The sequence below is a fragment of the Photorhabdus hainanensis genome (assembly GCF_018448965.1).
Lineage (GTDB): Bacteria > Pseudomonadota > Gammaproteobacteria > Enterobacterales > Enterobacteriaceae > Photorhabdus > Photorhabdus akhurstii.
Genome location: NZ_RCWD01000009.1, coordinates 57,672 through 149,307 on the forward strand (window position 1 = coordinate 57,672; position 91,636 = coordinate 149,307).

At 41.7% G+C, this 91,636-nt stretch carries 89 protein-coding genes and 1 pseudogene (1 of these 90 running past the window's edge); 27 read left to right on the forward strand and 63 right to left on the reverse strand.

Annotated elements, in window-relative coordinates; all coding sequences use genetic code 11:
* From serA to EAE92_RS07555, 4 genes are all read right to left on the reverse strand, one after another.
* Positions 1–175, reverse strand: partial view of a phosphoglycerate dehydrogenase gene (gene serA, locus EAE92_RS07540; RefSeq protein ID WP_214067632.1) — the 5' portion only. The gene continues 1,067 nt to the left of window position 1, outside the view; only the first 175 of its 1,242 coding nucleotides appear in the window; it begins with the start codon at positions 173–175; the stop codon falls past the left edge of the window.
* 273 nt (positions 176–448) lie between these two features.
* On the reverse strand, positions 449–1,108 hold the full coding sequence (gene rpiA, locus EAE92_RS07545) for a ribose-5-phosphate isomerase RpiA (RefSeq protein WP_036810763.1): 660 nt from the start codon (positions 1,106–1,108) through the stop codon (positions 449–451).
* A 169-nt stretch (positions 1,109–1,277) separates the two neighbouring features.
* Positions 1,278–1,439: a hypothetical protein gene (locus EAE92_RS07550; RefSeq protein ID WP_192880111.1), complete on the reverse strand. Its 162-nt coding sequence runs from the start codon at positions 1,437–1,439 to the stop codon at positions 1,278–1,280.
* A gap of 187 nt (positions 1,440–1,626) precedes the next feature.
* On the reverse strand, positions 1,627–2,181 hold the full coding sequence (locus tag EAE92_RS07555) for a hypothetical protein (protein ID WP_214067633.1): 555 nt from the start codon (positions 2,179–2,181) through the stop codon (positions 1,627–1,629).
* Between the two features lie 441 nt (positions 2,182–2,622).
* Here EAE92_RS07555 and EAE92_RS07560 point away from each other — a divergent pair, with 441 nt between their 5' ends.
* On the forward strand, positions 2,623–3,525 hold the full coding sequence (locus tag EAE92_RS07560) for a LysR family transcriptional regulator ArgP (RefSeq protein WP_065389353.1): 903 nt from the start codon (positions 2,623–2,625) through the stop codon (positions 3,523–3,525).
* Here EAE92_RS07560 and EAE92_RS07565 read toward each other — a convergent pair.
* Together EAE92_RS07565 and argO are read right to left on the reverse strand one after the other, a co-directional pair.
* Positions 3,522–4,244 (reverse strand): oxidative stress defense protein, encoded by a 723-nt coding sequence (locus tag EAE92_RS07565; RefSeq protein ID WP_065389129.1) that lies wholly within the window; start codon positions 4,242–4,244, stop codon positions 3,522–3,524. The two genes, EAE92_RS07560 and EAE92_RS07565, sit on opposite strands and share 4 nt — an antisense overlap.
* Before the next feature lie 113 nt (positions 4,245–4,357).
* On the reverse strand, positions 4,358–4,981 hold the full coding sequence (gene argO, locus EAE92_RS07570; RefSeq protein WP_065389130.1) for an arginine exporter ArgO: 624 nt from the start codon (positions 4,979–4,981) through the stop codon (positions 4,358–4,360).
* 235 nt (positions 4,982–5,216) lie between these two features.
* Between argO and EAE92_RS07575 the strand changes: the two genes are divergently transcribed.
* Positions 5,217–5,597, forward strand: a complete 381-nt coding sequence (locus tag EAE92_RS07575; RefSeq protein ID WP_036781312.1) for a hypothetical protein — start codon at positions 5,217–5,219, stop codon at positions 5,595–5,597.
* A 112-nt stretch (positions 5,598–5,709) separates the two neighbouring features.
* On the opposite strand, the gene mscS is transcribed toward EAE92_RS07575, so the two are convergent.
* Both mscS and EAE92_RS07585 read right to left on the reverse strand, forming a co-directional pair.
* Complete coding sequence (gene mscS / locus EAE92_RS07580; protein ID WP_214067634.1) at positions 5,710–6,582, reverse strand: small-conductance mechanosensitive channel MscS; 873 nt, start codon at positions 6,580–6,582, stop codon at positions 5,710–5,712.
* Between the two features lie 135 nt (positions 6,583–6,717).
* Positions 6,718–7,086: a YacL family protein gene (locus EAE92_RS07585; protein ID WP_046396958.1), complete on the reverse strand. Its 369-nt coding sequence runs from the start codon at positions 7,084–7,086 to the stop codon at positions 6,718–6,720.
* A gap of 97 nt (positions 7,087–7,183) precedes the next feature.
* Here EAE92_RS07585 and EAE92_RS07590 point away from each other — a divergent pair, with 97 nt between their 5' ends.
* Positions 7,184–7,759 (forward strand): Dabb family protein, encoded by a 576-nt coding sequence (locus EAE92_RS07590; RefSeq protein WP_214067635.1) that lies wholly within the window; start codon positions 7,184–7,186, stop codon positions 7,757–7,759.
* A 975-nt stretch (positions 7,760–8,734) separates the two neighbouring features.
* On the opposite strand, the gene acnB is transcribed toward EAE92_RS07590, so the two are convergent.
* The 9 genes from acnB to EAE92_RS07635 all read right to left on the reverse strand — a co-directional run bounded on the left by acnB (position 8,735) and on the right by EAE92_RS07635 (position 21,102).
* Positions 8,735–11,332, reverse strand: a complete 2,598-nt coding sequence (gene acnB / locus EAE92_RS07595; protein ID WP_214067636.1) for a bifunctional aconitate hydratase 2/2-methylisocitrate dehydratase — start codon at positions 11,330–11,332, stop codon at positions 8,735–8,737.
* Between the two features lie 463 nt (positions 11,333–11,795).
* Positions 11,796–13,223 carry a dihydrolipoyl dehydrogenase gene (gene lpdA, locus EAE92_RS07600; protein ID WP_088776099.1) on the reverse strand — a complete coding sequence of 476 codons (1,428 nt, stop codon included), beginning with the start codon at positions 13,221–13,223 and terminating at the stop codon, positions 11,796–11,798.
* A gap of 206 nt (positions 13,224–13,429) precedes the next feature.
* Positions 13,430–15,028 (reverse strand): pyruvate dehydrogenase complex dihydrolipoyllysine-residue acetyltransferase, encoded by a 1,599-nt coding sequence (aceF, locus tag EAE92_RS07605; protein WP_214067637.1) that lies wholly within the window; start codon positions 15,026–15,028, stop codon positions 13,430–13,432.
* 14 nt (positions 15,029–15,042) lie between these two features.
* Positions 15,043–17,706, reverse strand: coding sequence for a pyruvate dehydrogenase (acetyl-transferring), homodimeric type (gene aceE / locus EAE92_RS07610; protein WP_214067639.1), 2,664 nt, complete (start codon positions 17,704–17,706; stop codon positions 15,043–15,045).
* A gap of 189 nt (positions 17,707–17,895) precedes the next feature.
* Positions 17,896–18,660 carry a pyruvate dehydrogenase complex transcriptional repressor PdhR gene (pdhR, locus tag EAE92_RS07615; RefSeq protein WP_036777528.1) on the reverse strand — a complete coding sequence of 255 codons (765 nt, stop codon included), beginning with the start codon at positions 18,658–18,660 and terminating at the stop codon, positions 17,896–17,898.
* Positions 18,661–19,257: 597 nt separating this feature from the next.
* The gene (locus EAE92_RS07620) at positions 19,258–19,626 is read right to left on the reverse strand and encodes a hypothetical protein (protein WP_214067640.1); all 369 of its coding nucleotides are present in this window, start codon (positions 19,624–19,626) and stop codon (positions 19,258–19,260) included.
* 47 nt (positions 19,627–19,673) lie between these two features.
* Positions 19,674–19,949 (reverse strand): hypothetical protein, encoded by a 276-nt coding sequence (locus tag EAE92_RS07625; protein ID WP_214067641.1) that lies wholly within the window; start codon positions 19,947–19,949, stop codon positions 19,674–19,676.
* A gap of 344 nt (positions 19,950–20,293) precedes the next feature.
* Positions 20,294–20,515 (reverse strand): helix-turn-helix domain-containing protein, encoded by a 222-nt coding sequence (locus tag EAE92_RS07630; protein WP_214067642.1) that lies wholly within the window; start codon positions 20,513–20,515, stop codon positions 20,294–20,296.
* Positions 20,516–20,523: 8 nt separating this feature from the next.
* The gene (locus tag EAE92_RS07635) at positions 20,524–21,102 is read right to left on the reverse strand and encodes a hypothetical protein (RefSeq protein WP_214067643.1); all 579 of its coding nucleotides are present in this window, start codon (positions 21,100–21,102) and stop codon (positions 20,524–20,526) included.
* A 664-nt stretch (positions 21,103–21,766) separates the two neighbouring features.
* Between EAE92_RS07635 and EAE92_RS24475 the strand changes: the two are divergent.
* The 4 genes and pseudogenes from EAE92_RS24475 to EAE92_RS24485 all read left to right on the forward strand — a co-directional run bounded on the left by EAE92_RS24475 (position 21,767) and on the right by EAE92_RS24485 (position 23,049).
* Positions 21,767–22,282, forward strand: a pseudogene (locus EAE92_RS24475) (FimD/PapC N-terminal domain-containing protein).
* A gap of 3 nt (positions 22,283–22,285) precedes the next feature.
* Positions 22,286–22,585: a fimbria/pilus outer membrane usher protein gene (locus EAE92_RS24480; RefSeq protein ID WP_281422760.1), complete on the forward strand. Its 300-nt coding sequence runs from the start codon at positions 22,286–22,288 to the stop codon at positions 22,583–22,585.
* 1 nt (position 22,586) lies between these two features.
* On the forward strand, positions 22,587–22,727 hold the full coding sequence (locus tag EAE92_RS24965; RefSeq protein ID WP_281422757.1) for a fimbria/pilus outer membrane usher protein: 141 nt from the start codon (positions 22,587–22,589) through the stop codon (positions 22,725–22,727).
* Between the two features lie 97 nt (positions 22,728–22,824).
* Positions 22,825–23,049, forward strand: coding sequence for a hypothetical protein (locus EAE92_RS24485; protein WP_246545072.1), 225 nt, complete (start codon positions 22,825–22,827; stop codon positions 23,047–23,049).
* Positions 23,050–23,174: 125 nt separating this feature from the next.
* Here EAE92_RS24485 and ampE read toward each other — a convergent pair whose 3' ends face one another.
* Both ampE and EAE92_RS24970 read right to left on the reverse strand, forming a co-directional pair.
* Positions 23,175–24,029, reverse strand: a complete 855-nt coding sequence (gene ampE / locus EAE92_RS07650; protein WP_214067644.1) for a beta-lactamase regulator AmpE — start codon at positions 24,027–24,029, stop codon at positions 23,175–23,177.
* Positions 24,026–24,148: a hypothetical protein gene (locus EAE92_RS24970; RefSeq protein ID WP_265340040.1), complete on the reverse strand. Its 123-nt coding sequence runs from the start codon at positions 24,146–24,148 to the stop codon at positions 24,026–24,028. The genes ampE and EAE92_RS24970 overlap by 4 nt, the downstream gene beginning before the upstream one ends.
* A 371-nt stretch (positions 24,149–24,519) precedes the next feature.
* On the opposite strand from EAE92_RS24970, the gene nadC reads away from it, so the two are divergent.
* The 7 genes from nadC to yacG all read left to right on the forward strand — a co-directional run bounded on the left by nadC (position 24,520) and on the right by yacG (position 30,411).
* Positions 24,520–25,410 (forward strand): carboxylating nicotinate-nucleotide diphosphorylase, encoded by an 891-nt coding sequence (gene nadC, locus EAE92_RS07655; protein ID WP_214067645.1) that lies wholly within the window; start codon positions 24,520–24,522, stop codon positions 25,408–25,410.
* A 201-nt stretch (positions 25,411–25,611) separates the two neighbouring features.
* Positions 25,612–26,037 carry a prepilin peptidase-dependent pilin gene (gene ppdD, locus EAE92_RS07660; protein WP_214067646.1) on the forward strand — a complete coding sequence of 142 codons (426 nt, stop codon included), beginning with the start codon at positions 25,612–25,614 and terminating at the stop codon, positions 26,035–26,037.
* 41 nt (positions 26,038–26,078) lie between these two features.
* Positions 26,079–27,521: a type II secretion system protein GspE gene (gspE, locus tag EAE92_RS07665; RefSeq protein WP_214067647.1), complete on the forward strand. Its 1,443-nt coding sequence runs from the start codon at positions 26,079–26,081 to the stop codon at positions 27,519–27,521.
* 2 nt (positions 27,522–27,523) lie between these two features.
* Positions 27,524–28,723, forward strand: a complete 1,200-nt coding sequence (gene hofC / locus EAE92_RS07670) for a protein transport protein HofC (protein ID WP_214067648.1) — start codon at positions 27,524–27,526, stop codon at positions 28,721–28,723.
* A 91-nt stretch (positions 28,724–28,814) separates the two neighbouring features.
* Complete coding sequence (gene coaE / locus EAE92_RS07675) at positions 28,815–29,438, forward strand: dephospho-CoA kinase (RefSeq protein WP_214067649.1); 624 nt, start codon at positions 28,815–28,817, stop codon at positions 29,436–29,438.
* The gene (zapD, locus tag EAE92_RS07680) at positions 29,431–30,183 is read left to right on the forward strand and encodes a cell division protein ZapD (RefSeq protein WP_065389149.1); all 753 of its coding nucleotides are present in this window, start codon (positions 29,431–29,433) and stop codon (positions 30,181–30,183) included. The genes coaE and zapD overlap by 8 nt, the downstream gene beginning before the upstream one ends.
* A gap of 30 nt (positions 30,184–30,213) precedes the next feature.
* Positions 30,214–30,411 carry a DNA gyrase inhibitor YacG gene (gene yacG / locus EAE92_RS07685; RefSeq protein WP_036777504.1) on the forward strand — a complete coding sequence of 66 codons (198 nt, stop codon included), beginning with the start codon at positions 30,214–30,216 and terminating at the stop codon, positions 30,409–30,411.
* A gap of 37 nt (positions 30,412–30,448) precedes the next feature.
* Here yacG and mutT read toward each other — a convergent pair whose 3' ends face one another.
* From mutT to secM, 3 genes are all read right to left on the reverse strand, one after another.
* Positions 30,449–30,841 carry an 8-oxo-dGTP diphosphatase MutT gene (mutT, locus tag EAE92_RS07690; RefSeq protein WP_046395692.1) on the reverse strand — a complete coding sequence of 131 codons (393 nt, stop codon included), beginning with the start codon at positions 30,839–30,841 and terminating at the stop codon, positions 30,449–30,451.
* A 122-nt stretch (positions 30,842–30,963) separates the two neighbouring features.
* Complete coding sequence (secA, locus tag EAE92_RS07695) at positions 30,964–33,675, reverse strand: preprotein translocase subunit SecA (protein WP_214067651.1); 2,712 nt, start codon at positions 33,673–33,675, stop codon at positions 30,964–30,966.
* An 82-nt stretch (positions 33,676–33,757) separates the two neighbouring features.
* Positions 33,758–34,282 carry a secA translation cis-regulator SecM gene (secM, locus tag EAE92_RS07700; protein WP_105398335.1) on the reverse strand — a complete coding sequence of 175 codons (525 nt, stop codon included), beginning with the start codon at positions 34,280–34,282 and terminating at the stop codon, positions 33,758–33,760.
* 32 nt (positions 34,283–34,314) lie between these two features.
* On the opposite strand from secM, the gene EAE92_RS07705 reads away from it, so the two are divergent.
* Positions 34,315–34,833, forward strand: a complete 519-nt coding sequence (locus EAE92_RS07705) for a DUF721 domain-containing protein (protein WP_214067652.1) — start codon at positions 34,315–34,317, stop codon at positions 34,831–34,833.
* A gap of 95 nt (positions 34,834–34,928) precedes the next feature.
* On the opposite strand, the gene lpxC is transcribed toward EAE92_RS07705, so the two are convergent.
* The 28 genes from lpxC to leuO form a co-directional block, all read right to left on the reverse strand.
* Complete coding sequence (gene lpxC / locus EAE92_RS07710) at positions 34,929–35,846, reverse strand: UDP-3-O-acyl-N-acetylglucosamine deacetylase (RefSeq protein ID WP_214067653.1); 918 nt, start codon at positions 35,844–35,846, stop codon at positions 34,929–34,931.
* A 98-nt stretch (positions 35,847–35,944) separates the two neighbouring features.
* On the reverse strand, positions 35,945–37,105 hold the full coding sequence (gene ftsZ / locus EAE92_RS07715; RefSeq protein ID WP_036777497.1) for a cell division protein FtsZ: 1,161 nt from the start codon (positions 37,103–37,105) through the stop codon (positions 35,945–35,947).
* A 63-nt stretch (positions 37,106–37,168) separates the two neighbouring features.
* Positions 37,169–38,425: a cell division protein FtsA gene (ftsA, locus tag EAE92_RS07720; protein ID WP_118984956.1), complete on the reverse strand. Its 1,257-nt coding sequence runs from the start codon at positions 38,423–38,425 to the stop codon at positions 37,169–37,171.
* Between the two features lie 41 nt (positions 38,426–38,466).
* The gene (gene ftsQ, locus EAE92_RS07725; RefSeq protein WP_046395696.1) at positions 38,467–39,273 is read right to left on the reverse strand and encodes a cell division protein FtsQ; all 807 of its coding nucleotides are present in this window, start codon (positions 39,271–39,273) and stop codon (positions 38,467–38,469) included.
* 1 nt (position 39,274) lies between these two features.
* Positions 39,275–40,195: a D-alanine--D-alanine ligase gene (locus EAE92_RS07730; RefSeq protein WP_214067654.1), complete on the reverse strand. Its 921-nt coding sequence runs from the start codon at positions 40,193–40,195 to the stop codon at positions 39,275–39,277.
* Positions 40,188–41,663 (reverse strand): UDP-N-acetylmuramate--L-alanine ligase, encoded by a 1,476-nt coding sequence (gene murC, locus EAE92_RS07735; protein ID WP_214067697.1) that lies wholly within the window; start codon positions 41,661–41,663, stop codon positions 40,188–40,190. The genes EAE92_RS07730 and murC overlap by 8 nt, the downstream gene beginning before the upstream one ends.
* 55 nt (positions 41,664–41,718) lie before the next feature.
* Positions 41,719–42,786 (reverse strand): undecaprenyldiphospho-muramoylpentapeptide beta-N-acetylglucosaminyltransferase, encoded by a 1,068-nt coding sequence (gene murG / locus EAE92_RS07740; protein WP_214067655.1) that lies wholly within the window; start codon positions 42,784–42,786, stop codon positions 41,719–41,721.
* Positions 42,783–43,976 (reverse strand): cell division protein FtsW, encoded by a 1,194-nt coding sequence (ftsW, locus tag EAE92_RS07745; protein ID WP_214067656.1) that lies wholly within the window; start codon positions 43,974–43,976, stop codon positions 42,783–42,785. The genes murG and ftsW overlap by 4 nt, the downstream gene beginning before the upstream one ends.
* Complete coding sequence (murD, locus tag EAE92_RS07750; protein WP_214067657.1) at positions 43,976–45,286, reverse strand: UDP-N-acetylmuramoyl-L-alanine--D-glutamate ligase; 1,311 nt, start codon at positions 45,284–45,286, stop codon at positions 43,976–43,978. Before murD ends, ftsW begins: the two co-directional genes overlap by 1 nt.
* A gap of 2 nt (positions 45,287–45,288) precedes the next feature.
* A complete protein-coding gene (gene mraY, locus EAE92_RS07755; protein WP_036777487.1) occupies positions 45,289–46,371 on the reverse strand; it encodes a phospho-N-acetylmuramoyl-pentapeptide-transferase in 1,083 nt (360 codons plus the stop codon).
* Positions 46,365–47,744 carry a UDP-N-acetylmuramoyl-tripeptide--D-alanyl-D-alanine ligase gene (gene murF / locus EAE92_RS07760; protein ID WP_214067658.1) on the reverse strand — a complete coding sequence of 460 codons (1,380 nt, stop codon included), beginning with the start codon at positions 47,742–47,744 and terminating at the stop codon, positions 46,365–46,367. Before murF ends, mraY begins: the two co-directional genes overlap by 7 nt.
* Positions 47,741–49,228, reverse strand: a complete 1,488-nt coding sequence (gene murE / locus EAE92_RS07765; RefSeq protein ID WP_214067659.1) for a UDP-N-acetylmuramoyl-L-alanyl-D-glutamate--2,6-diaminopimelate ligase — start codon at positions 49,226–49,228, stop codon at positions 47,741–47,743. Before murE ends, murF begins: the two co-directional genes overlap by 4 nt.
* Positions 49,215–50,981 (reverse strand): peptidoglycan glycosyltransferase FtsI, encoded by a 1,767-nt coding sequence (locus EAE92_RS07770; protein ID WP_214067660.1) that lies wholly within the window; start codon positions 50,979–50,981, stop codon positions 49,215–49,217. Before EAE92_RS07770 ends, murE begins: the two co-directional genes overlap by 14 nt.
* A 27-nt stretch (positions 50,982–51,008) precedes the next feature.
* Positions 51,009–51,326, reverse strand: coding sequence for a cell division protein FtsL (gene ftsL / locus EAE92_RS07775; protein WP_246545074.1), 318 nt, complete (start codon positions 51,324–51,326; stop codon positions 51,009–51,011).
* Positions 51,326–52,270 (reverse strand): 16S rRNA (cytosine(1402)-N(4))-methyltransferase RsmH, encoded by a 945-nt coding sequence (gene rsmH / locus EAE92_RS07780; protein ID WP_214067661.1) that lies wholly within the window; start codon positions 52,268–52,270, stop codon positions 51,326–51,328. The genes ftsL and rsmH overlap by 1 nt, the downstream gene beginning before the upstream one ends.
* 2 nt (positions 52,271–52,272) lie before the next feature.
* Positions 52,273–52,731: a division/cell wall cluster transcriptional repressor MraZ gene (gene mraZ / locus EAE92_RS07785; protein WP_214067662.1), complete on the reverse strand. Its 459-nt coding sequence runs from the start codon at positions 52,729–52,731 to the stop codon at positions 52,273–52,275.
* Between the two features lie 647 nt (positions 52,732–53,378).
* Positions 53,379–54,386 carry a catabolite repressor/activator gene (cra, locus tag EAE92_RS07790; RefSeq protein ID WP_214067663.1) on the reverse strand — a complete coding sequence of 336 codons (1,008 nt, stop codon included), beginning with the start codon at positions 54,384–54,386 and terminating at the stop codon, positions 53,379–53,381.
* 87 nt (positions 54,387–54,473) lie between these two features.
* The gene (gene ilvN, locus EAE92_RS07795; protein WP_181147808.1) at positions 54,474–54,965 is read right to left on the reverse strand and encodes an acetolactate synthase small subunit; all 492 of its coding nucleotides are present in this window, start codon (positions 54,963–54,965) and stop codon (positions 54,474–54,476) included.
* Positions 54,966–54,967: 2 nt separating this feature from the next.
* Positions 54,968–56,695: an acetolactate synthase 3 large subunit gene (gene ilvI / locus EAE92_RS07800; protein ID WP_214067664.1), complete on the reverse strand. Its 1,728-nt coding sequence runs from the start codon at positions 56,693–56,695 to the stop codon at positions 54,968–54,970.
* Positions 56,696–57,728: 1,033 nt separating this feature from the next.
* A complete protein-coding gene (locus EAE92_RS07805) occupies positions 57,729–58,910 on the reverse strand; it encodes an MFS transporter (RefSeq protein ID WP_214067665.1) in 1,182 nt (393 codons plus the stop codon).
* 49 nt (positions 58,911–58,959) lie between these two features.
* The gene (locus tag EAE92_RS07810) at positions 58,960–59,631 is read right to left on the reverse strand and encodes a dTMP kinase (protein WP_110090836.1); all 672 of its coding nucleotides are present in this window, start codon (positions 59,629–59,631) and stop codon (positions 58,960–58,962) included.
* Positions 59,624–60,757: a radical SAM protein gene (locus EAE92_RS07815; RefSeq protein ID WP_110086064.1), complete on the reverse strand. Its 1,134-nt coding sequence runs from the start codon at positions 60,755–60,757 to the stop codon at positions 59,624–59,626. The genes EAE92_RS07810 and EAE92_RS07815 overlap by 8 nt, the downstream gene beginning before the upstream one ends.
* A complete protein-coding gene (locus EAE92_RS07820; protein WP_110086065.1) occupies positions 60,754–61,605 on the reverse strand; it encodes an inositol monophosphatase family protein in 852 nt (283 codons plus the stop codon). Before EAE92_RS07820 ends, EAE92_RS07815 begins: the two co-directional genes overlap by 4 nt.
* Complete coding sequence (locus tag EAE92_RS07825; RefSeq protein WP_110086066.1) at positions 61,602–62,624, reverse strand: hypothetical protein; 1,023 nt, start codon at positions 62,622–62,624, stop codon at positions 61,602–61,604. The genes EAE92_RS07820 and EAE92_RS07825 overlap by 4 nt, the downstream gene beginning before the upstream one ends.
* A gap of 17 nt (positions 62,625–62,641) precedes the next feature.
* Entirely contained in the window at positions 62,642–63,685 is a 1,044-nt protein-coding gene (locus tag EAE92_RS07830; protein WP_214067666.1) for a nucleotidyltransferase domain-containing protein, read from the reverse strand.
* A gap of 778 nt (positions 63,686–64,463) precedes the next feature.
* Positions 64,464–65,030, reverse strand: a complete 567-nt coding sequence (locus tag EAE92_RS07835) for an RBBP9/YdeN family alpha/beta hydrolase (protein WP_214067667.1) — start codon at positions 65,028–65,030, stop codon at positions 64,464–64,466.
* Positions 65,031–65,371: 341 nt separating this feature from the next.
* Positions 65,372–67,171 (reverse strand): AMP-dependent synthetase/ligase, encoded by a 1,800-nt coding sequence (locus EAE92_RS07840; protein WP_214067699.1) that lies wholly within the window; start codon positions 67,169–67,171, stop codon positions 65,372–65,374.
* Between the two features lie 236 nt (positions 67,172–67,407).
* Positions 67,408–68,352 carry a transcriptional regulator LeuO gene (leuO, locus tag EAE92_RS07845; protein ID WP_036777467.1) on the reverse strand — a complete coding sequence of 315 codons (945 nt, stop codon included), beginning with the start codon at positions 68,350–68,352 and terminating at the stop codon, positions 67,408–67,410.
* 956 nt (positions 68,353–69,308) lie between these two features.
* Here leuO and leuA point away from each other — a divergent pair.
* From leuA to EAE92_RS24495, 10 genes are all read left to right on the forward strand, one after another.
* The gene (leuA, locus tag EAE92_RS07855) at positions 69,309–70,871 is read left to right on the forward strand and encodes a 2-isopropylmalate synthase (protein ID WP_105398343.1); all 1,563 of its coding nucleotides are present in this window, start codon (positions 69,309–69,311) and stop codon (positions 70,869–70,871) included.
* A gap of 2 nt (positions 70,872–70,873) precedes the next feature.
* Entirely contained in the window at positions 70,874–71,965 is a 1,092-nt protein-coding gene (gene leuB, locus EAE92_RS07860) for a 3-isopropylmalate dehydrogenase (protein ID WP_214067668.1), read from the forward strand.
* Between the two features lies 1 nt (position 71,966).
* Positions 71,967–73,376, forward strand: coding sequence for a 3-isopropylmalate dehydratase large subunit (gene leuC, locus EAE92_RS07865; RefSeq protein WP_214067669.1), 1,410 nt, complete (start codon positions 71,967–71,969; stop codon positions 73,374–73,376).
* Between the two features lie 8 nt (positions 73,377–73,384).
* Positions 73,385–73,990, forward strand: coding sequence for a 3-isopropylmalate dehydratase small subunit (gene leuD / locus EAE92_RS07870; RefSeq protein WP_214067670.1), 606 nt, complete (start codon positions 73,385–73,387; stop codon positions 73,988–73,990).
* 448 nt (positions 73,991–74,438) lie between these two features.
* A complete protein-coding gene (gene sgrR, locus EAE92_RS07875) occupies positions 74,439–76,100 on the forward strand; it encodes an HTH-type transcriptional regulator SgrR (protein ID WP_214067671.1) in 1,662 nt (553 codons plus the stop codon).
* 584 nt (positions 76,101–76,684) lie between these two features.
* Complete coding sequence (gene mutH / locus EAE92_RS07880; RefSeq protein ID WP_214067672.1) at positions 76,685–77,371, forward strand: DNA mismatch repair endonuclease MutH; 687 nt, start codon at positions 76,685–76,687, stop codon at positions 77,369–77,371.
* A 91-nt stretch (positions 77,372–77,462) separates the two neighbouring features.
* Positions 77,463–78,176 carry a TerC family protein gene (locus EAE92_RS07885; protein ID WP_214067673.1) on the forward strand — a complete coding sequence of 238 codons (714 nt, stop codon included), beginning with the start codon at positions 77,463–77,465 and terminating at the stop codon, positions 78,174–78,176.
* Between the two features lie 171 nt (positions 78,177–78,347).
* Positions 78,348–78,581, forward strand: a complete 234-nt coding sequence (locus tag EAE92_RS07890) for a type II toxin-antitoxin system Phd/YefM family antitoxin (protein WP_088776098.1) — start codon at positions 78,348–78,350, stop codon at positions 78,579–78,581.
* A complete protein-coding gene (locus EAE92_RS24490) occupies positions 78,578–78,823 on the forward strand; it encodes a type II toxin-antitoxin system VapC family toxin (protein WP_235319438.1) in 246 nt (81 codons plus the stop codon). Before EAE92_RS07890 ends, EAE92_RS24490 begins: the two co-directional genes overlap by 4 nt.
* Positions 78,765–78,968 carry a type II toxin-antitoxin system VapC family toxin gene (locus EAE92_RS24495; RefSeq protein WP_235319437.1) on the forward strand — a complete coding sequence of 68 codons (204 nt, stop codon included), beginning with the start codon at positions 78,765–78,767 and terminating at the stop codon, positions 78,966–78,968. Before EAE92_RS24490 ends, EAE92_RS24495 begins: the two co-directional genes overlap by 59 nt.
* Before the next feature lie 136 nt (positions 78,969–79,104).
* On the opposite strand, the gene speB is transcribed toward EAE92_RS24495, so the two are convergent.
* The 3 genes from speB to EAE92_RS07910 form a co-directional block, all read right to left on the reverse strand.
* Positions 79,105–80,028 (reverse strand): agmatinase, encoded by a 924-nt coding sequence (speB, locus tag EAE92_RS07900; RefSeq protein WP_214067674.1) that lies wholly within the window; start codon positions 80,026–80,028, stop codon positions 79,105–79,107.
* Between the two features lie 169 nt (positions 80,029–80,197).
* The gene (gene speA / locus EAE92_RS07905; protein ID WP_036810887.1) at positions 80,198–82,102 is read right to left on the reverse strand and encodes a biosynthetic arginine decarboxylase; all 1,905 of its coding nucleotides are present in this window, start codon (positions 82,100–82,102) and stop codon (positions 80,198–80,200) included.
* 127 nt (positions 82,103–82,229) lie between these two features.
* Positions 82,230–82,442: a hypothetical protein gene (locus tag EAE92_RS07910; protein ID WP_146110595.1), complete on the reverse strand. Its 213-nt coding sequence runs from the start codon at positions 82,440–82,442 to the stop codon at positions 82,230–82,232.
* A gap of 290 nt (positions 82,443–82,732) precedes the next feature.
* Between EAE92_RS07910 and metK the strand changes: the two genes are divergently transcribed.
* Positions 82,733–83,905 carry a methionine adenosyltransferase gene (metK, locus tag EAE92_RS07915; protein ID WP_011147846.1) on the forward strand — a complete coding sequence of 391 codons (1,173 nt, stop codon included), beginning with the start codon at positions 82,733–82,735 and terminating at the stop codon, positions 83,903–83,905.
* A 141-nt stretch (positions 83,906–84,046) separates the two neighbouring features.
* On the forward strand, positions 84,047–84,571 hold the full coding sequence (locus EAE92_RS07920; RefSeq protein WP_214067676.1) for a SprT family zinc-dependent metalloprotease: 525 nt from the start codon (positions 84,047–84,049) through the stop codon (positions 84,569–84,571).
* Between the two features lie 798 nt (positions 84,572–85,369).
* Here the strand turns inward: EAE92_RS07920 and EAE92_RS07925 are convergent.
* The 10 genes from EAE92_RS07925 to EAE92_RS24980 all read right to left on the reverse strand — a co-directional run.
* On the reverse strand, positions 85,370–85,861 hold the full coding sequence (locus EAE92_RS07925; protein ID WP_214067677.1) for a DUF2569 domain-containing protein: 492 nt from the start codon (positions 85,859–85,861) through the stop codon (positions 85,370–85,372).
* 460 nt (positions 85,862–86,321) lie between these two features.
* Positions 86,322–86,624, reverse strand: a complete 303-nt coding sequence (locus tag EAE92_RS07930; RefSeq protein ID WP_214067678.1) for a DUF7957 family protein — start codon at positions 86,622–86,624, stop codon at positions 86,322–86,324.
* A gap of 8 nt (positions 86,625–86,632) precedes the next feature.
* Positions 86,633–86,932, reverse strand: a complete 300-nt coding sequence (locus tag EAE92_RS07935) for a hypothetical protein (protein ID WP_214067679.1) — start codon at positions 86,930–86,932, stop codon at positions 86,633–86,635.
* Between the two features lie 182 nt (positions 86,933–87,114).
* Positions 87,115–87,468 carry a polymorphic toxin type 25 domain-containing protein gene (locus tag EAE92_RS07940; RefSeq protein ID WP_214067680.1) on the reverse strand — a complete coding sequence of 118 codons (354 nt, stop codon included), beginning with the start codon at positions 87,466–87,468 and terminating at the stop codon, positions 87,115–87,117.
* Positions 87,469–87,702: 234 nt separating this feature from the next.
* On the reverse strand, positions 87,703–88,206 hold the full coding sequence (locus EAE92_RS07945; protein WP_214067682.1) for an immunity 42 family protein: 504 nt from the start codon (positions 88,204–88,206) through the stop codon (positions 87,703–87,705).
* Positions 88,203–88,517: a hypothetical protein gene (locus EAE92_RS07950; RefSeq protein ID WP_214067684.1), complete on the reverse strand. Its 315-nt coding sequence runs from the start codon at positions 88,515–88,517 to the stop codon at positions 88,203–88,205. The genes EAE92_RS07945 and EAE92_RS07950 overlap by 4 nt, the downstream gene beginning before the upstream one ends.
* A 196-nt stretch (positions 88,518–88,713) precedes the next feature.
* Entirely contained in the window at positions 88,714–88,980 is a 267-nt protein-coding gene (locus EAE92_RS07955) for a hypothetical protein (protein ID WP_065391707.1), read from the reverse strand.
* Positions 88,977–89,714, reverse strand: coding sequence for a hypothetical protein (locus tag EAE92_RS24975; RefSeq protein ID WP_281422758.1), 738 nt, complete (start codon positions 89,712–89,714; stop codon positions 88,977–88,979). Before EAE92_RS24975 ends, EAE92_RS07955 begins: the two co-directional genes overlap by 4 nt.
* A 190-nt stretch (positions 89,715–89,904) precedes the next feature.
* Positions 89,905–90,447: an immunity 42 family protein gene (locus tag EAE92_RS07965; RefSeq protein WP_065391710.1), complete on the reverse strand. Its 543-nt coding sequence runs from the start codon at positions 90,445–90,447 to the stop codon at positions 89,905–89,907.
* A gap of 2 nt (positions 90,448–90,449) precedes the next feature.
* Positions 90,450–91,636, reverse strand: a 1,187-nt coding sequence (locus tag EAE92_RS24980; protein WP_214067688.1) for a VENN motif pre-toxin domain-containing protein, incomplete at its 5' end; no start/stop codon positions are given.

Genomic DNA, 91,636 nt, shown 5'->3' on the forward strand with positions numbered 1-91,636 from the left:
TACCAACAAAATGGGCATCACGAATTGCCTCTTTTAACTCTTTGGAATCTAACGCTCCCTTATGATATTCGATATTGCTATAGCCGGCTGCTCGCAGATTTTCTACCGTGCTCTGATGCACGCCTTCCAATAGTAAAAATTTAATCTTATCTTTTTCCAGAGATACCTTAACCATTTATCCTGCCTATTGTTACGCTTCGTTACATTTAAGATTCATTCTCTCAACATAACAAAAAAAACGAACACAGCAATATAAACGATTGCTATTCCCGTCACATAAGTCTTAATAAAGCAGTTATTATGCGGAATAAAATGATCTGAAAAAGCACAAAATTAGGATTTAGATTAAATAAAAATCAGAGATACGAAATATATCACTAAATTCTTCTCCGATTTTAACAGTGAAAAAATTTTTAAGGGCGAAGAACTTCGCCCTCTATGAATAATATTATTGAGTGATGGTTTTCACTCCATCAAGTGTTCCCATCAATATAATATCCGCACCACGGTTAGCAAATAGTCCCACAGTCACCACACCTGAAATACGATTAATTTTATTCTCTAACTCAACAGGATCGAGTATGGCTAGATTATGCACATCAAGGATCATATTGCCGTTATCAGTCACAACATTCTGACGATATTTTGGTACTCCCCCCAACTTAACCAACTCACGAGCAACATAGGCGCGAGCCATTGGAATTACTTCGACCGGCAGAGGAAATTTGCCCAATACATCAACTTTTTTAGAAGCATCAACAATACAAACGAATTTTTTCGCTATTGCAGCGATGATTTTTTCACGCGTTAATGCAGCGCCACCGCCTTTAATCATCTGCATATTGCCATTGATCTCATCCGCGCCATCAACATAGATATCAAGGGAATCCACTTCATTACAATCGAATACAGGAATGCCCAAGCTTTTTAACTTCTCAGTAGAAGCCTCAGAGCTGGATACCGCCCCTTCAATCTGATCTTTAATGGAACCGAGGGCATCAATAAAATGTGAAGCCGTTGAACCTGTCCCCACGCCCACAATTGTTCCTGGTGTAACAAATTCGAGCGCTGCCCAACCCACTGCTTTTTTCAATTCGTCCTGAGTCATATCAATTCATTGCCTATATCAGTTACAAGGAAAGACCTCGACTAGTATAAACTTTGATAGCAACAAAGAAACCGCAATTCAATTAAAGTTGAATAGGATAAGTCACGGGAAATATAAGATTAAATGATGCCAAAACCCGCCATAGGGCGGGCGACAAAAAGAGTGATGTTTATGCTGCTTCTTTGTTACGACGACGACCTTGCTTTTCTTGGCTTGGTGCCTGAGCATGTTCTTCCAAAGCCGGACCTACTTTCATGAGAAAATCCAAGGTCTCCCCAGCTTTCTTATAAGTTTGAATGGTATCGAACATCGGTTCTTTTTGTGTTCTCATTAGCAACACCTCATAAAACAACTTCATATTACTGAACTGATTTCGTCATACAGGAAAAAAATTCCCGACAAAATCTCTCTGTTATGACCATCGCAACAAATTTAAATAAACAAAATAGCTATTTTACCTAGTTCTACCTGGATACCATAACGCACATCTAAACGCAGAGATGTCAAAGAACCAGATGTCAAAAAACTAACTCCTTAGACCTGCTCTCCAACTTCGCCGTTAATGTTTTAATATCACATGACATTACATACCCACAGCGCTCCAGCTCAAAACCAAACGAACGATAGTAAGCTATTTTATCCTTAACAGGTTCATGAATCCTGATGTCTTCACCACCAGACATATTCATGAAAATCAATGTTGCGTATAGAGTATACAAAAGCATCTTCCTATGCAACGGATGATTTTCCATATCCTTCACAAAATTTTCCAATACATGGATGTTAAAACTCTTATCACTCAAATCATATATGGACAAAGCGACTCCAGCGGGAGCAGATTCAATTTGGAAATTTTCCCTTGATATGACAAATTTTATACATAAGCTGAAACAGTCATGTCGATTACCGATCTCTGTAATATAATAATCCCAGTTAAGCTCACCATAGGCTCCCGTTAGCATGTTTGTATCGCTGTCAGAGATAGGACCAACCGCCAGATCTATTCCTCTCTGATCCATATATAACTGCAAAGTATTATATGTTAATTGTGCAACATGTTTCAGTGACAACATAATAAAGTAACCTTACTTACATTTTTATTGTTATTAAATAGCCAAAAGTAACATCTTTTAGACAATTTTATGAAAAATCCACACTTAAACGAAACATGCAAATAATCCTTAATTCAATCACCTTAATGTCAGTCACCTTAATTCAATCAAAAGCTAATTATTAAGCTAACCAAAACAACTTCACACAGTTGTTGTTCTCCGAGCATATTATTTATTCCACCACGTTAACAAACGTGACCTTCAAAAATGGAACCCCCTTCCCATAAAGGCCACCAATCAACGAAATTTCTCCAAAATTGGATGTAACATCGGTAATCTTTGGCAGGTGAGGCTTTACAACACACCAGATAAATTGCCTCATCCATCAGAAAAATATGGCATAGTGCTATACGGAAACATAAATAGTGCTATGCGGAAACATAAATGGAGAATCTTTCTGTAATGAAACGTCCTGATTACCGAACACTGCAAGCCTTGGATGCTGTTGTCCGTGAACGTGGTTTCGAACGCGCAGCCCAAAAACTCTGTATCACTCAATCCGCGGTTTCTCAACGTATCAAACAGTTGGAAAATCTGTTCGGCCAGCCTCTACTAGTACGCACCGTTCCTCCGCGTCCCACTGAACAGGGACAAAAACTACTGGCGCTATTACATCAGGTAGAGTTGTTGGAAGAACAGTGGCTAGGCGATGAACAGGGGACAGATACGCCATTGCTGCTTTCATTGGCAGTCAATGCTGACAGCTTAGCAACCTGGCTGTTACCGGCACTACATCCGGTACTCTCTGATTTACCTATCCGACTCAATATTCAAGTTGAAGATGAAACTCGGACTCAGGAACAGTTAAGAAGAGGTGAGGTCGTTGGCGCGGTCAGTATTCAACCACAGCCTTTACCCAGTTGTCTGGTCGATAAATTAGGGGCGCTGGATTATCTGTTTGTCGCCTCACCAGAATTCGCTGCCCGCTATTTCCCAAATGGAGTTACCCGTTCAGCGTTACTAAAAGCCCCTGCGGTTGCATTCGACCATCTGGATGATATGCATCAAGCATTTTTACAACAGAACTTCGAGTTGTCGCCGGGTAGCGTTCCATGTCATATCGTCAACTCATCCGAAGCCTTTGTACAACTGGCGAAGCAGGGTTCCACCTGCTGTATGATCCCTCATTTACAGATTGATCAGGAATTGAAAAATGGTGAACTGATCGACTTGACGCCGGGTTTATGTCAGCGCCGGATGCTCTATTGGCATCGTTTCGCACCGGAAAGCAGGACCATGAAAAAAGTGACTGACGCCCTGTTGAAACTTGGGCGTCAGATGTTAAGACAAGATGACACGGATTAAGGTTTCAGTTCAAACACAACATCAACCTGATCGCTGAAATTGATGCTATCCTGCTGGTAAGTTTCACCCACTCCAGCAGCAGCACCTCCCGCCATCATCACATCAGAATTGCGATACTTCATATGGTCAATTACCTCTGGCGCTCGGTAATTGATACTGTATATCGAACCCACTTTGCTATTAAAGCCTTTCGCCAGCGCGTCAGCTTGTTCAATCGCATTCTCAATGGCTTTCTGACGGGCTTCATCACGATATTTTTGCGGATTATCCACCCCAAACTGAACAGATACGATTTCGTTCAAACCCGCTTTTAATGCACCATCGAGCAGATCATTAAGTTGCTCTAACTTACGAACCTTCACCTCCACTGAACGGATCGCACGATAGCCTTTCAACACCGATTTGCCAGATACATTGTCATACTCATAATCAGGCTGAGTACGCAGATTCGCGGCATCAATATCTTTCTTTTCAATACCGTTCTTTTTCAGAAAATCAAAATATTTAGCAACCAACTCATCAACCTGCTTTTTAGCCCCAGAAGCATCTTTAGCAGAAATATTGACGTTAATCATCAATGTTGCTATATCCGGTTCAGCTTTCACTACCGCATTACCAGAAGTAATAACATGAGGGACTCCGGGTAAATCAGCAGCCTGTGCAGCAAGTGGCACCCCGGCACTTAACATGGCGGCCAACCCTAATGATTTCAATTTCACACAACCTCCGAAGAAAATCTGTTACAGAAAATGTTCATCCCACGGAAAAACCGAAATATACATGGGATGAATAAAACACTAACACAGAGACTGCATGCAAAGAAGTGTCCAGCTCAATCAGAAATTAGTAATCCCTGCTTAGCAAGTTGCCATGCGATATACCACATAATGACACAGATAAACCCATTAATAATCCGTTGAGAAAGCGGCTTACTTAGCACAGGGGAAAACCATGCCGCCAGCAATGACAGAGAAAAAAACCAACTAACAGAAGCGCTTGCCGCACCAAAAGTAAACCAAGGTCTGAGTTCTGAAGATAACTGACCACCAATACTGCCCAAAACAACAATAGTGTCTAAATAAACATGCGGATTTAACCAAGTGACCGCAAATATAATCGCAATTACTCGCCAGCGGTTTTTTGCTATGCCACTCGCCTGCACTTGTTCAACATTGGCAAACAAAACCACACGTAAAGCCCCCCATCCATACCAGAATAAAAAAGCAACACCTCCCCAGGTGACAAATTGCAAGAGTAAAGTTGACTGACTAAGTAATGCACTACCGCCAAATACACCGACACCAATCAGAAAACCATCACTGATCGCGCACAAAGTTGCGCTCATCAAATGAAACTGTCTCCTGCTGCCTTGCTGCATAACAAAGGCATTTTGTGGACCAAGAGGCAAAATCATTGCTGCGCTAAGAAAAAAACCCTGTACAAATGTCGATAACATAAAAAAACTCCTCAATAATTATTCACTTTGCTATTTCAATGTTCAGAATATTAAGAAGAATAGCTCATTAGAGGAAATAAATGCTTCTAATCGATCATAAGAAATTTTAATAACCAATCAAAAGGCAGGTTTTTATAGGAAAACTATTTGATTAACTCAAAGAAAATCAAGCTAATACACACTAAAAGCGTTAATGAATCTATCAACGCTATGAAAATAAGAGGAAGAGATTATTTTGAAAAAAATTACGGGTTTCATGCTGTTAGCAATCATTATTATTGCCGCTCTTACTGTCAGAAACTACTATTTGCTGCGAAATGATGTTGAAGAGACATTAAACCACTATGAAATAATTGAATATTATATTGGTACAGCAAATATTACAGATGTGGAACTAAGTAATTATCAGCCTTTCTTATGTGAAAAAGGCTGTGAACGTTTCGTTCTTAAAATACGAGGTGAAAAAGGAGATGGGATAGTCACTGCTGATATTAATTTCCATACTTCAGATGTTTCGTCTGCTATCCTTTGCTTGTCTGATAACAAGAAAATAGCACTGACAGAAGATATCAGCGATGATTTTATTAAAAACAACCTTAATACCTTATGCCAGTAAAATAAGCCAGAATAATAGAGCGTCCGCGCTATTCACAGCGCGGCGCTAATTTACCGGTAAAAATTTACAGACTATTCACGCCATCAGATGATTATTATCCAATATCCTCTGATTAATCACCCATTTTACTCCGCGCCATAGCTTGGTTCTGATGCAAATAAATATCCATTTGTGGATAAGGAATACCGATATTGTGTTTATCCAATGTACGCTTAAAATTCTCCATCAAATCCCAATAAACCTCCCAAGCATCGCCATTGGCAGTCCATACACGCACAACAAAATTCAGTGAAGAAGGCGCCATTTCATGCAAACGAATCGTCACGCCTTTGTCATGCTGAATACGGTTGTCTGCGGCAATAACATCACCTAATACTTTTTTAACTTCATCAATATCCGCATTATACGCAACACCGACCATAATCTGAGTTCGGCGATTCGGTTCACGACTGGTATTAATAACATTATCAGCAATAATTTTCCCATTCGGGATTACAATGATCTTGTCATCCGCTGTACGCAATGTAGTAGAGAAAATCTGCACTTGAACAACCGTGCCCTCAACCGCACCCAGAATAACATATTCGCCCGCACGAATTGGACGAAAAGCCACCAGCAATACCCCTGCGGCAAAGTTGGACAAAGAACCTTGTAAAGCCAAACCAACAGCTAAACCAGCAGCACCGATAACCGCAATGACAGAAGCCGTCTGAACGCCTAATTTGCCCAAAACTGCAATAATAGTGAACGCAATAATCGAATAACGAACAATAGCAGCCAGGAAATCTGATACTGTTACATCAATGCCGCGCAATGACATAACTCTTCTCACGCCCTTACTAATGAGTTTCGCCGCCATCAATCCCAGAACAAGAATCAGAATAGCAGCAACAGTATTGACCAGATATTGAATGATTAAATCCTGATGATTAATAAGCCAACTTGTAGCTTCATTAATGCCACCAGACAGATTGATATCTTCCATTAAAACCACCTTAATTCTTTAGCTATTCAACTATAATCGAATAAAATTACTCAACGACTATCCTTCATAGCAACCATTAACAGTAAGAAAAAAACCTATCGTGCCAGAAAATTCTTTTTGTCTATATACAGCTTTTTACCAATCGTTTTTTAAAATAAAGTCCCGATAATCAGTCAACATATCAAGAAAATCCTTGGTACCACAAAAAGACAGGCTCTCATTATCGTAATAGCTCATGCCCTCCTCCATCGAATCAGTTTCAAACTCAAGCTGATTAGCACGAACCATAACCTCTTCCTCATCCATTAGCAGCGTATATTCGTGACCCACAAGTTGCCATTGACGTTCACTACCTTTAATTTCAGCCAGTGCTGCGGCAACCTTATCTATTACCGTTAAATCACCGTTAACTTCTTCATTCAGCCACTGACCAATAGCTTCATGATCCATTGAGAATCGGCTAGTCACCTTTCCAGTGACATCCAGCAAAAATTCGTAGTCCATCATTAACCTCCGGTGCGTTCTTTCCGTTCAAAATTTCCTAGCAATTCCGCCCCAGAATCAGCCCACAAACTGCAAGAAGTGTGAGATTAACGCCTCTATGCCGACACAACGATATGGTTTGCACCTGAATAATCGAAATGTCCACCCCAAGCTATCCTTGAAGTTTGTGTCCGCGATGGCTTTCATCGGAGAAGAGTTCAGCCTTAGTGCAAATATAGACAAATACACTATAATTAATAATATCTCAGAGAAACAAAAACAGCAAAATCGAACACACATCCACGAATCGATGAGGTATATTCAAGAGCCTTGCAATACAACCAGCTATTTTCTATCTTGTCTGGAAAAACAAAGACACTTTTCAGGAGCCATTATGATACGTCATATTCTTTTGTTAAAATTCGCACCCGAAATACAAGAACAACAATTAACGACGATAAGAGATACCGCGATTTCCATGCCACATCAAATCAAAGGTATTTTTTCTGTTGTTGAGTGGGGAGGTAATGTAAGTAGTGAAAATAAGAATAAAGGTTTTACACATGCTATCACCATGACATTTGATGATCAAAAAGCTATTTCAAACTATTTGTCTCACCCTGCACATGACAAATTAAAAGATCTCCTTAAAAATTCCGTCGACGATATCATCGTCTTTGATTATGAGGTGTAATTTTCATTTCTGGGGAATAACTATCTGCTAATCAATGTTCAACATGACGAATATTACTGGTGCGCATAAGAATAATTAGACGCGCCGATTATCGGTATAAACAGAATTACGTGGATTCTCATGGGGGACTTAAATATTTAATCAATAATTAAATACTACATAAAAAGTTTTTAACCTTGCCTATTTGGTGATAGCTTGCTGTAAAATCAGCATCATTGATAAAAGATAATCAGATAATAAAATAGCGGATTTCACCTCCCATTTTAGGCTGTTTAAAAACCTATTTAAAGAAGGAGATGGATTTCTACATCATTGAAAAAAGGGTAAAATATTATAATGACTGGATGGGTTAAGGCAATGTAAAACCAGTTTAAACCGGAATATTTAATTTATCATAATTTTGCATAATAAATGCAACATAATAACACTGAAAATAACCTATTCATGTGCTATAGAATCATGTGTTTGAACGTTTTTTTATGTCAATAATTAGGTTTTTTCTACTTTGATTTTTTAGGTTTAAAACCAGAAAGAGTAACAGATTTGTTTAATGACATTAAAATCAAATCTCATCTCTTTAATAGATTTTAATGTTGATAAATGTTTTTTTTCTTTTTTCACTGCTAATTTTATCAATACAGTTAATACTATTACCCCCTGATTAGTCAATTTAAAATCCTTTTTTTCTGATGTTTTCTCTTTAATGTCAATTATAGCATCGCACTTTTTACCCACTTTTAAAAACCGTTAATCACTACTTTTTATCTTTAATGATTAAAGTTTTTATCTGCTTTTTCACGATACATTTGCCCTTTTTTCAGATTTTAAAATCACACTAATAAGCAAAAAACAACCTTCCTTAATACTTGTTTTATCATCGATAAAAACTTAGCAATGATAGCCGGGACATTAAAAGCCAGTAACTAAAATGGGAGGTTTTTTCCTCCCATTCGTCCGTATTACAGTATATTGGCATTACACCGCGGTTTGGAAAATCACATCATCCGCTTTTTCGGTGTATTGGTTCAGTTGATCAAAATTGAGATAACGGTAAGTATCTTCCGCGGTCTCATCAACTTTAGCCATAAATTGCTGGTACTCTTCCGGTGTAGGCAGACGCCCCAACAGAGAAGCTACAGCCGCCAGTTCAGCCGATGCCAGGTAAACATTCGCCCCCGTCCCCAAACGATTCGGGAAGTTACGAGTCGAAGTAGAAACCACAGTTACACCATCAGCAACACGTGCTTGGTTGCCCATACACAAGGAACAACCAGGAATTTCAACCCGTGCTCCACTCTTGCCAAAGATGCTGTAATAACCTTCCTCTGTGAGTTGAGCCGCATCCATTTTCGTTGGCGGAGCAACCCACAAACGAGTCGGTAATTGACCTTTATGTTGATCCAATAACTTACCGGCGGCACGGAAATGACCAATGTTAGTCATACAAGAACCGATAAAAACTTCATCGATTTTACTGTTAGCCACATCCGATAGTAAACGGGCATCATCTGGATCGTTCGGCGCGCACAGAATAGGTTCTTTAATTTCGGCTAGATCGATTTCGATAACCGCTGCGTATTCCGCATCAGTATCGGCTTCCAGCAGTTGAGGATCTTTCAGCCAGTTTTCCATTCCCGTTACGCGGCGTTCCAATGTACGACGATCACCATAACCTTCGGCAATCATCCATTTCAGCAGCACAATATTAGATTGCAGGTATTCAATAATCGGCGCTTTATCCAATTTAATGGTACAGCCCGCCGCAGAGCGCTCCGCAGAAGCATCCGCCAGCTCAAACGCCTGCTCAACTTTCAGATCTGGCAAACCTTCGATTTCGAGGATACGGCCAGAGAAGATGTTTTTCTTACCTTTCTTCTCCACCGTCAGAAGACCTTTCTGGATCGCATAGTAAGGAATCGCATGAACCAAATCACGCAAAGTAATACCGGGCTGCATCTGCCCTTTAAAACGAACCAACACCGATTCTGGCATATCCAAAGGCATCACCCCCGTCGCAGCGGCAAACGCCACCAGACCAGAACCTGCCGGGAAGGAAATACCAATTGGGAAACGGGTATGGGAATCACCACCGGTACCAACCGTATCAGGCAACAACATACGGTTCAGCCATGAGTGAATGATGCCATCGCCCGGACGCAGAGAAACGCCGCCACGGTTCATAATGAAGTCAGGCAAGGTATGGTGAGTAGTAACGTCAACCGGCTTAGGATAAGCAGCCGTATGGCAGAATGATTGCATCACCAGATCCGCAGAGAAGCCCAAACACGCCAGATCTTTCAGTTCGTCACGGGTCATTGGGCCAGTTGTATCCTGAGAACCAACAGAGGTCATTTTAGGTTCACAGTATTCACCTGGGCGAATGCCCACGGCGCCACATGCCCGGCCAACCATTTTCTGAGCCAGGGAGAAACCACGACTGCTTTCCTCAACCGCTTTCGCCTGACGGAAAATATCACTGGGGGGTAAACCAAGAGACTCACGCGCCTTACTAGTCAAACCACGACCGATAATCAGTGGAATACGGCCGCCAGCACGCACTTCATCCAACAATACATCGGTTTTCAATTCAAATTCAGCCAGTAACTCATTGGTTTCGTGGTGACGTACTTCCCCTTTATATGGGTAGACATCAATCACATCACCCATATTTAATTTGGTCACATCTATCTCTATTGGCAGTGCGCCAGCATCTTCCATTGTATTGAAGAAGATTGGCGCAATTTTACCGCCCAGAACCACGCCGCCGCCACGTTTGTTTGGCACAAATGGAATATCTTCGCCCATAAACCACAGCACTGAGTTAGTGGCCGATTTGCGGGAAGAACCTGTACCCACAACATCACCGACATAAGCCAGCGGATAGCCTTTCTCATTCAGCTCTTCAATCTGTTTGATTGGACCAATAACACCAGCTTGATCTGGGACAATCCCTTCGCGAGCATTTTTCAACATTGCCAGAGCATGCAGCGGAATATCAGGGCGTGACCACGCATCCTGCGCGGGAGATAAATCGTCAGTGTTTGTTTCACCCGTCACTTTAAATACTGTGACTGTAATTTTTTCTGCCAATTCAGGGCGTTCCAGATACCACTGCGCATCAGCCCAAGATTGCATAATTTGTTTGGCTTGTGGATTACCTGCTTTTGCTTTTTCTTCTACATCATAGAAGTTGTCAAACATCAACAAAGTATGAGAGAGCGCTTTAGCTGCAATTGGAGCCAGTTTTTCATTATCCAGAGCATCAATCAAAGGATGAATATTATAACCACCCTGCATAGTTCCAAGCAGTTCAATCGCCTTTTCTGGCGTGATTAGTGGTGAAATAGTTTCGCCTTTCGCAATAGCGGCAAGAAAACCGGCTTTTACATAGGCCGCTTCATCAACGCCAGGGGGAACTCGGTTAATCAGCAAATCTAACAGGAAATCTTCTTCACCTTTTGGTGGGCTCTTCAGTAACTCAACCAGCGCCGCCGCTTGTGTCGCGTCCAATGGTTTAGGGACGACGCCTTGGGCTGCACGCTCGGCTACGTGCTTGCGGTATTCTTCTAGCACGACTTTCTCCTCGCTCTCATTGTCATTTTATCTACCCGGCTCTGCACCCGCCTTAGAACCTGCCTCACCAAGCCATTATCTTTGCGTAACAACATGTGTTTTCGCAACAATAGCCCTTCCAGGGACAGGTTGTTAATTATGGTTCCGGGTGCCAGGTCAGAGGATTGCCGGCATAACTTAGTAAGTGCAAACAAATTATGCCCAGCTTCGGGCGTCCAGCATACCAAAATTTGAATGCGATGTTAATTCGTTCACATAAAAGTAACATTAACTGATAGTAATATTCTGAATTAACAGCAGACAAAGCTATTAAAACAGATTATTCCGCTGATTTTTGCCAGTAACACCCACAAAAGCCATACTTTTTATGCCGTGTTTTTTCAAACAGGTCATACCAGAACAAAAAACGGCCTCCATATAAATGAAAGCCGCTTCGGTAAATTAGATTAATCGATTTAAGAAATTATTTCTTTTTCTTCGCTTTCGCATTAGGCAAATCAGTAATGCTGCCTTCAAAGACTTCAGCGGCCAGACCTACCGATTCATGCAACGTTGGGTGAGCGTGGATGGTCAACGCGATATCTTCCGCATCACAGCCCATTTCAATCGCCAGACCGATTTCACCCAGCAGTTCACCACCGTTAGTACCAACAATAGCCCCACCGATAATACGATTGCTTTCTTTATCGAAAATCAGCTTGGTCATACCATCAGCACAATCAGAAGCAATCGCGCGGCCAGAAGCTGCCCACGGGAAAGTTGCCGTTTCATAGCTAATGCCTTTCTCTTTTGCTTCTTTCTCAGTCAAGCCAACCCATGCAACTTCTGGTTCAGTGTAAGCAATGGATGGAATCACTTTTGGATCAAAGTAGTGTTTCTTACCGGAAATCACTTCTGCCGCAACGTGACCTTCGTGAACGCCTTTATGCGCCAGCATCGGCTGACCAACGATGTCGCCAATAGCAAAGATGTGCGGCACATTGGTGCGCATTTGCTTATCAACATGAATAAAGCCGCGGTCATCAACGTTAACGCCGGCTTTACCCGCATCCAGCATTTTACCGTTAGGTACACGACCAATGGCAACCAGAACCGCGTCATAACGCTGTGGTTCTGTCGGTGCGTTTTTGCCTTCCATCGTGACGTAGATACCATCTTCTTTGGCTTCTACCACGGTAACTTTGGTTTCCAGCATCAGATTGAATTGTTTGCTGATACGTTTGGTAAAGACTTTCACCACGTCTTTATCAGCCGCAGGAATCACCTGATCCAACATTTCAACAACATCAATCTGAGAACCCAGAGCATGGTAAACGGTTCCCATTTCCAGACCGATAATACCGCCGCCCATCACCAACAAGCGGCCAGGAACCGTTGTCAGCGCCAAAGCATCTGTAGAATCCCAAACGCGCGGGTCATCATGAGGAATAAACGGCAGTTGGATAGGACGGGAGCCTGCGGCAATAATGGCGTTATCAAAATTAATCGTTGTTGCGCCACCTTCACCTTCAACAACCAGCGTGTTAGCCCCTGTAAATTTACCAAAACCATTAACCACTTTAACTTTACGGCCTTTAGCCATACCAGCCAAACCACCGGTTAGCTGATTAATAACTTTTTCTTTCCAAACACGGACTTTTTCGATGTCAGTTTTCGGTTCACCAAAAACGATGCCATGATCTGCCAGCGCTTTAGCTTCCTCAATCACTTTTGCTACATGCAGCAATGCCTTAGAAGGGATACAACCAACGTTAAGACAAACACCACCTAAGGTAGAGTAACGTTCCACCAGGACGGTTTCCAAACCTAAATCCGCGCAACGAAAAGCAGCAGAATACCCTGCTGGACCTGCCCCAAGTACCACAACTTGGGCTTTAATTTCAGTACTCATCATGACCTCTTAATTGTTTGTCCGGCGGGTCAGGCGCCAAAAACGATATATTCCACCGGGACCTACACACCGCGAGCAGTTTACAGAATTGTTAATAACCTGAAAAGCGCGTTAACGTGACAGAACTCGCAACAAATTCACCAGATATAAGTAGTTTCTCTGTCACCGCAATAACAATCAGGCCGGCACATGGCCGGCCTTTGAGATTACATCACCAGACGGCGGATATCGCTCATCGCATGATTAATAAATGTGATGAAACGCGCACCATCAGCACCATCGATCACACGGTGATCGAAGGAGAGTGACAGAGGCAGCATCAGACGTGGTACAAACTCTTTACCATTCCATACCGGCTTCATTGATGAGCGGGATACGCCCAAGATAGCCACTTCTGGCGCATTAACGATTGGCGTAAACGCAGTGCCGCCGATACCGCCCAGGCTTGAAATAGTGAAGCATCCACCCTGCATATCAGATGCAGTCAGTTTGCCGGCACGAGCTTTCTTAGACATTTCAGTCAGTTCACGGGACAATTCGATAATGCCTTTCTTATTAACGTCGCGGAATACCGGAACCACCAGACCATTAGGTGTATCAACCGCCACACCAATGTTGATGTATTTTTTCAGCGTCAGTTTCTGGCCATCTTCCGAGATAGAGCTGTTAAAGCGCGGCATCTCTTCCAGCGCTTTTGCTACCGCTTTCATGATGAATACCAGCGGAGTAATCTTCACGCCAAGCTGTTTCTTCTCAGCTTCCTGATTCTGCTGTTTGCGGAAGTTTTCAACTTCAGTGATATCCGTTTCGTCGAACTGAGTAACATGTGGGATCATCACCCAGTTACGGCTCAGGTTAGCACCAGAGATTTTCTGAATACGGCCCAGTTCAACTTCTTCAATTTCACCAAATTTGCTGAAATCAACTTTCGGCCAAGGCAACATACCCGGCAGACCGCCACCGGCTGATGCAGGAGCCGATTCAACACGTTTAACCGCGTCTTTCACGTAAGCCTGAACATCTTCACGCAGAACACGGCCTTTACGCCCCGTACCTTTCACTTTAGCCAGGTTAACGCCGAATTCCCGCGCCAGACGACGGATCACCGGCGTTGCATGAACATAAGCGCTATTTTCAGCGAAATCATTTTTGTCTTCTTCCGCGAAACTTCTGCTAGCAATAACCGGCGCTGCCGCTTTCTCTGGTTCAGCCGCTGGTGCTGGAGTTGAAGCAACCGGAGCGACAGGCGCCGCCCCCGCAACTTCAAATACCATAATCATAGAATCGGTTTTCACTTTATCACCGATCTTGATTTGAATTTCTTTAACGATACCTGCGAATGGCGCAGGTACTTCCATAGAGGCTTTATCGCCCTCTACGGTGATCAGCGATTGTTCAGCTTCCACTGCATCGCCAACTTTCACCATCACTTCGGTAACTTCGACTTCGTCACCGCCGATATCCGGTACATGAACATTCATAGCCGCAGAAGCCACTGGTTCTGGCTCTGCCATACGCGAAGACAATGTTATCGCTGCTGGCTCTTCCGCTGGCGCAGCTTCTACAGCACCTTCCGCAGAATCAAAAATCATAATCGGTTTGCCAGTTTCAACTTTATCGCCAACCGCAATGATGATCGCTTTAACAACACCCGCCTGAGGGGATGGAACTTCCATAGAAGCCTTATCACCTTCCACGGTAATCAGCGATTGGTCAACTTCCACTGTATCGCCAACTTTCACCATGATTTCGGTGACTTCAACTTCATCCGCACCGATATCCGGTACCTTAATTTCGATAGCCATTGATTCTTTACCTCTTATGCCAGACGCGGGTTAACTTTTTCTGGGTTAATGTTGTATTTCTTGATTGCTTCTTCCACAACACTCACGTCGATCTCGCCGCGCTTAGCCAGTTCACCCAAAGCAGCAACTACCACGTAAGAAGCATCAACTTCAAAATGATGACGCAGGTTTTCACGGCTATCGGAACGACCGAAACCGTCAGTACCCAATACGCGGAATTCGCTCGCAGGGATGAAGTTACGAATTTGTTCTGCGAACAGCTTCATATAATCAGTAGAAGCCACTGCCGGTGCTTCATTCATGATCTGAGCAACATAAGGTACACGTGGCGTTTCTGTTGGGTGCAACATGTTCCAACGTTCACAATCCTGACCATCACGAGCCAGTTCAGTGAATGAAGTCACGCTGTACACATCAGAACCCACGCCATAATCGTTAGCCAGAATCTGTGCCGCTTCACGAACATGACGCAGAATAGAACCAGAACCTAATAGCTGAACTTTACCTTTGCTGCCTTCCAAGCTTTCCAGCTTGTAGATACCTTTACGGATACCTTCTTCCGCGCCTTGCGGCATTGCCGGCATGTGGTAATTTTCGTTCAGCGTGGTGATGTAGTAGTAAATGTTCTCTTGTTTCTCACCATACATACGCTCTAAACCATCATGCATAATCACAGCAACTTCATAAGCAAATGCCGGATCGTAAGAGATGCAGTTAGGGATAGTCAGAGACTGAATGTGACTATGACCATCTTCGTGTTGCAGACCTTCGCCATTCAAGGTTGTACGACCGGAAGTACCACCAATCAGGAAGCCGCGAGCCTGTTGGTCACCTGCTGCCCAGCACATGTCGCCAATACGTTGGAACCCGAACATAGAGTAGTAAATGTAGAACGGAATCATCGGCAGGTTATTAGTGCTGTAAGAGGTTGCCGCCGCCAGCCACGATGAAGCAGCACCCAGTTCATTGATGCCTTCTTGCAGAATCTGACCTTTAGCGTCTTCTTTATAGTAAGCAACCTGTTCACGGTCCTGCGGAGTATACTGCTGGCCGTTAGGACTGTAGATGCCGATCTGACGGAACAGACCTTCCATACCAAAAGTACGCGCTTCATCGGCAATGATTGGAACCAGACGATCTTTGATTGACTTGTTCTTCAACATTACGTTCAAAGCACGAACGAAAGCGATAGTGGTAGAAATTTCTTTGTTTTGTTCTTCCAGCAACGCACCAAAATCTTCCAGCGTTGGCAGTTCCAGCTTCTCTTCAAAATGAGTACGACGGCTTGGCAAATAACCACCCAACGCTGCACGACGCTCATGCAAATATTTATACTCTTCTGAGTCTTTATCAAAAGTCACATACGGCAGATTTTCGAGTTGGTCATCAGCCACAGACACATTGAAACGATCACGGAAATGGCGAACGCCTTCCATATTCATCTTCTTAACCTGATGAGCGATGTTTTTACCTTCCGCGGTATCACCCATACCGTAACCTTTGATAGTCTGAGCCAAGATAACCGTTGGTTTACCGGTAGTTTCCTGCGCTTTTTTCAAAGCAGCAAAGACTTTCTTAGGATCGTGACCACCACGGTTCAGCGCCCAAATCTGGTCATCAGTCATATCTTTGACTAATTCAGCGGTCTCTGGGTAACGGCCAAAGAAATGTTGACGCACATAAGCGCCATCTTTGGATTTGAACGTCTGGTAATCACCATCCAGCGTTTCATTCATCAGTTGGATCAACTTACCGCTGGTATCTTTACGCAGCAATTCATCCCAACGATCGCCCCAAAGCACTTTAATGACCTGCCAGCCAGCGCCGTCAAAAATGCCTTCCAGCTCATTAACGATTTTGCCGTTGCCTGTAACCGGGCCATCCAGACGTTGCAGGTTACAGTTGATAACAAATACCAAGTTATCCAGTTTTTCACGGGTTGCGATAGTGATCGCCCCTTTGGATTCTGGCTCATCCATTTCACCGTCGCCCAAGAAAGCATAAACGGTCTGCTTGGAGGTATCTTTCAGACCACGGTGTTCCAGATATTTCAGGAACTTAGCCTGATAAATCGCACCGATTGGCCCCAAGCCCATTGAAACAGTTGGGAACTGCCAGAATTCAGGCATCAATTTTGGATGCGGATAAGAAGAGAGACCATTGCCATGAATTTCCTGACGGAAATTGTTCATCTGCTCTTCAGTTAAACGGCCTTCAAGGAAAGCACGAGCGTAGACGCCTGGAGAGATGTGACCTTGGAAATAAACCAAATCGCCGCCGTCATTTTCATTACGGGCACGGAAGAAATGGTTGAAACAAACTTCATACATGGTTGCTGAAGACTGGAATGAAGCCATGTGACCACCCAATTCCAGATCTTTTTTGGATGCCCGCAACACGGTCATCACAGCATTCCAACGAATAGCAGAGCGAATACGGCGCTCCAAATCCAGATTGCCAGGGTAAGCAGGCTCATCCTCAACAGCAATGGTATTGATATAATCGCGGTTAGCAGCACCGGCCGCAACATTCACGCCGCCTTTACGTGCTTCGTTCAGTACCTGATCAATCAAGAACTGGGCACGATCAACACCCTCTTCACGGATGACCGATTCGATCGCCTGTAACCAGTCGCGAGTTTCGATCGGGTCCACGTCATTTTTCAAAATGTCTGACATGGTGTATTCCTTATCTGTTATCTGTTTCTAATGATTGTTTTGGAGCCTATCTTCCCGTCATACCCTTTGACGTTCAGCCGGTCATGACTGGAAGATAGGCCCTCACTGTTGTTGCCGCTAGCGCCCTCAGTAAAGGGACTCAACTTAGCTATGCAGACGCAGCAAATTTCAAGATCCACACAGCTAATTTTATTCCTGATGCTGTTGAAGACGTCGTAATGATCGCTCGCGACGAGTGTGCTCGCGGCTGAGATCCAATAAGACATCTTCAATGAAAGCTAAATGGCGATGGGATGCCTCACGAGCTTTCTCTGGTTGCCTCGCCATTATCGCTTCAAAAATCTTCGCCCGATGATCGCTGACAGCCGTCAGCATTTCCCGGCGGGTATACAAAAACTCAAAATTCTGCCGGATATTTTGTTCCAGCATAGGTGCCATACAGCGTAATAAATGAAGGAGAACCACATTATGCGCCGCTTCGGCAACGACGAGCTGATATTGCAAAACAGCCTCGGATTCAGCATTGACATCGCCACTTTCCTGAGCTTGTTGAATAACGAGATGATATTGCCGAATGCGTTCAAAATCTTCGTCAGTTCCACGCAGCGCCGCGTAATAGGCGGCAACGCCTTCCAAAGCATGGCGGGTTTCAAGGAGGTCAAATTGAGATTCTGGGTGACCAGCCAGTAGTTGTGCCAGTGGATCGCTGAAACTTTGCCAGAGGTTACTCTGAACAAACGTCCCCCCACCCTGACGGCGAAAAAGGAAACCTTTAGCTTCTAACCGCTGAATGGCTTCGCGCAGTGAAGGGCGCGACACATCAAACTGTTTCGCCAACTCGCGTTCAGGCGGCAACTTCTCCCCTGGACGCACAGATCCTTCAAGGATGAGATGCTCAAGACGCTGCTCAATAACATCTGATAATTTTGGTTGGCGGATTTTGCTATAAGCCATATTTACTATAAGTCAGTTAGAACCAAGTCAGTTAAAACCTATCTCATTAGGCTATTTTGTTTGTCGCTTCGAACCTGGGCAGTGTTCAAACAGCCTGTATCAGTGCGCCTACTTAAGGTAGATACCTATATGGATAAACATGATTTCGATCTTTGCCGAAGTCAATTGGTAATACCAATTTAAATCACTGGGCCATAAAAGTAACAAAGTATTCACCAACTGTCCATAAAGACCTTGTGCTAAATCATAAAAACCTGCAAATTTTAACAATTTTTTTTAAAAATTAGCAAAAGTTGATAACCAGTAGGTTAATAAACATCCTAAGATAATATCTTAACCTAACCTTTTTAAACGCATAAATGGGTACATTGAATCGTTACAGCAATAAAATAGCTGAATCTTCATAAAAAAATATAGCTACCAAATCATCACCCATTGATTTTAAACACAATTGCATACCATCAAGTTATAAATGTAGCTCAAATCAATAAAACCGAAGGGCGAAAATTAGCTATTAGCAAGGAATAATGGCAAATATGTGAGGAACCACCAGCAACAGCTCCGCGTAACTCCTGCTGGCGGTAAAAATGGACTACATTAAAACCAATAGCGCGTCACTTCATTCCACCCTTTTTTATACATACAGGATGAAATTACCCAACGCCTTGACGATTCATTTTTATCCCAACGCTTAACTTCCGTTTTTGGCACAGTAACGTAATGATTACAGGATTTATCTTCTTTTTCGTCTTTATCTTTACAAGAAAAATGTTTTGTCTCGAAAGAATGGACGACTTCGCTGGTCCAGTCTGATGGTAATTGAGAATAACCCAATGCTTTACATTCAGCGTAATCCCTGTCTCTTTCATACTTAGTTGCGCCGGGTTTTTCCCACGATGTACAACCCGTCAATACAGTAAATAAGGTAAATAAAGGGACAACAGCTATTTTTCTTATAAAATTCATATAAAAATACCTTAATTAAAAATAAATAAATAACCAGAGAAATCAAATCAGAATTTAAAAGTCCCCCCAACACGGTAACTCTTATCTTCAAAAGATGGTCTTCCACCAGACTGGATAATTTGTCTGTCTTGGCTTGAGATATCCCTGAAAACATCAGGCATAGAGCGTATATTATCTATTTTAACTTCACTGCCTGAAACTATATCCGTGAAATTACATTCAAAATAACCACAGGTTGAAATATAGCTATCAGTAAGCCGTGGCATAGAAGAACATCCTGTAATCACAAATATTGATAATAAAGCAATAAAAAATTTATTCATTGTTAACATCCCTGAATTGCTGTATATTTTATAAAAATTTAACTTAAATTAAAATCATATAAAAAGAGAGATCATTTCTTATGATCGAGTAAGTAATATCTACATATGCATTTTATCTTTCTGGCATTCCAAGGAATATCAGAACAATATTCCCCCAGAGAGAAATATATATTCTTATCGCGAGGAAAAACCTGTTTTACTGGTGTTCCATTAACACCGAAGATTAACAGGCTAGATAAAAAACATGAAATAATTAATATTTTCATGCACTTAACACTGATTAATGAATATAAAGCTCTATCTTATAAGATACCAAAAGACACATAATGACTTTATTTATTGTATTAGCGGTTATCCTCTCCATCTTCTACATATTCCAATATATCTCCAGGCTGACACTGTAAATGTTTACAAATTCTTTCCAGCGTCTCGATACGGATACCTTTTATTTTGCCATTTTTCAACAATGATAAATTTTGCTCAGTAATACCAATAACAGCAGCCAACTCTTTAGACTTTACTTTCCTTTTCGCTAAGATCACATCCAACCTTATTATAATACTCATGATGGTTCTCAGATAAAATAACGCTGATCATCGCTTATTTTCTTAGATTCACGCATAATTAAACTAAATATCAGGAGGAATACACCAAACATAATAATAAACAGAGATTCTGAATTAACACCAAGCGAGAAACTAAATACCCTTTGCCCTTTTGCTAAATCTACAGATAATGCCATTCCTTGTAATGTATTAATCACCGGGTAAAGTAATTGCTCCAGAATCATCAGAAAACCAATAATAAATGAAGCGGAGATATTGCGGTTACTCCATATTTCACCTTTAGCAAATCGGAAAAACAAAATTCCAATTAATACATAAGAAGCGGTCGATATGATTCGAGGGATCGTATCCAGCGAGATATAAAGCACCTGACTTAATAAAGATTGCTTAAATCCTTTTGCAGTCAATGCAGGCATAAGATCGCTATATGCCTGAATAACAGCCTGACGAGTGGTATCATGCCATAACGACCAAGACGCAATATGGAACCCCATATCAGCAATTGCCATAACGGAAGCAATAATAATAGCCAGAAAGCTGAGTAGCTTGATTCTGGGATTAGTTACAAGCTCCTGTTTATCACACATTGTGTCATTCCATATACATGTTTAACTAAACTTTCGTTAAAGTACTTCAAAAGTTATCGTATTACAATAATTTTTTATCACTAAATAGACAGAATACGATTCAAAGTAATCGATAAATCAGAGCGATAATCATTGAAAACTGCCATTAATTTATTGATAGAAAAAGAAAAAAATTATCATTTACCTGAAACAGTAAACAGCAAATGCTACTTAGTCACTGTTCTAGCATCCTGACATCATATGGTTTACCGCGATATTTTGTTGCGAAGATTGAACGACAAACACAGAACGCTTTACTCAGGGCACCTTTCAAAACCAGCGCCATGCCGGTCAATTTCAATACAGAGTAAATCGAAGATGATGGTTCAAAACGAACCTGATATCAGGTATTAACCAATCTCCCTCAACACTGAAAATCAATAAGAATAATTAATATATTCAGGCGGAGTGACCTTAATATCAACAGCATAGGCTTAATTATAAGCAGAGATGAGCTATGGCAACAAAAACTTCATTTCCGCCTGCACTGCGGGCGGATAACCAACACGCGCCCGGTCAACCGGGCGGTTTCTGGCCCCGTCCGGTATACCTATGTCTGCTGTGTTCACTGACGGCAACGACCCTGCCCGCCTCGGCGCGGGAATACTTTAATCCCATGTTCCTAATGGGCGCTGATGGTGAACACAGTCATGTCGATCTCTTGGCGTATGAAAACGCGAGATATGTCGCACCCGGGCGCTATCTGGTGGATGTCTACATGAACCAGAATAAAGGTGGACAGCCGCGAGATTGAATTCAGGCTGGTTAACGGCCATCTCCAGCCGGTATTCACCGTCGCACAACTGGAAAGGTATGGGTCAATACTCGCGAGTTACCGGCTTTTCAGGGTAAAGCGGATGACAGCCCCATCACCGAGCTGACGAAACAGATCCCGCACGCCCGCGCGACATTGGATTTTGTCCGTTTACGTCTTGATCTCAGCGTCCCTCAGAGCGCCATGCAGCCCCGTTATTCTGGAACGGTTAACCCGTCACTGTGGGGTCCTGAGATCCCGGCTTTTTTGATGAACTACACCGTCAATGGCTCGGAAAGGCATTATGACAATCAGGGAAACTGGGAAGGATCACGTTCCCGTAATTTGTTTGCTTCTTTTCGTAATGGGTTGAATCTGGGACCGTAGCGTCTGCACGGCACGCAAACTTACAGTTACAATCGTCAGCGCAACGAAGATGCCTCCAGTTTTTCCACGCCGGCACAGACTCAACGGCAGGTGAGTAATACCTATCTGCAACGTGATATCCCCTCACTGCGCCGTGAGTTCACCGACGGTGAAGCCTATACCGGTGGCGATATTTTTTACAGTATCCCATTTCGGGGCATGAAACTGGCTTCGGAGGAGGCGATGTTACCCGATAGTCGGCACGGTTTTGCCCCGGAGATAACCGGTGTGGCGAACGCCAATGCACAGGTGACGGTATTCTAGAATGGCAATAGTGTATCAAACCACCGTAGCACCGGGGCCGTTTCGGCTCACCGACCTCTATACCACCGGGAGTGCGGGCAATCTGACAATGATAATCAAAGAGGCAAATAGGGATAAGCAGCACCTGCTCCGGCGATGGTGATGTATTTCAAAATTCACGCTTACTCTACCGGATCGATGGGCCATTTGTTCTGGGGAAACCGAATGCCTTAGCCTCTTCAATAGAAGATGTCGCTTTCATGTTTACTGATGCGGCCAACAACCCCTTATCACTCAGTACCGGGTACCGAGGTGAAGGAGAGAACGCAAGATACGTTAAGCCGATGGACAATAGTTATAAAGCATCGACGCAGGTGTCTGTTATACCGATTCTGTTGAAGACTGACGGCGCTGGCGGGCTGACTCGAGCGGTTGCGGTTATTTCAGTATGGTCGGATGTTTATTTCATCGAACCCTCTGCTTAGTTGTTGCAATTGTTGCAGCGCCAGTCGGCGCTGCATAAACCGGCCTAATAGCTAAAAGTAAGCCAAACAACTCCATACACGGGATGAATAAAACCCGAACCAATAAGAATCATTAAGCCAACTAATCAAACCAATGCCCCATAAATTGTCAGTAAGGCAACGACAACAATGATAGAGAAAGTCACTTTTTTCGCCAATATCACCGCAGCAATAGGCGTTTGAATTGAATCAAGATGGGGTTCGCGACTTAATGAAAATTGAGCAAGCTGACAGAGCACCTTGTATTGTGAAGTTCTTAAATCACTAAGAGAAGCAACCCACGCCGGTAAAGCCCGCTCGCCATGCCCTAATAAAGCATAAGCAACTCCAGCCAGACGAACGGGAATCCAATCCAACCAATGCAACAAACCATCAACGCCAGATTGCGCTCTCTGAACCGGTGTACCATATTGTGCCAACCATCCCTGATAAGCCCTTAAGAAACAATATCCCATTAAAGCAACCGGCCCTAGTTCACCCGCCACAATCAACCAAAAAATCGGCGCCAGATAATAGCGAAAATTTATCCACAGCAACGCATTTTGTATCTCTCGCAACATATTCTCTTTGCTGGCATCAGAAGGTAAACCATGAATAATTGCGAAATGCGTAAGATATTCTCTTTGTTGTTCCCTGTTATCTTGATGAACAGTACGAAAATATTCACGATAATCATGCCGTAAGCGCCCTGCTCCGATGCACAGCAAACAGATAAACACCCATAAAACCAGTTCAAAAATGCCGAACATAAAATCATTTAATATTTCAATCAATACCCATGTAATCATCATGACTACTAACGTCATTAAAAGGCTTTTCCATAACGAAAAAGACTTCAAATCGGTAAACAATGGCTCAAGACGGCGCTCCAATTGCCAATGGTCACCCATTTTGAAAACCCGTTCCCACGCCAACACTAACAACAGTATAAAGAGAGTCATTCTTTCCGCTCCTGCAACAATTGCTGGTAATGTGTCCAATCGAAATAAAGTCCCAGATCAATTTTTCTTCCCAGAACAACATCATTATAGCCAGTGATATGCTCTTTTATACCCGTCATCTTTCAAGTTGCCTCTTTGTTGGCTGCGCTCACTCACCCCGGTCACATAGTTACCTATGCTCCCGGGGATTCGCTCCCTTGCCGCCGCGATGCATCTTGAAATCCATAGGGTATATATTCGGGTCTACCCATAAATCATTGTGTCAGTACAACAAAGCTTTTCTGTAGACAATATGATGAATAACCAATAAAACGGTTGCTCACCCTGTGGACACGAATCGTGTGAAAGAATTTCTCTCACTCAATTCATCATGCAACCACATTTTTTCCTTCTTAAATCCAGATGATAAAACCAAGATAGTAGTTGTTCACTACACAACAGGGTAGCATGTTAAGACCATTAATATTGTTATCACCTCTGGAGCTTTTTAATGACAAAACAAAATTGCAATACAGATCAGCGCCGTGCCGTTCTTATGGAACACTTGCAGAACGACATTCCCACCAGTGTAACCCTCGCACTAAAAGAAGATCTGGGCGGAAATACAAATTTCACTTCTGATATTACCGGCCAATTAATTCCCGAAAATAAACAAGCCACCGCAGTCATTATCACTCGGGAAGATGGTATTTTCTGTGGACAACAATGGCTGAATGAAGTTTTTACTCAATTAGGCGACCAAATATCCATTGAATGGCTAGTCAAAGATAGTGATACAATTACAGCCAACCAAAAACTTTGCATATTACGAGGCCCAGCACAGATATTACTGACCGGTGAACGCACCGCTCTTAACTTTATTCAGACTCTCTCTGGCGTTGCAACAGAAACTAGTCACTACGTTCACCGTCTTGCCGGTTTAAAAACCCAATTACTTGATACACGCAAAACGCTACCGGGATTACGCACAGCCCTAAAATATGCCGTATTTTGCGGAGGTGGTAATAATCACCGCCTTGGATTATTCGACGCTTTCCTTATCAAAGAAAACCATATCATTGCCAATGGATCTATTAAACAGGCCGTAGATAAAGCTCGTTATTCTCACCCCGGTGTCCCTGTTGAAGTCGAAGTAGAAACGCTAGATGAACTCATTTTGGCACTAAAAGCTAATGTTGATATTATTATGCTAGACAATTTTACTATTCCAATGATGAAAGAAGCCGTCGCTATCACATCAGGTAAAGTCCCTTTAGAAGTATCCGGCAATATCACCCTGGATACTCTGCGCAGCTATGCTGAAACAGGCATCGACTTCATTTCTGTTGGAGCGCTCACCAAACATATTAGAGCATTAGATCTCTCCATGCGCTTTCAATAATTAGCAATAATAATATTGATGGTGGTGTAAATCAGCAATTGGTAGATCGAAAATTTGCGAACACCACCGTAAATATTTTTGCAAACCTTGCAATTCATAAATTCTTTTTCGAGTCAATTCCATAACCTTCATCTATCCTATTTCATTTTTTTCTCTTTCCTTCATTCTCTATATCGCAACACCACAACACGGGGAAGAAATATGAAACAACAACAAGGATTTACTTTAATGGAGATTATGGTTGCTATTGCTATCATTTCCATCTTAAGTGCTATTGGTATTCCTAGTTATCAAGGATATATCCAGAAAGCCGCTTTAACAGATATACTACAAAATATTGTACCTTATAAATCAGGTATAGAACTTTGCGGTTTTGAAACTGAAGATTTCATGGGTTGCAATGCAGGAGCAATGTCAATTCCAAAAGATCATAACAGTAGATATATCGAGAGCATTTCAGTTAAAAATGGGGAAGTTACCATTAACGGGGAAAAAAGTCTTAAAAACCTCAGCATTACATTAAAGCCGTCACAAAATACACAAATAGGTACAATTAAATGGAACATTAAATGTGAGTCGACAAACAATTCATTAAAAAATCGTTGTCAGGAAATATTTGAATTTTAATTTATTACTCTTATTAATACATCTTTACACAGGAAAGAACAATGAACTCACTTTCAATGGCAGAAAACACATTGATGGAAAGAGAAATCCATGATATTTGTCAACGCCACCAATCTGTTGTAATAAAAAAAGATGATAATGCGATAACAATTGCCAGTAACGAATTACCTAATGATGATTTATTATCAGCATTACGATTTATTTCCGGACGTATCGTTAATGTAGAAATTTGGCCACTGGCAAGGATAGAATCAATATTACATCAAAATACTTCACTAAGTCATGTACCAGAGGAAGAATCCGCGTTATTACCACTTATCGCTGATACCAATACAGATGAAAATGATGCGCCCGTTATTCAACTTATTAATCAAACTTTATTAACTGCAATTCAACGGCGTGCATCCGATATTCATTTTGAACCATTCCAACAAGGTTACCGTATTCGTATCCGGGTTGATGGCGCACTACACCTCTTGTCTTCGCCATCTCCTCAAATGAATGCAAGCATTGCCGCACGCCTTAAGATAATGGCTAAATTAAACATCGCTGAAAAACGACTGCCTCAGGATGGACAATTTGATTGGTCTGACACTCGACACAACTATGCTATTCGTATGGCGACTTTGCCAACAATACACGGAGAAAAAGTTGTACTTAGGATATTAAATACAATGCAACAATTGTTGTTAGATCAACTAGGTATTCCTGATCCATTGTTAAATCAGCTTCGACAAAAACTCGCGTTACCACAAGGGATGATTTTAGTCACTGGACCGACAGGTAGCGGAAAAACTGTGACTTTATATAGCTGTTTACAATATCTGAATCAGAATAAAAAGAATATTTGCAGTGTAGAGGACCCAGTAGAGATCCCATTGAACGGTATTAACCAGACACAAACTAACAGCAAAATTGATCTCAATTTTGCCAAAGTATTACGGGCACTATTACGCCAAGATCCTGATGTCATTATGGTGGGAGAAATACGTGATAGCGAAACAGCCGAAATTTCAGTAAAAGCGGCGCAAACAGGTCATCTGGTTCTTTCTACATTGCATACTAATTCAACCATAGATACATTGTCCCGCCTACAAAATCTGGGTATTTCAGGTTATATGGCTGCTTCTTGTATCAAATTAATTATCGCCCAACGGCTTGTCAGAAAATTATGTCTTCGTTGCCGCAAACAACAAACAGAAGAAACTATTATTAATACTGAAAATAACTCTCTATTTATTAAGCAATGGCTAGCCGTTGGTTGTGAGCATTGTTTTTCCGGTTATTACGGTCGAACGGCTATTTATGAGTTTTTAGAAATAACAGATGATATTAAACAGATATTATCAGAACAGAACTCCCAAAATGGGCAAAAAACCATTATAGCTCAAAGAAAAGACACTTTACTTTCATCCGGTATTTTATTAGTAGAACAAGGCATCACTACATTAGAAGAAATTTATCAAGTTACAGGTCAGGAATAATAATGAAAATTCATTATCTTTATAATTGGCAAGCAGTGAACAACAAAGGCGAAATATCAAAAGGAAAATCACTATGTGATAACCGAAAATCTTTATATCAGCAACTTATTCATTCTGGATTACAACCTTATAATATAAAGTGTGAAAAATTAATATTTTATCATCAACAACAAGTTGCTTACCGTCTGAATTTTATTCGTCAATTGGCAACACTATTATCATCAGGAATGCCATTACTAAATTGCCTCAATATTCTTATTCGTGAATGCGATCATCCACTATGGCACTGTGTATTATTAGATATTAGCAAGAAAATTACCCGTGGAGAATCATTTTCCTCCTCATTAAAAGATTATCCATTTCTATTTCCGCCTTTATTTTGTCAACTTATTACCGTTGGCGAATTGACCGGGCAATTAGAAGTCTGTTGTCAATTATTAGTTAAACAACAGGAGCAACAAGATAAATTACAGAAAAAAATAGCAAAAGCTCTACGTTACCCTTTTATTATTATCATTGTTGCCAGTATCATTATTTTATTGATGCTTATTTTTGTTTTACCCGAATTTGAACATATTTATCATTCATTTGACGCACAACTTCCGCTACTCACTCGTAGTTTATTAATAACTTCCAACTGGCTAATTCAATATGGTGGCTATGGTGTTATTGGACTAATTATACTGCTTCTATTTTACCTACAATTACGTCAACGTCATACAATATGGATCACTCGTGAAAAAAATCTGATGTTACGTTTACCCGTTATTGCAAAATTAATTAGTTGCCAGCAATTAGGGCAACTTTTCCATATCCTGTTTATGACACAAAAAGCGGGCCTGACACTCACCGCAGGATTAGACAGTGCTATTGCATCGATAAATCATCCGGTATTTCTGCAAGCGACTAAATTCTTACGAGCTCAAATTAATCAAGGGATACCCATGAGCGAAACACTGAAACAGCAATCTTGTTTTCCTGCTCTGTGTCAACAATTTGTCAGTGTTGGCGAAGAATCTGGCAATCTGGAACTGTTATTAGGAAATCTCGCTAACTGGTACCAACAACAAGCATTGGAAATTTCTGATAATATGACCCAGTTATTAGAACCAATACTTATAGTCATAATAGCAATTATTGTCGGTACACTATTGCTCGCAATGTATTTACCCATTTTTCAGCTAGGTACGATACTCACCTAAAGTAAAAACGATTCCATAGCTTTGTCTCTAGGTCATCTGCCTCCTTTCGGTTACAATCCCGAAATAGTATCAAGTAATATTAAGGGATAGGATGACTTATATTATTGCACTCACAGGTGGGATTGGCAGCGGTAAAACCACTATCGCCAATACTTTTGCAGCTCTTGGCGTTCCTCTTGTTGATGCAGATATTATTGCCAGAGAAGTCGTTGCCCCTGGAACGCCTGCTCTACAAGCCATCACAGAACACTTTGGTCATGACATATTGACGCCCAATGGCAGCCTTAACCGAGCACTGTTACGCCAAAGAATATTCACAAACAGACAAGAAAAACAGTGGGTTAATCAACTTCTTCACCCTCTAATACATCAAGAAACCCAACGGCAATTGAAACAGATAACCACACCTTATGTTATTTGGGTTGTTCCATTATTAGTCGAAAATAATTTGAAGCATCTGGCAGATCGGATTCTAGTCGTTGACGTTTCACCTGAATTACAAATCAGCCGAACAGCCACTCGTGATGGTATTAGCAATCAACAGGTTGAAAATATTTTGGCTGCCCAAGCATCCCGTAGCGAGAGGCTGGCTTATGCCGATGACATTATCTCAAATCATGATAACGTACAGGCAATCGCTCCTCGTGTTGCCGAACTACATCAACAATATTTAAGATTAGCTGGATCAGCCAGGCAGGATAATCATGATGAGTGACACAACTTCTACAATCATTTTTGAACACCCACTGAATGAAAAAATGCGGGCATGGTTGAGAATTGAATCTTCTCTGCAACAACTCACCAGTCAACGCCATTTAGACTCACTAGCAAGCAGCCTCGCCTTCTTCCGCACAGTGACTGAGCTACTTGAAGTGCTAGAACGAGGGGAAGTGCGTTCTGAATTGCTAAAAGAGTTAGAACGCCAACAGGCAAAATTAAAACAATGGGCTGAAATACCCGATGTTGATATTAATATCGTCAATAGTTTCAGATTAAAACTGAAAGAGCGAGCTATCGCATTAAGTAAAGCGCCACGGCTGGGACAATCCCTGAAAGAAGATAAAATTATCAGTATGGTGCGCCAACGCCTCAGTATTCCAAGTGGTTGTTGTGGTTTTGATCTGCCCACTCTGCATCTATGGCTTCACTTACCGCAATCAGAAAGGGATAAAATGGTCGCATTCTGGATTGATAGTTTGCTACCTCTCCAACAAGCACTAGAAAGTATTTTAGAACTCATCCGCCAATCCGCTATTTTTCGTTCAGAAATCAGTAAAAACGGTTTTCATCAGAATACGGCAGAAGGCGCAGATTTATTGAGATTACGTTTGCCATTAAAACCTTTACTGTTTCCTCAAATTTCCGGTCATAAGACCCGGTTTGCTATCCGTTTTTTACCATTGGATAGTGAAAAAGGCTTCGTGCCTGCCCATTTACCATTTGAATTAGCCTGTTGCTAATATTACAAACTAATTATTAGGAAAGTTATTATGTCTGAGTTATTAACGATTGAATGTCCAACATGCGGTAAAACCGTAGTTTGGGGAGAAATAAGCCCATATCGTCCATTTTGCAGTAAGCGCTGTCAATTAATTGACTTAGGCGGGTGGGCAAATGAAGAGAAACGGATACCAAGCCAAAGTGAAAACTCCGATAGCGATGATTGGAGTGAACAACCTGAGCAATAACAAATAGCCGCGTTATTATAATGCGGCTATTAACAACTCAAGCGGTTAGTAATGCAACAATACTGCGATTAGCTGGCGGGAATTCATCAGCAATTAAATCTTTCTGTAATACCCACCGAGAAAGTTGCCCTTCTTTACCGAAAGGTTCATTTTCCCATCCATCCACCAAGAAGAAATATAGGGTAATCAACCTGTCAGGAAAATCATGTTCAACCGTTTTTACCAACTCATAATGAGTAACAGTAATACCAATTTCTTCCTGTAACTCACGTACTAACGCCTGCTCAGGAGTTTCCTCTTTCTCAACTTTCCCGCCAGGAAATTCCCAGAAACCACCCATATGGGCATCAGCATGACGCTGAGTAATAAAAATTTCATGCTGCGTATTTCTAATAATCCCAGCGGCTATATGCAGGTGTTTCTTTTCCATATTACTCTTACTTCTTCATCTATTATTCTTTTTGATTGATCAACGACCAATAACCAAATGCTACATCCAACGTTATTCGCTTAAACCTAACAGCAAAAAGGCGGTCTCCCGCCTTTTTATCATTACTGCAAGCGCCCGTGGCAATGTTTATATTTTTTACCCGATCCACAAGGACAAGGATCATTACGGCCTACTTTACGAGCGCCGCTGGCAATCTGTGCTTCTGTTGTAGACATCAATGCGCCTTTTTCAACTTCATGGCTTAATTGCTGTTGCCTTGCCAAACGTTCAGCTTCTGCCCGGCGCTGTTGCTCCAATGCCTCTACTTCTTCCGGCAATCTCACTTGAACTTTGCTCAACGTACTAATCACTTCATATTTCAGCGATTCCAGCATGTTTGCAAACATAGCGAAAGATTCACGTTTATATTCCTGTTTTGGATCTTTCTGAGCATAACCACGTAAATGGATACCCTGACGTAGGTAATCCATTGCTGCCAGATGCTCTTTCCACAACATATCCAGAGTCTGCAACATGATACCTTTTTCGAAGTTACGCATCATTTCAATGCCAACAATCTCTTCTTTACGTTTATAGACTTCAACAGCCTGTTCAAGGATACGCTCACGCAACGTCTCTTCATGTAGTTCAGGCTCTTTATCCAACCACTCTTTGATCGGCAGCTCTAAATCGAAATCAGTCATTAAACGTTGCTGCAAACCTTCCACATCCCACATCTCTTCCAGAGATTGAGGGGGAATATAAGCATCAATGGTTGCTTTAAATACATCTTCACGAATGCTGCAAATGGTTTCACTAACATCACTCACATCCAGCAAATCGTTACGTTGAGCATAAATAGCACGACGCTGATCGTTAGCAACATCATCGTACTCTAACAATTGCTTACGTATATCGAAGTTACGGCTCTCCACTTTACGTTGAGCATTGGCAATGGCTTTGGTTACCCACGGATGTTCAATTGCCTCACCGGGTTTCATACCCAGTTTACGCATCATGCCGGTGACACGATCAGAGGCAAAAATACGCATCAGTGAGTCTTCCATTGATAAATAGAAACGGGACGATCCCGCATCCCCTTGACGACCGGAACGCCCACGTAGCTGATTATCAATACGACGAGATTCATGACGTTCCGTACCGATAATATGCAAACCGCCCGCGGCCAGAACCATATCATGGCGTTCCTGCCATGCAGATTTAATCTCTTCAATCTGAGCTTCTGTTGGCTCGGTCAGCTTAGCAATTTCCGCCTGCCAACTACCGCCTAGCACAATATCCGTACCACGACCCGCCATGTTAGTCGCAATAGTTACCGCGCCCACTTGACCAGCCTGAGCAATAATATCCGCTTCCATTGCATGAAACTTGGCGTTAAGTACGTTGTGCTTGATATCCGCTTTAGTCAGTTCATGAGAAACCAGTTCAGACTTTTCAATAGAAATAGTCCCCACCAATACAGGCTGCCCTTTACTGGTACGTTCGCGGATATCTTCAATGATAGCTTCAATTTTTTCAGCTTCGGTCATATAAACCAGATCCGGCAAATCATCACGAATCATTGGGCGGTTTGTCGGCACCACAATGGTATCGAGCTTATAAATAGAGCTAAACTCAAATGCCTCTGTATCGGCTGTACCGGTCATACCCGCCAGTTTTTCATACAACCGGAAGTAGTTTTGGAAAGTGATAGAAGCCAGGGTTTGGTTCTCATTCTGAATTTCCACACCTTCTTTAGCTTCAACAGCCTGATGCAATCCATCAGACCAACGACGCCCCTGCATGGTACGGCCAGTATGTTCATCAACAATAATGACTTCACCCTCTTTCACGATATAGTCGACATCGCGGGTAAACAGCGCATGGGCGCGTAACGCAGCCGTAACATGGTGCATTAGCATGATATTGGTTGGTGAATATAGGGATTCACCTTCTTCCATCAATTTGGCTTCCGACAGTAATTGTTCAATCAAAACCAAACCACGTTCCGTCAAGTTAACCTGACGGGACTTTTCGTCGACAGAAAAGTGACCTTCTCCCTGGAAAGTCTCTGAATCATCTTTTTCCTGACGAATCAATTTAGGGATCAACTTATTGACTTTGATATAAAGTTCAGAGCTATCTTCCGCGGGGCCAGAGATAATCAATGGCGTCCGCGCTTCGTCAATCAGAATGGAGTCAACTTCATCCACTAGCGCATAATGTAATTTACGCTGCACACGCTCTTCCGGACTAAACGCCATGTTGTCACGAAGATAATCAAAGCCATATTCGTTGTTAGTACCATAGGTAATATCCGCCGCATATGCCTGGCGTTTAACAGGCGCCGGCATACCTGGCAGGTTAATACCAACGCTCAATCCCAAAAATTCAAACAGTGGACGGTTATTTTCAGCGTCGCGCTGTGCCAGATAATCATTCACTGTGACTACGTGAACACCACGCCCTGTTAATGCATTCAAATAAGCAGGCAAAGTCGCTGTCAGTGTTTTACCTTCACCAGTACGCATTTCAGCAATACAACGTTCATTCAGGACCATCCCTCCCAGCAACTGGACGTCGAAATGACGCATAGCAAACACGCGCTTACTCGCTTCACGTACTGTTGCAAATGCTTCAGGCAACAAATTTTCCAGCGATTCTCCCTTTTCTAAGCGGGTACGAAATTCGGCTGTTTTACCCTTCAATTCATCATCAGACAATTTTTCAAACTCTGGCTCCATGCGGTTGATCACATCAACAACTTTACGCATACGACGCAGTGTACGGTCATTACGACTACCAAAAACCTTTGTTAATAATTTAATCAGCATAGTTAATTACATCTCAGATAAGGCCGTTATCTCGCAGCCAACAAATAGTTATTTATTTCGGAATTTGTAAAAAAAAGAAGATTCAGAGATAAGCAGTAGGACCTGCGCGGATACCTTGGGCTTTAGCAATCCAAAACGTCGGAGTATAAGAAGATTGTGATGCAATATTCAGGAATGGTATATCTGGAACTGGTTCAGGCGGCTTAGGTTTCTGAGTTAATAGCGCATTCAGAGTTTCTAGTACAAGTTGCTGAATACTGGAAGAACTTAACCGGATACTTTGTTTTGTTGTTTCATCGTTCATTGGTTGGGAAACAGAAAAAACAAAAGAAAGCTGCCTGATCACATTGCGTACCGCATGTTGTTGCCAGTAATTAACGCCATTGGCAGGCTGATGTTGAACATTCTGCAATGAGAATAGGTTATCAAAAGCTGATAAAGCCTGATTTTGCCAACTCTGGCTAGGGGAGGTATTAGCTTGTGAAATATTATCGGCAACACCCGCTAAAATGGTAGGAACGCCAATACTTGCCGCAACTACCCCTAATAACAGATGTGACCAGAAATAACGTCTGCCAAATTGTCGCCAAAGATTTAGAATACCCATTAATCCTTCATCATACCGGAGCTACTGTTATTATGCGCGATAGCCGCCCACAATCATTAGATGTTCTTTTTGAAGACGTCGCTGCCGTTGAGAAAAGCCCGCTTCATGTTATCCAGCAACGTGCCGTCGCTTTGTTAAAACTCAACCGCGCCGTTATCAGCTTGCTTCCCGCACAATTACATCCGTGGTGTCGGGTCGCTAATTATCGCAAACAAATTCTGGTACTGGAAGCAGGAAACGCCAGTTGGATGACCAGATTACGCTACGAACTGCCAACGCTGCTTTCTACACTAAGAAGCGAAATTCTACCATCATTGTCATCTATCGACATCAGGATTAACCCATCACTTATGATTAAGCATGGCAATAATGCGCTGAGCTTCGCAAAAACGATAAGCGATGATCACAAAACGTTACCGATGCGTCAGTTAAGTCAAGAGAGCGCGAAAGAATTAATAGTGCTAGCAAACCGCAGCCCAAAAAAGTTGAAGGAAAGATTGGAGCGATTAGCTGCACTGGCCGGAGAGAGTGCCAGCACAGCTAAAAAATAAGCGCTAACGCTGAGTAAAAAACATCAGCGAGAACAAAATCACTGATAACATAACTCACTGATATATCATCGAATTATTCTCAGCACACTAGAGAGTTACGCCATTACAGTTGATGGAGCACGAAAAGCCATCGGCATTTCAGCTTCATCTTCGAAAGTGATCAGTTCCCATGCACTTTCTTGCGCCAGAACTGCCTGCAATAGTTTATTGTTCAACGCATGACCCGATTTGAACGCAGTAAACGCGCCAATGATGTTATAGCCACACATAAACAGATCACCAATTGCATCCAGCATTTTATGACGGACAAATTCGTCTTCAAAACGCAAGCCATCTTCATTAAGTACACGATAGTCATCAACAACAATCGCACAATCAAAGCTGCCGCCTAAACATAAGCCTTTAGATTGTAAGTATTCAATATCACGCATAAAGCCAAATGTACGTGCACGACTGATTTGACGAACAAACGCTTCTGCCGAGAAATCCAGACAGTAACGTTGAGAGCTTGAATCAATCGCAGGATGATTGAAGTCAATAGTGAAATCCAGACTGAAACCATTATAAGGTTTCATCTCCGCCCACTTATCACCCTCCTCCACACGTACAGTTTCCTTAATACGCAGGAATTTTTTCGCTACGTTCAGCTCTTCAATGCCCGCATCCAGCAGCAGGAAAACAAACGGGCTGGCGCTACCATCCATAATAGGAATTTCTGGCGCGTCAACGTCGATAATAATATTATCAATCCCTAACCCCGCAAGCGCTGCATTCAGGTGCTCAACCGTTGAGATTCGCACGTCATGCTCATTTACCAGGCAAGTACAGAGCATAGTATCACGCACGGATTTTGCATCTGCCGGGAAATCAACCGGTGGATTCAAGTCAGTGCGGCGATAGATGACCCCGGTATTAGCCGGTGCTGGGCGCATTGTTAGCGTGACTTTTTTACCGGTGTGTAAACCGACGCCAGTCGCCTGAACAATACGTTTAAGTGTCCTTTGTTTGATCATCGTTTTATCTCGCAATGTTATCCATCCTGCCAACCACTATACACTATGGTTGGCGGGGGAGTTTAGCACAAAAAGCGGAGAATCCAATTTTTTAGCTATTAATCGGCCTGTTTACGTAAAAATGCAGGAATATCCAAATAATCTGGCTCCTTGCTAGTTTGTACGCTCTGGTCATTCACCACTTTTGCCGCTGGTTTATTTTCTTCAGACAATGAAGACATACCGCCAGACATGTGCTGATGACGGTGTTCCATTACACTTGACTGAGAAGACTTATTGGTAACCAACGTAATTTCAGGACGTTTATCCATACCAATACCGGTGGCAACCACAGTCACACGCAACTCATCGTTCATATCTGGGTCCAGAGAGGTACCGATCACGACGGTTGCATTATCAGATGCAAATGCACGAATCGTGTTACCCACTGTTTCGAACTCATCCAAACGCAGATCAAAGCCAGCGGTAATGTTAACCAGAACACCACGAGCACCTGACAAGTCGATATCTTCCAGCAATGGACTGGAAATCGCCATCTCAGCGGCCTCTTCTGCGCGATCTTCACCCTGTGCGATACCAGAACCCATCATGGCATAGCCCATTTCGGACATCACGGTACGCACGTCAGCAAAGTCAACATTCATCAGTCCCGGACGCGTGATCAATTCAGCGATGCCCTGAACCGCGCCTTTCAAAACGTCATTAGCTGCGCCGAAAGCATCTAGTAGTGAAATGCCACGACCAAGTACTTTCAGCAGTTTGTCGTTAGGGATAGTAATCAATGAATCTACATGCTTGGACAATTCAGTGATCCCTTGTTCGGCAAACGCCATGCGTTTCTTACCTTCAAAATTGAAAGGCTTAGTCACCACAGCGACGGTCAAAATCCCAAGCTCTTTTGCAATTTCAGCTACCACAGGCGCGGCGCCAGTACCGGTACCTCCCCCCATACCGGCAGCGATAAATACCATATCCGCGCCATCAAGCGCGGTGCGCAATGCATCCCGATCTTCTTGAGCAGCAGTACGACCAACTTCCGGATTTGCCCCAGCTCCCAAACCTTTAGTAATACCATTACCAATCTGGATAGTCTGGCCGACAGCCGTTTTACGCAATGCCTGAGCATCCGTATTTACTGCAAAGAATTCAACACCTTCGATGCGTTCACGCACCATGTGCTCAACAGCGTTACCGCCGCCACCGCCGACGCCGATGACCTTAATCACCGCGTCATTGGTTAATTCTATTGGTTCAAACATATAGTTTCTCTCCGCTTTGTGCCTTTATATCGAGGCTAAAGAAAACGCAGCCTCTGTATAAAATTAAAACTCTTTTTTCAGCCAGCTACTGACTTTCTTAAACCAGCGACTCACTGAAGCATGTTTTTCAATATCCGCATCACCATTAAGATGAGAGGCTTTCCCGTAATGCAGCAACCCCACCGCTGTTGAATAATAGGGTTGCTGCGCATAGTCCGTCAGACCAGTAATATTAAGAGGTTGACCAATACGCACCTGAGCGTGGAACACGCGCTGGGCACATTCAGCCAAGCCATCAATCTGAGCGCCACCACCAGTCAAGACAATACCCGCAGCCAGATGGTGTTTAACCCCCTGCTGGCGTAACTGTTCCTGCAATCGCAAGATTTCATCATTCACTAAATTCAGTAATTCGATGTAACGCGGCTCAATCACCTCAGCCAACGTCTGACGCTGTAAGCTACGTGGTGGACGTCCCCCGACACTTGGCACTTCCACACTTTCATCTTTGCTGACTAACGAACCTAGCGCGCAACCGTGGCGTACCTTTATCGTTTCTGCATCGCTTGGCGGCGTACCAAAAGCATAAGCAATATCACTGGTGACAACATTGCCGGCATAAGGGATAACTTTGGTATGACGCAGCGCTCCGCCGGTATATACCGCAATATCCATCGTCCCGCCGCCGATATCTACCACGCAAACGCCCAATTCACGCTCGTCTTCGGTCAAAACAGCATAGCTGGCGGCCAACCCGGAAAAAATAAGCTGATCGACTTTCAAACCACAGCGCTCAACGGCTTTTGCAATATTTTTCGCCATATCATTATGACAGGTAATCAAGTGAACTTTCGCCTGCATGCGCACACCGGAAAGTCCCACCGGATTTTTAATGCCTTCCTGATAATCGATGGCATATTCTTGCGGAATAACATGGAGTATTCGGTATTCATCGCGTACACGAACTGATTTGGCAGTATGAACAACATTGTCTACATCTTCCTGAGTGACTTCCTCCTCGGAAATAGGAACCATTCCGATTTCATTCTGACAACTAATATGTTTTCCAGATAACGCCAGATAAACAGAGGAAATTTGACAATCTGCCATCAATTCAGCCTGATCGATAGCCCGCTGTACACATTTAACAACCGACTCCAGGTCGTTTACACCGCCTTTATCCATACCGCGGGATGGACAGCTTCCCACCCCGATAATATTAACCATACCATCGGGCAGAATTTCACCAACAAGGGCAGATACCTTTGCTGTGCCAATTTCTAGGCCAACTACTAATTTTCTGTCCGTCGATTTGATCATCGTTGTTCTGCCTGCCTCATATAATTATTGCCAGTAATTGTTTATTGCCCTTTGGCCGGAGCATTAGGATCACCAATAGGTAAAGGCGCCCAACCTACCGCGGCGCCACTGTCATAACGCAAATCCACGTAATCCACCCTTTTCTCTGTGTTCTGCTGTAACAGCGGATAAAGCTCGATAAAACGCTTAATACGGCCTGTTGTATCCATTCTTCCCAGCTTTAGCTGGACGCCATTATCCAGCGTCAATTGCCAGGAACGACGCGCCGTCATTGCCGCCGCTTTTAATTTCAGTTTATTGGCAGCGAGAAGTTTAGCCATAGCTCGGTAACCATCAAGTACTTCTTTTTCATTGCCTTGTGGGCCATAAAGCATCGGGAAATACCCTTTAACTTCCCATTCAGCCGGAATGCTGAATACCTGACCTTCGGCATCCAACATCTGTGTTTCATTCCAGCGTGCATAAGGGACATATTCTACCAGATGAATTCTCAGTTCATCAGGCCACTGTTTACGGACAGTGACTTGCCTTATCCACGGCATCCGTTCAATTTGTTGCTGAATGATATTCACATCCTGCGTCATGAAAGTTCCCGGTTGCCCTAATGACAAAATCGCCTGCCGGATATCATCGTTGGTAGTGTAGTGACGCTCACCCGTTACCACCAGTTTTGAAATAGGCAATCTGTTCGCATCTTTCATCCAATTAAGGACGGCCCAACCTCCCCAAATAATGGTCCCAATTACCATCAGGAAGAAGATAAGCCCTGCCAGGTAAGAGCCGTTACTAGGACGAGAACTGCTATTTTCATTATCCCGTCCCCTTACTTTCAGGGCCGCTTGAGACATATCAATCAGCCAACTCCAAAATTTTTGCCACCAATTGTGAAAAACTTAATCCAGCCTGACGCGCAGCCATCGGCACCAAGCTGTGACTGGTCATCCCTGGCGATGTATTCACTTCCAGCAAATAGAAACCGCCATCACTATCCATCATGATATCTACCCGTCCCCAACCACTACATCCTACTGATTGATAAGCTTTAAGCGCCATTTCTACCAATTGCCGCTCTTTTTCATCACTTAAACCGCTTGGACAAAAATACTGTGTTTCTTCAGACAGATATTTTGCATCATAATCATAAAAAACAGCAGCGGGTTGAATACGAATAGAAGGTAAAGCTGTATCGCCAAGGATAGCTACCGTGTATTCCGGGCCGTACAACCATTTTTCTATCAGTAAATCAACGTCATAACGAAACGCTGCCTCTAATGCGTCACGCAACTCCGAAATCTCATTAACCTTAGTCATACCAACACTGGAACCTTCCAGACTTGGCTTAACAATTAATGGCAAACCTAAATCTGCTACATATTCTTGGAGTTGAAAATCCGTCAATCGTTCAAATTGCTGAGAATTCATTGAAACATATGGCGAAACCGTCAATCCAATCCCTTGCCATAACTGTTTCGTGCGCAATTTGTCCATTGACAGTGACGAGGCCATCACGCCACTACCGGTATAGGGTAACTGCAAAAATTCTAATACACCTTGCAAAGTACCATCTTCCCCACCACGCCCATGAAGCGCGATAAAGACTTTCTCAAATCCGGCCTCTTTAAGTTGAGTCACAGGAAAATCTTTTGTATCAACTGGATGAGCATCAATACCTGCTTCTCTCAAGCCAGCCAACACGGCGTGTCCCGATAACAGCGAAACTTCACGTTCAGCGGAAGTTCCACCCAACAGTACCGCGACTTTCTCAGCCATTGTGTTTTTCCTCATTCAAAGATGGCTGTAATTTTGTTTCAGCCAGATTACGCGCTATTTTGCCTATATTGCCGGCCCCTTGAACCAGAATTAAATCATTACCATCCAGCACCTGTGCCAATGCAGCGGTCACCTTTGCCGGATCAGATACCAAAATCGGATCTAACTTACCGCGACTACGGATAGTACGGCACAACGAACGACTATCCGCCCCCGGAATAACCGCTTCACCCGCGGAGTAAACATCCAACATCAACAATACATCCACCTGATTCAATACATTGGCAAAGTCATCGTATAAATCACGGGTTCGGGTATAACGATGAGGTTGAAATATCATCACAATACGTTTATCCGGCCAGCCAGCACGGGCGGCTTTAATGGTTGCATCCACTTCCGTTGGATGATGACCGTAATCATCAACCAACATTGCACCGCCCTCTTTGCCATTAACATGTTCCAGAGAAAAATCGCCCAAAAAATCAAAACGGCGTCCGGTTCCCTGAAAACCTGCCAACGCAGCTAAAATATCACTGCCAGAAATCCCTTCCTCAGTCGCAACAGCCACTGCCGCCGCGGCATTCAGCGCATTATGACGACCAGGCGCATTCAATACGACTTTCAAATCCGCCATATCTTGACGACTGACAGTAAAATATCCCTGAGCGCCTTTTTGCTCATAATGGGTAATACGAACATCTGCTTCTTCACTAAAACCATACGTCGTGATATAGCGCCCCACACGAGGAATTAACTCTTTGACAACCGGATCATCAATGCACATAACTGCACGCCCATAGAACGGTAAGTTGTGCAAAAAGTTAATAAACGTCTGTTTCAGGTTTTCGAAGTCACCATGATAGGTATCCATATGGTCTGCTTCGATATTCGTAATGACCGCCACCATCGGCTGCAAATGCAAGAAAGAGGCATCACTTTCATCAGCTTCCGCAATTAAATAACGGCTACTGCCAAGACGAGCATGTGTTCCCGCGGCTTTAACTAAACCACCATTAACAAAAGTGGGATCTAAGCCAGCCTGTGCATAGATGCTAGAAATCATCGCTGTTGTGGTTGTTTTACCGTGAGTCCCGGCAATAGCAATACCATGACGGTAGCGCATGAGTTCCGCCAACATCTCCGCTCTGCGAATAACCGGAATTCGGGCCTCACGAGCAGCAACAATTTCCGGGTTATCCGCCTGAATTGCGCTTGAAGCCACGACCACACTGGCATCCAATATATTTTCAGGACGATGGTTAAAATAAATCTGAGCGCCCAACTTAGTCAGTTGCCGAGTTACCGGGTTTGGCGCCAAATCAGAGCCACTAATCTGATAACCTTCATTAGCCAACACTTCGGCGATCCCCCCCATGCCAGCACCACCAATGCCAACAAAGTGGATGTGCCTGACTTTTCTCATCTCAGGCACGAAAGCTCTTAATTTCGCCAGTTGTTGTGTATTCACGTTTTCTTCTTCACTATGTATGTTTGCTTCACCGCCCCTTTTAAGGCGGTCTAAATCATTTTTTTGCCGCATCGATTAATGCCGCAGATACTCGCTCAGTTGCATCAACAATTGCTGCCGAACGGGCTTTTTCCGCCATTTCCAACAATTGCGGACGTTGCCACTGAGTTAACAATTCGATTACTGAATCAACTGTAAATTGTGGTTGCTCCAGTATTTTTGCCGCGCCAACCTTTTCTAGAGGTAGCGCATTCCAGTATTGCTGACGATCTTTATGCTGAAATGGCACAAAAATCCCAGGTAATCCCGCGGCAGACACTTCACTAACCGTCAACGCGCCAGAGCGACAAATCACCACATCAGCCCAGGCATAAGCTTGTGCCATATCGTCAATGAATTCAGTAATCTTATGTCGGCATTTAACTGAATTGTTATAGGCATGCTGAACACTTTCTTTAGCCCCTTTGCCTGTCTGATGCCAAAGAGTAATTTTATCACCCATACGGGCGGCAATTTCAGGCATTGTCTGGTTAAGAATTCTCGCCCCTTGACTGCCACCAACAACCAGAACCCGAATCGGACCTTCGCGCCCTGTCAAACGTTGTTTAGGTATAGGCAGTGCCAACACATCTTCGCGGACAGGATTGCCCACAACGGGCGCTTTAGGAAATGCGCCGGGAAAGGCTTGTAAAACAGTCGTAGCAATTTTAGCCAACCACCGGTTTGTCAGCCCGGCAATACCATTCTGTTCATGCAACACAACCGGAACACCGCACATCCACGCAGCAATACCGCCGGGACCAGAAACATATCCCCCCATGCCAAGCACAACATCTGGCTGATAGCGACGTATAATCCCCCTTGCCTGACAGATTGCTTTGAAAATTCGGACCGGGGCAGCTAATAATGCTTTAATTCCTTTACCTCGTAGCCCAGAAATCTGAATAAATTCAATGTCAATGCCATGTTTCGGTACTAAATCGGCTTCCATCCGATCCGCTGTTCCCAACCAGAGAACGTCCCAGCCCTGGTCTTTTAAATGATGAGCTACAGCCAACCCTGGGAAGACATGTCCTCCGGTTCCACCTGCCATCACCATTAAACGCCGGGTTTTGCCACTCATCGGGGGCTCCTTACAAACGCCTGAGCTTTTGCCAAGCGTGTTTCAAAATCAATTCTTAATAGCAATACGATAGCTGTCGACATAATCAGCAAACTTGAACCACCGTAACTAATCAAAGGTAAAGTCAACCCTTTAGTTGGTAACATACCTGCGGCGGCCCCAACGTTAACCAGAGCCTGAAAACTGAACCAGATACCTACCGAACAAGCCAGAAAACCCGAAAAACGCTGATCCATCTGTAATGCGCGACGACCTATCGTCATTGCGCGAAAAGCGACGAAGAATATCATTAACAACACCAAAACCACACCTACGTAACCTAATTCTTCTGCCAAAACAGAGAAAATAAAGTCAGTATGCGCTTCCGGCAGGTATTCCAGTTTCTGTACTGAATTTCCTAGTCCTTGCCCTAAAAATTCCCCACGACCAAAAGCCATCAAAGATTGCGTTAATTGATAACCTTTGCCGTATGGATCTTCCCAAGGGTCCAGAAAGGAAGTTACACGGCGTATACGGTAAGGTTCAGCAATGATTAACAAAACCACCGCGAATACCCCTGAACCAATAATCGCGAGAAACTGCCATAGCTTCGCCCCGGCCAGAAATAGCATTGCCAGCGTTGTTACAAACAGTACAACCACGGTTCCCAAGTCAGGTTGAGCCAGAAGCAACACCGCTAACACAACCATCACGCCCATTGGCTTACAGAACCCCCAAAAGTTATTCCGCACTTCCTCTACTTTGCGCACCAAATAACTGGCGAGATAGCAAAATAGAGAAAGTTTCGATAACTCAGCAGGTTGAATCCTCAAAGGCCCAATAGCAATCCAACGCGATGCCCCATTTACTGAATTTCCCACCACCAGAACAACCAGCAACAAAATAACGGAAATAAGCAGCATCAGATTGCTATAACGTTGCCAGAAATCCATCGGGATACGCAGTGTGATCAATGACACCCCGAAAGCCAGCAAGAGATAAATCGCATCACGTTTAGCAAACAGAAACGGATCTTCTGCCAGACGCTGCCCAACCGGCATTGATGCTGATGTCACCATAACAAAGCCGATAATTCCCAATCCGAGTGTCAGCCAAACCAGTGTGCGATCATATAACACCATATTGGCGGCATCCGTTTCACGGCCACCAACAACCCAGTCTTTTAATCTACTGAATCCCGGAATAGACATCAGCCCAACTCCTCTGCCAAACGGGTAAACTCATGACCACGCTGTTCAAAATTACGGAACTGATCAAGGCTTGCACAAGCAGGAGATAACAGCACCATGTCACCCGCCACCAGCCGCGGAGCAATATCACGCATCGCCTGCTCCATAGTTTCAGTTAATGTCGCTATTTCCGGGCGTAGTTGCGCCAGTCGTTTCCCATCCCGACCAAAGCAGTAAAGCCGGATTTTCTCCCCACAAAGGAGAGGCTTAAGCGGAGAAAAGTCTGCCGACTTACCATCACCACCTAACAGCAAATAAAGCGTACCCTCCAGGTTCAAACCATCGAGCGCCGCCACCGTACTGCCAACATTGGTCGCTTTAGAATCGTTAATCCAACGCACCCCGTTGTTCAGATGAACAAGTTGGAAACGATGGTCAAGCCCTGGATAAACCGTCAATGTCGCCAAACTGGCTTCACGAGGAATACCAACCGCATCAGCTAAAGCCAATGCAACCAACCCATTGACGTAGTTATGTCGTCCAGTCAGCTTAATTTCATTTGTCGCCAGCAGTGATTGGTTGTGAACTTTCAAACAGGCATTTTCACTATCAAGTTGGTAGTCGCCACAATCGACACCAAAGCTGACACAACGGCTGTCCATACCCGTTTCAGGCAGTGTCAGGGGATCTTGAGCATTCACAATGCATCTCTTCGCCTGACGATAAATCCTCAATTTAGCCGCTCGGTACTGAGATACCCCCTGAGGATAACGATCCATATGATCCTCAGTCACATTAAGCATAGCGGCTGCGGTTGCGTTCAGGCCATACGTGGTTTCCAACTGGAAACTGGAGAGCTCTAAGACATAAAGCTGACAAGATTTCTTCAACAATTCTAATGCAGGCAGGCCAATATTACCGCCAACCCCCACCTGCCAATTAGCCGCTTTCGCCATTTCACCGACAAGACTGGTAACAGTACTTTTACCATTAGAGCCAGTAATGGCGACTATCGGAGCTGTTGCTTCACGGCAAAACAACTCGATATCGCCAACAATTTCGATACCTGCATTAGCCGCAACCTGCAATTCCGCCGTTGCCAAAGCAACGCCTGGGCTTACAACAATCAAGTCAGCATCCATCAACCAACCAGTATTCAGGCTTCCACTGTGACACTCAACACCATCGGGCAGATTATCCTTGCCGGGTGGCGCCGCACGCGTATCCATCACTCGCGGGATCACACCTCGCGCCATAAAAAAGTCAACACAGGAGAGACCTGTCAGCCCCAACCCGACAATGACGACTTTTTTACCCAAATAATCCGCCATGATTAACGCACCTTCAATGTTGCCAGGCCAATCAGCACTAGCATCAGAGAAATAATCCAAAAACGCACAATAACACGCGGTTCTGGCCAGCCTTTCAATTCATAGTGATGGTGAATAGGCGCCATACGGAAAATACGCTGCCCGCGCAGTTTAAAAGAACCCACCTGTAAAATAACTGACAGGGTTTCTACCACAAACACACCGCCCATAATCACCAGTAGAAACTCCTGGCGTAGCAACACAGCAATCGTCCCCAATGCGCCGCCTAATGCCAAAGAACCCACATCACCCATGAAAACTTGCGCCGGATAAGTGTTGAACCACAAGAAGCCTAGCCCGGCGCCAACAATCGCAGTACAGACGATAACCAGTTCGCCAGCATGGCTCAGATAAGGGATATGCAGATAGTTAGCAAAATTGACGTTACCTGTCGCCCATGCCACCAAAGCAAAACCCGCCGCGACAAAAACGGTTGGCATAATTGCCAAACCATCCAATCCGTCCGTCAGATTCACTGCGTTACTGGTTCCGACAATCACAAAGTAGGTCAACAGAATGTAAAGTACGCCCAGTTGCGGCATCACATCTTTAAAGAATGGCACGACCAATTGCGTTGCAGGAGTATCTTTACCGACGCTGTACATGGCAAACGCCACCCCTAATGCCAAGACGGACTGCCAAAAATACTTCCAGCGGGCAATTAACCCTTTAGTATCTTTGCGCACGACTTTGCGGTAATCATCCACAAAACCAACAATGCCGTAACCAATCAGCACAATCAGCACGCACCAAACATAGGGGTTATTCAAACGCACCCACAACAGTGTAGAAATCGTAATTGAAAGTAAGATCAGCAAACCGCCCATCGTCGGCGTACCACGTTTGCTAAAGTGAGATTCCGGCCCATCGTTGCGAACAACCTGCCCAATTTGTAATTTTTGCAGGAAGGCGATCATGCGCGGCCCCATCCATAATGCGATAGCCAAAGCAGTCAGCAGGCTGACGATAGCTCTAAACGTCAAGTAAGAAAAGACGTTAAAGCCGGTGTGATATTTGACCAAATATTCGGCCAGCCAAACTAACATGTGAAGCTCTCCTGTAATGCGTGGACAATATCTTCCATTGTGGTATTGCGCGAACCTTTAACTAACACTGAAATGACCTTGTGTTGTTGTAATAGCGGAACCAATGTTGCGATCAATGCGGCTTTATCCGCAAAATGCTGACCACAACCGCTTGCCTCACTAACATGAATACTTAATTTGCCGACACTGAACACACTATCGATACCGCAAGAAGCGGCGGTTTCACCAATCTGACGATGGTAATCTTCTGACTGTTCACCCAATGCCCCGATATCGCCGACTACCAGCACTCGGTAACCCGGCATCTGTGATAACACCTGAACCGCAACAGTCATTGAACCAACATTGGCGTTATACGTGTCATCAAGCAGCAATTTTCCTTCTGCCAGATTGATTGGAAACAACCGCCCCGGTACCGCTTTCAGCTCCGACAAACCCAGACGAATATCTCGTAAAGTCGCGCCAACAGAGATTGCCAACGCACTGGCCGCTAACGCATTGGCGACATTGTGTTTCCCAGGCAACGGCAAGTTGATTTCTATGCTGCCAATAGGCGTATGCAGACAAAAATCCGTGGTCAGTTGTTTAACCTGAATATCCGTAGCGTAAAAATCAGCACCTGATGCTTGTTGCATGGAAAAACGCTGTACTGTTTTGTCGCCGATAACCTGTCGCCAGTGAGTCCAGTCATTGCTTTCCAGATTGATAATCGCCGTACCTTTTTCTGGCAGGCCGGTAAAAATCTCGCCCTTAGCTTTTGCAATACTCGCAAGAGAACCAAAATCCGCTAAGTGCGCAGCAAACAGATTATTGACTAATGCCGTTTCTGGCCGGACCATTTCCACGGTATAGGCAATTTCACCGACATGGCTTGCACCTAATTCAACCACAGCAAACTCATGTTGTTCCGTCAGTCTGAACAATGTCAGCGGTACGCCGATATCATTATTCAGGTTACCCGCGGTATAGAGCGTGTTGCCACACTGACGCAAAATCGCCGCAGTCATCTCTTTCACCGATGTTTTACCGGACGAACCTGTTAACGCAACAACACGCGCATTACTCTGCTGGCGAACCCAACCCGCTAATTTACCCATTGCTAAACGAGTATCTTTAACCACGACCTGTGGAAAGTTAACATCCAACACACGGCTGACAAGCAAAGCACCGGCGCCAGCTTTTACTGCATCAGCAAAAAAATCATGAGCATCAAAGCGCTCACCTTTCAGGGCAATAAACAGACTGCCATTTCCAATCTGACGGCTGTCAGTAATCACATCATTGATACAAATATTTGCTGCCTGCTGTTCAGTCACCTGATTCAATACGCCATTCGTGACTTGTGCCAGTTGTTGCAAAGTGAGGGAAATCATGCAATCACCCCCAATAACCGAGCAACAGTTAACCGGTCCGAATAATCCAGACGACGATGGCCGACTAATTGATAATCTTCATGGCCTTTACCCGCTATCAATACAACATCATCTGCTTTTGCCTGCATAATAGCGTTGGTTACCGCTTCAACACGTCCATGAATCGCTATCGCTCTCCCCGGGTCAAGAAAACCCGTCAGAATGTCAGCAACAATTGCCTGTGGTTCTTCATTGCGCGGATTATCATCAGTCACAATCACACAATCGGCCCACTGTTCCGCAACGCCTCCCATCAATGGGCGTTTACCTTTATCACGATCACCACCACAACCAAAAACACACCAAAGCTTACCTTGACAATGCAAACGTGCAGCCATCAAAGCTTTTTCCAGCGCGTCAGGTGTGTGAGCATAATCAACAACGACAACGGGTTTGCCCGGTGCAGTGAATACTTCCATTCGTCCACAGACAGGTTCCAGGCAGGAAGCGGCTTCAAGCAGTTTTTCCAACGGATAATCCAGAGCTAATAGGGTGGAAAGCGCCAACAACAGATTGCTGACATTAAATGCCCCCATTAAAGAACTATCAATTGTACCGCCACCCCAGCTAGACTCGAAGGTGATAGATACCCCTTTATCGTGATACTTTATTTCACGCGCCGCCAACCAGCGGCCCTGCCAATTTTCCGGCAAACGGTTTTCCATCGTTACAGCAACCGCTTGTGGTAAATGGGATAACCATTTCAATCCAATCTCATCATCAGCATTAATAATTTGTTGCTTCACATTATGAGCGGAAAATAGCAGCCATTTAGCGGCTTCGTAGTGTTCCATATCACCGTGATAATCAAGATGGTCACGGCTCAAATTGGTAAACACCGCCGCCTCAAACGGCAACGCAGCCACACGCCCCTGAACCAGTCCATGAGAAGAGACTTCCATTGCCGCAAAAGTCGCCCCTTGCCGAACAAGTTGTTGCAAATCCAGTTGGATATCAACAGCCGAGCCTGTGGTATTTTCACTTGGCGCCACATGCCCCAGTAAACCATTGCCAACAGTTCCCATCACGGCGCTGGTTTCCCCTAACCCGTGACTCCACTGCGCAAGTAATTGAGTAGTGGTTGTTTTACCATTGGTTCCGGTTACACCAATCAAGTGCAATTTATCACCAGGGTGACAATAAAACTCACCAGCTAACTGTGACAACTTATTATTCAAATCGTTCACATAAACAACCGGAATACCATGCATAATTTGTACGGTTCCGTTATCAGCCTCGCCCTGGGCTTCTGCAATAACCGCCGCAACCCCTTGTGCGATGGCTTGAGGAATGTAGTGTCGACCATCTGTCTGGTGCCCTTTAATAGCAACAAACAGATCTCCGGCAGACGATTTACGGCTGTCCAATGTCATTTCGCGTAACTCACGCACTGGGGCGTCAATACCTAACGGCGCGAGTAAATCGCGTAGATTACGATCTGCCACCTGTATCCTCTTTCTTATTAATCACAAATTCGTTTTTATCACCTGCCGCCAAAGCATCTGGCTCCACATTCATGATGCGTAGAGCGCCCCCCATAATGGCGCCAAATACCGGCGCAGAAACCACACCACCGTAATACTTACCTGTCAGTGGATCATTAATGACCACAACCAGTGCAAATCTTGGGTTACTTGCAGGGGCAACACCTGCGGCGTAAGAGATATATCGATTAGCGTATTTGCCATCCGGCCCGACTTTCTTGGCTGTACCCGTCTTGATTGCAATCCGATAACCTTTTATCGCAGCCCGTACTCCACCACCGCCAGGCAAAGCCACACTTTCCATCATATGAACGACTGTTCGCATGATAGGCTCAGGAAATACTCTTGTGCCGGGCACAGGTGGATCAACTTTGGTAATTGACAGAGGACGATAAATACCCAAGCTACCAATCGTTGCATAGACCCGCGCTAACTGTAACGGTGTTACCATTAGCCCATAACCGTAAGAAAAGGTCGCTCTCTCAAGGTCTGACCACCGTTGTTTTCCTGTTGGATATAAGCCACTGCTTTCTCCAACCAACCCCAGATTGGTCGCCTTTCCTAACCCAAAACGTGAATAAACATCCACCAACTCTGTCGCAGGCATAGCTAACGCTAGCTTAGAAACACCGACATTACTCGATTTTTGTAAAATACCAGTGATAGATAATTCCGAATGACGGGACACATCTCTAATTTCTTTACCGCTTATCCTGAAAGGTATTGTATTAATAACCGTATTTTCTTTGATGATACCATCATTCAGCGCAGCCATTACCACCATCGGCTTAACAGTGGAACCTGGCTCGAAAATATCGGTGATAGCACGGTTGCGCATCGCGTCTTTTAGTGTATTGACGAGATTATTTGGGTTATAAGACGGGCTGTTTGCCATCGCCAGCACTTCTCCGGTATTAACATCCACCAATACCGCTGTACCGGATTCCGCTTTGTTAAAGGCCACCGCATTGGTTAATTCGCGGTAAACTAGCGCCTGTAAGCGTTCATCAATACTCAATACCAGATTGTGTGCCGCCAGACTATCAACAGATGAAATATCTTCGATGACACGACCAAAGCGGTCTTTACGTACAGTTCGTTCACCCGGTTGACCCGTCAGCCAACGATCAAAACTTTTTTCTATACCTTCAATACCCTGACCATCAACGTTGGTCACGCCAATAATATGTGCCGTTACTTGACCTGCCGGATAATAACGCCGGGATTCCTGACGCAAATAAATCCCCGGCAATTTCAGTTTATGAATGTAATCGCCAACCGATGGGTTAACCTGACGCGCTAAATAAACAAAACGGCCTTTCGGATTAGCATTAACTTTGTCGGTAAGTTGCTCAATAGGCAAATTAATGGCATCAGATAAAGCTTTCCAGCGGGTATCATCCGTAATCCCCCCTTTTTCAAATACCTCTTTCGGATCTGCCCAAACAGCATTGACTGGAACGCTGACAGCCAGAGGCCGTCCCATACGGTCACTGATCATACCGCGAGCGGTAGGGATTGATTGTACGCGCAGGGAACGTAAATCACCTTCTTTAACCAGTTGATCCGGGTTGATGACTTGCAAATAAGTCACCCTCAGCAATAAGCCAACTAAAGCCACGGCAATCCCTCCGCACAACAGAGCAAAACGCCAGCTAACAAAACTGGCTTTATCTTCTTGCCGTTTTAATTTCACGGAGCGTGCTGCTTTCATCACTTACCTTTTAATAATTAAATTAACTCACTGTGAAACAACAATGTTTTCCTGAGCAGGATTAACATGCTGCATATGCATTTTTTCAACAGCAATCCGCTCAACTCGACTGTGATCACCTAAAGCATTTTCTTCGAGGATAAGATTGCGCCACTCGATATCTAATGCATCCCGTTCCACGACCAGATGTTCTCTTTCAGCCGTCAATAAGCGGGTTTCATGTGCAATGGTTACAACGACTATGGCCGAAACCAGTACAGCGACTAGAAGAATCAACGGTATTTTGGCATTTTTGAGTAAATCGTTGCCGATAATACCGGTTAATCCGCGACGTTCACCTGCCATTATTCACTAACTTTTTCAGCAAAACGCAAAACAGAACTGCGAGCCCGTGGGTTATCAGCCACTTCTTCCTCTGAAGGTTTCATCTTGCCAATCGATTTCAAGCTACGCCCACCTTGCGCTTTCAGTTGCTCTTCTGTTAACGGCAATCCCGCTGGCACCTGTGGCCCTCGACTATTCTGACGAATAAATCGTTTAACAATACGATCTTCCAGCGAATGGAAACTGATAACTGAAAGTCTCCCCTGTGGCGCAAGCACTTGTAATGCCCCTTCCAGCGCTTGCTCAATTTCTTCCAGCTCACTGTTGATATAAATCCTAATCGCCTGGAAGCTCCTGGTTGCAGGATGCTTATGTTTTTCTTTTATTGGGCTAGCCTGAGCAATTAAATCGGCTAGCGCTTTTGTTCGGGTAATGGGATCTTCCTGATTGCGTGCCACAATTGCCCTGGCGATACGTTTGGCGAAACGCTCTTCACCAAATGTTTTCAATACCCAGGCAATATCATCTGCTGTCGCACGCATCAGCCATTCTGCTGCTGATTGCCCGCGAGTCGGGTCCATCCGCATATCTAGCGGCCCATCGCGCATAAAAGAAAAACCGCGTTCCGGATCATCCAACTGAGGCGAAGAAACACCTAAATCCAGCAATACACCATCAATTTCGCCAGTCAGTCCGGCGTTTTCTATATAGTGAGCCAATTTAGAAAATGGCCCATGTACAATTGAAAAACGCGGATCTGTGATCGCTTTTGCCACTTCAATCGCTTGCGGATCTCGATCAATTGCAATTAAACGACCTGCCGTTCCCAATTGAGACAAAATCAGACGTGAATGCCCACCACGACCAAACGTGCCGTCAATATAGATTCCATTTTCACGAATATTCAGTCCGTTGACTGCTTCATCCAGCAATACGCTGGTATGTTTAAAATGACTATTTGCCATATTTATAGTGATAATTCCTGTAGCCGTACTGATAAAGGTTCCTGTGTGGATTGCTCAGCCGCAATGTCATCCTTAACCTGTCGATACCAAGCCTGCTCATCCCACAATTCAAATTTGTTGAACTGACCAACCAGCATAACCTCTTTGACTAGCCCTGCATGCTGACGCAATGTACTGGCTAGCAAAAGACGTCCTGCACTATCCATCTGACATTCACTGGCATGACCTAAAAGCAAACGTTGCACCCGACGCTCCGCCGGATTCATGCTGGATAAGCGAGAAAGTTTTTCTTCAATAATTTCCCATTCAGATAATGTATAGAGCAACAGGCACGGCTGATGAAGGTCGATGGTACAAACCATTTGCCCTTGCGACTCCTCATTTAGCATAGCCCGGTATCGGGTAGGTACGGTGAGCCGCCCCTTACTATCGAGATTAATCTGCGTTGCTCCACGAAACATACTCAGGTCGCCCCTGGTGATCAAGAATTACCACTTTATCCCACTAATCCCCACAATAAGGAGTTTACGGATGGGACGAAAACCTTGTCAAGCCAGAGCCGATGCGCTTTAGCTATATTTGATGGCAGGATTTTGGCTGTTGGGAGGCATAATTATTAAATTTAGCAATATCAATAATAATTAACACCATGATAATTCTGAATAATTTTACAAGCACAAAGAGAGTAAATGTTTACGATAAAATAATAAAAAAATAGTTGTGTGATTAATTTATTTACATAATTTACATTTCATTACTATTTAACCACCGTGCAGCAATGTTTATCATTCTATTTGATGAACTCAACACTCAAACTAACTAGCAGCAAAAAACCACAAGATAAATATTATTAAAATCAATTTAATATATAAAATAGGGTAAAAAAACGGGGGTAAATAGACAAATCCCAAACTCAAATAAGCGCTGTTCCATGCGCTTCTCCCTACTGAATAATTTATGTATGAACGAAATTGCTATTTGCTCGCGCTGAAACACCCAACGTAAGGATTGCTTGAAAGTTGCCTTTACACACTTCTTTTATGACAAATCCGATATGACAAATCCGACAACCAAAACCCCTCATCAGAAAATTAATGAGGGGTTTTTATCATCCTTTTCGACTCAGGCTTCCTCGACGACATAAGTCGCGATGTATCCGTGTGATACCTGGCCCTGGCTTCTGCTTTTCATCCAGACTCGCTAACACCAGCTCCAATACCCGTTCAGCAATTTCACGGTGACGCTGCGCTACAGAGAGCACTGGACATTCAAGGAAATCCAATAATTCATGATCACCAAAAGTCGCGATAACCAATTGATTTGGTAAACGGCCGCTGTGTTTAAGGGTAACATCCATGACCCCTTGCAACAGGGCAAAAGAGGTGGTGAACAACGCTTGCGGCATTGGATGAGTTTCTAACCATTTGGAGTACACTTCAGCAGCCGCATCACGCTCATAGCTGTTTGAGTAAAGATACATCACTTTACGAGGATCATCTTGCCATGCTTCACGGAACCCCTGTTCACGCAGGAAACTGACTGATAATTCAGGTAATGCGCCGAGATAAAGCACAGATTCAGCCGGAAATTGACGAAATTCTTGCGCCAACATCTTTGCATCTTCAAAATCATCACCCACTACGCTGATAAAGTGTTCATTTTCAAGCGCCCGATCAAGAGCAATAATAGGCAAAGAACGATTTGCCCAGCGTTGATAAAAAGGATGCTCCGGCGGTAATGCGGTAGAAACAATAATTGCATCCACCTGACGTTGCAACAGGTGTTCAACACAGCGCATTTCATTATCAGGTTGGTCTTCCGAACAGGCTATCAATAACTGATAGCCACGTTGACGAGCCTGACGTTCCAAATAATTAGCAATACGGGTATAGCTGGTATTTTCTAAATCTGGAATAACCAAACCAATAGAACGGGTACGCCCTGCACGGAGACCGGCTGCCACAGCATTAGGATGGTAATTATGCTCTCTAACCACCGCCATCACTTTTTCTACCGTTTTATCACTGACACGGTATTGCTTGGCTTTACCATTAATTACATAACTGGCCGTTGTGCGTGAAACACCTGCAAGGCGGGCGATTTCATCCAGTTTCACATTAACTCCTTATAGACCCCAAAAAAGGCCCTACTTTATCGCAGAGCCTGATAAATGTATGCATATTGCCCCGCAGTTTGCGATTTTTTATCGCATAATTTTATCCCCGCGAGATACACCGACAATACCTGAACGAGCAACTTCAACAATTTCTGCGACATCTCGAACAGCATCAAGAAATGCATCCAATTTATCGCTGGTTCCTACCAATTGCACGGTATATAAGGTCGAAGTCACATCAATGATCTGCCCACGGAAAATGTCAGTGCTGCGTTTGATCTCTTCACGTCCATATCCGCTGGCCTGTAATTTGACTAACATGATTTCACGCTCTACGTGAGAACCCGACGCCAACTCGCTGACTCGCAACACATCCACCAACTTGTGCAACTGTTTTTCAATCTGTTCAAGTACCCTTGCATCGCCTTTAGTCTGAATTGTCATTCGCGATAATGTCGGATCATCAGTTGGGGCGACAGTTAAACTTTCAATGTTGTAGCCGCGTTGGGAAAACAGACCAACAACCCGGGACAAAGCCCCTGATTCGTTTTCAAGTAACACAGATAAAATCCGGCGCATAATCAGGTTCTCTCCGTTTTGCTTAACCACATCTCATCCATTGCTCCTCCACGGATCTGCATAGGATATACGTGTTCAGTTTCATCCACTGTGACATCAACAAATACCAGCCGCTGATTTTCAGTCACTTCTTTCAGGGCCTCCGCCAATTTACTTTCCAATTCATCATAACGTTGGATAGAAATGCCAATATGACCATAAGCCTCAGCCAGTTTGACAAAATCAGGCAAGGATTCCATATAAGACTGAGAGTGACGGCCAGCATAAATCATATCTTGCCACTGTCTTATCATCCCCAGGAAACGGTTATTCAAATTCAGAACCAGCACCGGCAGCCCATATTGCAACGCGGTAGACAGCTCCTGAATATTCATCTGAATACTGCCATCCCCGGTAACACAGACTACCGTCGCTTCCGGCTTCACCAGTTTAACGCCCAAAGCCGCCGGTAAACCAAATCCCATCGTTCCCAAACCACCGGAACTGATCCAACGCCTTGGTTTATCAAATGGGTAATGCAATGCAACAAACATCTGATGCTGTCCAACATCGGAAGTGACATAAGCTTCCCCCTTCGTCAGACGATAGAGAACTTCAATAGCAGCTTGTGGTTTAATTTTTTCACCACTGCGATCAAAACTGAGACATTTACGGCTGCGCCATTGCTGAATAGATAACCACCAATCTTTTAGCGCATCGGGATCTTGTGTGTCTTCCACTGTCTCCAGCAACGCCAGCATTTGCCCAAGCACCTGTTTAGCATCACCAACAATAGGTACATCTGCGGAAACCGTTTTCGAAATTGATGTCGGATCAATATCAATATGTAATACCGTTGCTCCCGGGCAATACTTTTCCAGATTATTGGTAGTACGATCATCAAAACGTACACCGACAGCAAAAATGACATCTGAATTATGGATTGCTTTGTTAGCTTCGAATGTACCATGCATACCGAGCATGCCTAGGCTTTGCGGATGAGTTGCAGGGAAACTGCCTAATCCCATCAGGGAGCTAACAACAGGGATATTGAATTTTTCTGCCAATACCAATAATTCTGCTGAACAATCTGCGTTAATCGCCCCCCCGCCTACATATATGACCGGTTTTTTCGCATTCAATAGTTTTCTCAGTGCCCGCTTAATCTGCCCTTTGTGTCCTTGAATCGTTGGACTATAAGAACGCATACTGATCTGATCAGGATAAATATAGGGTAATTTTACTGCCGGATTTACCGTGTCTTTCGGTAAATCAATAACGACGGGTCCCGGACGACCACTGGAAGCTAGATAGAAGGCTTTTTTCAGTACCTTCGGAATATCCTCCGCTTTTTTCACTAAAAAACTATGTTTTACGATCGGGCGGGATATCCCTACCATGTCACATTCCTGAAATGCATCATTGCCAATCAGGGAACTGGCGACTTGACCGGATAATACAACCATCGGAATTGAATCCATATAAGCTGTGGCAATACCGGTAATGGCATTGGTTGCTCCAGGACCGGAGGTGATCAATACCACACCAACCTTCCCGGTAGAACGGGCATAGCCATCAGCCATATGAACTGCCCCCTGCTCATGACGTACCAGGATATGCTCAATACCCCCAACCGTATGCAGGGCATCATAAATATCCAGTACTGCCCCTCCCGGATAACCGAATATATGCTCAACGCCCTGATCAATTAACGATCGGACGACCATTTCAGCTCCTGATAACATCTCCATAGGTTTTCCTCCAGGCTCTGTTTGCAAGTTAATAAATCGGAAGTGACTTCCACTTTTATTTTAGTAAGACGAATAGCCTCTCAGCGATATATTGATGCTGAGTTAATTAACATAACGCTAGAAACAGGCGTTAGCAATGTGAGTAAAGGCAGAATAGCAATTTTCTGACAATTCCAAATGTCTCCGGTAAGCGTTATCTTACTATCAAGAAGCTAAAAATAAGTAGAATATGAGCGGCTATACCTAAAAAGAACGACAACATATAGGTATTATCCAGTATATATACGATAAAAAACTAAAAAGCAGTTTTCAAAATCGTTTAGGTCACCGAAGTATGAAGCTGATAAAGGGAATGCCGACAAACGCCTCAGATAATTTGACCGTCATTTCCTCGTTTTTGGATAGCAATTGCAAATAATGCATTCGAGTAAAATCTTTTTACTCCATTTTAATTAGAGAATATATAGAAGCTAGCGTTTATTCCTGGAATAGTAATTCCATATATTCAATATTCACTTGGATATATAAATATTCATTTTCATAACTAAACCACCAGACATAATAATTAACCAAATGATATTTTAAAATAGAAAAAATTATTTACACGGCTCATGAAATAATCTTAATAACTCATAAAAGCATATTCCCACATTAAATAAAACTCTATATAATACATTATTGAAAAATTAACCCCTTAAGAGTAAATTAACTTAATAAATAAATCATTAACTCTTGCAGAATATAAAATCACACCAAAAAACCTCAATATAAACTCATTATCCATAGTGAAGAATATATATTTTGGCACTAGCCATCCCATTTGATTTATTTAAATTAAACTTTAATTCACACTATCCTGAATTTATTATTAGTGATAATCTATATTCATTAAAATAATCCTTTAGCATAGCCAAGTTATGAATATAAGTAAACCTAGCATATCTACAAAACAACAAGACATTTATTTACAACATTGAATTGTCTTTTAATACCTTTTCTAATACATCCTCCATTGGCTCTCAGTAAAACTATGTCATGACGTGGATTTACGATTTATTAAAGTGACCACAATTATGGTTAAAAAAATACCTATAAATGTTGTAAAAAAAACGATGCTTATGGGAAAAAAATAAGATATTGTCGAACCTATCAAAGGGCCAATAAACATGGAAAAACCAACAGAAATTGACGTTAAGCCAAATATTTTAGCCGAGTTATCATTAGTTGCGAATTTCTGCATATGAATGGTAACAATAATATTATTCATAGACGATCCTACTCCTATTATTACCATTGCTAAAAATATAAAAAATAAACTGATTTTATCAGGAAATAAATCGTTAAATTGATTTGTTATTCCTATTAAAAGATACCCCAATCCCCACAAAAAGAATGAAAACAACATAATATTTAAAGATATGTTAATTTTATACTTTCCAAATAATAAACCAATTAGAATACCTGAAACACCTGAAAGACACATAGCAAAACTATAATGGCTTCCATTTAATCCCTGCTTCATAAAGCTAAGAGCTATTAGGCTATCTGATAAATAGCCAAAACAAGTTAAAGTAGAAATAACAATAAATGAAGATAATATTCTATTATCTTTCATTATATTAAAGTAATTAATTAGTGATATCTTGTTTTTTTTGCGGTCAACATTAATCAATGGTTCTGAAACAAAAATATATAAAACTGCTGAAATAAAATAAAGCACTGATATTAAAATAAGAATTTGTTTTACTGAGTAATAGATAAGAATAAAGCCTAAAAATAACGGGGCTAACATTTTGTATATTTGAAATAAAACCTGCCAATAACTAAAGTTTTTTTCAAATTGCTTGGTTGATATGTTTTTTAATATTAAAAAATTAGAAGGTCCTAAAAATAAACGAAGGATATTTTTAATAAAAGAATAAAGAATATATATATTAATATCATCAATGTTGTATTGAAAAGCAGTAATAACACCACAAAGTAACGAAATGATAACAATGTACTTTTTCGGTTTTATATGTTCATCGACAAATGACGAAACATAGGGCGTTAGAAATAGTAACGATGCAGCATATGAAATTGTATATAAAGATGAGTATATCGCTCCACCGTTCCAGTGATATGTGATTAGCGTGAATGATATTATCATCTCCAAATACAAGGTAAAAGAATTTCCTGAGGAAGCTAATATTAATTTTCTAAATTCTTTATCCATTATTTTCCTCCAGATAAAATAACCTAAATAAATATAGGTCTTGCAATAATTACATTTTTTTCAGTATTTCCACTTGAATAATATCTACTATTAATTTAATTACTGCATCTTTAGTTAAGGTGTCAGTATCAATAATTTCCCAAGTGTCATCATAAAACGTCTGGTATTGATTAAGAACATGTTTTTGATATTCTATGAAATCATAATTTTCATTTGTCTCTAATTTTCCAGACTCACTAGGTTTTAATATTCTTTTCCTTTTTTCAGCAATGTCTGGAGGAACATCAAGATATATAACCATATCTGGTTTTGTGTTTATAGATAGAACCGATTTACTTAATTCTGCTAATTCCGTGGATTTAAGTAAGAATCTTGCCAAATATTTATAATACCAACTATCACATATAATAATTTTACCTTGCAATAAACAAGGTTGAATAATTAAACTATCTAAAACAGAAAACCATGATGCTATCAATAGAATCCAATGCCGGTCACCAAGTTCACCCAATGGAGCTGAAATGTCATAATCCCAAAGGATATCTCGTATTTTTCCCATGTGATACATACTATATCCAGATGGTAGTAAAGGATAATTTTTATCTAAAAAAACAATATTATTATAATCTAGAGATAAAATATCATAAATCTCGCGTGAAATTGTTGATTTACCTGCACCATCATTTCCTTCAAAAGCTATAAATAACCCGCGTTTAATCATTTCTTTTTTCCCCGTAGTACGCTTCAGTATCAAGTGAATTTCTACCACTACCGATAATAAATGGTTTGAATCCATATTTTTGATATAATTTATGCATCTCAGCATATGTTTTGTAAATATCTTCAAAAACAGGTCTAGGGTGATTTTGATATTCAGAACCATGATCGGGATGAAAAACTGCTATTGCTGGAACTATGCCGTTTTTTGAAAAAAATTCCATTCCTTGCACTAAATCATTTAAAGGTTCTAATCCCGCTACAAACCCAACATAAACATTGCCTTCACCTAACTCTGAAACAGCAGCTAGGTATGCTTCTAATAGATTATTTCTCCCGTAGTCCTGTGATTTACCAGGACATATCTGATCAAATAATTTAGCATTAAATATTTCTAAACTAATAGCCCAGCTATCAACAAATTCAGAAATTCCCTTTATTTTATTTAAATTTCTAGGGGGCATTGATATTAGATGACTGTTAAGGTTGTTTTTTTCACAAAAAGGTTTTAGAGAAATTAATAATTGTTTGTGCATTTCAAAACCAATATCATAATTACGAGTTGTACCACCATTGATGAGTACTCTTTTATATCTATTAATGTTGTTAGCTTCTATTATATTCATAACTTCAATTACTTTTGACGGTCTAATAGACTTTTTATGATCTGATAAACTATTTCTAGCTTCACCTAATGAACAAAATTTACACTGACGGCCATCATTAAAATAATAACAATGCCCTGGAGAGAAAAAACCTAAAGTTGTATCACCGTATACCGTGACGTATTCTTCTACTCTACTGCCATCTGAAAGTTCTATGCCATATATGTCTGGTTTAATGGGAAATATAACCTTAAAAAAATTGTTGTCGGCTTTTATGTAAAAATTTCCATTTTTATATATTAAATCATAATCAGAATTCTCATTATAGTTACAGGCAATAATTGTACCATCTTCTAAAATAACCTCTTGAGGTACGGAATGTGTTGTTTCTAATTTAGAGCTATCACCTGTTCCGTACGCCCTTCTTTTAGGAATAAAATTTCGTTTACTGTACTCACATATCACGTTTTTATCATATTTTAATCCAGAACATAATACTCTAATTTTTAATTCTATAGTGTTCATTTTTGTATCCTCATTAATTCTAATATTGTATCCCCTGCACTTTTAGAAGAAACAGCTATGATTGCTTTTTTCTCAAAAAATAAAGAATCCGTAGGTGATAGAATATTATAACTATTTCCATCACGAGTCATTATGTATCCCCCTGACTCCTCAAGGATTAGTTTAGCTGCTGCTATATCTACACAACGTTCGTGCCCCATAAGTGATAAATCTAAGAATACATGTAAAACGCCACTAGCGATCAGGCATATATCTAAACTTGAACAAGATGAGATTCTTACTTTATTTGCTTCATTAATAATTTTATTCTGAACCTCTGTATATTGATTATTTTTCGCCCTATGAAATGATACTCTCAAATCATTTAGTTTAAATGAGGGGCTTATATATATTCGCTTACTGGTATATATGCTTTGTATATAAGAACCTTCTCCCAATGATGCTTTATATATAATGTCTCTTGGAATATCATATACCCAACCCATAATGTATCTATCATTCTTGTAAACAGCTATTGATGTAGTATAGGCAGGATAACCCATAAGCAAGTTATGAGTACCGTCAATAGGATCAATTAGTAAGTAAACCTTATCTTTAATATTTACAGATTGTGATTCAGAATCGTCTTCTGAAATAATGGTTACCTTGAGTTCTGATTTATCCAAGTGCTCGTAAATTATATTATTTAAAATGATATCTATTTCTACTGTTTCACCATAGTATTTGTTATCATATCCGATATGAATAGTAGAAAGCTTGGCAAGCCATATTCTACGAATCTCTTCCCTGAGTTTGTGAAGGTATATTTCTAAATAATTGCTAACTTCATTACTGAATACATACCTCATGTGACATGATCTCCCAAATAGATGAGTTTTTTATGCCAATCCTCAGCTGTTAAATATGCTATTGTCTTTTTTACATCAAATAATCTGCCTGCATAAATTGCATAATCTGACGATGAAAATGCCCCTAATGTTTTTGGGGAAAATGATACTTTATATATTTTCGATTTATACCCAACTAAATTTACAAGCATCTTGTAAGCTAATTGAATGCTGCCTCCTGTATAGGATTTATCAATTATCAGCCAACTTTCGTTTTCTTTTCCTTTAAATTTTGGGTATATTTCATTGAATAATTTTCTTTTATGCAGTAAACCACTATCATTTTCACGATGTATTTCGCAGAAATATATATTTTTGTCTAGTGTTTTTGCATGATAAGATAACGCAAGGGGGATTCCTCCCGAAATAATAAATAATTTGTTTTTAGCTATCGCAAAAATCTTATCCCACAAGTAATGATCTTGGTAAATGTTTTCTATGTTTAATGTGGGGCAAGTTTCCAGTGAAAATAAATTAATACTTTTACTGTATTCGTAACGAAACTCATCATATAAATCAATTGTTTTTTGTGGAGCATCCTTTAATTTTACTGATTTATCAAGCCCTCTTGAATATATTAATTCTAATTTATTTGTTATTCCTTTATTTATTATTGTAGATAGGATGTTTTCTTTATTTCTTTTTAACTCACATAGTTCAGTACCATATAAGGCTAACTCTGGATCTAAGCCATATCCATTTACTAAATTACCCATATCAGAGGTAAGTTTATTTATATTTAAATAATCAACTAATTCATTCCAAATATGTATTATTTCAGAGCTTGATAATCTTGATATGGGTGATGACAAATTACTTAAGTCCATTAACATTTCTTCCGCATCGCGTAGATGAAATATTGTTTCTTGTAATTGGCATCCATTATTTACTTGGTTCAAATATTCTTGAAAATTATTAGTTTTGGTTCCCTTTAATGTTCTCCAGCAGTGGTGCCTACTTATAATCTTTATTCTTTCCATTGCATTCCTCATATGTATTATCTTGTTAATGCCCCTAGTCTTTCGAATTCCGATATATAAAAACTAGCATTTGTATTAGTTATTCCAAGTTTTTCCAACTCTGAAACAACTTCAAACTCTGTTTTTTCATTATCTATTACTAACCAAACCCTATATGCATCTGAATTGATTTCACATAATGCTTTTTTTGCGAAAAGTATTAATTTCCCATCTTTACACAGGGCTCTATACCATAAATTCTTTATTATTGGTTTATTATTTTCATCTGATAATGAAATGTCGGATGTATTAGCTATTCTCTTTTTGGTAAAAGATACATTGTAACTAAAAATATCTTTTCCTTGACAATAGTCTAAAGTTAATTGCCACATTTTTGCAACTGAATTTATGTAATCAATTGTTGCAATATCATTGATTACATTAAATTTTGAACAAACCATCAAGTATATAGATGTTATTGGATGGTCTTTTCCAAACACCTTCATTGCATTTTGATAGCGCCACTTTATTAAAGTGGATGTGTTTTCACTTGAAGCCAGGATATAATCCATTGCTGAGTTAACTGTTCGTTCAAAGTTGAATGCTGCTGATATTAGGTCATTATTTAAAATATTTCCAATCCCATCGGAAAAACACTTTTCTCCAAAGTTTTTTGCTTTGGTCTTAAGTATTTCACATAATTTAGCTTTATTTATTCCTCCTTTTAATTTGTCAAAATTATTTGATTTTATAATCGATTCCCCTGTTAATATCCTATGAGATAAATGTAATTTATACCAATCGGAGTTTAAGCTTCCATTGTTGATTATCTTCATGATTTCTTTTATCTCTTTTAAAGAGATTATCGTCACTTCTAACATTCCGATATCGGATGGAATAAATATCTCTTCACATTCTTTTTCTAGTTCTCCCTCCAATATAACATAGACATCATAATCAGATTTTGGCGTTGCAAACCCTTCAATGACTGAGCCTGACAAGTAGCAAGTATACAGATCAGCATCATTAAATTTTTTATTTATTATTTCTGTTATTTTCCTTTTTACGTTAATTATGTCCATGCTTTACCTTTTACCTTTTATCTTATAAATGAAAGAACAAATAAAGGAATAAAGGTTATGATATACCTTTATTCCTTTTTCTATTAATTAGGTGACGAACTCATTAAACCATTATCATAATTTAATGTTTCATCATCAGTTAGTGGTCTAAATGCTTGTGCTGTTATCACATTCACTTTATTTCCCTCCGGGGTGTTTGTTTTGACAAATACACTGGATTAAAATTTAATTCAGTTTTGTAATATTAACAGTTTTTATTATTTCAACTATATAATAGTTAATTATTTGTGGGTATCATCACAACTAAAAATGTAACCTATTGAAAAAATTGTGCATTTTTTGTTACTTTTTGTGATGAAAATTGTACCGACCTTGGTATGCTTTTCAATAGGTTAATTTGACGTAATTATTTGAATTTATTGCTATTATTCTTTCGGTCATGCATTCAATGCAGTGATTATCATGTAAAATTCTGTCATTTATTAAAAAATTTTTGATGGTCAAAGTTGACGTGAAGCGCCCGTTTTGTCAGCAGACCTCACCCTTTGTCAGACGACAGAGAACTTCGATAGCAGCTTATGGTTTAATTTTTTCACCGCTGCGATTAAAAATGCAGAATATATATTTTGGCACTAACCATTCCACTTCATTTATTTAAATTAAGTTTTAATTTACACTATCCTGAATTTATTATTAGTCATAATCCATATTAATTAAAATAGCCAAGTTATGAATATAAGTAAACTTGGCATATTTACAGAACAACAAAGACATTTATTTATAACATTGAATTGTCTTTTAATACCTTCTCTAAGTTAGGAAAAACAGTAAAACCGTCGCGATCTAAAAAATGCCCGCCATCAGGGAAGCCATATAATTCAGCCCGGAGCTGCTGACTTAAATTTAATGTAAACTGTGGAGGTACAATTTCATCATTAAGCGATAATATTACTATTCGTTGGTTTATTCTGTGTATAAGGGGATGAAAATCCAAGTTCTCCTCAGTAAATATACTTAATTCGGGTAAAGTCGATAATTTTTCATAAAATCCTGCAATTAATACAATCCCGCCAATATTTACATTATCAGGTAAAGATGAAATATAACGGAGTGCGGCAATACAACCCAAGCTATGCCCAATAAAAAGCGTTTTTTCATTAGGATTAGGTACACTCTCCTGCAACTTTTCTTGCCATAAATGAGGTGAAGGAGCGTGAGATTCAGGCATTTCCGGCACTATTACCCGAACATTTGACCTTTCATATTGACTTTTAAGCCAAGGAAACCAATGATGATCAGGAGTCGCCATAAGGCCATGAACAATAACCATATTATCAAAATTCATCAATTCACCTCATTATACAAAAATGTGTCTTATTTACTATACATGCGCACCGCACAAGTACAAAATACTATTATTTCATTTTTATAACCATCTTTTTCATCATGACGTTTAAAGTCAGATAATTATACCTTGCCCTAACCTATTAAATAACAAGTGCTCTATTCCAAGCATAAAATGATACCCGTGAATATAATTTATTTATAATTTTTAAAATTAAACTACAGCTTATTCATCTAATATTGAAATTTTAAAAACCGGATACTCCTGAGATAAATTGAAAGCAGAATAATTACCTTAAATTTCCCTTGAATAGCCGGTCGCGCTCTATAAAGCTCCAGAAATTAATCTCGATACATGGATTCAATTTCGTTATGGTAACGCTGCATAATAATTTTCCTTCGCAATTTTAGCGTTGGCGTTAATTCCCCTGTTTCCATTGAAAATGGATTTGGCAATAATGTGAAACGCTTTACCTGATCGAAGTGAGCAAAGTTTTTCTGCATCTCTTTCAAGCGTTGCTCAAACATATTGATAATTTGACTATGACGCAGCAATTCAACTCGATCATGATATTTGATATTAATTGACCTTGCATACTCTTCCAATACATCATAACAAGGCACTATAAGGGCGGATACAAATTTACGAGCATCAGCAATAACAGCAATATGTTCAATAAAACGATCTTGTCCCAAAATACCTTCAATCATTTGAGGGGCAATATATTTGCCATTCGATGTTTTCATCAAATCTTTCAGACGTTCAGTAATGAACAAATGACCATTTTCATCCAATTTACCGGCGTCACCGGTACGCAACCAACCGTCTTGAGTAAATGCTTTGGCGGTTTCTTGCTGATTATTGAAATAGCCTTTCATCACAATTGGGCCACGCACTTGTATCTCATCTTCTTCACCGATACGGACGTCAATGCCAGGCAATGGTTTGCCAATAGAACCAAGTACATAACCTTGCTCTTCCCAACAAGAAACTGTGGCGCAAGTCTCTGTCATGCCATAGCCATATTTGATATTTATCCCAACAGCGAGAAAGAACAGGATAATCGTTTCGTCCAGACGCGCGCCAGCAGCAGGTAAAAACCGAACTCTGCCCCCCAATACATTACGCAATTTACTCAATACCAATTTATCAGCCAGTCGATGCATTGCTGTCGACCAAGGGCAGCTTTTTTTACCTTGCAACTTACGTAAAAACTGACGCTCACCACATTTAATCGCCCAATTAAAGAGTTTTCTTCGATGCCAAGGAGCCTGAGAAATCTTTTCAAAAACCGCACTATAAATTTTTTCATAAAATCTCGGCACTGCGCACATCACGGTCGGGCGAATATCGGCCATAGCTTGACGAACAAAGTTAGTGTCGGTCAGATAAACATTTTGCGCCCCTACATGCATGACATAAAAACTCCATGCGCGTTCAAAGACATGAGATAACGGCAGAAAACTCAAAGAAACGTCCTGATCAGTTAACGCCAGGACATGATCATGTGAATACAACTGATAGGCTAAATTACGGTAATCAAGCATGACGCCTTTAGGCTCGCCAGTTGTACCAGACGTATAAATAAGCGTAAAAAGATCATCCAGATTGTGGTTAGCGATACGGGTTTCCAACTCCGACTGATGTTGTAATTTATCATCAGCCATGAAATCAGATAAATGTTGAGCTAATGAACAATCCCGCAAATCGACTGATTCATCTAAGACAATAATGTGACTTAACTGGGGACAACGTTCTGTCAAAGTAATAGCAACATCATACTGCGGCTGCCCACCGACAAACAGAATACGCACACTAGCATCATTCAGTATGAAACTCGCTTGTTCTTGACTACTAGTCGCATACAGGGGAACAGTAACCGCCCGAAGTTGTAATACAGCAATATCTGTCAATGACCACGCCATGCTGTTATGTGCAAAGAGACCAATTTTTTCTTGCACATCAACACCAATCTCCAACAACGCCCGGCTAATAGCATTGGTCTTTTTGCCAATATCATTCCAATTTAGTTCGAGTTGTTCAGCCGGAGACCATTGGCGAAAAGCAATTTTCTCTGGGTGTTGTTTGATTTGTTGTTGCAATCGGTTTATCAAGTGATAAGGATGTAAATTTTTAGTTATCACAATTTTTTTCCTGTTCGAAAAACTTTTTTCTTATCGGAGAAAAAACAGTAATTTTATTCTCTGATAATGCCTTTTCGCATCACTTATTCGCTTTTCAGCTTACAGGTGTTAGCTATTTCCTCGCAGTCTACCGATTCCTGAACAACAGGAAAAGCCTATTTATCAAAAGTTGAAAAATTTGTGATAAAATAAAAAAACTCACCACCCTTATGCAGTAGTGAGTTTCAAATTAATTATCTGTTACTAAGTTGGCTCAATAACGACTTCATCCACTGATGTCCTTTATCTTTCGTTGTAGATTCGTGCCAAATCAAATAACACGGACGACTTACTTGATCCCACGGTAATGAAACCGCCCTTATTGCTAATTGTTCGCTATAGTGCTCAACCAACCATTTTGGCGCAATTGCAACCAAATAGGTTTGAGAGACAATATGTAACACACTATTCAAGTCGGTACCCTGATAAACAACCGAACGCAGACGTTCACCTCCATCATAATAGGGAACGCTGAATGAACATATATTATCCAATGATACAACTGCATGATGTTCCTCATACAATTGCTGCTCACTAATACTATTTTCAATTCTTGGATGATGATTAGAAACAGCCAAAACCAACTCATCATTGAATAACGGGTAATGATGAAAATCCATGCGTTCTAGCTGCGTATAGCTAATGACAAACTCAGTTTCCTGGTATCTGAGCTGATGCTCAATATTATCATGTAAATATGATCTAATCGTCACACCCAGATTAGGTGTATTTTGTTTTACCTGTTCAACTATTTTCGCAGCCAGCCTAATATCCAAAGGGCTACAAATTGAAAGACTAAAAACCCTATCACTATTATCAGGTTCAAAACCAACCCCAGGTAACTCGTTATATACCAGTTGTAATGCCTGACGGACTGGACCAAATAATTGATGGGCCCTTGCCGTCGGTTGTATTCCACGCCCATAACGTACAAATAATTCGTCATTGAACATTAGCTTCAAACGAGAAACCGCATTACTGACCGCCGGTTGCGACATTCCTAATATCTGTGCCGCACGTGTCACATTCTGCATTTGCATAACTGCATCAAAAACAGTCAGCAGATTGAGATCCACATTACGCAAATGAATTTCATTTGGATCTTTTTTGGTTGCAGTTACTGAGGTGTATTCAGCCATTGTTTAACTCCACTAAACTCATGCAGATGATCCCGGCTAATAACAAAACATCGGAAATACCTTCATTTATTACTCAGATATTACGATGACTATAACTATTAACGAGATCAATTGTCTTAATCATTTCGATAACAAATAATTAAGACTCGTCCTTGTACAAATCTGAATACGCATAGCTAACCAGCGCATCCCCCTATTAGTGTTAAAAATATATAATTTCAATTAGTAGACAATGTAATGCTCATTATTTATTCACAAAAAAGTACAATTATGTTAACAATTTATTCACCCTGCTATTCTGTATATGATGATAAATCAAAGAATGACACAATTCATAATAAAATTACTGACTTATTATTATTAAACAATTTTATCAGAGTTATTATGTTATAGAATTATTTTTTCAAAGATATATAACATAACTTCCTATTTGTATCTATTTTTCCAATGACAAATGATGTTTTTCAGAAAAATACAAATCCACTTCCAGCTCACCAAACGAAAAATACTTAATTTTAATTAATCAGTATAATGCACTATTTTTATATAAATCTTAGCTCATCACGAAAGTCAAACCCAAACAAAAAAGGATAAAATAAAATCTTTTTAAATATAAACAGATCAACACTTCAATTTACCGCCATAAGAAAAGTAAAACTAAGAATCATATGCCTAAATGAATTCTTGACATCACTTTTAAGATAACGTATCAATAAAAGCATACGAATCACGAACACTCATTAATACTACTGAAAGGTTGGATCGATATGATTCACTCAATTTGTCTATTAAACCTACTACTTATCGTATCTGATATGCGCGGTATGCTGGTGGACAGAAAACAGAGTTGATTCAAAACAGAGTTGGTCCAAACCAGACATTCACAAGAACCCGCGCCATGCGCGGGTTTTTTTTACCTGCTGGGCGCAAAAAATAACCACGAGAGGAACGTACATATGAACCAGCAAGTTATTATCTTCGACACCACGTTACGTGACGGAGAACAAGCATTACAAGCCAGCTTATGTGTGAACGAAAAACTCCAAATTGCCTTGGCTCTGGAAAGAATGGGTGTTGATATCATGGAAGTCGGTTTTCCAGTTTCCTCTCCTGGTGATTTTGAATCTGTCCAAACGATCGCTAAACAGATAAAAAACAGCCGTGTTTGTGCCTTGGCGCGTTGTGTAGAAAAAGACATCGATGTGGCCGCAGAAGCATTAAAAGTTGCGGAAGCCTTTCGAATCCACGTTTTCCTGGCTACTTCCAATTTACATATTGAATCCAAGCTGAAAAAAACATTCGAAAATGTTATGGAAATGGCGGCTCAATCAATCAAACGAGCACGTCGTTACACTGATGATGTCGAATTCTCCTGTGAAGATGCGGGCCGTACACCTATTGATAATCTGTGTCGGATCGTTGAAAACGCTATCAAAGCCGGCGCAACGACTATCAATATCCCAGATACTGTCGGTTACACCGTGCCATATCAATTCGGCGGCATCATTACCAATTTGATCGAACGCGTTCCTAATATCGATAAAGCGATATTATCCGTCCATTGTCACGATGATTTGGGGATGTCGGTCGCCAACTCGATCTCAGCAGTACAATCCGGCGCCCGTCAGATAGAAGGGACGATAAACGGTTTGGGTGAACGTGCCGGCAACTGCTCACTGGAAGAAGTCATTATGGCGATTAAAGTTCGTCAGCAAACGTTAGGCGTTTATACCAATATCAACCATCAAGAAATTTACCGCACCAGTCAGTTGGTCAGTCAATTATGCAATATGCCGATCCCCGCGAATAAAGCAGTTGTTGGTAGCAATGCATTTTCCCACTCATCCGGGATTCATCAGGACGGGGTACTGAAAAATCGTGAAACTTACGAAATTATGACACCAGAGTCCATCGGCCTGAAAGAAATTCAATTGAACCTGACTTCCCGATCCGGTCGTGCCGCAGTGAAACACCGCATGGAAGAGATGGGATATCAGGATAAAGATTACGATCTGGATAGCTTATACGAAGCCTTTTTACGTCTGGCAGATAAAAAAGGCCAGGTATTTGACTATGATTTGGAAGCCTTAGCTTTCATGAACCTGCAACAGCAAGAACCCGAATTTTTCCATCTGGATCACTTTAATATCCAATCTGGCTCCAATGTGATGGCAACAGCCGCTGTACGTTTAGTGTGTGGCAAAGAGCTGAAATCAGAAGCCGCCACCGGTAATGGCCCGGTAGATGCGGTCTATCAGGCAATTAGCCGAATAACTGAATACCCAATTGAACTGGTTTCTTATCAGTTATCAGGTAAAGGCCACGGAAACAATGCACTGGGCCAGGTAAATATCGTTGTCGAATGCTTTGGGCGTCGCTTCCACGGCATGGGATTGGAAACCGATATTGTTGAATCTTCTGCCAAAGCAATGATTCATGCTCTGAACTGCGTTTGGCGTACAGAGCAAGTTAAGAAAGAGAAACAACGCATACAGCAAAATACAAAGGAAATGGTGTAAACATGTCGAACAATTATCATATTGCAGTTTTACCCGGTGATGGTATTGGCCCCGAAGTTATGGCACAAGCCTATAAGATATTGGATGCAATCCGTAAGCGTTTCAATATCCGCATCACCACCAGCGAATATGATGTGGGGGGGATTGCTATCGATCGCCACGGCTGTCCACTACCGGCAAAAACCATAGCAGGTTGTGAACAGGCTGATGCCATATTGTTCGGCTCCGTGGGAGGGCCTAAATGGGAACATTTACCACCAGCAGAACAACCTGAGCGTGGCGCACTGTTGCCATTGCGCAAACATTTCAAACTGTTCAGCAATTTACGCCCTGCCCGCTTATATGCCGGATTAGAGGTATTTTGTCCTTTGCGCAGTGATATTGCCGCCAAAGGCTTTGATATTTTATGTGTCCGTGAATTAACCGGCGGTATCTATTTTGGTCAACCCAAAGGACGTGAAGGCCAAGGTAAATATGAACGAGCATTTGATACTGAGATTTATCACCGTTTTGAAATCGAGCGCATTGCCCGTATCGCCTTCGAATCCGCTCGCAAACGTAGTAATAAAGTTACATCTATTGATAAAGCAAATGTGTTGCAGAGTTCTGTTTTGTGGCGAGAAGTTGTTACTGAGATTGCAAAAGAGTATCCAGATGTAGAAATCAATCACATGTATATTGATAACGCCACCATGCAGTTAATTAAAGATCCATCTCAGTTTGATGTGATGCTGTGCTCTAATATTTTCGGCGATATCTTATCTGATGAATGCGCCATGATTACCGGTTCAATGGGCATGTTACCTTCCGCCAGCCTGAATGAAAAAGGCTTTGGCCTGTATGAACCCGCGGGCGGTTCCGCACCAGATATTGCCGGAAAAGGTATTGCTAACCCAATAGCCCAAATCCTGTCTGCCGCCTTACTATTGCGTTACAGCTTAGGTCGCAATGACGCCGCAAATGCGATTGAACAGGCGGTTAACTACGCGCTGGAACAGGACTATCGCACAACAGATTTAGCCGGAAACGGTAAAGCGATTAGTACTGATGAAATGGGCAGCGCTATCGCCCGTTATATAGCCGAGGGTATTTAGCATGGCTAAAACTTTATATCAAAAATTATATGACGCCCATATTGTCCGGGAAGTACCGAATGAAATCCCGTTACTCTATATTGATCGTCATCTGGTTCATGAAGTGACCTCGCCGCAAGCTTTCGATGGTTTGCGCACCAAAGGCCGCCCAGTGCACCAGCCAGGTAAAACATTCGCAACAATGGATCATAACGTATCCACGCAAACAAAAGATATTAACGCCTGTGGTGACATGGCTCGTATTCAAATGCAGGAGTTGATGAAAAACTGTGCCGAATTCGGTATCACATTATATGATCTCAACCACCCTTATCAGGGGATTGTTCATGTCATCGGACCTGAACAGGGCATAACCCTGCCGGGCATGACGATTGTTTGTGGTGATTCCCATACCGCGACGCATGGGGCATTCGGCTCACTGGCTTTCGGCATTGGCACTTCTGAAGTTGAACATGTACTCGCCACCCAAACCTTGAAACAAGCCCGCGCTAAAACTATGAAAATCGAAGTGATGGGTGGTGTCGGTAATGCTATCACCGCCAAAGATATCGTTCTGGCGATCATCGGCAAAACGGGTAGTGCGGGCGGTACCGGGTATGTGGTGGAATTCTGTGGTAAGGCGATTGAAGCGCTAAGCATGGAAGGCCGTATGACTTTATGTAACATGGCAATTGAAATGGGTGCTAAAGCTGGTTTGGTCGCACCGGATGAAACGACTTTCGCTTATATGAAAGGCCGCCAGTTCTCACCAAAAGGAGAGCTGTGGGAACAAGCTGTTGATTACTGGAAAACATTGAAATCCGATCCTGACGCACAATATGACACCGTTATTACGATTAATGCAGAAGAGATCTCTCCGCAGGTCACATGGGGAACAAACCCTGGACAAGTGATCGCCATTGATCAAGCCATTCCTGCGCCCGAATCTTTTAGTGATCCTGTCGAACGTGCATCTGCTGAAAAAGCACTGGCTTATATGGATTTGAAACCCGGTATTAAGCTAACAGATGTAAAGATCGATAAAGTCTTTATCGGCTCTTGCACCAACTCCCGGATTGAAGATTTACGGGCTGCCGCAGCCATCGCACAAGGCCATAAAGTGGCTCCTGGCGTTCAGGCAATCGTTGTTCCCGGCTCAGGCCCTGTTCAAGCACAAGCAGAAGCAGAGGGTTTGGATAAAATTTTCATAGAGGCTGGTTTTGAATGGCGCTTACCCGGATGTTCCATGTGTCTGGCAATGAATAATGACCGCCTGCAACCCGGTGAACGCTGCGCTTCTACCAGTAACCGCAACTTTGAAGGGCGCCAGGGACGTGGCGGACGCACCCATTTGGTCAGTCCAGCGATGGCAGCAGCGGCGGCGATTAATGGTCATTTTATCGATATACGCCATCCAGCACAGAAGTCATAAAGGAGAGAATGATGGAAAAGTTTATTCAACATACCGGCTTGGTTGCTCCTTTAGATGCGGCAAACGTCGATACTGATGCCATTATTCCCAAACAATTCTTACAGAAAGTCACGCGCACAGGATTTGGTCAACATCTGTTTCATGACTGGCGTTTTCTTGATGATGCAGGACAAAAACCCAACCCTGAGTTCGTATTAAATCAGCCTTGTTATCAGGGCGCCAGTATCCTTCTGGCTCGTGAAAACTTTGGTTGCGGTTCCTCCCGTGAACATGCGCCTTGGGCACTAACGGATTATGGTTTTAAAGTGGTTATCGCCCCAAGTTTTGCGGATATTTTCTACAGTAACGCTTTCAACAACCAGTTATTGCCAGTAAAACTGAACGATAAAGATGTCAATAAGCTATTTGATTTGGTTCAACAAAACAAAGCTTGTCGTTTTACTGTCGATCTAGAACAACAGAAAGTTCACGCTGGCAATAAAAGCTATGCTTTTGAAATCGATAGTTTCCGGCGTCACTGTATGATGAACGGTCTGGACAGCATCGGCCTGACATTACAACATCTGGACGCCATAACAGCCTACGAGCAGGAACAACCGGTTTTCCTGCGTTAATTTTTCCTTTATTGACTTATCCCGTAGTTTTCTACTACGGGATTTTTCTATCGGAGTCAAAAGCAAGAACAATCCCACCCCGTCTATACTCATACAGGCAATCACTTTTCAGCCACATACAACGCCTTAACTAATATTTAATCACTCCATATCACATTTAAAAGAAATTAACAGATAAAATAGCGATAGTGGCTGGACAAATCGCCACCAATGCCAGATTATTACTCGTTTTAAGCGAACATGTAAAAAAGAAGCGGGGAGTACATAATGAACAATAAGAAAAAAAGCCAGTAAGTTTTCTTACTGGCTGGCAAATCACCATTACTCAAGAAAATTGGGGGAGAAGCCAGATTTCGTCTGGCCTATTGAGCTACTTTCAATATGGATAATTATGGGTTCAATATAAGGAAATAAAAATTGATGAATAATACTCTGGAGTTCCTCTTTTATGCCCAGTTCACGTTTACAACAACAATTCATTCGATTATGGCAACACCATCAAGGAAAAGAGGCTGAAACAACGTTACAAGAGCTGGCGAATGTACTGCATTGTTCAAAACGTCATATCCGTTCACTGCTCAACAATATGCAGAAAGCTGGCTGGTTACAATGGCAGGCAGAGTCCGGTCGAGGGAAACGTTCTCAATTGAATTTCTTACGTGATGGCTGGGAACTCCAGCAACAACGGGCTGAAGAGTTGCTTGAGCAACAGAATGTTGAGAAGCTGGTCCAACTGGTTGGTGATAAAGATACAGTCCGTCATATGGTACTCTCCCAGATTGAACGCCGTTTCCGCCAGGGAAAAAATTTACTGCGGATACTCTATTATCGCCCCTTTCCTAATCTTCTACCCGGTTCACCGCTACGCCGTTCTGAAATTCATCTGGTCAGGCAGATATTTAATAGCTTAACCCGCATAAATGAGGAAAATGGGGAACCAGAAGCTGACTTAGCTCATCATTGGCAACAATTATCCTCAAATCATTGGCGATTTTATCTACGGCCGGCCATCCATTTTCACCACGGCAGAGAATTACAGATGGCGGATGTCATTGCTTCGCTACAAAGATTACGCAACCTGCCTCTTTTTTCTCATATTGAAAAAGTCGCCACCCCCACACCCTATGTGATTGATGTTTTTCTTTCAGAACCCGATCTCTGGCTCCCTTTATTAATCGGCAGCCCACATGCCATGATCTTGCCTCAAGAGTGGCAGAAGTTACCGAACTTCTCTCGTATGCCCGTGGGAACCGGCCCTTACCAGGTCATAAAAAACAGCGCTCAGAAACTACAAATTCGTGCCTTTGATAATTACTTTGGTTTTCGGGCGCTGATTGATCAGGTGAATATATGGTTTCTACCAGAATTAGCCGAGAAACTGGTTTGTACAACTCTGCATCTGGAAAGTGACAGCACGGATAATAACTCGTTAGATAGCAGGATAGAAGAGGGCTGTTATTTTCTATTACATGATCACCGCTCAACTAAATGTAAGAGAGAAGAGGTTCGCCAATGGCTATGCAGCCTGCTAACACCGATAAATCTACTAGCGCACTGCGACCCCTTTTATCAACGCCATTGGTCACCCGCTTATGGTTTATTACTACGCTGGCATCACAGTAAGCTGATATCCGAATTGAACAAACCAGAGGATATTACCCATCTGACCGTCACGCTTTGCCATCAACATCACGAATACCACACAATCAGCCAGATCCTGCAAGCCATACTGGCCAAGTGCGGCGTCGAATTGAAAATCAACATCGTGGATTATGACACATGGTTCAATGGCAACACCGAGAGTGACCTCTGGCTTGCTACCGCCAACTTTTATAACCCTCTGGAGTTTTCGCTGTTCGCTACGTTGTACGAGATGCCATTATTGAAAAAGTGCCTTGGTAATGATTTAAGTAAAGAAGTATCACAATGGCGACAACAAGCGTTATCGCTTGAAGAGTGGTGTGAAAAAATAATTGATGAACATTGGCTGCATCCACTGTTCCACCATTGGCTTGAGTTACAGGGACAGAGAAGTATGCGGGGAGTCAAAATGAACACCTTTGGTTGGTTTGATTTCAAATCTGCCTGGTTCAACCCATCTGAAGGGTAATTCACAGAAAAGGCCAGAGTTATGAACATACACAGGTGTACAAACTCGCTTTTATTCACTTTTTCTGTGGATATCTATGTGAAAAAGGCAGGGGTAATTCAGGTATAGCTTTATATTATGAATTATCAAGTTATAGACAAAAAATGAAATAGTATTTATTTTTCATTGAAATAGCAGCTATTTACCTCGTTATTTCTAACGTCAGTCACGGCTATAATGGACAACGTTAGTCGATGAGAACAAAAAACAACCAAACATCATGTTATCCACAAGTTATTCTTTTTAGTTAAGCAAAAAACAGCGGTTTTTGTAGAAAAAAGTGTTGGTCAAACCTGTAAATCAAACCAGTGATCTCATTTTTGTCTACTTATCCCATAAAACTGTGGATAACATGGTGTAAGATCCTGTTCATTATTACCGGCAATAGGTGAACAAGAACAGCTGTCAATTTTACAATATTTAAAACAGCAATAAAAAATGTTTGTATATCATGCTATTATCACTTGTTAGCTATTGTATGAACCTCAAATTTATTATTCACAGAAACTAAGGCTGTTTTTTGACCTAAAAAACGGATATCCCAAATGAGCACTCTTTTTTCCCCTCCACCACCACCAGACAACGAGCAACAATTGCTTGAATGCGCCCAAATTCTGGCAGGCTTATCAATGGGAGAACTCGCGGCGAAAGCAGATTTACCTATCCCGCCCAATCTGAAACGAGATAAAGGCTGGGTGGGCATGTTGCTAGAATATTACCTCGGTGCGAGTGCCGGCAGTAAGCCAGAGCAAGATTTCGAACATATCGGTATTGAGCTTAAAACCATCCCCGTGGACAGAAGAGGTTATCCACTGGAGACAACATTTGTCTGCGTTGCACCGCTAACAGGGAACAGTGGTATTACCTGGGAAAGTTGTCATGTCAGACGCAAATTATCGCGGGTGCTGTGGATACCTGTTGAAGGCGAACGGGAAATTCCTTTAGCCGAACGCCGAGTTGGTTCCCCTTTATTGTGGAGTCCCAATCAACAAGAGGAAGAGTTACTGCGTCGTGACTGGGAAGAATTGATGGATTTCATCGTGCTTGGCAAAGTAGAGAGCGTTACCGCCCGTCATGGCGAAGTATTACAGTTACGCCCAAAAGCGGCTAACAGCAAAGCATTAACCGAAGCAATCGGAGTACACGGCCAGCCTATTATGACTCTGCCTCGCGGGTTCTATTTGAAGAAAAATTTCACCGCCCCTCTATTGGCCCGTCATTTCTTAATTTAACGTTAGCTCTGACTGATTTTTACATTGACATACTTACCTTACACCTAATCGCGCGTATAATTGGATTTTTACCTTAAGGTTTTAATAAGCAATGTTAGAATGGATTGCTGATCCCCAGGCTTGGATGGCGCTTGCCACCCTGACAGTTCTAGAAATCGTTTTAGGGATTGATAACATTATCTTTTTGTCACTTGTTGTGGCGAAACTCCCTAACCATCAACAAAATAAAGCACGTAAGATCGGACTAATGGGAGCAATGCTAATGCGCTTGGCGCTGTTAGCATCTATTGCCTGGGTTATTCGGCTAACCTACCCAATATTGACAGTTTTTGAACATGACATTTCTGCCCGTGATTTAATCCTATTCTTCGGTGGTCTGTTCCTGATCTGGAAAGCCAGCAAAGAAATCCACGAAGCGATCGAAGGTGACAATGAAGGAGAGCTAAAACGTCCTGTTCACTCCTTCTTGGGGGCTATCATCCAGATTATGTTGCTGGATATTATTTTCAGCCTGGATTCAGTCATTACCGCTGTTGGTCTGTCCGATCACCTATTCATTATGATGGCAGCCGTTATCATAGCGGTCGGTGTTATGATGCTAGCCGCTCGTCCTATCGGCGAATTCGTTGACCGTCACCCCTCAGTCAAAATGCTGGCGCTGTCGTTCTTAATCCTTGTGGGCTTTACCCTTATTCTGGAAAGCGTACAAGTGCATATACCTAAAGGTTACATCTATTTCGCTATGTTCTTCTCAATAGCAGTAGAAACACTGAATCTCATGCGTGGGAAAAAGAAAAGAAATTAGATATAGCGCTACAATAACGCTAAGAAAATATCATTCTTTGATTTAAAAAGTACGCCATAGATGCCCAGTTCAGTACTGCGGCATCTCGATTCTATGTAACAAAAAAATTGCCGGTTATTTCGGCATTTTTTGTTATACTTAGCTAATCTAGCCAAGTATGAGGGCTTTATTATGACTATCCAAGCAAATATGCATGAAGCTAAAAGTAACTTAAGCCAACTAGCTGACAAAGCTGTCAGTGGTGAAGTTATCATCATAGCCAAAGCTGGCAAGCCTTATGTCCAGATTGTACCAATAACCCAACAAAATAGAGTTCCTGGAGGATTCGAAGATCTTATTACCATAGGAGAAGATTTTTTTGATGCAGATCGGGAAATTCAGTTCATGTTTGAAGGTGACAAGTGAAACGTTTGTTGCTTGATACACATGTTTTTATCTGGTGGCTCACCAATAATTCAAAACTGGGGCCAATTACTCGGAATATTTTGTCCAAAGGGGCAAACATTGTTCATGTTAGCGCGGTTACGCCTTGGGAAATATCTATTAAACGCTCCATCGGTAAACTGGACTTCAGAGCCGACTTTGAAATTGCTATGGAGAAGAATAACTTCTTTCCACTACCTACCTATATCCCATTCCCATGCTGAGTACGCAGGGGACTTACCACGCTATCATAGTGATCCTTTTGATAGGATGCTAATTGTTCAATCTCAGATGGAAGGACTGACATTGATTTCAGCCGATAGTATTTTCTCTCAATATGATATTCGGTTAATTGATGCTCGCATGTAAAAAATGACAAAGAGAATCCAGAAAAGCATATAAAGGTTACATCAATCAAAATAGCCGAATTTCAAGGGGATAGCTCCACAACTCAGTACGAGTTTATTTCACTATCCCCTAAGACTCTATTAAAACTATGTACTACTTAGCGCTTCTTAGCCGCCTGTAAATAAAGCATCTCCAGTGCAATAGTCGCACCTGCCAGAGCCGTAATTTCAGATTGATCATACGCTGGAGCGACTTCCACCACATCCATACCGACAATATTTAGCGGTTGCAAACCACGCAGTAATTTCAGTGCTCGATCGGTTGTCAAACCACCAATGACGGGTGTACCCGTACCTGGTGCAAAAGCCGGATCAAGACAATCGATATCGAAAGTCAGGTAAACCGGCATATCACCAACCGTCTCTTTTATCTGAGCAAGCAAATCATCCACACTACGATCATTAACCTGATCAGCATCCAGCACCGTAAAACCATTGTCCCGTCCATGTTCAGTACGAATACCAATTTGTACTGAACGATGCGGGTCGATCAACCCTTCATTTGGCGCGTGATAGAACATGGTGCCGTGATCAAATTGACTGCCATTTGGATAGGTATCAGCATGAGCATCAAAATGAACCAGAGCCATTTTGCCGAAATGTTTGGCATGAGCGCGTAGCAAAGGCAAAGTAATAAAGTGGTCCCCACCAAAAGAGAGCATACGCTTACCGGAAGCCAGCACTTTTTCAGCATGAGCTTGCAACTTATCACTCATATCCTGAGCATCACCAAAGTTGAAGACTAAATCACCACAATCCACAACGTTAAGACAATTGCGTAATTTAAAATCCCACGGCCAACGGCGGCTTTCCCATGCCAAGTTAGTCGAAACCTGACGAATAGCCGCAGGCCCGTGGCGGCTACCCGCACGACCTGATGTTGCCATATCAAATGGCACCCCGGTAATTACCCACTCTGCATCGCTAGAATATGGCTGGAAATTCAACGGAAAGCGCAGGAAACCGAAGGCATTAGAAACCAAAGAGTCATCTTGTTGGTTGCCCAAGGTACTTATTGTCATGAGATATATCCTCAAAAGTTTCCTGACAGAACAAAATTATTTAATACCAGAATACCCATGCCATGACGAAATGGGGTATTTCTGAGATAACCCCATTTTTCCGCATTCTGTATCTGGTTTATATAAATAACATTATCTGTATACAGGAGGCTTAATTAACACCAGAAGATTATTCATCTTCCAGATATGTGTAGCCATAAAGACCACTTTCAAATTCCAGTAAAAATTGCTCTTGCAAACCTGTATCCAAATCTGTGCTTTTTACTTGATCACGGAAACGGGCCATCAGTACGTTAGGGTCCAGTTTCACATATTGCAGCATATCCGCGACTGAATCCCCCTCTTCACTTTGGTTATAGGTCACTTCGCCATTATCAAATACATAAACATCAATAGCCGCTGTATCGCCAAACAGGTTATGCATATTGCCAAGAATTTCCTGATATGCTCCCACCATAAAGAAACCAATCATTGGCGGGCAATCAGGATCATAAGCGGGCATCGGCATTGTCGCCGCTACACCATCGCCATCCACATAATGATCAATAATACCATCGGAGTCACAGGTGATATCTAACAATACCGCCCGGCGATCCAACGGCTTATCCAGCCCCTCAATGGGTAACACAGGAAACAACTGATCAATACCCCATGCATCAGGCATAGACTGAAACAGTGAAAAATTCACATAGAATTTGTCTGCCATACGCTCTTGCAGCTCATCAATAATTGGCCGGTGAGCGCGGTTGCTTGGATCAAGATCCTGCTGAATACGGCGACAGATATTCAGATATAACTCTTCCGCCCACGCCCGCTCCTTTAAATCCAACATGCCATGAGCATATTGTGTATGAACATCATGCAGATCGAGCTGACCATCATGTAGCGATTCACGTAAAGAGCGTCTATTTCCTTCCGAGTGCATCTCCTGCCATGTTTCCCACAAACTGGCGAGCGGGCGGGAAGCATCCTCTGCCGGTGGCGTCGTCTGCGTAAATTCATTACGCTCAACCCCGATAACATTGGATACCAAGACGGTATGATGAGCGGTCAGGGCGCGACCGGATTCTGTAATAACTGTCGGATGGGGTAAACCATGCTCATCACAAGCATCACCAATACCCCAAATGACATTGTTGGCATATTCATTCAACCCATAGTTCACAGAACAATCAGATTGAGAACGGGTCCCTTCATAATCGACACCTAATCCACCACCAACATCAAAACATTGAATATTGACACCTAGTTTATGTAACTCGACATAAAAACGCGCTGATTCACGGACGCCTGTCGCGATATCACGGATATTCGCCAACTGCGAGCCAAGGTGAAAATGCAATAATTGCAGACTATCAAGTCGATCCACTGCGCGCAAAGTCTCAACCAACTGCAACACCTGAGTCGCCGCCAAACCAAACTTCGATTTTTCACCGCCACTGGCCTGCCATTTGCCTGACCCCTGAGATGCCAAACGTGCACGGACTCCCAAGCGAGGGATCACATTCAATCGTTCAGCTTCTTCCAATACCTGGGCAATCTCAGACATTTTTTCGATCACCAAATAAACCTTGTGACCTAACTTTTCACCTATCAGCGCCAGACGAATATATTCACGATCTTTATATCCATTACACACGATAACGGTACGAGTCATGCCCGCATGCGCTAGCACCGCCATTAGCTCGGCTTTGGAGCCAGCCTCAAGCCCTAAAGGTTCGCCGGAACTAGCCAGTGCTTCAATAACGCGGCGTTGTTGGTTAACTTTAATGGGATAAACTAAAAAGTAATCGCCTTTATAACCATATGACTCTCTAGCACGTTTAAATGCAGCGTTGATTGAACGCAAACGATGTTGCAGGATTTGAGGGAAACAAAATAGCGCCGGCAAGCGCAAATTTTTCTGCTCCTGCTGAACTCTTTTCACCAATTCCGCAAGATCAATTCTCGCCCCCGGCAAATCAGGATTTGGACACACACTAACATTGCCAAGATCATTGACGTAGTAGTAACTCCCTCCCCAGTATGCAATATTGTAAGTCTGTTGCATTTTACGAGCGATATTATCATTCATGGCAGTCTCCTTAAGGGAGTTAGAGTTTTTCACCTTCGCCTGTAATTAATAAATAAACCCAAACGCTATACTCTCGCGTGTTGAGAAATATCAGGGAAAAGCATGCTCTCAAGTTGTAAATAAGCGTTTAGTTACTACTAAACAATGACAAAATTACCGAGTGACAATACGCCTGTCCGACATATCCGACCTGTTTGCAGACAACAGATAACATCGAACTAAAGACATATTGAAAAGAAAGGAAAAAGACGCGGATACATCCGACGACAAGTGTGGCTGTTGGCCATTTGCAATCAGCAGATAATGGTTCATTACCCCATTCACCCCACACATGACTCATATTTAAGGAGCCATTTCTCGATTGAGAAACAGAAGCTGTTTAGCTTTCTGCGAGTCTGTAGCACAAATCATTCAACTACGGCCGCTGTTTATACTCGCAATTACATAAAATTGCAAAATGAAATTGACAGAAACTGACATATAAACCAAGAAATTATTATTCACCCGATGAAAATTACTCACTGAACTAAAAAAATCTAGCGCATGAATAAGAATTATCCTAAAATAGCCATCTAGATGTTAATCCATCCATTTCCAAACTGAAATTATACTTTAAGGTAACGTTATATAATGACCACATACCTTTTCACTTCCGAATCTGTTTCCGAAGGGCATCCTGATAAAATTGCAGACCAAATATCTGATGCCGTTCTTGATGCTATCCTGGAACAAGATCCAAAAGCACGAGTTGCCTGCGAAACCTATGTTAAAACCGGCATGGTCATGGTTGGTGGTGAAATTACCACCAGCGCTTGGGTTGATATTGAAGAAATTACGCGACAAACAGTTCGAGAGATTGGTTATGTTAATTCTGAAATGGGTTTTGATGCGAACTCATGTGCAGTATTAAGCGCCATTGGTAAACAGTCACCGGATATTAACCAAGGTGTTGACCGTGAAGATCCCCTGCAACAAGGTGCTGGCGACCAAGGTCTAATGTTTGGTTATGCAACCAACGAAACTGACGTACTCATGCCCGCGCCTATCACCTATGCGCACCGCCTGGTTCAACGTCAAGCCGAAGTTCGAAAAAATGGTGTACTGCCTTGGTTACGTCCCGATGCTAAAAGCCAAGTCACGTTCCAATACAATAACGACAAAATTGTCGGCGTTGACGCGGTTGTACTTTCCACACAGCATGCTGAAAATATTAGCCAGAAAGATCTGCAAGAAGCCGTCATGGAAGAGATCATCAAGCCGGTTCTGCCTGCTGAATGGTTAAATCCAACAACCAAATATTTCATTAACCCAACCGGTCGTTTTGTCATTGGCGGCCCGATGGGTGATTGTGGTCTGACTGGCCGTAAAATTATCGTAGATACTTACGGTGGTATGGCGCGTCATGGTGGTGGAGCATTCTCTGGTAAAGATCCCTCCAAAGTCGACCGTTCAGCGGCTTATGCAGCACGCTATGTAGCAAAAAATATTGTCGCTGCCGGCCTGGCTGATCGTTGTGAAATTCAAGTTTCTTACGCTATCGGCGTTGCAGAACCCACGTCCATCATGGTGGAAACATTCGGTACCGAAAAAGTTTCAACAGCAACTCTGACTCTGCTGGTACGTGAATTCTTTGATCTACGTCCTCATGGTTTGATTCAGATGCTGGATCTATTACACCCAATCTATCGTGATACTGCGGCTTATGGTCATTTTGGTCGTCCACAGTTCCCGTGGGAAGCCACTGATAAAGCAGAAGCACTGCGTGACGCTGCGGGTTTGAAGCTATCAGCGATGAATATGTAAAAATATAAAAGCCCGGTTTGGATAACTAAACCGGGCTTTTTAACATTAGCTGACGACCGAAGAAGTCCTAAAAATATTACTATCGGTTGTTCAAGGATTTTTAATAAAATTTACTAATCCTTACCTATTTATTTTCAACACATGAAATCAGCTAGCGTTCCAATTTCCTTACAACAAGCCGTTATCAATACCTTGCGGCAGAAACTGTTACAGGCAAACTTATATCTCAACTGTGATTTTCCTGAACCTACAATAAATTATCGCCAACGGGGAACTACCGCAGGCAGCGCCTATATAAAAAATTGGGAAATCCGCCTTAATCCAGTATTATTGATTGAAAATCAACAAGCTTTTATTAATGAAGTTGTGCCTCACGAATTAGCTCATCTATTGGTTTATCGCTACTTTGGGAAAGTGCCGCCACATGGGAAACAGTGGCGTTGGATGATGGAGAAAGTACTGAACGTTCCAGCTAACCGTACACACAAATTTAAAATCGACTCAGTACGCAGTCAAACTTTTACTTATTACTGTAGTTGCCAGCAACATGAATTAACTCTACGACGCCATAATAAAATTCTGCGAGGAGAGAGTCATTATATCTGCCAAAAATGTGGGAAAAAGCTTATTGCTAAATCAATAGATTCTTTCAATCCTAACTTATAAAGATTTATAACAATAAAAATGTGATTTAATTATTCCAGTATTTGAATATAAATTACGTTAACAATAATATATGAATCAACATTCTATTCTATCAACAGACTCTCCCAAAGTTCCTAATTTTAAACAAAGCAAGAAGTTTTCTTGAGTAAAATTAAAATATCCAGATAATAAAAAGAAAATTAAGGCAATAATTAATTTTAAAGTTAACCAGATACAGGCCCTGAATAGGGAAAAAAGAAAATTCATGACAATTGAAAAATAGTCTTAACGTAAAAATCCGTTTACCTGGCTCTCCTAATATCATTGTTATACCAAGTTCATATCTATCTGATAAAGAATAAATTAACCACCTTTTACATCTTACAATATATTAACATTTACTTACCAACAGAACTGCTCTCCAAATTATATACAACCTTTGGATTATTCCATTTGCTATTCTTGATCATTTCAGCATAATATTGAGACGCATGTTTGATTGTAAAAAAATAATTAGCAGCCAAAATCATTTTTCCATTATAGTCGTTATTAATAGCTGAAATATAAATTCTCTTGACCATAACACTGTTACCCTTTTTCGCTGCACGCTTACGCATCAAGTATAAATTAAATGGTCTGAGTCCAGTAAAATACAGGACTCGGACCTTAATGAAAGCGTGATTTGAATTGTCTGATTTTGGGGAGCAATTCACAAGGCCGAGGTAGTTTTGGCTGTCATATTTTTCAAACAAATATTAATTATAAAAAATTCACCTACTCCCACTGAATATTGTTTATAAAATAGTTTAATTTTAACCATTATTTAATAAATGTCCTTTTAACTCGAATAGATATAATAAAGTAAGGCACCCATACACATGCATAAAACACAGTTCTAAAAAGCAAGAAAAGATGATTATAATCCAGTTTTATTTCATATCCATAATGAGCCAACGCTAAATCGGTGATGACAAATAATGAGGTAAAAACTAACAGGATAATGTAAAACAAAGGTGTTTTCTTCTTTTTTCTAAAGAAGAGAATAGATGTATAAAGTGCAATTCCAAAAATAATTGTAAAACAGAAAAACTCAAATCCTATAAGGATACGTAATTCACCCAGAGAATTATAACTAGAGTTTAAGATTGTCATTGTTTTATATGAACTAAATAAAGAGCTAAATATTGCAAAGATAAGATTTATTGCAGGCAAATAGAGAAACCCGCCAATGCCACTTAATTCTTTCTCTTCACATGCTGCACAAAAATCTGATTCATGTAATGCTGGGTTTTCACATTTAATACACTTCATAAAATTTCTCCAAATAGTAATTTCAATCCAAAGATTGATTATTAATCTACGTAAATCATACAGGTGATAATAATAAACCAATAACTTATTAGTCCGATAAATACCCCTGTTTTTAATAGCCTTATTTACATCACCAAGTGACAAAAGAAATATTCCATCTATAAAAAAATGACACAACCATTTGATAATAAAGAAATATCTAGGTTCATAAAAACATAACCAATATCCATATGATATTTTTAATAAAGAAAAACTTTACTCAACCATTCTTTGAACCATCACATTTTATATAGCTTGAGCCAGTCCAATGCACAAAAACGACATCATTGTAAATCAATACTACCATAGAAATATATTGAATACCTGTATTAGCTCCTCCACCAATCAAACTGGTCGCTAATGCGTTATTCTCCACATCTTATTTTACAACATCTCGTGATAATAATAGACCAGTATAAGGTTATAAAAATATTCTTCTTCCATAAAAATCAACAACAAAATATTGCCCTGCAACAACATTCAACCCTTCATATGGGTAATTTGTTTGACCTTCCTTTTGTAAATCCGAAGGCTCTATTTGCCAAAGAAATTCTCCATTATTTGTGTAAGAAAATAGATTATTTAGTCCATCATCTCCTATAGGAATATCAGTTAAGACAAGAACAGAACCATTATCAATTTCTATCGCCTTAATAATCTTTTGATTAAATATAATTAAGTGCCCATTAATATTAATCTTGTTATCGTTTACTAAGATAGCCATTTTATATCCTATTTTTTCTGAATAACCCGTTCATTAGTGAATGTACCTGTTCTTTGCCCCATAAGATCAAACTGGGTTCCTCCTCCTTTATAATCAAACAGACTTCCCATATTAAATGCATTATCGTCTACAACAATTACGTATAAAAATAAATAAAGCCAAACAATATAAAATAACCTAGATAACCATAATAACGTATTTTGAAGACTTATTTCCATTTCAAAAGCAAACTCTTTTATGAATTCAATATTATTTCTATGTGCAAATTTTTTTAAGAAAAATCCGCAATAAATAAGAATTACAAACACTCCAATAAAATAGCCGGCAAAGAAAATTAAGTTTCCATTTTTGATAAATTAAAACCAAATCCCAGACATATAAATAACAAATAATATTATTATGGAAAAATTAGCAAGTTTGTTTTTATTAAAAAAACAAAAATCAAAAAAGAGCAATGGAGATTTTACACTTCTTCGTGAAACTTTTTTGCTCAAGCCAAAGTAGATGAAGCATGCAAGAAACCCCAACATACAATTGCTCCACCATGAGCACCAATAGCTGTTGTCATCCCACCATTAATTGCAAATTTATTTAGATCCAATGCTGCTTCAGCAAACCCTGCTGTACCTATTCCAGCTGTAACCTCACCTTTTACATGTAGTTTAACTTTATAAGTAACACCCCATGATGGCCCCTGATGAGAGTATTTTATAGCTTCGTTTATTTCTTCTACTGTTTTCCCTTTACCTTGTAGATCAAAGGACAATGATGGATCTGAGCTGATCGAGTTGGCTATCTGCCCCCAAAAGGTTCCTGGACCATAACCAAGAGCATTATTATCCACAACAACGCATTCCATTGCGAAGTTGACTGCCGGACACCGATTTTTCCTGTGTGCTCAGTCAGTTACAACCGATTTTCCTCGGTGCGATTCGATGCCCGGCCCATAACGCCCCGACGCGACTTTTTAGCCTGTAAGCCACTTTTCTCAGACGTAATGAACAGCCCCTTTTAAATGTCGGATGATTGTCTAATATTTGGGGTACAATTCACATCGACTGGGATTTCCTTATATACATTAGATTTTTTTAAGTTCTGGTAGTTGTTGGATAACATTTTTGATGGTATTTTTCTCAAAATGCTTTATCGTAACAGTCAATCCTCTATCACAGGTATAAATGATAAATTCATCTTCGCTATTATTTGTAATATAGTAAAAAATATAGAATCCAATATCTGTAAATTCTACAGGAGTTAAATCTATTCCTTGTTGCTCCATTTCTGGAAACTCTAAATCATCATCATCTGTATCCAAAAGAATATTATGTGAATGAGCAATAAATTCCATAATTTCTTTGTTCTGACTAAACAAGGAAGTATCAATTTTCTTGCATGATGGAAACTCCACTAAGCTGTCTTTTAGATGGTTTATCGCCATATGAAGTGTGTAGTTTGAACCGATGGCAGGAACAATCACATCATCTATGACAAAATTAAATATTCCATATTGCCAATAGCTATCTTCTGACAATTCACAAACTTCATAAGCAACAGCAAATTCATAAGGAAGTCCGTAGATCATTTTTTACCCCCTAGTTGCTTTATTTCACTGTTAAACTTCCGAAGCTCATTATGACCCAGAGCATTTTTACCATCACCAGTGCTTCTACTCCAATGAAATGAACCTGAACCATCTTTTCTCTCATTAAAAAATCTATGAATATTACCTTTTTCGTCTATCGCTAATCTAACTTTAGGATCTTTTGTTGGTCTTGACTTTTCAAATAAATTGAGAGAATTTTGCGGTTCAAGGCCAGCACTTGGTCTATTTCCATTTCCTCCCAGAGTGTGTTTACTGTTTGATTTATAAACTAACCCATTATTTGCTGTCACTGGATTAGGTACTGGTATAGCTAAAAGGACTGAGTATTAAACCGGTAAATCCCGATATGGCTATTAACTAGACTGAATGCTATCCCCGTGGTTTGATGTTGAAGGTGATAAAGTGAAACAGTCGTTCAAACAATCTCAGAAGAAATCTTGCCTCTTAAACTAGATATCCATTCAAGAGGCAGGAAATTACTTGAAATTATCCTATATTGGTTAAAATATTTTTGATTATAGATATTACTGATTCATCTAGCCTTTTTTCATCGACTGTATAGATCAATAGCTCTATCTCATTCTCTGCATCAAATAAAATTGTGCGAAGCCACTTTTCTTCAAGTGCAACTATTTGATTTTCTGCTTTATAAATCTCTGACTGAATATCCTGTATTGTTATCTTTCCTTCAAGAAAGCTCCTACAAGCTTCTTTCAGACACTCAATTACTTCAGGGTAGATCCAATCATTCATTTCGCACTCCTACGAAGGATCGTAATAATTACATTACCATTTTTTTCAGTCACGACACCAACATCACCATTCCAATATGTTGTCCGGGTAACACCATTAACAACACTGTTTTGTGGAGTACCAGTTTTAATTACATGATCTACAATGTTGGGCGTCACATTTCTACCAGGTCCGGTTGTTCCTGCTGGTGAACCAAGACCAGAAGGTTGCATTCTATCCACAGCATGTTGTGAGTAAAGACGATCACCAATTTTGGCGTATTGTCGTCCATCAACAGTAGTTTTTTGATAATGTTGCCATGAATTCCACTCTAATTTTTCAGAATGAGTTGTCGTCTTATTTCCAGCAATATTTTTATCAGCTAGAGAACTTCCTTTCCCCTCAATGACTTCTGTCGACTGATACTTACTTAAAGACAAAAACGCTTTTGCTGCCGCAAACTGTATCAGCTTCGCTTCACTGGTAGGTATCCCTCCGGCAACAATTTCCGCCGCTTTCTGTGGCGTCATCTGCTCATTTGATAACACGACATTCAATGGAACACCAAAGAAGTTACCCCATGCAATAATCAGACCTTTTGCTGGGTCTTGACCCTCAGGGACTTGTCCTTTGAGGTAGTGAGTTAAGGCTGCGTTGATTTCTTCGGGTGTTGCCCCGGATTGAGCCATCTTTTGAGCCAGCGACCCCGCGCCTTCAAAATGTTTAGCGCCTTCGGAACCAAACAGACTCCCCATGCTAAGGGCATTGTTGTCTACAACAACTTTCTCTGTCGTGAAGCCTGACGCTGAACCTTATTTTTTCTAATGCACTCAGTCAGTTACAAACCATTCTCCCAGTGCAGTTTGATGTTCGACCAACAACGCCCCGATGCGATTTTTGAGCCTCATAAGCTATTTTGCTTTGATACTGTTAAAAGGCTGTGAGTTAAATGGTTGAATAATATTCGAATGCTTTTGAAATTATTTCATTAACTTCACTCTTATAAAGAATAGCCTCTCTGATATCAGGATTAGTGATCGTTTCCCAAAAACCATTCCCATGTTCGTCTTGCTTTAATTCACTATACTTAGCGCCAAGTATCCTAACCATATCACCATGAGAAACAGCAAAAACAATAAAACCAGCATCATTAATATTTTCTGTTGACGCTTGATATTGGTAAGATTGCTCAAAATTTTCGGGCTCATCTTGTCCTATCAACTCTGGAGAAATCATTCCTAACATAAAGTTAAAAGCATCTTTAGTTCCTTTTTCAAACAACGCTTTATTTTCCTGAAAAGAAAATAAAGCATTAGTATTGTCTTTCAACGAAAAAACATCTACCCAAAGGGTAGATGTCCTTATTTCTTCAGGGAAAAAAAAACCATCAATACAAAAATGGAAAAGTCCATTTTTATAAGTATCATCACTCCATTCTGGAAGATGTTGTATTAACACTGCAAAACGATATGGATCACCAAAAATCATAATTATCTCCATTTTCCGGACAAACCAAGTTGTTTTTTGACTTCATTAGGAATGTCATTTTTATTCAATGGATTTTTTACATCACCGGTACTTCCATTCCAGTGATATTCCCCATTGGTCCCTTCGAACCGATGAACATTACCTTTTTCATCCTTAGCAAATCTAACTTCTTTATTACCATAATTTTTGGAGCTTGGAATTGAGTTTTCAAAAAGTTTCAATGAGTCTTTTGGTTCTATTCCCGCATTACGGCGATTTCCATCACCACCAAGAGTATGTTTAGGATTGGATTTATAAACTAACCCATTATTCGCTGTCACTGGATTAGGTACTGGTACAGCACTTCCCTTTATTCCTTTTGCTCCAGCCTTACTGATCCCTCCTGCCACCCCCGCAGACGCCGCAATTCCCGTCTGCCCCATAATCTTCACGATTTCCTGGGTCGTTTCTTCTGAACCGCCGGTGACTTGGGCACGATGGAGCACCAAATTCCGTGATGCGTCAATATTTGACATGGCACCCCGTAAATCGGCCCATTCCCGCACTTCTGCTGGCGTGAGGGAATCCAGCCCCTGCATTCTGGCTTTTTCCTGAATTTCGCCTATCCGGGCACTGTAATCACCTTGCAATGCTCGCAGCTCTTTGGCAACGGCAACGCACTGATCAGCCCCTGAACACGTTGCTATCCGCTCCTGAACCTTGTCATACTCCTGCCGATATTTATCCCTAACGGCAGAACGGCAACTGGTATCACCCTGACAATTAACCAGTTCCTCACTTCTTGAACGATTCTGGTCAACGCTTAGATGATTATTGTCTACTGCATTCTTCCCTGCCTGCGCCCCAGTGAGGGCACTGGAGGTTGAGTCACCGGCAATACCACCGGCCAGCCCGGCCGCCAGGGTGGAAAGGGTGCTGATAGTTTGCTTCTGCTCCTCCGTTAATTCACTGACTTTAGCCCCGTCGCCGTAAAGCTGCTTAATCAGGACCTGAGCCGCCAGTTCCCCCGACGCCGCACCGGCGGCACCCGACAGGGCATTGTTACCGCTCACTTCCGCCGCCACCGCGCCTAAAATCGCATGGGCCAGCGTGTTGGTGGCGATATCCACCTGATGGGTTTTCGGGTCGGTGGTCAGCTCTTTTATCACGCCCGCCAGATACGGTGAAGCGCCCCCGGCCAGCGCCTGAC

Bases quoted from the DNA above. Each gene is read 5' to 3' on its own strand.
- rpiA (WP_036810763.1), bottom strand. From the start codon at position 1,108: ATGACTCAGGACGAATTGAAAAAAGCAGTGGGTTGGGCAGCGCTCGAA.
- EAE92_RS07550 (WP_192880111.1), bottom strand. From the start codon at position 1,439: ATGAGAACACAAAAAGAACCGATGTTCGATACCATTCAAACTTATAAG.
- EAE92_RS07555 (WP_214067633.1), bottom strand. From the start codon at position 2,181: ATGTTGTCACTGAAACATGTTGCACAATTAACATATAATACTTTGCAG.
- EAE92_RS07560 (WP_065389353.1), top strand. From the start codon at position 2,623: ATGAAACGTCCTGATTACCGAACACTGCAAGCCTTGGATGCTGTTGTC.
- argO (WP_065389130.1), bottom strand. From the start codon at position 4,981: ATGTTATCGACATTTGTACAGGGTTTTTTTCTTAGCGCAGCAATGATT.
- mscS (WP_214067634.1), bottom strand. From the start codon at position 6,582: ATGGAAGATATCAATCTGTCTGGTGGCATTAATGAAGCTACAAGTTGG.
- EAE92_RS07585 (WP_046396958.1), bottom strand. From the start codon at position 7,086: ATGGACTACGAATTTTTGCTGGATGTCACTGGAAAGGTGACTAGCCGA.
- EAE92_RS07590 (WP_214067635.1), top strand. From the start codon at position 7,184: ATGCCGACACAACGATATGGTTTGCACCTGAATAATCGAAATGTCCAC.
- lpdA (WP_088776099.1), bottom strand. From the start codon at position 13,223: ATGAGTACTGAAATTAAAGCCCAAGTTGTGGTACTTGGGGCAGGTCCA.
- aceF (WP_214067637.1), bottom strand. From the start codon at position 15,028: ATGGCTATCGAAATTAAGGTACCGGATATCGGTGCGGATGAAGTTGAA.
- aceE (WP_214067639.1), bottom strand. From the start codon at position 17,706: ATGTCAGACATTTTGAAAAATGACGTGGACCCGATCGAAACTCGCGAC.
- pdhR (WP_036777528.1), bottom strand. From the start codon at position 18,660: ATGGCTTATAGCAAAATCCGCCAACCAAAATTATCAGATGTTATTGAG.
- EAE92_RS07620 (WP_214067640.1), bottom strand. From the start codon at position 19,626: ATGAATTTTATAAGAAAAATAGCTGTTGTCCCTTTATTTACCTTATTT.
- EAE92_RS07625 (WP_214067641.1), bottom strand. From the start codon at position 19,949: ATGAATAAATTTTTTATTGCTTTATTATCAATATTTGTGATTACAGGA.
- EAE92_RS07630 (WP_214067642.1), bottom strand. From the start codon at position 20,515: ATGAGTATTATAATAAGGTTGGATGTGATCTTAGCGAAAAGGAAAGTA.
- EAE92_RS07635 (WP_214067643.1), bottom strand. From the start codon at position 21,102: ATGTGTGATAAACAGGAGCTTGTAACTAATCCCAGAATCAAGCTACTC.
- EAE92_RS24965 (WP_281422757.1), top strand. From the start codon at position 22,587: ATGGCAATAGTGTATCAAACCACCGTAGCACCGGGGCCGTTTCGGCTC.
- EAE92_RS24485 (WP_246545072.1), top strand. From the start codon at position 22,825: ATGTTTACTGATGCGGCCAACAACCCCTTATCACTCAGTACCGGGTAC.
- ampE (WP_214067644.1), bottom strand. From the start codon at position 24,029: ATGACTCTCTTTATACTGTTGTTAGTGTTGGCGTGGGAACGGGTTTTC.
- EAE92_RS24970 (WP_265340040.1), bottom strand. From the start codon at position 24,148: ATGACGGGTATAAAAGAGCATATCACTGGCTATAATGATGTTGTTCTG.
- nadC (WP_214067645.1), top strand. From the start codon at position 24,520: ATGACAAAACAAAATTGCAATACAGATCAGCGCCGTGCCGTTCTTATG.
- ppdD (WP_214067646.1), top strand. From the start codon at position 25,612: ATGAAACAACAACAAGGATTTACTTTAATGGAGATTATGGTTGCTATT.
- gspE (WP_214067647.1), top strand. From the start codon at position 26,079: ATGAACTCACTTTCAATGGCAGAAAACACATTGATGGAAAGAGAAATC.
- hofC (WP_214067648.1), top strand. From the start codon at position 27,524: ATGAAAATTCATTATCTTTATAATTGGCAAGCAGTGAACAACAAAGGC.
- coaE (WP_214067649.1), top strand. From the start codon at position 28,815: ATGACTTATATTATTGCACTCACAGGTGGGATTGGCAGCGGTAAAACC.
- zapD (WP_065389149.1), top strand. From the start codon at position 29,431: ATGAGTGACACAACTTCTACAATCATTTTTGAACACCCACTGAATGAA.
- yacG (WP_036777504.1), top strand. From the start codon at position 30,214: ATGTCTGAGTTATTAACGATTGAATGTCCAACATGCGGTAAAACCGTA.
- mutT (WP_046395692.1), bottom strand. From the start codon at position 30,841: ATGGAAAAGAAACACCTGCATATAGCCGCTGGGATTATTAGAAATACG.
- secA (WP_214067651.1), bottom strand. From the start codon at position 33,675: ATGCTGATTAAATTATTAACAAAGGTTTTTGGTAGTCGTAATGACCGT.
- secM (WP_105398335.1), bottom strand. From the start codon at position 34,282: ATGGGTATTCTAAATCTTTGGCGACAATTTGGCAGACGTTATTTCTGG.
- EAE92_RS07705 (WP_214067652.1), top strand. From the start codon at position 34,315: ATGCGCGATAGCCGCCCACAATCATTAGATGTTCTTTTTGAAGACGTC.
- lpxC (WP_214067653.1), bottom strand. From the start codon at position 35,846: ATGATCAAACAAAGGACACTTAAACGTATTGTTCAGGCGACTGGCGTC.
- ftsZ (WP_036777497.1), bottom strand. From the start codon at position 37,105: ATGTTTGAACCAATAGAATTAACCAATGACGCGGTGATTAAGGTCATC.
- ftsA (WP_118984956.1), bottom strand. From the start codon at position 38,425: ATGATCAAATCGACGGACAGAAAATTAGTAGTTGGCCTAGAAATTGGC.
- ftsQ (WP_046395696.1), bottom strand. From the start codon at position 39,273: ATGTCTCAAGCGGCCCTGAAAGTAAGGGGACGGGATAATGAAAATAGC.
- EAE92_RS07730 (WP_214067654.1), bottom strand. From the start codon at position 40,195: ATGGCTGAGAAAGTCGCGGTACTGTTGGGTGGAACTTCCGCTGAACGT.
- murG (WP_214067655.1), bottom strand. From the start codon at position 42,786: ATGAGTGGCAAAACCCGGCGTTTAATGGTGATGGCAGGTGGAACCGGA.
- ftsW (WP_214067656.1), bottom strand. From the start codon at position 43,976: ATGTCTATTCCGGGATTCAGTAGATTAAAAGACTGGGTTGTTGGTGGC.
- murD (WP_214067657.1), bottom strand. From the start codon at position 45,286: ATGGCGGATTATTTGGGTAAAAAAGTCGTCATTGTCGGGTTGGGGCTG.
- mraY (WP_036777487.1), bottom strand. From the start codon at position 46,371: ATGTTAGTTTGGCTGGCCGAATATTTGGTCAAATATCACACCGGCTTT.
- murF (WP_214067658.1), bottom strand. From the start codon at position 47,744: ATGATTTCCCTCACTTTGCAACAACTGGCACAAGTCACGAATGGCGTA.
- EAE92_RS07770 (WP_214067660.1), bottom strand. From the start codon at position 50,981: ATGAAAGCAGCACGCTCCGTGAAATTAAAACGGCAAGAAGATAAAGCC.
- ftsL (WP_246545074.1), bottom strand. From the start codon at position 51,326: ATGGCAGGTGAACGTCGCGGATTAACCGGTATTATCGGCAACGATTTA.
- rsmH (WP_214067661.1), bottom strand. From the start codon at position 52,270: ATGGCAAATAGTCATTTTAAACATACCAGCGTATTGCTGGATGAAGCA.
- mraZ (WP_214067662.1), bottom strand. From the start codon at position 52,731: ATGTTTCGTGGAGCAACGCAGATTAATCTCGATAGTAAGGGGCGGCTC.
- ilvN (WP_181147808.1), bottom strand. From the start codon at position 54,965: ATGCGCCGGATTTTATCTGTGTTACTTGAAAACGAATCAGGGGCTTTG.
- ilvI (WP_214067664.1), bottom strand. From the start codon at position 56,695: ATGGAGATGTTATCAGGAGCTGAAATGGTCGTCCGATCGTTAATTGAT.
- EAE92_RS07805 (WP_214067665.1), bottom strand. From the start codon at position 58,910: ATGGATAAAGAATTTAGAAAATTAATATTAGCTTCCTCAGGAAATTCT.
- EAE92_RS07810 (WP_110090836.1), bottom strand. From the start codon at position 59,631: ATGATTAAACGCGGGTTATTTATAGCTTTTGAAGGAAATGATGGTGCA.
- EAE92_RS07815 (WP_110086064.1), bottom strand. From the start codon at position 60,757: ATGAACACTATAGAATTAAAAATTAGAGTATTATGTTCTGGATTAAAA.
- EAE92_RS07820 (WP_110086065.1), bottom strand. From the start codon at position 61,605: ATGAGGTATGTATTCAGTAATGAAGTTAGCAATTATTTAGAAATATAC.
- EAE92_RS07825 (WP_110086066.1), bottom strand. From the start codon at position 62,624: ATGGAAAGAATAAAGATTATAAGTAGGCACCACTGCTGGAGAACATTA.
- EAE92_RS07830 (WP_214067666.1), bottom strand. From the start codon at position 63,685: ATGGACATAATTAACGTAAAAAGGAAAATAACAGAAATAATAAATAAA.
- EAE92_RS07835 (WP_214067667.1), bottom strand. From the start codon at position 65,030: ATGAATTTTGATAATATGGTTATTGTTCATGGCCTTATGGCGACTCCT.
- leuO (WP_036777467.1), bottom strand. From the start codon at position 68,352: ATGGCTGAATACACCTCAGTAACTGCAACCAAAAAAGATCCAAATGAA.
- leuA (WP_105398343.1), top strand. From the start codon at position 69,309: ATGAACCAGCAAGTTATTATCTTCGACACCACGTTACGTGACGGAGAA.
- leuB (WP_214067668.1), top strand. From the start codon at position 70,874: ATGTCGAACAATTATCATATTGCAGTTTTACCCGGTGATGGTATTGGC.
- leuC (WP_214067669.1), top strand. From the start codon at position 71,967: ATGGCTAAAACTTTATATCAAAAATTATATGACGCCCATATTGTCCGG.
- leuD (WP_214067670.1), top strand. From the start codon at position 73,385: ATGATGGAAAAGTTTATTCAACATACCGGCTTGGTTGCTCCTTTAGAT.
- sgrR (WP_214067671.1), top strand. From the start codon at position 74,439: ATGCCCAGTTCACGTTTACAACAACAATTCATTCGATTATGGCAACAC.
- mutH (WP_214067672.1), top strand. From the start codon at position 76,685: ATGAGCACTCTTTTTTCCCCTCCACCACCACCAGACAACGAGCAACAA.
- EAE92_RS07885 (WP_214067673.1), top strand. From the start codon at position 77,463: ATGTTAGAATGGATTGCTGATCCCCAGGCTTGGATGGCGCTTGCCACC.
- EAE92_RS07890 (WP_088776098.1), top strand. From the start codon at position 78,348: ATGACTATCCAAGCAAATATGCATGAAGCTAAAAGTAACTTAAGCCAA.
- speB (WP_214067674.1), bottom strand. From the start codon at position 80,028: ATGACAATAAGTACCTTGGGCAACCAACAAGATGACTCTTTGGTTTCT.
- speA (WP_036810887.1), bottom strand. From the start codon at position 82,102: ATGAATGATAATATCGCTCGTAAAATGCAACAGACTTACAATATTGCA.
- EAE92_RS07910 (WP_146110595.1), bottom strand. From the start codon at position 82,442: ATGAGTCATGTGTGGGGTGAATGGGGTAATGAACCATTATCTGCTGAT.
- metK (WP_011147846.1), top strand. From the start codon at position 82,733: ATGACCACATACCTTTTCACTTCCGAATCTGTTTCCGAAGGGCATCCT.
- EAE92_RS07920 (WP_214067676.1), top strand. From the start codon at position 84,047: ATGAAATCAGCTAGCGTTCCAATTTCCTTACAACAAGCCGTTATCAAT.
- EAE92_RS07925 (WP_214067677.1), bottom strand. From the start codon at position 85,861: ATGAAGTGTATTAAATGTGAAAACCCAGCATTACATGAATCAGATTTT.
- EAE92_RS07930 (WP_214067678.1), bottom strand. From the start codon at position 86,624: ATGGCTATCTTAGTAAACGATAACAAGATTAATATTAATGGGCACTTA.
- EAE92_RS07945 (WP_214067682.1), bottom strand. From the start codon at position 88,206: ATGATCTACGGACTTCCTTATGAATTTGCTGTTGCTTATGAAGTTTGT.
- EAE92_RS07955 (WP_065391707.1), bottom strand. From the start codon at position 88,980: ATGAATGATTGGATCTACCCTGAAGTAATTGAGTGTCTGAAAGAAGCT.
- EAE92_RS24975 (WP_281422758.1), bottom strand. From the start codon at position 89,714: ATGGGGAGTCTGTTTGGTTCCGAAGGCGCTAAACATTTTGAAGGCGCG.
- EAE92_RS07965 (WP_065391710.1), bottom strand. From the start codon at position 90,447: ATGATTTTTGGTGATCCATATCGTTTTGCAGTGTTAATACAACATCTT.